Raw genomic sequence first — 108,124 nt, forward strand, 5'->3', positions numbered from 1 at the left:
CCCCCCCCCCCCCCCCCCCCCCCGCCAACCCCCGCCCCCCCCCCCATTTTTTAAACCCCCACCCCCCCCCGCGGGGGCCGCCGGGGGGGGCGGGCCCCGGCGCCGGGCCGCCCGGCGCTGAGACCGGTTGGGGCCGGGCTGCCGCGCCTGCGCTTGGCCACGGCCGGCCGGCGCGGCCGCACGGCCGGCTTTGAGCGCCTGGTTGGTCAGCACGCTTTCGCGCTCCACCTGCGCCGCCGGCTGCAGCCGAAAGAACCGCTGCAGGCTCTCGCGCCGCAGGGTGTCCTGCAACTGGCCGAACATCGCGAACGCGTGGCGCCGGAACTCCACCAGCGGGTTCTGCTGCCCGATCGAGACCAGGCCGATTCCCTGGCGCAGCTCTTCTATGCCGGTCAGGTGCTCCACCCAGAGCAGGTCCAGGGTCTGGACCATGATCCAGCGCAGCGCCGGCGGCAGCAATTCGGGGTTGATTTCGGCGAATTTGGCCCGGTGGGCCGCGTCGGCCGCCGACTCGAAAGCGGAAGTGATCGCGGACCGATCCTGGTCGATCAGATTGTTCCAATCGAAGGGTTCGGGAAGATTCAGCAGCATCGTCAGGTTGCGGGCCGCGGCGGCGATGTCGTCCGGATCGGACTCGGCGTCGAGCTCGTGGCTTTCCACCAATTCGGCGATCTCATCGGCGAGCATCGCGCCTATCTGGGCCTCGGGGTCAAGGTCCCGGTCAAGGTAACCGCCGCGCTGGCGATAAACGACCTGGCGCTGACGATTGATCACGTCATCGAACTCGACCACGTGGCGCCGGATGTCAAAGTTTTGCGATTCCACCCGGCTTTGCGCCGATTCAATCGACCGGGTGATGATCTTGTTCTCGATCGGCACGTCCTCGGATATGCCAAGGCGCTCCATCACGCCGGCGACCCGGTCGGAGCGGAACCTGAGCATGAGGTCGTCCTCGAGCGAGACGAAGAAGCGAGATTCGCCGGGGTCGCCCTGGCGTCCGGAGCGGCCGCGCAACTGGTTGTCGATCCGCCTTGACTCGTGGCGCTCGGTACCCAGCACGAACAGTCCGCCCAGTTCGGCGACGTCCGGCCCGAGTTTGATGTCCGTGCCGCGGCCGGCCATGTTGGTGGCGATCGTTACCGCCCCCGGCTGGCCGGCTTCGGCCACGATTTCCGCTTCCTGGGCGTGGAAGCGGGCGTTGAGCAGCTGATGCGGAATTTTTTCGACGCGCAGCATCCGCCCCAGGTGCTCCGAGGACTCGATCGACGTCGTCCCGACCAGGACCGGTCGGTTTTGCCGGTTCAGCCGGGCGATCTCGGCGACCACGGCCCGGTTCTTGGCCGCCTTGGTCTTGTAGACCAGATCGGTGTGGTCGCGCCGGACCATCGGGGCGTTGGTGGGGATTTCGCGAACCCGCAGCCCGTAGATCTTGTGCAGTTCCTCTTCCTCGGTCTTGGCGGTTCCGGTCATGCCGGCCAGCTTCGCGTAGGCGCGGAACAGGTTCTGGAAGGTGATCGTGGCCATGGTGCGGGTCTCGGCCTGAATCTGCACGTGCTCCTTGGCCTCAATCGCCTGGTGCAGGCCCTCTCCGAACCGGCGGCCGTGCATCATCCGCCCGGTGAATTCGTCGACTATGACGATCTCGGCCCGAACGTCGCGGGCATCGACCACCGCGCCGTCGCGGTAAAGAACGTAGTCGCGACCGCGGTGATACAGTGCCTTGGCCCGCAGCGCCTGCTGCAGGTAGTGCAGCAGCTGGTAGTTGCCCTCGGCGTAGATGTTCTTGATGCGCAGACGCCGTTCGACCTTGTCGATGGCCTCATCGGTCGGATAGACGGCCCGCTGCTTGTGATCTATCTCGTAGTCGCGGTCTTCCCGGAACGGGCTCACGATCGCGGCGAAGTTCTGATACAGCGCGGTCGACTCGGCGATCTGCCCGGAAATGATCAACGGGGTCCGCGCCTCGTCGATCAGGATGTTGTCGACTTCATCAACAATGGCGAAATTGAGTCCCCGCTGGACGCGGTCCTCGAGCCGCTGGACCATGTTGTCGCGCAGGTAGTCGAATCCGATCTCGTTGTTGGTCCCGTAGGTGACGTCGCTGGCGTAGGCCTGGCGGCGGAGACTAACTTCCATGTCGGCGGCGATCACCCCCACCGTCATTCCCAGGCGCTCCAGGACCGGCCCCATCCAATCGCGGTCGCGGCGGGCCAGGTAGTCGTTGACGGTAACCACGTGCACGCCCTCGCCGGGCAGCGCGTTCAGATAGGCCGCCAGCGGGGCGACGTACGTCTTGCCCTCGCCCGTCTTCATCTCCGCCACCGCGCCCTCGTGGAGGACCGCGGCACCGACTATCTGCACGTCGAACTGGCGGTCGCCGATCGTGCGCTCGGTCGACTCGCGCACCGCGGCGAACGCCTCGGCGCGCAGATCGTCCAGCGACCGCCCCCGTTGCAGCTGCTCGCGCAGCCGCCCGGTCACGCCGGCCAGCCCGGCGTCGTCGAGCCGGCGGAACTCGCCAGCCAGCGCGTTGGCGCGCTCGACCAGGCGGGAGTGGCGGCGCATGGTCCGGGCCGGACTATCACGTAGCAGGCCGGTTAATTTATTCAGCATGTTCGGTGCGGCGGGCAGATTGGTCCCGGTGCAGGATCCCGGCGGCCGAAGCCGTCGCCACGATTCTCCAACGCGACCGGCCGGATACGCCCCGGGCGCCAAGTCGCCGCCCTAGTACTGCGGGGCCGGTTCGCGAGCCAGGAAGTGGCCGAATTCGCGCACGAAGATCGCATCCACGATCCCAGTCTGGCCGTGGCGGTGCTTGGCGACCTCGATGGTCAGCTCAACCGGGCCGCTGTGCGGAAGGTCGCCGCCTTCCGGATAAAGGAATATGACGACGTCCGAGTCCTGTTCGATCGATCCGCTTTCGCGCAGGTCGGACAGCCGCGGGCGCTGCTGGGTTCGCATCTCGATCGCGCGTGAAAGCTGCGCCCCGGCGATGACCGGCACGTCCAGCTCGCGCGCCAGCTGCTTCAAAGCCCGGGTAATCTGCGAGATCTGCTGGACCCGGTTTTCCTGTTCGCGGTGCGGGCGCATCAACTGCAGGTAGTCGATGATCACCAGACCAATGTGATGGTCCAGCTTCAGGCGGCGGGCCTTTGAACGCAGTTGCAATTCGGTCAGCGCCGGAGTGTCGTCGAGGTAAATCGGAACCTCGCTCAAGTTGCCGGCTTCGATGCCCACGATTCCGAATTCTTCGTCGGTGAGGTCGGCGTCGCGCAGCTTGGTCGAGTCGATTCGGGTCTGCATGCTTAGCAGCCGTTGCGTCAACTGCTTGGGCGAGACCTCCAGCGTAAAGATTGCCACCGGAACGTCGTGCAGGCTGGCCGCGCGCCAGGCGATGTTGAGCAAAAACGAAGTCTTGCCTATCCCGGTCCGGGCCGCGACCGTAATCAAGTCTGACGCCTGGAATCCCCCCAGGATTTCGTCCAGGCGGGTGAACCCGGTGTGAACCCCGGCCAGCAGTTGGCCCTCCTCGCGCCGCTTCAACAGATCGTCGACGAAGGGGCCCAGCAGGTCGCGGACGTGCTGGTAGTTGCCCGAATCGGTATTGGCGGCCAGTTGAAAGAGCAGTTCCTGGGCGCGGGAGACCACCGCATCGGCGTCCGCCCCCCGGGCGTAGGCGAGGTCGGACAGTGCTTGGGCGCCGTCGATTACCTGGCGCAGGGTCGCGTTGCGCTTGACGATTTCGGCGTAATAGCGGACGTTGACCGATGTGGGGACCTCGTGGCCCAGCATGCCCAGATATCCCGCGCCGCCGACCGCGTCGAGGTTTTCGGACCGCTCCAGCTCGTCGATGACGAGCATCAGGTCGGCAGGCTGGTTGCGCGCCGCCAGGCTCTCGATCGCCCGGTAAATGAGTCGGTGCGGTTGCCGGTAGAAGTCCGACTCGGAAAGGAAATCGGCGATCTTGGTGATGCCCTGCGGGTCGAGCAGGAGCGAGCCCAGTACGGAGCGCTCGGCATCCTCGCTGTGCGGAGGAACGCGCAGGTCGTTGGTGCTCATCGGGGCGCTTCCGGACTGCGCCGGTTACACGCCAGGGCCGGCGCCGGCTGGGGCGCGGCCGCGGTCACTCGCTCGCCGCCGCCTGTTGCTGCTTGAGCTGCTCGCGGGCCAGGGCCTCGGCCTCGGCGGCCAGCTCGTCAAGGTCCATCACCTCGACGGTTATCGACGCCTCCAGCCCCGCGACAACCCGGACCGGAAGCGTGTAAATCCCCAGCGATCGGATCGGGTCGTGGATCGTGATCCGGTGGCGGTCGATTTCAATACCGATCTGTTCGTTGAGCGCCTCAGCCACCTGCTGATTGGTAATCCGGCCGTGGATGCGGCCTTCAGAGCCGACCCGGGCCGGAATGATCACCGACGCGCCCTGCAGCTTGGAGGCCATTTCCTGGGCCTTCACCATCTCCTGCTGGGCGCGGTGGCTGGCGATCGCATGCTGGGTGCGCTGGTCTCGCAACACCCCCGGGGTCGCCGGGCGGGCCAGTTGCTTGGGGATCAGGTGGTTGCGGGCGAACCCGGGCGCAACCTCCGTGATTTCGCCGACCCGGCCAAGGTTCGGCACGTCGGTTAGGAGTATCACTTTCATAGCGATTGCTTCTGGATTGTGCTCATGAAGTCGGCGTTGTCCCGGGTCTTCTTGAGCTGGTCGAGCATGAGTTCGATTGCGTCCTCGTCGCCAACCGCGATCAGCATTCGACGCAGCAACCAGCTCATCCGGGTCTTTTCATCGTCGAGCAGCAGCTCGATGCGGCGGGTACCAGATTTAATCACATCCACTGATGGGAATGTGCCGCGTTCGGCCAGGCGCCGATTCAGGATCAACTCCCAGTTGCCGGTGCCCTTGAACTCCTCGTAGATGACCTCGTCCATCCGCGAGCCGGTGTCAATGAGGCACGAGGCCAGGACGGTTAGCGAACCACCGTTTTCGATGTTGCGGCCGGACCCGAAGAATGTCTTCGGCGGTACCAGCGCGGCCGGGTCCACGCCTCCAGACAGGGTCTTGCCGGATGACGGGACCTGCAGGTTGTAGGCGCGCGCCAGGCGCGTGATCGAGTCCAGGAACAGGACCACGTTTGCGCCGTTTTCAACCAGCCGGCGGGCGCGTTGCATGGTCAGTTCGGCCACCCGGCAGTGGCTGTCGGGATGCTCGTCGAATGTCGAGCTGATAACTTCGGCCTTGACGTTGCGCTGCCAGTCGGTGACTTCCTCGGGGCGCTCCCCGATCAGGGCTACCAACAGCTGCAGATCGTCGTAGTTGGCGCTGACCGACTTGGCGATGCGCTTCATCACTTCCGTCTTGCCGGCCTTCGGCGGCGAGACGATCAGGCCGCGCTGTCCGCGGCCGATGGGCGCGACCAGGTCGATGACGCGCGTGGTCAGGTCGGCACGCTCGTGTTCCAGCAGTATCTGGTCGGTCGGGAAAATCGGGACCAGGTTCCGGAACCGCGGTCGCCGCGGCGCCTGCTTGGGATCGGCGTTGTTGATCGCCACTACGCGAACCAGGCCGCGGTACTTCTCGTTGTCCTTGGGGCGGCGGACCTGGCCGGTCACGAAATCGCCGGTCCGCATTCCGGTGCGCCGAATCTGGGCCTGCGATACGTATATGTCGGCCGGATCGGGCAGCCAGCGCTGGTTTCCGCGCAGGACTCCGAATCCCTCGGGTGTTATCTCAAGGACTCCGTGCACCAGCGAATTGGCCAAGCTCTCGTCGCTCTTGGCAATGATCAGGTCGACCAACGACCGCTTGTCGATCGGTTCCGGATCCCCGTTTTCTTCAACTCCGAGACGCTCGGCCAGCGAACGCAGCTCGTCGAAATCGCGGGCCATGAAATCGCGGGTCGAAAAAACGCCCAACAGCTCGGGGGCGCCGTTGATGGTTTCAATGTCGATGCTGCGCACGTTAGCGCCCCAATTGCCGCCCCGGCCGCGGTCACGGTAGGGTCTTCGGCGTCCGCTCACTTGGAAAACTCCAGCCTGTTTGGCAAACGCGCTATCTCATCCGGCGGTGGTCGCGTGCCAAAAGTCTTGGCCGCCGCAACGGATGCGCTGGCGAAATGCCTGGTAAGGGTAAAGAACTACGGCGCAGGTCAATCGTCGCGAAAGGACTGGCTGTGGCACCGCCCAGGAGGCCGCCCGGGCGTGAAATGAAAATCGTCCCGTCGGCTCGCAAAATAATACACCCTTCTGATAACACTTGGCTGCCGCGGCTCAAAAATCCGGGAGGCATATTGGCCGAACCGACGCGACTCGGAGTCATCGGCGGCTCATTTGATCCCATCCACAACGGCCATCTCGCGCTGGCCCGGGTTTGCCTGGACACCGGCGCGGTGGGGCGGATCCTGCTCGTGCCGGCGGCCCAGGCCCCCCTGCGCGCGGCGCCGGCGGCGTCGCCGCAGCGGCGCCTGGAAATGTGCCGATTGGCAGCCGACGATGACGACCGGCTGGAGGTCTGCGACCTCGAAGTCCACCAGCGACGCGCCTATACGGTGGACACTCTGGCCCGGTTGGCGCAAATATTTCCCGACCGGCGGCTGGCGTTGGTTATCGGCACCGATCTTCTGGCCGAACTGTCGCAGTGGCGCGACGTTCCCGGAATCCTGGCGCGGGCCGAGATCCTGGCGGTCACCCGCGGCGGCGGCCGGCAGGTCAAGATACCGGAGTGGATAAACCGACACCGCGGAGAAATGCGACACATCCTGGCCGACACCCCGCCAATCTCCTCGACCTTGGTTCGCTCGACCCTGGCCGCCGGCGATCCGATCGATGAATTCGTACCCGCCGCGGTCGCCGACTACATCCGGCGCAATCGGCTCTATTCGGGCCCCCAATGACGCTTGCCAGGAAACGCGGCCGGGTGTGGTGAACGGACCCGAAGGCGACGCGATCCGGCGCCTGGCTCACGAACTGGCCCGGGAACTGGCGGCCAAGTCCGCCGACGACGTGCGCCTCATGGAAATCGCACCGATTTCGCCGATCGCCGATTATTTCGTTCTGGCGACCGCCAACACGCGGCTTCACATGCGGGGACTGGTGGACACGTGCCGCGACCTGGCGCCGAAGGGTGTTCACCCGCGGGTGGAAGGTCGTGCCGACGACGGGTGGGTCCTGGTCGACTGCGGAGACTTGATCGTGCACCTGTTCCTGGCCGACCCGCGCCGCTACTACGGCATCGACGAACTCTGGGGCGACGCACGCACGCTGTTGCATCTGGTGTGATCCTGCGCCCCACGGTGGCACTACCGCTTGGGGCAGATTTAAAATCTGGAGAGTGGAGTCCCGCGCGAAGAACCGTGGAGGGATTGAATTGGCACGTCAGAAACCGGCCGTGAGCGTCCTCGAACTGGCCTTCGTGCTCGGAATGGGGATCGGGATCGGCGTGCTGCTTGGTTCGCACCGCTCGCTGCGCAAATTCGTGGGCGGTCTGGGACCGCTGGCGCGGCGACGCCAGGTCGACTACCAGGTCCTGAGGCAGTAGCGACCGGACCGAATCCGGGGACCGGCCGCTTTCAGCGCCGGTCCTTTAGCGCAAATCGACGACGGTGACCCCGTCTCCGCCCTCCGACGGCGGTCCCATCGCATAGTCCTTGACCAGCGGGTGATTGCGCAGGTGCCCGCGCACCGCGTCGCGCAGGGCGCCCGAGCCCAGTCCGTGGACCAGGACCACGCTGCGGCGGTTCATGGCGATCGCGCGGTCCAGGTGGCGATCGACCTCGACGCCGGCGTTGTCGGGGAAGACGCCGTGCAGATCGACCCGGTAAGGCACCGGATTGGTCGGCGTCCGCGGGGGCCTTCGCGACGTCGGGGCGTCCGGTCCACGACCGGTGACGCGCAGGATCGCATCCGCCGGCACGCGCTGCCGCAGGCCACCCACGACGACCAGGAATTCAGCGCCGCCGCGGTGCACCGAGAGGATGCGTCCGGACTGCTGATGTCCGACTAGCTCCACCCGATCCCCGGGTTTGGCGCTCGCGCGGGGGGCCCGCCGCAGGCGCGGCGTGGAATCGGCGGGCTGCGCGGGCGCGGAGACTTCATCGTGTTCGGCTTGGCGCCGGCGCGCCTCGCGGGCGATGCCACGGACCGATTCCAGGTTGCCGCCGGCGGCCGCGCGGGCCTGGCGCCGGGCCAGCGCCTCCATTTCCCGCAGCAACCTTCGCGAGGCGGCCCGCTGACGGCTCAGTTCGTCTTCGAACCGGCGCTGGCGCTCGGCGATCTCGCGCTCGGTCCCGGCCAGTTGCGATTGCGCCTCGCGGCGGGCCGCGTCCGCCTCGGAACGGGCCATTGCCGATTCCTCACGCTGCCGGCGCATATCGGACAGGAGTGCGTCCAGATCTCGCTGCTCCGACGCAATTCCGGAGCTGGCGCGATCACAGACGCTCGCGGGAATTCCGCTCCGGCGGGCGATTTCCAGCGCGTGCGATGAACCGGCCACCCCGATGTGCAGCCGGTATTTGGGAAGCAGGGTCTCAGGATCAAATTCCACGCTCGCCGTCTGCGACCGGGCGTGGGATATGGCGTAGTGCTTTAAATCGCCGAAGTGGGTCGTGGCCACGACCGCGGTGCCCCGCCCGGTGAGTTCGTCGATGATCGCGGCGGCCAGCGCCGCCCCCTCGGCCGGGTCGGTGCCGGCGCCGATTTCATCGGCCAAGACCAGTGAACGCGGACCGGCCCGGCGCAGGGCGTCGGCCAAGCTACGCATGTGCGAGCTGAAGGTGCTCAGGTTCTGGGTGATGCTCTGCTGATCTCCGATATCGGCGAAGACGCGGTCGAAAACCGTCACCACGGACCCGGGCGCGGCCGGCAGCTGCAAACCGCAGGCAGCCATCAGGTGGAGCAGGCCGACGGTCTTGAGCGCGACCGTTTTGCCGCCCGCGTTGGAGCCGGTGATAACCAGCGCGCGGAAGCCCTCACGCTCCCCCAGGCGCACGTCGATCGGCACCGCTTCGTCCCCCAGCAGGGGGTGGCGGGCGGCTTTCAGGTCGAACCGGTTGGAATCGACGATGCCCGGCCTGACCGCCTGTTGCAGCAGCGCGAGCTTGCCGCGGGCGAGGATCAGGTCCAGCGCGCTGGCCAGCCGCCAGTTCGCGGCCACGGCATCAGCGCTCTCGCGCACCCTTTCCGAGAGCCTGGCCAGCACCCGGCGCTCTTCGCTGCGGGCGCCAGATTGCAGGGAGCGTAGCTGATTGTTGGTCTCGACCATATCCAACGGCTCCACGTAGGCGGTTGCTCCGCTGGCGGAAAGGTCATGCACAACTCCCGGGACCTGGCGCTGCGATTCGCGCCGCAGCGGTATCACGTAACGACCGCCGCGCACCGTGAAAATCGTCTCCGACAGCACTCCCTGCGGGCCCAGGCGGGCGACCAGCTTGCCGAATCCGGTCTCGAGGTCCGCCCGCCGGACGCGGATCTGGGCACGCAGACTGGCAAGTTCGTCGGACGCCTGGTCGCGCACCCGGCCGTGCTGATCGATTACCCGGTCGATGGCGCCGGCCAGCGATTGCAGCGGGTCAATGCGGCCGGCGCGCCGCGCCAAATCCGGCGCCTGGCCGCACTCCGCCAGCGCCCGCCCGAACCGGTGAAACGCCGAGATCGAACCGCGCAGCTGCAGCAATTCGGCCTGGTCCAGGACCGCGCCGATCCTGGCGCGCTCCAGGACGGGCTCGATTTCTTCCGGGCCGCTGCAGGCCAGACCGGGAACCTTGGCCAGCACCGCCACCGCCTCGGCGGTCTCCTGCTGGAGGCGTTCGACGTCTACGGCGGACCCGGCCGGTTCTAGGGCCAGGGCCAGGGCGACCGAGCCACCGAAACCGCAGCATTCGGCCAGCGCCGAGAGCACGGCCGGCAATTCGAGCGCCACGGCGCTCGGGACGGGGCCGGCCGGCTCTGTCACCGCTATCCCACCGTGGCGGGCGGCTGCGGATCCGCGGGTTCGTCTTCCAGTTCCGCGTCCCGGTCCGCGAGCGGAACCCCGAATTTGAGCGAATCGGGGTCCAGGAAGGAATTCGGGTCGACGGGAATCCCGAAGACGTGGACTTCCCAGTGCAGGTGCGGTCCGGTGGAACGTCCGGTTGATCCCACGGTCCCGATCTCGTCGCCGGCCGCCACCCGGTCACCGGGCTCGACCGAGAAATCTTCCAAGTGCGCCAGCACCGAGAACACGCCCAGTCCGTGATCGATGACCACGGTGCGGCCGTAAATCACAAGGTCCAAAGTACCGGCCACCGTCCCCGGCGCCGGGGCCAGGATCGGGTCATCCAAATCGCCCGCGTAATCGATGCCGAGGTGCAGGAGCATTTCTTCGCGGAGGGCGACGGTGCGCCGATCGCCGAACCCCGCGGTCACCCGGCCGGGCACCGGGGCTTGGAAAGGCTCTGCAAAAAGCGGCCGGAGGGTTACCGGAGCCACCGTCTCTTGCAGCGCGGCCTTGTCGGCGGCCTCCACTTCAGGGTCGAATAGCAGTTCGAGATCTCCGGTCACCCCAACCAGTTCGTAAGTTTCATATTCCAATTCCTCGATCTCCACCCGCACCGACTCGGCGAGGACCGGTCCGGCCCCGATGGTTTCCAGGTCCAGCGTTGTCGCCCCCGGCTCCTGGTCTACCGGGATCGGGACCAGCAAGTGCTGGGAGTCCCCGATGCAGAAGGAGACCGTTGGGTTCCCGGCCGCCCGAACCTGGGCGGCCGTGCCGCTGACTTCCACCAGCGTCGGCGATCCTGCCCTGGCCGGCAGGGCGGCGGCGTGCAGAGCGTCGCCGGGGCGTACCGGCGGCGAAATTGGATCCGTCGCCGATTCCGGCAACAGTCCGAACTCCTTGGCAATGTCGCCGGTGTTGGCCAGGACCGCCTGGCCCACCGGACCGCCGATTCCGGGTACGTTCCACACCTGGATGATTTGCCGCTGGCTGCGCAGCACCCGGACCGGGCCGAAGTCCTCGTAGCTGACCGGCAGTCCGTATAGTTCGAGCCATCGTGGTTCCTTGAGGAAGAACTCCCTGATCACCTCGTCGACGGCCAGAAGTTGCAGGTGGTTCTGGACGATGTGGGCGAAATCTTCGGGATCGGCCGGGTCCAGTCCGCGGTCGGCGGCGAGCGGGAAATAGAAGGGAACCTGGCGCTGCGCGTACAGGTCGGTGTCGGCCCCGATCCGGCCCAGCCAGTCGACCGTATTGGCATAGTTGGCTCGGTCGCCGCCGATCGGCCACTGCAGGATTGCTTTCTGAAATGCCTGGTAGATGAACCCGTCCTGCAGGAATCGCCGCGAAACCGGATAACCGAGCGCGTGCTCGCCGCCACCGGCGCGGAAGGCGCTCAGGAACCGCGCGTCGGCATCGTCACGAACAAAAAACCCCAGCCCGGTGTCCGACCCGGTTTGGGCGAAGAAGTGTTCGTCGGCGGCGGCGTATTCGAGCGACGGCAGGCAACCGGTGGAGAGCGCCGCGGCCGGCTGCGGGATCAGCAGCAGCGCGGCGGCCAGCAGCGCCACGGGCGCCAGCAGGTGAATGCGCCGGCGCCGGCAGCGGCCCCGGCCGCAAAGGCCAAAGTGCAAGTTCAACCCTCGGCGCGGTATCCGACGACCAGCAGGACGCTCGCGCCCAGTTGAACCCGTCGTCCGGCCGGCACCGATTGGGCGCGGACCACCAGTTCGCGATCGGGAATGGGTTCCGGGCTGACGATGCGTTCGATTGCAATGCCGGCCGCCCGACCGATTTCGCGCGCCCGCTCAAGCGGCAGGTCAACGAGGTCCGGGACCTCCACCATGGGCCTCTGGTTGGCCCGGAGGAGCAGTTCTTCGCCAACCGGCAGGATCGTCCCCGGGGCCGGCGATTGCTCAAGCACGATGCCCAACGGCAGGCCGGCAACGTAGCTTTCACCGTCGGCGACTGCCTCGAATCCGTAGGCGGCCGCGCGCCGCAACGCCAGTTCCACGTCGAGCCCGGCAAGGTCGGGCACGGCCTGCAGGCGCAGACCGGCGTTGTAGGTAAGCGTCACCCGGGCGCCCGGTTCGATTTCGGCCCCCGGCTCCGGGAATTGTTCGGATACGACCCCGACCGGGAGGTCGGGATGGTGGATAGGAACGGTTTCGGCCACGTAACCGGCCTCGGTGAGCTGGCTTTGGGCCGCCTCGACGTTCTGGCCGATCACCGATCCGAGAGCGATGCTCTCGGCCCCGGCGGCGACCCGCACCAGGACGCTCTCGCCGGGGGCCAGCAGGACTCCGGCGGCCGGATCCTGGCCAAGCACCCGGTTCGGTTCGGCGCCCTCGTCGGTCACCGGCTCAACCACCAGCTCCAGGCCCAGCGCATCGATCGCGCCGCGGGCTTCGATCAGCGACCTCCCGGTCAGCAGCGGCGCGGAGACTTCCGCTCCGGGACCGCTGTCGACCAGCGGCTCGAACGCATAACCGAGCTCGTCGGCCAATCGCGTCAACGGGCCGGCCGGATTGAGATCGAGCGAGTAGATGAATCCAAAGGTCAGAATCGCGCAGGCCAGCGAAACCGCGACCATCCAGCCGTTTATGCGGTAGTTGCGGGATTCGTGGCGCGGGCGCTGCGGCAGGCCGATCCGGCGGGCGCGCAGCTGATCGAGGACACGCCGACTGGCCCGATCCGACCTGGCCGACCCCATCCGCCTGAGGCGGAATCTCCGGTCCCTTTCCCGCCGGGGGGAATCTAGGGGGTGCGATCTGGCCAACTGCGGCAAGCCCCAAGGCATCGAATCGGCACCGCCAAGCCGGTGCCCGTATTCCGGTGGCCGCGCCCTGGCACGGCCCCGCTAGCGCGCCGAGCGGCTGCGGCGAAGTTCCTTCTCCAGGACCCGGATCGCACGACCGGCCGCCGTTTGCTCGGCGCCGCGCACGGTCTTTCCGGAGGCCGAGGAGAGGTCGCGCCCATCGAGGACGACCGCCACTGAAAACGTTGGCGCGTGCGCCGGTCCGCGGGTGTTGATCAGTTCGTAACGCGGTTGCTGGCGGAACTCCGACTGGGTCAATTGCTGGAGGCGCGACTTGTTGTCGGTCGGCAGTTGCCGCCCGCGCTCGACGGACGTCCCGGACTGGCCGTTTCGTCCCGGAATCTGCAGCGGTGGTCCGCCGGCAACATGGTGGTTGACCCGCAGCAGTTCCTCGAAAAACGGCTGCAGCACCCGCTTGACCTGGCCCAGTCCGTAATCCGAATCCAGGTAAATCGCCCCGATGATTGCTTCGAAACTGCGGCCGGCGACGCCTTTCTGGTTTCGTTTCTTGGACAAGTCAAGGCCCGATCCGACCACCACGTAGCGGTAGAGCCCGATTTTTTCGGCCATCGCGGCCAGGGCGGTGAGGCTGACCAGGTCCTTGCGGACGTTGGTCATTTCGCCTTCGTCCATTTGCGGAAAGCGGGCGTACAGGTCATCGGTCGCGGCCAGATTCAGGGCCGAATCGCCGAGGAATTCCATCCGTTCGTAGGAATCGAGGCTGCTCAGATGACGGTCTTCGTTGATCGCCGAGCGATGGGTGACGGCGCGCCGCAGCAGGCTAATGTCCTGGAACCGATATCCCAGCTTGCGTTCCAGGGTCCCGAGTTCGCCGCCGTTCTCCGATTCGCCCTCCACCCGCGACGGGCGGCGCGGGCGTCCCGGGGAGCGATCGCGATCGCGGGCGGAGCGTACCTGCGACGTTCCGTTTCGGCCCGCCTGGCCCCGCGAACCGCGCCGCGAACTGGCGCGGGTGCTGCCACGCGAACTGCCGCGCGAGCCGCCGTTGCTGCGCGAGCTTGTACGGGGACGCCTGCCGCGCCGGCTCGGGGGTCGCGACCGGCTGGGTTTTAGGGGAGCCGCCGGCTCCGGTGCCGGGTCCGCTTTGGCGGGACCGGCCAGACCGATTGAGCGGAGCAGGTTTTTCAGAGTCTCGTCGCCACCCGATCAGGTGTGGCGGGCGTCAGCCAGTGCCGGTAAGCCTGGTTGCGCCCCTTAACCACGTCGAAGTAGATGTTCTGCATCTGGCGCGTTATGGGTCCGACATCGCCGTTGCCGATCGATCGGCCGTCGAGGTGGGAAACGGCCGAGATCTGGGCGCCGGTTCCGCACAGGAACAGCTCGTCACAGCTGTAGAGTTCGGTCCTGTCAATCGGCCGTTCGACCGTGTCCAAGCCGAGTTCCCGGGCGGCCAGCTCGATGACGGTTGCGCGGGTTATTCCCTCGAGGATGTTTTCGGATACAGCCGGCGTGACCAGGTGGCCGTCGCGAACGATGAACAGGTTTTCGCCGGTTCCCTCGCTGACGTGGCCGGCGGCGGTGAGCATGATCGCCTCGTCGTACCCGTTTTGCTCGGCCTCGGTCTTGGCCAATGCCGAATTTATGTAAAGACCGGTGGCCTTCGAACGTGCCGGGATCATGTTGTCGTCGATCCGGACCCAGGCCGAAATGCAGCATCTGATGGGCGCATTGACGTCCAGGTAGTCGCCGAAGGGGGCGGCGAACAGGCAAAAATCGTCTTCGAGATTGGATACCTGCCCGTTGGCGTCGCGCCGCACCATGCTCAGACCGATGGTGGTGGAGGCCTTGTACACGATCGGCCGGACGTACACGTCGGTGGTGAACCCGCAGCGCTGAATGATCTGCTGGGTGATTTCACAGAGTTCGTCGACCGTGTATTCGAGCGTGAGCAGAAGCATCCGCGCCGAGCGGTGCAAACGTTCGAAATGCTCGGGCAGCCGGAACAGATAGACCTGTTTTTCTTCCTCGCTCCAGTAGCCGCGTATCCCCTCGAAGCAACCGGTGCCGTAGTTGAAGGCGTGGGTCCCGATGCTCACGCGGGCATCTTCCAACGGTACAAACTCGCCCTTGAAAAAGGCCCAACTGTCAGCCAAAGTGAACTCGCCCGGTTAGCGGTGAAGGGTCGGCGGCGGCGATCTCATGAAAAAGACGGCGCGGTTTCTAGCTGAAAAATTCTATATGGGTTTTGTCAATCAGGCGCCGGGCCTCTTCGGGGCCGAAGACCGCCCTGCTCATCAGGATCAGATCGCCGCGCAGGTCGACCAGGTGGGCAAACTGGGCAAACCCCCACTTTCCGTACAGCGTCCGAGCGTAGCGGTTGGGTTGATCTACGGCGATGACAAGTTCGCTGCGGCCTTGCTCGCGGGCCAACCGGGATGCCCCCAGGACCAGGGCGAGTCCCATTCCCCGGCGCCGGTTGTCGGGGTGCACGAAGAGGGTGTGTAGGTAGCACTGGATGCGGTCGTCGGAGAACTTGGGATCGCTGCCCCGGAACCGGATCCAGATCTGGCCCTTGATCCGTCCGTCGACTTCACCGACCAGCGTTTTTTGGACTCCGCCGGCCACGTCGTCGAAGTAGCGCCGCAGCAGGAATTGACCGTCCGGCTGGGTTGTCGACTCCCACAGTTTGGCCAGCTCCGGCAAATCGGCACGGGAACCGGGCCGGATCACCGCGCAGGCGGTCTCCGATTCGGCTTCCGGCATTAGTCCCCCGGTCGCCAGGCCGAAAGACCCTTGCCGCCGCTGACGATGGCCAGGACCCTGGTGAGCGCGGCGCGCTCCTCCGGCGTGATCGCCTCCTGGCTAAAGCGATAGTCGGCCTTGCGGACGATTTCATCGAGCAGATCGTAGAGTTCGCGCCAGCGCTCGACTTCGCCGCCGGCGACCAGCTTGGCCGCCGCGTCGTCGGCGGCCGAGGCGATCACCAGTTGCAAGTGGGGCAGGCACAATCCGTCGCAGTCGCGGTAGCGCTCGATAAGCATCTCATCGCCCGCGTAGTCGGCAAACGTGGCCGCGTAGCGTCGTTCGGCCCTGAATTGCTCCACGCAGACCGGGCACGGCTGCGGAGTCCTGAAAGCCCCGCCGCGCCGCAGCCGACCGCGCCAGTCGCGCAGCAGCCGGAAAAGCCAGCCCGGCAGGCGTCGGTTTGGCGAATCGGGATCGTACGCGTCCAGCTGCCGACCCAGGTTCTTGATGATGTCGGCGTAGGTGATCGCCAGTCCGAGGGCATCGCGCTGATCGGGCAGCCGCCAGGCGTGGGTGTTGCAGAAGCCGTTGGCTTCGCGTACGGTCGCGCGGATGTCGACGTCGGTCACGTTGTCGGAGCAGTAGACGGTCAGGTAATGGTCAGCGATCCGCAGCCCCAGCCGGCAGATGGGGCAACCGTCTTCCAGCATTGCCTCGTAGAGTTCGGCGAAGCTGGGTTCTCGGCTGCTGAAGCGCGGATCGGACCAGTCGATCTCGGGACGCTCCGGTCGGCGACGCCCGGAGTAGTCGGTGAAGTAGGAGCGCGCTGCGATTGCGGTTGCTCCGATCGTTGAATGCTGGCGACGGGCGGCCGCCGGCCGGGCTCGAATGGCCAATTTCATAGACTGCGATTGATTTTCCCAAGTCGCCAAGACAGCGCGCCGACAGGCCCCGGGCTAACCGACCGCAGGATCAATTGATGGACAACGCCGCGCTGATGGACCAGATTGCCGCCGCCGATCTCTCCGAGGAGGCGCGCGCCGTAGCTGTCGAGGTCGCCCGTGTGCTGGAGCAACCGGAGGCGGCCGCGGCCGAATCTTTCCAGGCGCACGAATACCTGGAAAACCTGCTCGCCCTGCCCTGGGCGGAGCCCGGCCCGCCGCCAAGCGCCGATCCCGAGGCGATCGCCGCCGAAGTAGACATCGGCCAGTACGCGCCGCCATTCAACCGCAGGCTGCTGGTCGACTGGATGCTTTCGGCGCATCGGGCCGAATCCCCCGGCGCGGCCCTTTTGTGCGGCCCTCCCGGCGGCGGGCGCCGCAGTCTGGCCCGGCGGGTCGCTGCTGCGCTGGACCTGCCGGCGGCGACCATTGACCTGGTGGGTACCGCGGGCGAATCCGACGTACTTGGCGCGGGGTCATCGCAGACCCGCGGTGCGATCGGTTCGCTGGCCCGAGCACTGGCCGAAATCGGGAACCGGCGCGGGGTGATTGTGTTGGCCAACGTGCAGTGGGCGGTGGCAAACTGGCCCGATCGCGGAGCCCGGCTGCTGGCCCTGCTGGACGACGTCGAAGCCCGACGGAATTGGCGCGACCAGTACTTGGATGTCGGATTTGACCTGACCTCCACCCTGTTCGTACTCACTGCCGACGGCAGCGGCGCCCTGCCGCCCGAAATCATCGACCGCATGCTCCTGGTCGACTGTCCCGGCTACACCCGGAGCGAACGGTCCCGGATCGTACAGACGCACCTGTGGGAAGAGATCAAGGCCCGTTACGACATCACCAGCCCGGTCGCCCTGGGCGAGGACGCCGCCGAGGCATTGGTGACCGAGTACACCCCGGAAGCGGGCCTGGCCGCCACCAGCATCGCTCTCTCGGAAATGGCGCGCCGCGTGGCCGCCGCCCCCGATGGATCGGCGCCGCCGTTGATCGATGCCGCCGGGCTAAGCCTGATGCTGGGCAAACCGCGCCGCTACTACCGCGACGAGGCCGGCTACGCCCGGCCCGGAGCCTGCCGCACCCTCCTGCTCGGACCGCACGGATCCAGCGTGCAGCTGGTCGAGGCCGTGCCCGTGCCGGGCGGTCGCTACTATTTGACGCCCGAAGGGACCTCGGCGCCGGTCAACAAGGCCTGCGACACCGCCTACTACTACGTGCGCTCGCGGATGACCGAACTTGACATCTCGGCGCGCCAGCTATTCGAATACGGCTACAAGATCAATCACAACCTGGGCGCCTCCGACCACGATGCCGAGACCCTTTCGCTGGCAGTGCTGGTGTCGCTGATCTCGGCGCTGAGGGATCGGCCGATCGATCCGGAGACCGCGGTCGTGGGCGAGATGAACCAGAACGGAGTGCTGATGGGCGGACCGGGTCTGGCGCACCGCCTGCTGGCCGCCCAGCGCGCCGGAATCCGCCGGATACTGCTGCCCCGCGCCAACGCTCCCGACATTGAGGAGTTGCCGCCCGGTCTGGAGAGCGATCTGACCCTGGTCATGGTCTCCGACGCCGATCAGGCAATCCGGGTGGCCCTGAGTTGATCCCCTGCGCCGGACCCGGCTGAGGCGGCAATGTTCGGCGTCGGAATAACCGAATTCCTGTTCATCCTGGCGATCGCGATGATCGTGCTCGGTCCGGACCGTCTGCCGGAGGCGATGGGGCAGCTCGGGAGGCTGGTGCGCAAGGTCCGCGCCTGGGCCTACGAGTTCAGGGCCGAATTCGACGAGGAAATCCAGCTGCTGCGCGGCGAGGTGGAAGCGCTGCAGCGCGAGGCCGAACTGACCCGCCAGGAACTGCAGGAGATCCACGCCGAAGTCGCCGCGACCGTCGGCGAGGCGCAGGACGACCTGGACAGCGCCGCCCAGGACATTGCCAGCGAATTGGGTTCGGCCAGCCAGGTGGCTGACGCTCAGTTGGGCGACGCCGCCAAGACCCTTACGAATCCGGTAGCGGCGGCTTCCGCGGCCCCCGCACCCAGGCCGGCTGCGGCCCCGGCGCAACCCGCACCGACCCCGGCGGCGGCGCCTGCGGCAAGTCTTCCGTTCGCCGACCGGTCCCCGGGCGATGCGATGGCGAGCGCGATTTCGCAGGCGTTCTCGGCTGCCAACGGCGGCGCGCAGGATCAAACGGCGCAGGTGCCGCCCGCAGCACGCTGGCAGAGCCCGGTTGAAGGCCAGCCGGCCATACCGCAAGAGGGAGCGACCATGGCCCGGTTCTCACCCGAGGGCGGCCAGTACGCGGCGCTGCTGCGAGCCGTCGCCGGGGCCGGCCCCGATTCTCTTGAGGCCGGACGCGAAGCCCTGAGTCGCCAGGGACGTCTCGACGCGGGCGAGTTGGAGGACTACGCCGGCAAGGGGCCGATGGCCGCGGCTCTGCTCTGGACCGCAAGCATGCAGGCGCACGTGGACGGCGACTCCATCGAGGTGGACCGCCGCGACGCGGATGGCCAGATCCGGGTCACCGTTTCCCTCACCCGGGATCCGTTCGGCCTGGATCGCCCCATCGACGCCCCGGCGGCCCGCCTGGCCCGGCATTACGACCGCGCGTTTTTCGAGGGCCTGGGCGTGGCCATGGAAGATGGAACTCTGTTGGCCGAGGGCGCCGAGCAAACCCGATTCGATTTGACCGAACTGCCGGCGAGCGAAATCGAAGGCGATTCCGCGTAGTTGGCGGGTCCGCTGATTCAGGCGGACCGGCGGGTTGCCGCATCCCGGTCGAGATCCCCGGCCGCGGGGCCGTCAATCGCCGCTGAATCCGGCCGAGAATGCCGGAGTCTCCCCCAGCGAGAGGGCCTATCCTTGCCGGAGCCGATTTGGCGGCGGCTGACGGATGCCGCCGGAGCGCGTCCATGACCCAATTGCAAGATCGCTGCCTGGCGGCCGAAGAATTGATCCTCCGCCACGACGTTCGCGGGATTTCGGCCCTGGCCGACCTGCTCGATCCCGGCTATCTGGCCAGGGTGGCGGGCACGCTCACCCGCCCCGAGACCCGGCTGCTGCTTGGCACCGGCTTCCTGGTCATCGGGTCCGGTCGGGCGGAAACCGACGGGCCGCTCGGCGCCCGGGCGATCTGCGACGCGGTTCGACTTTCCGGCGGCCGGGTGTGCGTCGTCTGCGACGAACCGACGGTGGAGGTGGTCGGCGCCGCAATCGGCGATGCGGCCGAGATCGCGGTGATGCCGATCGGGGACGATGATCAGGCGCGGATCTGGTCGAATGTGCAGCGAACCCGTTTTCGCGCCAACGCGGTCGGTTTCATCGAGCGTTGCGGACGCGACGCCGACGGCGTATTTCATTCCATGCACGGGGCCGATATCAGCGCGGTGACGGCCCGAACCGATTACCTGATATCTCCGTCGGTTGCCAGCTTTTCGATCGGCGACGGCGGAAACGAGGTGGGATTCGGGCGGTTTGAGCAGGCTCTGCGCGAGCGTGGAATCACCCGTTGGCCCTCGGGCTCGGCGGTGGGGGAATTGATCATCGCCTCGGTTTCGAACTGGGGTGGTTACGCGTTGGCGGCGGCGATTGCCTGGACCGCAGGGCTGCCCCTTGACCGCGTCCTCCCGGATTCGGACCAGTTCACCCGTCGGGTCGAGCGGCTTTTGGATGCCGGCGCGGTGGACGGGATGTCGGGACTCAGCGAGAGAAAAGTCGACGGCCGCGAGCTGGACGCAGAGTTCGCCGTGCTCGAAGAGCTGCGCCGGATCGGCTCCGGCTGACGGCAGCGGCGGAGTAGACGGCAGATGCGCAAGGTACGTCTCGGTCGAACCGAGGCGCTCGTGTCCAGACTCGGCTCCGGCACTATGTGGTTCCGGCGCATGAGCCAGGGCGAAGCTGACGCCGCCGTCACGCATGCGCTGGACCGGGGAATCAACTATTTCGACTGCGCCCGCATGTACGGCGACGCCGAGATAAAGCTGGGACGGGCCCTGGGGCAACGGCGCGACGAGGCGTTCATCGCCACCAAGACGCGCGCCCTCGACGCCGCCGGGGCGCTGGCCGGGATCGAGGAGAGCCGGACCCGCCTGGGCGTCGACCGCATCGACCTGATGCAGTTGCACTATGTCAATTTCCAGCACGAATTCGATCAGGCGACCGCCTCCGGCGGGGCCCTCGAGGGAGCGCTGCAGGCACAGGCCCAGGGCCGCATCGATCACATCGGCATTACCGGACACCGGCCCGAGAAGCTGGCCGAATGGCTCGGCGGGGGACAGTTCGCGACCGTCCTGTTCCACCTCTCGCCGGTCCAGCCGCACGCCGCCACCGACCTGCTGCCGGCGGCCCGGGCACTGGATGTTGGCACCATGGCGATGCGTCCGACCGGGTCGGGGTTGACCAACCAGTACCGCCAATTCCTGCGCTACGTGCAAAGTCACAACCCGGACGTGATCGTATCGGGACTTACCACCCCGGCGATCATCGACGCCAACATTGACGCGATCTCGCGGGAGCCGGATCCTCCGGAAACCCGCCGACTGCAGCGCCTGGCCGACACCTACGGCGCCAACTTCTGCCGGCGTTGCAGCTACTGCGAGTGCCCGATCGGGATCGATATTCCCGAGGCGATGCTGGCCGAACACGTCTGGCGCGCCGGGAAGCTTTCGGTCGACGGCACCCGGACTTGGGACGAGGCGGTCGCCAGCATCGGCGGCTGCCAGGATCACGCACCCTGCACATCGGCTCCCATTTGCGAGCCGATGTGTCCCTACGAGCTGCCGATCCGGCGGACCATGATGGGGATCTCCGACGCCCTGGACCCGGAGTAGTCGTGCAGAACCTGGCCCAGAGCTTCCCGGTTCTCCTGCTGCGGATGGCGTTCATGTCGCCGGGGGCTTGGCGGCTCCTGCTGGCCGACCCGAAGTTTCTGCGCATCGGACTGACCCTGGCGGCCGGGGCCGGTCTCTGCGGGACTCTGGGCCTGAGCATCGGGCGCCCGCTGGATTGGAGCGAACTGGCGATCAACGCCGTCGTCGCGGTCTTGGGAACAACTGCCGGCTGCGCGTTCACCGGCGCGTGCGCGCACCTGTTGGTGAACCGGATTGGATCGGGTCGGGCCACCCTGGCGGCGACCGTCGGGGCGGTGGGCTGCGCGCACGTTATCGGTTTCCTGCAATTGCTGATGATCCTGCCGGCCTGGACGTTCGGCGTCTGGGCCATCGCCATGGTGTGGACGGTGCTGGCGGCCGGTGCCGGGGTGGCGATGGCGTCACGCGCATCCCTGGCCGTCTGCCTGCCGGCGTTAGTGGTGCCGTGGGCGGTCTGGGCGGTCCTGCAGCTGTCGATCTGGATCGTCCTGGGCGGGACCGCGTTCGCCCAGATCGGCGGCTAGCGGCGGGTTACCCGATCGGTGGAAAGGATCTGGGCCGCCCGTCCGCGGCGCGGCGCGAATCCGCGATAGGCCATTTCCAATACCGGCAGCAACCCCGACAGATCCACCGCCAGGGCCAAGTGGGCCAGACAGGGGATCCGGCGGGCGATCTCGACCAGCGCCGTGGCCCCGCCCAGCAGATCCCCGTCGACCGACAGCCGGATCGAGCCCGGTTCGGTTCCGATGGCGGAACTGAATCCCATTTCGGCGGCCGGCCGGAATCCAAGGGTTTGGTCGTTGTCGAGGCGCGCCATCAGCGCGGCCGCAAAGCGGCAGAACCCGCACGTGGCGTCGTAGACGACGATCGGACGTTCGTGGGATTCGTTGCCTTGCATCTGGCCGATCGCTTGGGGAGTGGCGCCGGGGCGCGGCGGCAATGGCGGTCAAGGGCCGCCGCGGGGAAGATTCTGGCACGCGGCGACCGCCGCGCCCGATCCGGGCACGGGCCGCCGGGGCCATAAAATCCCCCTTGGAGCGGGCTACCCGTAAACCGGGGAGAGGTGCCCGAGTGGTCATAAGGGGTCCGTCTCGAAAACGGATAGGCGTGGATGAAGCGCCACGTGGGTTCGAATCCCACCCTCTCCGCCACCGGCCGCTGCAGACTGCGATCCCGCAGGTCGGACCGGCCCGCTCCGAACCAGGGAGAGGTCGCATAGTGGACTAGTGCGCACGCCTGGAAAGTGTGTAGGGTAATACCCTCGTGGGTTCGAATCCCACCCTCTCCGCCGCGGCGCCGGCGCCGCCCCGGACCCGGCCCGTCGTCTCAGTCAGCCCCGAAAGACGATCGCGATGGAACTGGTCGACAGCCACCATCATCTCTGGTTCATTGACGACTCCAACCTGAACTGGCTCAGCGACGATATGCGCGCGGCCGGCGGGGCCCCAATCGCCGATTTCGGACTGCCGCAGCTGGAGGAAACCTTCGCCGCAGTCGGGGTGAACCGGTCGGTCCTGATCGAGGCCTGGCACGCCGAGGAGGACCAGATCCAATGGCTCGAGGCAACCGCCGAGCACCTGGTCGTGGGAGCGGTGATAGCCTGGGCGCCGCTCGAATCGCCTGACCTGGGGTCCCGGCTCGACCGCTTCGCCGCGTATCCGAAATTTCGCGGCTTGCGGATCAACGCCCAGGATGAACCAGACCCCGATTACCTGCAGCGGCCCGACATCCGCGCCGGCATCGCCCAGCTGGCCGAACGCGAGGGCATGACCCTGGACCTGCTGATAAAGCTGGGCGACCTGAAGGACGTGCCGGACCTGTGCGCCAACTTTCCCGATTTGCCGATGGTGCTGGACCACCTGGCCAAACCGCAGACCTACCAGGACGGCTATTTCGAGCCCTGGCGCGATCTGATGCGGCCCCTGGTCGACATCCCCAATCTGCAGTTCAAGCTTTCCGGGATGCTCACCGAAGCCGGACCCGCGCCGACCGCGCCGCAGCTGGCCCGCCCGGTCCGGTTCATGCTGGAAGAGTTCGGTCCGTCGAGGTTGATGTGGGGCAGCGATTGGCCGGTCTGTCTTTACGCCGCCGGCTACCGCGAGAATTTCGCCCTCATGCAGGCTGCGATCGGTCCGCTGCCGGCCCACGACCGGGCGGCGGTTTTCGGGAAAAACGCCGCCGCCCACTACCGCCTGGCCGACTAGTCCCGGCCCCAGTTGCAACCGATAATCGCTGCGACGCATTCGCTCCACGCTGGACGCAGACCGCAGCGGAGCCCGGCGGCACAGGGGGTGGCACGGAATGGCGGTAACTAGCCCGGGCAGGGACCAAGCAAGTCGGCGCAAACTGGTCTCCCAGATAGTCGACACCGACATTCACCACGGGTTCGAGGAAGCGCAGGAAATCCTCGACTACGTGCCGTCCGAATACCGCGAGCGCACGTCCTGGTACGGGTTGCCGGTGGATTTCAATCCGGTCCAGAACAACGGCGGCATGCGCGGCGGTCGCAGCGACCTGGCGTTCGACTATCCCGAAATCCCGGTGTCCACCCGCGAGTCGTCGCTGCTGCGCTGCCGCGAGACCCTGCTGGACCGCTACGACATCGATTTGGGAATACTTACCGGCGGCCAGATGTACGGTCAGACCGGGGCCATGGACTCGCAGTACGCATCGATCATGGCGCGGGCGTTCAACGACTGGACGCTCAAACGTTGGCTCGACGAAGACGACCGCCTGCGGTACGCGATGGCGGTCATCCCCCTGGATCCGCAGGGGGCGGTGGCCGAGATCGAGCGGTTGGCCGGCGATCCGCGCGTGGTCGCGGTGCACCTGAACACCGGCGCCATGCGGCCATTCGGCAACCCCATGTATCACCCGATCTGGGAGGCCGCCGCCAAGCATGACCTGACCCTGCAGCTGCATCTGGGCGGGGAGGGAACCGGAGTTCACCCGCCGATGACCTCGGCCGGTTTCCCCACCCATTACGTAGAACGGCGCATGGCCGAACCGGGCCTGTACCTCCCGCACGTGGCGAGCTTCATCTTCGAAGGGGTCTTCGGCAAGTACCCGAACCTGAAGCTGGTGCTGGCCGAATCGGGGTTCACCTGCCTTCCGCACTATCTCTGGCGCATGGACGCGTGCTGGAAGGGGCTTCGCCACCAGGTCCCCTGGATCAAGGAACTTCCCAGCGAGATCTTCTACCGGCACGTCTGGGTCGGCACCCAGCCGATGTACGAATACAACGAGGACCACGCCAACCTGATGAAGATGGTCGAGTGGCTGCGCGGCGACGAGCGCTTCGTCTACGCCAGCGACTACCCGCACTGGGACTGGGACGACCCCAACGACGCGGCCCGCACTTTCCCGTCCGAGATGCGCGAGCGCGTCTTCAACCGGAACGCCCGTAAAGCCTATCCGCGACTGCAGTGAACACTCGCGGGCGCCGCGCGCACGTAGTCTGCCGGGCCGACGAGCTGGGTCCCGGCCAACGGTTAATCGCCGCCTGCGGAGCGGTCGAGGTGGGGGTGTTCAACCTTGGGGGCGAGTACTTTGCTTTGCTCAACCGCTGCCCCCATAAATCGGCTCCGCTGTGCAAGGGGGTCCAGCGCGGCTACCTGACCGCCGACGAACCGCGCCAGATCAGTATCTCGGCGTCCAAGGAAGTGATCGGCTGTCCCTGGCACGGCTGGGAATTCGAAATCCGCACCGGGCGGTCATACTTCAACCCACACCGCGTCCGCGCCCGTTCCTACGACGCCGCCCGCGTCAGCGGGCAGGAGATCGCCGAGGAGGATCCGTCGGTGCCGACTTTCCGGGTGCAGCGCGAAGACGATTACATCGTCGTCTATGTCTGAGCAAATCTTCCGGAGTCATGCCGCCCTAGACCGGGGCCGATAGGAGGCACCGGTGCGCGATTTCCGAGTGGGCGTGGCCCAGATGAATCCGGCCCTGGGAGACCTGGACCGCAACCTGGGGCTGCACCTGGAATGGGTCGAACGGGCCCGCCGGGACAGGTGCGACCTGGTGGTCTTTCCCGAGCTCTCGCTGACCGGCTACGTCCTGGAGGATCTGGCCTACGGCGTCGGCATGCGGCTCGATGATCCGCGCCTGGCGGTCCTGATCGAGCAGTCCAAGTCGATTTCAATCATCGTCGGGTTCGTCGAACACACGCCCGACCACCAGTACCGGATCGCCAGCGCCTACCTTGAGGACGGCGAAATCCGTTACGTGCACCACAAGGTCTACCTGGTCACCTACGGGCTGTTCGACGAGGGGCGCTATCTGGCCGCTGGCGAGCGCGTGCGGGCGTTCGACACCAAGTTCGGTCGCCAGGCGATCCTGATCTGCGAAGACCTTTGGCACCCCTCGGCGCTGGTGATCGCGGCCGCCGACGGGGCCGACGTCATCCATGCGCCGGCCGCCAGTCCGGGACGCGGCATATCCGGTGCGGCCGAAGTGCTTGGTTCGGCCCGCACCTGGCATGACCTTACCCGCGTCTATTCACAGATGCTGGTCAACTTCACGGTGTTTGCCAACCGCACCGGCTACGAGGACGGGATCAACTTCTACGGCGCTTCGCGCATCCTGGGGCCGGACGGACAGGTGCTGGCCGACGCCGGCGGGGACCCAGCGCTGATTAGCGCCGACCTGAGCGACGGCGCGCTGCGGCGCGCGCGCATCGCATCGCCGCTGCGGCGCGACGAGAAACTGAACGTCACGCTGAACGAACTGGCGCGGATCCGCCAGGTGCGCATCCGGTGAACCCGTTCGCGCGGGCGCGGCCCGAGCTGATCGAGGAGCTGGACCGCTGGCTTACCCTCGACCACGAACTGGCCGCCCAGATGTTGATCGGGTTCGTGCGCAACCAGGTCGGCAAGGTCGGGTTCGAAAGGGCCGTGATCGCGCTTTCCGGCGGAATTGATTCGGCCCTGTCGGCGGTGCTGACGGCACGCGCGCTGGGGCCGGAAAACGTAACCGCCGTGATGATGCCGTACCGCGAAAGCAACCCCGACAGCCTGAGCCACGCCAGACTCCTGGCCGAGGGGCTGGGAATCGATTCCCGGGTCATTGAGATAACCGATCTGGTGGAGCCCTACTTCTCGCGCAACCCGGCCATGAGCAACCTGCGGCGCGGCAACGTGATGGCGCGAACCCGGATGACGCTGGTCTACGACATGTCGGCGCGCAACGATGCGCTGGTGATCGGTACCTCCAACAAGACCGAGCTGCTGCTCGGGTACGGGACCCTGCACGGCGACATGGCCTCGGCGGTGAACCCGCTTGGCGACATCTACAAGACCCAGGTGTTCATGCTGGCCGCGGCGGTCGGTGTCCCCGATCCGATCCTGCAAAAGCCGCCCAGCGCCGACCTCTGGGAGGGCCAGACCGACGAGGAGGAGCTGGGCCTGACTTACCGCGACGTCGACCGGCTGCTGGTGCTGCTGGTCGATCGCCGATTCAACCTGCAGGAAGCGGCGGCGGCAGGCGTGGACCGCAACTACATCGCCCAGATCCTGGGCAAGGTGCGCACGAACCAATTCAAACGCCGCCCCCCGGTCATCGCCAAGCTCTCAGACCGCACGATCGAACGCGAATTCCGCTATCCGCGCGACTGGGGAGTGTGACCGACTAAGGGCGCGGCCGGAACGCTAGCTTGGTCGGGGCGGCCGGATTTGAACCGGCGACCTCCTGAACCCCATTCAGGTGCGCTTCCAGACTACGCCACGCCCCGCGACACGGCGATTATCCCTACCTGCAACGGCGGCGGCGCGCCGCCGGGGCCTATCCCCCGAACGCCTGGTTCCGGCGTTCCAGGTAATCGCTGCGCGGCGGCACGAAAATGTCCAGGGCCACCGCGGGGCCGTCGATGGCGATCGCCGAATGGATTTCGTTGGGCGGGATCATGAAGAAGTCGCCCGCTTCGACGACGTGCTCTTCGCCGGCGATCGTAAAGCGGATGCGGCCGCTGATTACGATCCCGCACTGTTCATTGGGATGGCGGTGCTCGGGGACTTGGCAGCCTTCGTCGAATTCAACGTGCGAGAGCATGATGTTCTCGGAACTGGCGATCCGGGCGCTAACCCCGGCGATCAATTCCAGCGGTTCCAAGTCGCTCAATCGGACAGATGGCACGAACGTAGCTCCTTGCTAGTTGGCTGTGGCGATGAATTCGCCGTTGCGAAGAACTTCAATATCGTTGCCCCAGCGTTCTCCGGTCTCCGGGTTGATCGCGTCGGTCGGGCTGTACTGAACCACGTAGGCGCGGCGCGGGCTGTCGGTCGTGTTGGGACCCGAACGGTGCAGGCAGAGCGAAGACATAACCGCGATCGCCCCTTTTGGCATTTCGCAGGGAATTCCCTCCTCTTCGCCGCGGTAGCCGACCTTGTCGCCGCTGTCCTGATCGACTAGGTGCTCCTGGAGTCCCCAGCGGTGCGATCCCGGAATAAGGAATATGGTGCCGTTGGCCACGCTGGCGTCTTCGAGCGGGATCCACAGGGTCAGGTACTCAAGCGGCTCGATCGGAACGTAGCCGCTGTCCTGGTGCCAGGAGAAAGAGCCGCCGGTCCGCGGGGCCTTGGTGACCGCCTGATTCCAGTAGAGGCGCACATCGGGGCCCAGCAGGGATCCGGCCAACTCGGCCAGTTCGCGCGATAACGCCAGTTGGCCACCGGCTTCGGAACGGGCATGGATGCCGGCGATGAAATTCCGGCCCTCGTGGCTGATTCCGACCCGATCGCCGGCCGAGCGCAGCTCGGAATCCTGCTCAGCGCGCAAACGCTCGAAATCGGCCGCGATGCGGTCCAGCAGGTCGTGGTCGAGCACCGGAGCGGTGATGAAGTAACCCTGCTGGTTGAACTGATCTAATTGTTCGGCGGAAGGTATCAACGCGGAATCTCCCCAGGCGGACTCGGGCGCGCGGCGATGATGCCGGCGGGCGGGCCGGATGGGCCCAAGCATCCAATTCTGCCTAGGCCGGTCCCGAACGCCCGGTTCTGGCTAGACTGCGCCGAATCTCCTTTCCAAAGTCCCCCGCTCCGGAGCCGGCCGATGCCTACCGCTCTCATGGGCCGGCCGATGGCCGAGTCCTGGCTCAAGCAGATCCAACTCGATCGCCTGCGGGCGGCCGGGTGGCGGGTCGTGGTGTCGGAGGCCGAACCCCCGCTTACCGAAGGAGACTTGCTCTCCGAGATCGGCGGCGTCGAATACCTGTTCGCCAACGGCCGCGATGACGTCAGCGCGAAGGTCATCGCCGCGGCGCCGAAGCTGAAGGGGATATTCAGGACCGGCGTGGGGGTCGACATGGTCGACCTGAAAGCTGCCGCCGCCCGCGGGATTCCGGTCTGCAACACCCCGGGCAGCAACAGCGAAACCGTCGCCGACATGGCGCTGGCGATGATGCTGATGCTCCTTCGGCGGGTTCCTGAACTGGACGCCGACATGCGATCCGGCAGTTGGCTGCCAAAGTTCGCCAACAACCTGCACGGCAAGACGATCGGCATCTTCGGGCTGGGCCGAATCGGGCGGGCGGTGGCCCGCCGCGCACGGGCATTCCAGATGCCGATTCTGGGGTTTGATCCTTACGTGACCCAGGAAAGCGTGGCCGACGAAGGGATCAGGGTGGTAGGGACCGCGGACGAGCTGTTCGCCAACGCCGACGTCGTCACCCTGCACGCACCGGCCACCGGAGGAACCCGGGAAATCGTCAACACGCACACCCTCTCCCTGATGCGCTCCAGCGCCATCGTGATAAACGCGGCCCGCGGCGACCTGGTCGACGAGGCCGCCCTGCTGGCGGCGTTGCGCGAGGGCAGGATCGCCGGAGCCGGGCTCGACGTTTTCAAGAACGAACCCGCTTTCGACAATGCGTTCGGCGAGCTGCCCAACGTCGTGCTGACCCCGCACGTGGCCGGCAACACGGTCGAGACCACCGCTTCAACCGCCCACGCCTGCGTCGACAACGCGCTGGCGGTCGAATCAGGCCGCTGGCCGCGCGAAGTGGTGGCAAACGGCGTGTATTCCGACTAACGGGAAAAGCAGGCCATGGGGACCCTTTTCGTGGTCGCCACCCCGATCGGCAATCTGGAAGACATTTCGCCGCGTTCGCAGGCGGTTCTCGAATCGGCCGCCGTCATATACGCCGAGGACACCCGCCGCACCCGCAAGCTTCTTACGCACCTGGGCATCCGCAACCGGCCGCTCAGCCTGCACGGCGATTCGGCCGACTCGGCCTGGCGGGACGCCGCCGCGGCACTCGCCGACGGTGACGTGGCCTACGTGACCGACGGGGGAACCCCGGCGGTCGCCGATCCCGGCGCCCGTCTGGTACGACTGGCCCACGAGCGCGGCCATCCGGTCAGGACCGTGCCCGGACCCTCGGCAGTCACCGCCGCGCTGGCGGTGGCCGGTCTGGAGAGCGGGGGACACGTTTTTCTGGGCTTTCTACCGCCGCGCCGGTCGCGGCGAATGCAGCTGCTTGAATCGGCGATCGCGACCAATCTGCCGATGGTTGTATTCGCCGGACCCCACGACCTTTCCGAACTGCTTGCCGAACTGGCCGATCTGCTGGGCCCCCAAGCCGGTGTGGTCGTCTGCCACGAGCTGACCAAGCTGCACGAAAGCGTGGTGCGCACCACGCTGGGCCAGGCTCCGGGCCTGGACGTGGTATCCCAGGGCCGGGGCGAAAAAACCCTGGTGCTGGATCCGCCGCAAAAGCCGGCCGCGCCCCCGCCCGAATCCCAGTTGCGGCTAGAGCTGGCCCAGCTGCAGGACTCGGGCTTCTCACCCAGCCGGGCGGCGCGCGAACTCGCCGCGCGTCACCGATTGCCCAAGGACGTGATCTACCGGCTGGTCGTGGATTCGGACCGCAATTGACCGCCCTCCGGCCGGACAGCACCGCCGCCCTGGCGGAGATGATCGGCGGCGGCAGCCAGGGGATTGGGATCCTGGCCGGCTGGTCTTCGCACTGGACTCGAAAGCCCCCGCGAGTCGAATTCACCGGGCTGGACCTGAGCGCTCTCGACCGGCTGCTCGACCTTTCCGCGGGGGACCTGACCTGCCGGGTGGAGGCCGGGATTAGCCTTGGGTCTTTAACCGCGCACCTGGACCCGGTCGGGTTGGAATGGCCGGTGCAGCCGCTGCCGGGGCAGACCCGGTTGGCGCAGACCTTCCTTTCGGGGGCCGCGTACGCGACGAGCGCGCTGTTCCCCAACCCGCGCGATTGGATCCTGGGCGGAACGCTAGTCAGCGGGCGCGGCGAGATAGTGACCACCGGCGGGGCCACGGTAAAGAACTCGGCCGGTTACGACCTGGTACGAAGCTGTTTTGGCAGCATGGGCGTCCTGGCCGTCCCGGCCCAGCTCCAACTCCGCCTGCGGCCGCGACCGCAGGCGCGCCTGCGGTTGACGGCGCCGGGGTTGGGGCCGGAACCGTACCTGACGCTCCTGGCCGCGGCCCGCCGGCAAATGGACGTGATCGAGACTTTCCAGATCGCCGGGGGCACGGCCCGTCTGGGGATCGCCGGGCCCGACGATCGGGTCGAGGAGGCCGCCGCCGCTTTGACGGAAGCCCTGCCCGGGCTTTTGAGGGCCGAGTCCGAACCCGCCAGCGGATCGGCCGACTGGAACGGCGATCGCTATCAAATGGCCCTGCCGGCCAACAGGATGGCCGGCTTCCTGGCCGATCGGGAACCGGCCCGGTACTGGGCGTTTCCGTTCCAGCGCCTGGCCTTCAGCCAGGGTTCGCCCGGGCGATCGTTCCCGGAAGTCCGGTCGACGCGGCTTCTGCCGCTGCCCGATGCCCGGTCGCTGCGCGCGGGGCTGGCGCTGCTGTGCCGGGGGCTTGATCCTGACCGGAGGTTCGTCTGAAGCCGCCCAACGGCAATTCGCGGTGCCGGCCCAATCAGAATAGACCCGGCCCCGGACCGGTCCGAAACGCTTGCACCAAACCCGGGCACGCGCCCTGAAAGGCTTACAGCTTGGCAGCGACTACAACGAACGAGAACGTAAGGTACGAACCCGGCGAGATCCCGCCGGCCCCGATCGCAATTGGCGCCGGCATCCAGTCGGCGATGGTGATCGTGGCTCCGGTCGTGCTGACCGTGGTAATCGTGTCCCGGATCGCCGACCAACCGGACGGATATCTTTCCTGGGCCGTGTTTGCGGCGCTGCTGGTCTGCGGGTTCACCACCGTGGTGCAGGCCGTGCGCGTGGGCCCCATTGGCGCCGGACACATCCTGATCATGGGCACGTCGGGCGCCTTCATAGCCGTGTGCGTGGCCGCGCTGGTCGAAGGCGGACCGGCGCTGATGGCGTCCCTGATCGTTGTGTCCTCGCTGATACAGTTTCTGCTGGCCTCGCGCCTGGCGCTGCTGCGCCGAATCTTCACGCCGGTCATCGCCGGCACCGTGATCATGCTGATCGCTGTCACCGTGATGCCGCTGGTATTCGACGCGGTCGGCGACGTCCCCGACGGATCGCCCGCCCAGGCTGCTCCAGTCACGGCGCTGGCTACGCTGGGAGTGATCGTGCTGATGATCCTGCGAGCGCCTCCGGCGCTGCGCCTCTGGTCGCCGATCATCGGAATCGCGGTCGGCTGTGCGGTCGCGGCTTCATTCGGTATTTATGACGCCGACCAGATCCTGGACGCTGACTGGGTTGGCGTGCCGCTGGGATCCTGGCCGGGATTCGACTTCTCGTTCGGCCAGGAGTTCTGGGTCCTGCTGCCGGCGTTCGTGGTCGTGACGCTGGTCGGGGCCATTGAGACGCTCGGGGACGGCGTCGCCATCCAGCGCGTGTCGCGGCGCCGCACGCGCGCCACCGATTTCCGGGTCGTTCAGGGGGCCCTGAATGCCGACGGGCTCGGCAACCTGCTCTCCGGCCTGGCCGGGACGCTGCCCAATACGACCTATTCGACCAGCATCTCCCTGGCCGAGGTCACCGGAATAGGAGCCCGCCGGGTCGGCGTCGTGATCGGGGTTACCCTGGCGCTGGGTGCCTTCCTGCCCAAGGTCGCGGCGGTCCTGATAGCCATACCGAACCCGGTCGCGGCCGCCTACCTGATCGTCTTGATCGGGCTGCTGTTCGTGCAGGGGATGCGCATCATAGTCCAGGACGGGGTCGATCACCGCAAGGCGATCGTAGTCGGGGTCTCGTTCTGGCTGGCGGCCGGTTTTCAAAGCGGGGTGATATTCCCCGATTACCTGGGCGAGGGATTCCTGGCAGCGCTGTTCGGCAACGGGATGACATCGGGCGCGATCGTGGCGATCCTGATGGTTCTCTTTATCGAACTGACCGGATCGCGCCGCCGCCGCCTGCGCACCAACCTGGACGAATCCTGTCTACCCGAACTCGAAAAATTCCTGCGCGGGTTCGCCGACCGCGGCGGCTGGGACCAGGGCGCGGCCGAACGCCTGCTATCGGCCGGGGAGGAGACGCTGGCAATCCTGCTGCAGGCAGCCGAGCAGGCCGGCGAAGAACCGCGTCGCCTGACAGTTGCGGCGCGGATGGATGGCAAGCGTGCCGAAGTCGAGTTCGTGACCGCCAGCGAGACCGAAAACGTCGAGGACCGGATCGCCTACCTGAGCGAATTGCCGCCGGTCCCCGACGAACACGAGATCTCGTTCCGCCTGCTCTGGCACTACGCGGACTCGGTTCGCCACCAGAAGTACCACGGGCTGGACGTGATTTCGATCGAGGTTTCTCGGTCCGGCTGACCGCCGATCCCAAATCGGAGCCCGATTGCCGAGCGGAGCGGGCCGCTCAGCCGGTAGCCTGGGCTGCCGATGCTCCCGGCTTGTGCAGATTCCAGTACGAGACCACGGCGGCGGCCAGCATCAGCAAGCCCGCGATGTAAAAGCCGACCGCAAATCCCTGGGCCTGCAATTCGGTCGGCGCATCTATCGCGCGCCCGCCGGCAAATTGCAGTAGGACCAAAAACGCGAATAATCCGCCCCAGGCCGATTGGCCGGCCCCGAATCCAAAGGTCCGCGTCGCCGAGATGAATGCGCTGGCGGCACCCAGTTGCCGGCGCGGAACCGATCCCATGATGATCGAATTGTTGGTGGTCTGGGTAAGGCCGGTTCCCATGCCGATCAGTACCAGCGAAACGGCCGCAACGATGGTCGGTGTTTCGGGGCCCAGCTGGGCGAAAACCGTATATCCCAGCGCGCCGATGGCAAATCCCAGGGTGCGCGGGATGCCGGCGCCGACGCGGTCAGCCCAGACCCCCACGGTCGGCGAAAGGAGGGCGCCGACGCCCGGGTAGATCGCCATGTAGAGGCCGATTTCAAAGACCGGTACCCCCATTACCCGCTCCAAGACAAACGGCCCGTTGAGCATCATCGCGGCCATGCATGCAAATCCGGTCAGTCCGATCGATACCCCGACCGAAAAATCGCGCCGCCTGAAGAGGTTCAGGTCCAGCAGCGGATTCGGCGCGGTCGCCGTTCGGTAGGCGAAACCGGCCGCCATCACCACGAATACCAATAGCGCCAAGAGCAGCTCCGGGGTTACGCCGAGGGCGAATCCGCGGTTGATCGAATAGACCAACGGCACGATCCAGCCCATGAGCAGGATCGACGAGATGTAGTCGAAATTACCCTCGCCGGTGCCCGGCATCGGCGGGACCGAAACGAGCGCCAGGAAGAACGATAGCAGCGCCACCGGCGTCAGGGCGATGAACATCCAGCGCCAGTCCAGGTACTCGATCATGGTTCCGGCCAGCGGCGGGCCCAGCGCCAGTCCGCCGGCCGCCAGCGTGAACCACAGTCCGAGCGCGCGCGAGCGCTGCGAGGCGGGAAACACCGCCACCAGGATTGCGGTCCCGTTCGATTGCAACAGCGCGGCCCCGATCGCAACCACGACCCGCGCCGCGATCAGCCAGCCGAGCCCCGGCGCCAGTCCGCAGGCCAGGGAGGCCAGCGCAAAGAGCAGGCAACCGAACGCGAACGCACCGCGGCGGCCGTATATGTCGCCGTAGCGGCCGGTGGTCAGGTGCAGGCTGGAGACGATCACGAAGAAGATCAGCGCTACCCACTGGACGGTGGTTATGTCGGCGCGGAACTCCTCGGCCAGGGTCGGCAGGGCGACGTTCACCATCGAAGCGGTGATTGTGGTGATCATGCTGGAAACACCGACCGCCACCAGGACCGCGTAACGTCGCGTGGCGGAGTATTCGACCTGCGGGGTGTTCAAGCGGCGCCGATCACGCGGGGAAGCAATGGAACGTGTTGCCGCGGAGTTCCGGATCTGGTCGGGGCGGCCGGATTTGAACCGGCGACCTCATCGTCCCGAACGATGCGCGCTACCAAACTGCGCTACGCCCCGTACCCGCCGGATCGGGCCCAGATATTCCCTGTCGGGAGCGGCCCGAACCGCGCGCAATCATTATCCGCCATTTGCCGGCTCGGGTCGGACGGTCAGTCCATTTCCAGTGGACGCCGCGGATTCAACGGAACGTGAATCAGGGCCGGACCGCCCTCGGCGATGGCGCGGCCGACGGTGGCCGCGAGTTCCTCGGGACGGCAGCGCTGCGCGCGCACGCCGAACGAACGGGCGTAGGCCACATAGTCCGGATTGGCCAGATCCACCTCGAACGATTCGCCGTAGAGATTCTGCATCCCCTGCTTGATAACGCCGTAGGCCGAATCGTCAAACACGACCGCAACCACCGCCAGGTCGTGGCGTACCGCGGTCGCCAGCTCCTGACCGGTGAACAGGAATCCGCCGTCTCCGGCCAGCGCCACCACCGGTACGTCCGGCATCACCGCCTTGGCGCCCAGCGCCACCGGATACGAGTAGCCCAGGGCACAGCCGGTCATTCCATAAATCCACTTGCGCGGTTTCGAAAATGGCATGAACGGACGGCACCAGTAACCCACGATGTGCGGGTCGCCGACTACGATCGCGTCCTCGGGAATGCCGGCCCGCAGTTCGCGCACCAGGTCCATTTCGAATGCGGCGTGATCGTTCATGTAGGCATAAACCTGGGCGCGTTCGTTCCTGGCCCGCGCGACCCAGGCGTCGTTTTGCCCGTCGCCGGGTCCCAGCGCGTCCAGGATCGACTCCAATGCCGGTCCCGCGTCGGCGCAGACGCCCAATTCGACCGGGTAGTTCTTGCCGGGCTGCCTGGGATCGATGTCGATCTGGATCAGCTTCTGGCCGACCGGCATCGACCACTTGCGGGTCGGGGAAGCCCCGAACGCGCTGCCCACCGCCAGCATCACGTCGCTGTCGGCCATCAGGCGCTGGATCGGGCCGAAGTTGAACAGCGATCCGATGTGCAGGCGGTGGTCGTGCGGCATGACCCCTTTGGCGGTGGTGGAGGTCAACACCGGGGCATCCAGCCGTTCGGCAAGGCGCTGGAAAGGCTCCCAGGCCGCCCCGGTCATCACCCCGCCTCCGGCCCAGAGCAGGGGTCGTTCGGCTTCAGCCAGCATCCGCGCCGCCCGTTCCAGGTCCTGCTGGTCGCCGCCGGGGGGTCGGGGCACGGAGGGACCGGCAGCTTCGACGTGCCCGTCGGCCAGGTGCACGTCGTGCGGGACTTCGATCGCCACCGGGCGGGGACGCCGCTCGCGCATCAGCCTGAATCCCTCGCGGATCGCCGGGGGGATCGCGGCCGGCGACTGCACCTGGGTATTCCACTGGGTCAACCCGGAAAACAGCTGCTGCTGGTGCTTGATTTCATGCAGGAAGCCGACATCGCGGTAGAGCAGCGGCCGTTCTTCCTCGGCCATGATCAACATGATGGGCGTTGAGTCGGCGTGGGCCTGGGCCAGCGGCGTCGCGGCGTTCAATGCCCCGGGGCCCGGCGTCGTCAGCAGCACGCCCGGTTGCCCGCTGGCCCGGGCCGCGCCGATGGCGGCGAATCCGGCGCCCTGCTCGTGACGGACCAGGATGTGCCGCAGGCTGCCGTCGCGCGGCAGTGAGGCGTAAAGATGCTGGGTGTGGACGCCGGGAATGCCGAAAACGGTCCTGACGCCCTGAGACCGCAGCCCGGCCACGACCGCTTCCGAGCCGTTCATGCGCTCTGCGCCAACGGCGGTTAAGGTGTCCAACGCTTCGGCTCCAAAAAATCAGGGACGGATGCTTCGCCGCCTAATTCTTGCCAAAGTCGTCCAAGAGTTGCTCAGCATGCCCGGGTAGGCCATGCGCCGCATGGCGTGCGGCGTTCAATTGCGGACGGGTGCATCGGATAACTGTTAAATTTTTTAAATGCATTTTCCGCCCGCATCGGAGACGGCTATGGCGATTGCGCCAGAAGTCAGACCGGCTGGAACCCGCGAACAACCGGCTGCCATCAACCTCGTCGACACCGACGTCCACAACTACATCGGCAGTTCACGCAACCTGCTCGAGTACCTGCCCGAGCGCTGGGTGCATTACCTGGAGCACACCGGTTTCGAACAGCCGCCGCGCGATTTCTACCCGCGCTTCTACCGCCACGCCGCCCGCCGCGACGCCTATCCCCCGTCGGGGATTCCCGGCAGCGACCCGCAGTTCGCGGCCGAACAGCTGCTGGACGGCTACGGGATCGACATCGGCATCCTCAATTGCCTCTATCCGGCCTTCAAGATGTTCAACATCGATCTGGCCAACGCGCTGACCCGGGCCGCCAATGACTGGCAGATCGACAAGTGGCTGGACGCCGACCCGCGCTGGCGCGCCTCGATCCTGGTCAACGTCCGCGATCCCCAGTTCTCTGCCGAGGAGATCCGCCGCTGCGCCCGCCACCCCGGCTACGTCCAGGTATTGCTGCTGGCGCGCAATCACGCCCCGCTCGGCAAGCGCGAATTCTGGCCGATCTACGAGGCGGCCCAGGACTGCGGGCTTCCCATCGGGGTCCACTTCGGCGGAGGGCACGACGTGCCGATCACCAGTTCCGGCTGGCCTTCCTACTACATCGAAGACCACACCGGCATGGCCCAGTCGTTCCAATCACAGGTCCTGAGCCTGGTCTGCGAGGGAGTTTTCGTCGAGTACCCGAAAACCAAGGTGGTGCTGATTGAGGGCGGGTTCGCCTGGATGCCGCCGCTGATGTGGCGCCTGGACAAGAACTGGAAAGGGCTGCGCGGCGAGGTTCCGTGGCTGACCAAGCCGCCGAGCGATTACATCCGCGAACACATTCGTTGCTCTACCCAGCCGATGGAGGAGCCCGAAGACCCGCGGCACCTGGCGCAGATCATCGAAATGCTCGGGTCGGACGAGTTCCTGCTCTTTGCCACCGACTATCCGCACTGGGACTTCGACTCCCCCGAACGCGCCCTTCCTGCGGTGATCGGCAAGGAACTCCGCGAGAAGATCTTCTCCAAGAACGCCCTCAAGATCTACGACTTTGCCCGCGGTTGACGTAGGGCCGGTCGAAGACTTCCCCCTCGGGGAGATTCGGCCGGCGAAATTGAATGGACGTGGAATCGCGGTAGTCCGCAACGGCAACAGCGTCTACGCGGTGCGCGACATCTGCCCCCACCAGGGGGCCAAGCTCACCGCGGGGACCCTGACTGGCGAACCCGTCTACTGCGGGCCCGGCAACATCGAGTTCCGCCGCTTCGGGCATGTCCTCAAATGCCCCTGGCACGGCTGGGACTATTCGCTGGCCGACGGACAAGCGGTCGGCGGCAACCGCAAGGCCCGCATCCGGTCCTACCGCGCCCGGGTTGAAAACGGTCGCGTCCTGGTCGAATCCGACTAGGGGCCGGCGAGCAAGTCGGGTCTGAAATAATTGCTTGACGACCGATCGGTCGGCGCCCCCTAAGCCCTCGGGCGCTGGGGAGTACGGTTAGGAACGGCCCGGACTTGGCGATAGAGAAACCCGCGGAACCAAAAATCCGCGATCCGCTGCTGGTGCGCCTGGGCGAGAAGAACGGCGCCCTGGACATACTCACCACCACCACCGACAAGCTCTTTTCCTGGTGCATGGCCAATTCGCTCTGGCCGATGACGTTCGGTCTGGCCTGCTGCGCAATGGAATTTATGGCCTCGGCGGCGCCGATGTACGACACCGACCGATTCGGCGTGATCCTGCGTTCTTCGCCGCGCCAGTCGGACGTGATGGTGGTGGCCGGGACCGTGACCAACAAGATGGCTCCGGTGGTCCGGACGCTCTACGAGCAGATGCCGGACCCCAAGTACGTCATAGCCATGGGGATCTGCACGATCGCCGGCGGTCCGTTCCGCACCTACAACACCCTGCAGGGCGTGGACCGGATCGTGCCGGTCGACATCCACGTGCCTGGCTGCCCGCCGCGGCCCGAAGCGTTCATCGACTCGATCCTGTTGCTGCAGGAAAAGATCAAGCGGGAAGGCGTCCTGCGCTGGAAGCCGCCGCCACTGCCTCCGGCTCCGTCCGGAATAGGGCATTCCCTGGAACCCCCGCGGCCGGGCGAGAGCGTATCGCCGGTGCCGGAAGGAATGCTGCCGCCGCACCGCAGCTGATCGCGGCGCAACCGTAGTCGGCGATTAGCCGACGGGGCCCTTCCGGAGCGAATACTCGTAGCCGTCGATTAGCGCCACCCACGAGGCCTCGACGATGTTGGCCGAGCTGCCGACCGTGCTCCACTCCCGTTCGCCGTCGGACATTGTGATCAGCACTCGCGTAAAGGCGCCGGTGCCCGAATCCGGATCCAGGATCCGGACCTTGTAGTCGATCAGTTGGACCGTGGCCAGCTCCGGATAGGCGGGCAAGATCGCCTTGCGGAATGCCCCGTCCAGGGCCGAGACCGGACCGTTGCCGTCGGCGGCGGTGTGCGACTGGTCGCCGTTGACTTGGAGCTTTACTACCGCTTCAGAGACGACCGGCTGCGAGCCGCGAGTCTCGGTCAGGGCCAGGAAGTCGATCAGTTCAAACGGGGCCCGGTAACCGGGCTGGCGGCGCAAGAGCAGCAATTCGAATGAGGCCTCGGCGCCTTCGAAGTGATATCCCTCTGCCTCCAGGAGCTTTACTGCCTCCAGCGTCTCGGCGGCGGTTTCGGCGGTCTGCGAAATCCCCAGCCGCTGGGCAGTGCTGGCGATGTTCTTGGATCCAGACAATTCGGAAATCAGAATCCGCTGACGGTTGCCGACCAGGGCCGGGTCGATGTGTTGGTAGGCGTGTTCGAATTTCGAAGACGCCGATGCGTGGTAGCCGGCCTTGTGCGCGAATGCCGAGTTGCCGACGAAGGGCTGGTGCTGATTGGGCGTGAGATTGGCTAGTTCCGACGCCAGGTGCGATAGCTCGGTGAGCCGGGCGAGGTTCCCATCGACCCCGCTTGAGTAGTCCATCTTCAGCGCCAGGGTGGGGATTACCGAGCAGAGGTTGGCGTTGCCGGTGCGCTCGCCGATGCCGTTGATCGTCCCGTGCACCTGGGCCGCGCCGGCTGCGACGGCGGCCACCGAGACCGCAACCCCCATTTCGAGGTCGTTGTGGGCGTGGATCGCCACCGGGGTTTCCAGCTCGGCGACCACTCGCGCAGTTATCTCGGCAGCTTCCTGAGGAAGCGATCCGCCGTTGGTATCGCAGAGCGCCAGCCAGCTGGCTCCGGCGTCCTGGGCCGCCCGCAGGGCCGCGAGTGTGAATTCGCTGTCCTGCTTGAACCCGTCGAAGAAGTGCTCGGCGTCCAGGATCACTTCTTTGCCGGCCGCGACCAGGTAGGCGACGGTGTCGCTGATCATCGCCAGGCCCTCGCGGGGGGTGGTTTCGAGGATCTCCTCGACCTGGAACAGCGAGCTTTTGGCCACGATCGCACAGGCCGGTGCCTTCGAACGGGCAACCGCCTGCACGGCGGGGTCGCGCTCGCAGGTCGAGCCCTTGTAGCGCGTTGCTCCGAAAGCGGTGAGCTTGGCGTGCTGCCAGGTGATGTTCTCGGCCTGGCGAAAGAACTCCTCGTCCTTGGGGTTGGCGCCAGGGAAGCCGCCTTCGATGTAATCGATGCCGAAGCGGTCCAGGGCGCGGGCGATATTGAGTTTGTCGGAGACCGAGAACGAAACGCCCTCGGTCTGCGCGCCGTCGCGCAGGGTCGTGTCCAGATATGAGATGCGGGCCATGTTGGTTTCAATCGCTGTAGGAGGAAGTTGGAAAGGCGGAAATCGGGATCCGCCACACCCGGTGCCCGGGCCGCGACCGTTAGCTTAGGCGGCCGCCGGCACCCCGATGCGGGCAATGATGGCTTCGCCCATGTCGGATGTACCGACATGCGACGAACCTGCCTCCTTGATATCTGCCGTCCGGTAGCCGGCATCGAGCGCCGCCGAGACTGCATCCTCGATCGCCTGGGCCTCGGTTTCGAGGTCAAACGACAACCGCAGCATCATGGCCGCCGATAGGATTGCGCCGATCGGATTGGCCAGCCCCTGGCCGGCGATGTCCGGCGCCGCGCCGTGGATCGGCTCATACAACCCCCGCGACGAATCGCCGAGGCTGGCCGAGGGCATCATTCCAAGCGATGCCGACAGGACCGCCATTTCGTCAGTGATGATGTCGCCGAACATGTTGGTGGTAACCACCACGTCGAAGTCGCGCGGGCTCAGGATCAGCCGCATCGCGAACGCGTCCACCAGAATCTGGTCCATTTCAACGTCCGGATACTGCGCGGCAACCTCGGTCATCACTTCGTGCCAGTAGGCCGAGGATTCGAGCACGTTCTGCTTGTCGACCGAAGTGACCTTGCCGCGGCGGCGGCGCGCCATCTGGAACGCGCGGTGGCCGATACGTTCCACTTCGGAACGCCGATAAAGCATGGTGTCGCGGGCGGCCGGTTCGCCGTCCACGGTCAGGCGCCCGCGCGGTTCGGCGTAGTAGACGCCGCCGGTCAATTCGCGCAGCACGACCATGTCCACGCCGCGCAGGATCTCGGGTTTGATGGGCGAGGAGTCGATGATCGGCTCAAATATCTGCACCGGGCGAATGTTGGTCCAAAGCGCCAGTTCGGTGCGGAGCCGCAGAACTGCCCGCTCGGGGTGGCGGCCATTGATCGCCGCGCCCCCGGCCACGCCGCAGGCGCCGAGCAGCACCGCGTCGCAGGAGCGGGCGCGATCGACCACCTCGTCGGTGATTTCGATCCCCTCGGCCGCGATCGCGGCCGCGCCGACCAATGCGGATTCGAATGCGAACTCGTGCCCAAAGCGCTCGCCGACGGCCTCCAGGACCCGGCGGGTCTGGCCGACTACCTCGGGACCGATTCCGTCGCCGGGCGCAAGCAGGATGTTATGTGTTGCCATGACGAAGCCGATTATCCAGCAAATCCGGAGACGTAAGGCAGTCTGCCGTGCACCTGCCGAACCGAATCCATGTTTTGCCGCAACTCGCCCAACGCGTCCCAGCGCCCCGACAACAGCGCCTCGCGGGTCGGAGCCGGCAGCGAAACCGGGTACTCGTGCTCGCCGGCGGTCAGTCGCAACCCGCTGACGTCTAGATCGAATTCGAGGCCCGGATCCGTCTCAACCAGAGCCTGCAGCTCGGCCGCCTCTTTGGCGGGAAGCGTCACCAGCGGCAGGCCCAGGGTGGTCGAGTTGCCGAAGAAGATCTCGGCGAAGCTCTCGCCTACGATCGCTTCGATCCCCCAGCGCGCCAGCGCCTGGGGAGCGTGCTCGCGCGATGAACCGGATCCGAAGTTGTCGTTTACGAACAGGATTCTGGAACCGGCAAAGCGCTCGTCGTCGAACGGGTGCGCGCCACCGGCGGCCTTGCGTTCGTCTTCGAAAACGTGCCGGCCAAGACCGTCGAAGGTGACCATGCGCAGGTAGCGGGCAGGGATGATCTGGTCGGTGTCCACGTTGTTCCCGCGCAACACGATCCCGCGGCCGCGGACCGTGGTGACGGGCGTACCGGGCACGTTCATCGGGCCACTCCGCGAACGTCGGCAACCGAACCCGCCAGCGCGGCGGCGGCGACCATCGCCGGACTCATCAGCAGGGTGCGGCCGGTAGGTGATCCCTGGCGGCCGATGAAATTGCGGTTCGACGAAGAAGCCGAAACCTGGCGGCCTTCCAGCTTGTCCGGATTCATGCCTAGGCACATCGAACAGCCGGCGTCGCGCCATTCGAAACCGGCGTCCAGGAACACCTCGTGCAAGCCTTCGGACTCGGCCTGGACGCGGACCTGCTGCGATCCGGGCACCACTATGGCCTTCACCGATCCCTCCACGCGGTTGCCCTTCACCACCGCGGCGGCTTCGCGCAGATCCGAGATCCGGCTGTTGGTGCAGGACCCGATGAACGCCACGTCGATCGGGAAACCGGCGATCGGCTGGCCGGGCTCAAGTCCCATGAAATCAAGCGCGGAGGCAACCGCATCGGATTCGGCCGGGTGCACCGAACGCGGGTCCGGCACGGCCTGGTCCACTCCCACGACCTGACCCGGGTTGGTGCCCCAGGTGACCATCGGCTCGATCGCCGACCCGTCGAATTCGACCACGTCGTCATAGTCGGCGCCGGATTCGCTGGCCTGGCTCGACCACCATTCGACGGCGCGCTCGAAATCTGAATCGGTCGGCGCGAAGCGACGCCCACGAAGGTATTCGAATGTAGTCCGGTCAGGATTCACGTAACCGACCCGGGCACCGCCCTCAATCGACATGTTGCAGACCGTCATGCGGCCCTCCATCGACATGGCGTCGAAAACGGGGCCGCCGTACTCGTAGGCGAATCCGGTCCCGCCCTGGACTCCAAGCCGGCCGATGATGTTTAGGATCACGTCCTTGGGATAGACGCCGCGGCCGAGCGAACCGTTAACTTCGATGCGGCGCAGCTTCGGCTTGGAGACCGCCATGGTCTGGGTGGCCAGGATGTCGCGGACCTGCGAGGTCCCGATCCCGAACGCCACCGCCCCCAGAGCCCCATGGGTGGAGGTATGCGAATCGCCGCAGGCAATCGTCATCCCGGGTTGCGAGATGCCGAGTTCGGGGCCGATCACGTGCACGATGCCTTGGGCCCCGGATGCCTCGTCGAAGAACGTGATTCCGGTCTTTGCGACGTTGCGCTCGATCGCCTGAAACATCTCTTCGGCCATCGAGTCGGCGTAGGGGCGGGCGGCGCCGTCGGTCGGAATTATGTGATCGACAGTGGCGAACGTGCGGTCGCGGAATGCAACTTCAAGACCCAGTTCGGAGAGCATGTCGAACGCCTGCGGGCTGGTTACCTCGTGGATCAGATGCAGTCCGATGAATAGCTGCGACTGACCCGAGGCCAGCTTGGCCACCTCATGGTTTTCCCAGACTTTGTCAAGCAGTGTTTCAGCCACCGGACATCACACCGAGTGCTGGAGGGGGATGCGGCCGACCGAAACGTCGGCGGTGAGTCGGTTGAGGCCGCTGACGAATGCGTGCGCACTGGCAACCAGGATATCGGTGTCGACTCCGTGACCGGTGGCGGCGCGACCGCCCTGTTCGACCCTGATGACGACTTCGCCGAGCGCGTCCGGAGATTCAGACACCGCCGAAATTGAAAAGTCGGTCAACTCCACGTCCATTCCGGTAGCGGACATGATCGCCTTATAGACGGCGTCGACCGGGCCGTCGCCCATTGCCGCTACCTGGACCGGTTCGTCATCTACCTGGATCCGCACGGTGGCGGTGGGAACGCCGAACGTCCCGCAGGAAACCTGTACTAGTTCCAGCTTGAACCGTTGCTGGCGTTGCAGGCGCATGCGCGCCCCGACGATCGCCTCCAGCTCCTGGTCAGTAATCTCTTTCTTGCGGTCGGCGACCCGCTTGAATTCGTCGAACACGTCCTGGAAATCCTCGTCCGGGATGTCGACGCCCATCATGCGCAGGTGATTGCGAAAGGCGTGCCGGCCGGAGAACTTGCCCAAAACGATCCGCGAGGAGTGGTGCCCGACATCCTCGGGCCGCATGATCTCGTAGTTGACCGAGTTCTTCAGCATCCCGTCCTGGTGCAGTCCCGAGGAGTGGGCAAACGCGTTGGCGCCCACGATCGCCTTGTTGGGCGGCACCGGCATTCCCATCAGGTTGGAGACCAGCCGGGAGGTTCGATAGAACTCGCGCGCGTCGATTGCGGTATCGGCCGCGTAGAAGTCGCTGCGGGTGCGCAGGGCCATGACGATCTCTTCCAACGAAGCGTTGCCGGCCCGTTCGCCGACCCCGTTGATCGTGCATTCGACCTGGGCGACTCCCTGCATCACGCCGGCCAGCGAATTGGCGACCGCATGGCCCAGGTCGTCATGGCAGTGCACCGAAACGATGACCTCGTCGATGCCAGGAACGTTTTCCATGCAATAGGCCACCAGCGACCCGAATTCGCCCGGCATAGAGTAGCCGACCGTGTCGGGGATATTCACCACCGTCGCCCCGGCCGCGATCGCGGTGGCCAGCACCTGCACCAGATAGTCCGGATCGGTGCGGGTGGCGTCCATGGTGGAGAACTCGACGTGCGGGCAGCGCCGGCGTGCCAGTTCGACCGTATTTCGGGTCAGCTCCACGACCTCTTCACGGGTCATGTTCAGCTGGTTCTGGAGATGAACGTCGGAGGTTGAGATCACCGTGTGCAGCAGTGGCCGCTCGGCGTCTTGCAGCGCTTCCCAGGTGCGTTCGATCTGATAGTCGCGGAACCCGGAGAGCGCCGCGATCTCGACGTCGCGCAACTCGCGCGACATCCTGGTTACGGCTTCGAAATCGCCGGGCGAGGTAGACGGGAATCCGGCTTCGATGACCGTGACCCCGAGCCGCTCCAGTTGGCGGCCGACCTCCATTTTTTCTTCCAGCGTCAGCGCGCCGCCGGCTGCCTGCTCGCCGTCGCGCAATGTCGTGTCGAAGATGCGAATTGTGCGCATCTGCAGCTTCCTATCTCGTTCTCAGTCGGGTGTTTGGAGTTCCGCCGCTTTGGCTCCGGCTGTCCGGACCGCGTGCGGCGGCGACGCTTGCGGGTTCAGACCCCTCTGCCGGACCGGTCCGGCGAGGGGCCGCTAAGCGCGAGCAGTAGAGATAGGTGCGCTGGTGCAAGCGGCGTTCGGAAAAGCTGCATGTGGAATTGTAAGACCGCTGCGTATTGCTAGTCGCGACGGCCTTGCAGGTGCGGCATCATCCCGCGCAGCCGGGCGCCGACTTCTTCGAGCTGGCTTTCCTTGTCCTTCTGCCGCAGGGCCGAGTAGGCCGGCCGGCCGGCAACGTTTTCCAGGATCCAGCGGTTGGCAAACGTCCCATCCTGGATGTCGGCCAGGATTTCGCGCATCGCCTTGCGCGACTCCTCGGAAATCACCCGCGGACCGGAGACCAGGTCGCCGTATTCAGCCGTATCGGACACCGAGTAACGCATGTAGTCGATGCCGCCCTGGTACATCAGGTCCACGATCAGTTTCAGCTCGTGCAGGCACTCGAAGTAGGCCAGTTCGGGAGCATAGCCGGCTTCCACCAGCGTCTCGAACCCGGCCTTGACCAGGGCGGTGGTTCCGCCGCACAAGACTGCCTGTTCGCCGAAAAGGTCGGTTTCGGTCTCATCGCGGAACGTCGTCTCGATCAGGCCCGCTTTGGTGGCCCCGACGCCCTTGGCGTAGGCCATCGCCAGCTCGCGGGCGCGGCCGGTCGCGTCCTGGTGAATTGCAAAAAGCGCCGGCACGCCCACGCCGTCCTCGAACATGTCGCGGACGATGTGGCCGGGACCCTTGGGGGCGACCATTGCAACGTCCACGTTCTCGGGCGGGCGGACCTGGCCGTAGTGGATGTTGAACCCGTGCGCGAACATGAGCATGTCGCCGTCGGCCAGGTTGGGCTCGATCTCTTCGGCATATGCTTCGGGCGCGTTCTGGTCCGGCACCAGCACCATCGAGATGTCCGATGCGGCCACCGCCTCGGCGGTCGGCAGCACCAGCAGGTCGGCGCTTTCGGCCCGACCCCAGGACGAAGAGCCTTCGCGCAGGCCGATGACCACGTCCAGCCCCGAGTCCTTCAGGTTCAGCGAGTGGGCATGACCCTGGCTTCCATAGCCGATGACGGCAATCTTCTTGCCGGTCAATTCGCCCAGATCGGCATCGTCGTCGTAGTAAACATCAACCATAGTCAGTAACTCGTCCCTTGTCCGTTGTGGGATTTTTGGGCTTCCTCAACCGGCGCCGAGATGATCTTCTCGCCGCGCGACATCGCCACCGCTCCGGTCCGGGCCAGTTCCATTACGCCGAAATCATTTGCGACCCGCAGGAACCGGTCGATCGAATACGGTGACGCGGTCAATTCGATCATCACGTAATTGCGGCCGACGTCGTCTACCCGGCCGCCGAATACCTGGGCCAAGCCGATCACCTCGGCGCGATTCGAGCTGTTGGTGGCGATGCGGATGAGCGCCACCTCTTTGAGCACCGCGCTGCCCGCGGCCAGATCGAAGACCTTCAAGACCTCGATCACCTTGTAGAGCTGCTTTTCTACCTGCTTGACTTCGCGGGCGTCGCCCTCGACGACGATGGTCATCCGCGAGACTCCGGGCCGCTCCGAGTGTCCAACGACCAGCGAGGCGATGTTGAAGTTGCGGCGCCGCAACACCATCGAGACCTTGGCCAGGACGCCGGGGCGGTCCTGGACATATGCCACGACGGTGGTCAGCCGTTTCGACTTCTCTTCCATCGGGATCAGGCCTCCACGGTCTCGCCGAGCGACGCGCCGGGAACGACCATCGGCATGCAGTCCTCGAATTCATCCACCAGGAAATCGATCACGACCGGGCCGTCGATCGAGCGCGCTTCGGCGATGGCGTCGTCGGCTTCGGCCTGGGTGGCGGCCCGCAGGCCGGTAATGCCGTAGGCCTCGGCGACTTTCTCGAAGGGCGGGTTGGCAAGCCGCGCGCCCAGCAGGCGGCCGTCGTAAAAGCGGTTCTGCCATTGCCTGATCATGCCCAGGTGGCCGTTGTTCATCACCCCGACCTTGACCGGGATCTGGTACTCGGCCAGGGTCGCAAATTCCTGGATGTTTATCTGCAGCCCGCCGTCGCCGGTGACGCACCAGACTTCGTCTTCGGGGCACGCCACCGCCACTCCCAGGGCCGCCGGCAGGGCGTACCCCATCGGTCCGGTTCCGCCCGCCGAGAAGAAGTGCAGCGGGTGGTCGTAGAAGAAGTTCTGCGAGGCCCACATCTGGTTCTGCCCGACGTCGGCTATCACCTTGGCCTTCCCGCCGGAATGCTCGTAGATCTTGCGGACCATGTGCTGGGGCAGCAGGTTTTCCGACTGCGGCGGGTCGTGGGACGGATGGTCGGCTTTCAGTTGGGCCAGGTGCTTGAGCCAGAGTCCGTGCTCGGGCGGGCGGGCGTTCTGGTTCAGCAGCGCCAAGGTGGCCTTGGCGTCGCCCACGATCGGGACCTCGGTCGGGACGATCTTGCCGATCTCGGCCGGATCGACGTCGATGTGGATGATCTTGGCCTGGGGTGCGAAATCCGCGACCCGTCCAGTGACGCGGTCGTCGAAGCGACAGCCGATGCCGATGATCAGGTCGCAGTCGTGGACGGCCATGTTGGCGTAGTACATCCCGTGCATGCCCATCATTCCCAGCGACAGCTCGTGCCGCTCGGGGAAGCAGCCGACCCCGTGCAGGGTGGTGATGACCGGAAGCCGGTTCTTGGTCGCCAGTTCGAACAACTCGTCCCAGGCGCCGGAGATGGCCACGCCGTGCCCGGCCATGATCACCGGTCGCTTGGACGCGGCGATCAGGTCCGCCGCGCGCCGGACCATCATCTTGTGTCCGGCCCCGGCGGGACGATACCCGGCGACCTTGACCGATTCGGGGGTCGGCGCCTTGGTCTCGGCCAGGAACACGTCCTTGGGAATATCGATATGCACCGGGCCCGGGCGTCCCGAGCGCGCCAGGTAGAACGCCTCTTTCATGATGTACGGCAGTTCGTCCGGATCGGTGACCAGGTAGTTCTGCTTGGTGACCGGAATCGAGCAGCCGGTGGCGTCGGTCTCCTGGAACGCATCGGTTCCGATGAACTCGCGCGCGACCTGGCCGGTAATGAAGACGACCGGCACCGAGTCCATCTGCGCGGAGGCCATCGAGGTGACGAAATTGGTCGCGCCGGGACCGGAGGTCGAGGTCGCAACCCCCACCTGGTTGCGGGCCCGCGCATATCCGTCGGCGGCAAAGCCGGCGCCTTGTTCGTGGCGCATCAGGTAATGGCGGATCTGGGGGTAGTGGTAAAGGGCGTCGTAGAAAGGCAGGCTGGCGCCGCCCGGCATGCCGAAGATGGCATCGACGCCTTCCTCGACCATCACGTCGCACACGACCTGGCCGCCGGTGCGAGATTGCGTCGATTTCATCGCTGGAAAGTCCTTATCGGGTCTGAATAGAGATTGGGGGAGGGGTTGCGCGGAAGCGCGGGTTTTCTGGTTTTCGAGAGCTGCCGGCTAGATTGCCAGGGCGCTCTCGCCCCGTACCGCTACCACTACCGACCACCCCGCAATGAGCGTGCGGGTGCGGATTTGGGCGAGTTCACCGATCGGGAACCGCGTATGGCAGGTTGCGCGCACGGCGCTGCTTCCGGTCAATTTGATCCTGATAAGGGGATGATCCGCGAACTATCGCGGCGCCCAAATTTTAATTGCCAGGAAGAAATCGGGGCGGGCCGCCCCAAAATTCAGGACGGCAGCTCGATTTCCTGGCCGGGCTCGAGTTCCAGGACCTTGGGTTTGGATGCTCCACCCAGGCCTTCGACCAAGGCATCGGCGTCCTGGGCCAGCAGCGGAAAGGTGCGGTAGTGGCAGGGGACAACGTAGCCGCAGCCGAGCATGCGCGCCGCTCGCGCGGCGTGACGGCCGTCCATCGTGAAGTGCCCGCCTATCGGCAACACCGCCAGCTGCGGACGGTAGAGTTCGCCGATCAGCGTCATGTCGCCGAACAACGCGGTATCGCCGGCAAAGTAGACCGATCGCCCGTCCTCCAGGACGATCACGTATCCCACCGGGATGCCGGCGTTTTCAATACGGTCGCCCACACGCAGCGAGGTCGTGTGCTTGGCCTCCACCATGCTGACCGACACTCCGCCCACCGCGACCGTACCGCCGAGATTCATTCCGACCGCACGCTCTTCCGGCAGTCCCAACTCGGCTAGCGCCCAGACGGCTTCGAGCACCGCCACAACCCTGGCCCCGGGGTTGGCGGCGGCGGTGGAGAGCAGATCGGCGACGTGATCGTCGTGTCCATGCGTGATGAGGATCGCGTCGATTCCTTCCTGGACGTGCTCGTCGGCCGGGCAGGTGGGATTGCCGGCCAGCCAGGGGTCGATCAGGATCGACCGGCCCTCGGGCGAAGTGAGACGAAACGTTCCGTGGCCAAGCCACTTCAAACGTGCAGAGTCCATGTTGCTAGTCCGGCGCCAATCGGGGAACGCGCACCAATACCATTAGAAAGTAGCCGTTTCCAGCAGAACCAAGCTCGATTCTTCCCGGCCGCCGGGGAACGCCATGCACACCTGGCTTGAATCAGAACACCGCATGCACTTGACCGGCGGTGACTCCAACCGCCGCGTGCAGGTGCTGGTGGCGTTGGCGATGGCCCTGCTGGTGGCGCTGCAGGCCCAGGAACTGAACATCTTCACGGTGACCCTTGTTGGCGGTTTCGTTGTCTGGATCCTCACCCTGGTGATCCGGCGCAACGTCGAAGTGGTTTTCGACCGCCAGTTCAAGATCGTCGTCATCCGCCAACACGACCTTTTCGGTTGGTTTTCGTTTCGCGACGAGGTCTTTGAGTTCTCGCAGCTGGAGGCGATTCCGGTGGTCTCGCGGCGGCGCTACGTGGCATTCGGGGCCGAGACCCTGTGGTTGCTGGGAATCAAATTCTTCGCTGAGGATTTCATCGCGGTCGGCACCGTGCACGGCGAGGCGCGGCAGATCGAAGACGTGCTGGCCGAAATCGGTCAGTTCCTCAACCAGCCGCTGGCCCAGGATTCTTTCGAAGCCGGATCGCGGCTGAATTCAGGACCGCAGAGCCTGGTTGCCGAGATTCTTGATTCGGAAGCTACCGTTCGGCTCGGTCAGGCCGCCTGCCTGGCGATGATCCTGCTCTCGCTCTACGCCGCCCCAGGAATGGCCATTTACTACCTGATCGCACTGGTGCTGGGGACCTGGTTCGACTGGTTGGCGCGGCGCTCCGATCGAGCCTGAGCAAGGCAAATTAGAAACGATTCGTTGACCGGCCCGATCGCCGTTCAGGGCCCGCATTGCGATGCGGGTGCTGGCGACAACCGCTTTCGCCCGCACTCAAAGTTCTACCGCAGCGGCTCACTCGGAGCGGACAGTGAGAGGGGTTTGAATCGCCGCTGGATCGACCCAATCGCTGGATCTCGCCGAATCGGCAGAATTCCCAGCCAAATGGTTCTCGACAAGTGAGTCCAAAGCTCGGACGCTGGACGGGGGTCGGCGTAGTCGTAGCACTTATCCTGGTTACCACCGCTCTCACCACGCTGGTCAATCAGGCCTTCTTCGCGCCAACCGATGCCGGTGCGGCCGCACCCCCACAGGTCGATTCGCTTCCCGATTCCGGGCATGCCGAAGACGATCCCCGAGCGGTTGAAGCAGCGGCGGACCCGGTTGCGACTGAACCAAGCGCCCCGACAGCTGCTTCGGGCTTGACCGCCGCGGCGGATGCGACGGCAGACTCCGGTGAATCCGGAATCGCCATGGGGGCAGCCGGTGATGAGGAGTCCGACGCAATGGAACCGGAGCCGGGCGCCGGTGAGATTGCACCCAGCATCGGGACGGCCGATGCCGGTCGCTCCCACCCCTCCCATACCGAATCGCCGGAACCTGCGCCGACGCTGTGCGTGGTCGCCGACGGGGATCCAGAAAAGCTGTATTGGAAATTCGTCGAGTTTCACGCCGAACGGGCAGCCGATATCGTCGGCGTGCATCTGGATTACGCGACCCACCCTGAAGCCGCCGCAAGGGTTCAGGCGATTGAGGAGTGCGTCCGGAGCGGCGCGCCGATGATCCTGGCCACCCTGGCCGACCCCCAAGAAATCGTTCCGGCGATGCGCGCGGCGGCCGAACTGGGCGTGCGGATCGCCAGTTTCGGCGCGGGGGCCGAGCACGCGGACGATGCCGGTTCGCTAATCCACGTCTCGATTGACGACGCGGCGGCCGCTCGCCGCGCGGCCGATCAATTCACCTCCGCCGGAGTGTCCGGTGCAGTGCTCTGCTTGATCCCCAACGGCGTCGAAGAGTCTCGCCGTCACATCTGCGATGAACTCCGATTGACTTTCACGGGCGGAGCAGTCGATGCGCATCAGCTCGCCGCAACCGATCCGGGCAGGCAGATTGAGGATTTGTTGGCGGCCGCGCCGCAAACTGCCGGACTGCTGGTGCTTGAGGCCGATCTTCTGCCGCACGCAATTGAGGCGATGGCCAACGCCCAAATCGCGCCCGTGCTGGGTTCGATCGGCGAATTCCCGTTAAACAAGCTCCCGTTTGACCAGCGCGATCAGATAGCTTTCACGGTGATGGACCTAGCCCGATTCGAGATTTTGTTGGCCGCCGCCGCACTGCGGCTGATGCACACCTACCACCCGAACGCTAGGTTTTTCGAAGGGGCCATGATTTTCGAAGGCCAACCGAACGTCCACACCGGCGGGCCGCGCGGTGGCCACGAAAGACCAGCCAGCGGCGTGGAACCCGCACCAGGAAGCGACGGCCACGACCACAGCCACGACCACGTTGACGGGGAGGGTGGCGAAGACCACCACTGAACCGCAACCCCGGCTCTTGAGAAACGGTGGCGGCGGTCGCTTGAGTTCCGGCCTGAGCCGGGGATGGGCTGGCTAGCCGGGCCGGCGCAGCGCGGAAACAACCCTGGGTGGCGATATCGGCAAATCGCGGAGCCGCTTTCCGGTCGCGCGCGCGACCGCATCGGCCGCGGCTGCCGGCGCGGCCACGATCGGCGCCTCGCCGACACCGCGCACCCCGAACGGGTGCGCTGGGTTTGGGACCTCGACGATGATGGCCTCGATAAGGGGAAGGTCCAGCGCGGTCGGCGTGCGGTAGTCGAGCAATGAATCGTTGGCCATCACGCCTGAATCGTCGTACCAGTACTCCTCCAGCAGGGCCCAACCGGCACCCTGGGCGACTGCGCCCTGCATCTGCCCTTCCACGTATGGCGGGTAAATCGCCCGACCGGCGTCCTGGGCCACCGTCCAACGCAGCACGTCGCACTTGCCGGTCTCCAGATCCACCTCGACGTCACAGGCATGGATCGCGTACGAGGGCGCTTTCACCGTGGGGGCCACCGTGGCGGTGGCGGTCGGCAACTGGCCGGCGGCGGCCAGTTGGGCGGCCGCGTCGGAAAATTCAATTCGCCGGTCGGACTCTGAAAACACCCCGTCGGAAAATTCGACATTCTCCGGGTCGGCGCCCCAGAGTTCGGCCAGTCTTTCTCTCATTTCGGCGACCAGGTTCCGTCCGGCCAGGATGGCCGCTTGCCCGGTCACGTTGGTGGTCCGCGAACCACCGGTCGAGTGGTTGAATCCCACCGAGTCGGTGTCGACGACCACCGGCTGGATGGTACTGACGTCGACCCCCAGTACTTCGGCCAGCTGCAAAGCGATCGAAGTCCGCGAACCGCCGATATCCACCGAACCCTCGGTCAACGTGACTGAGCCGTCGGCGTGCAGGCGCAGGTCAAGCGAGGACTCGAAGGTGTTGTTGCGCCACATGCCGCTGGCAAACCCGCGCCCGCGGGCCTTGCCCGGACCGCTCGGCTCGCCAAGGGGGCTCTGCCAGTGGTCGCTCTGCTCGATCGCATCAAGGCATTCGACATTGCCCGAAATCGGCAGCGCGGTGCCGTCGGCGCGCCAGGCGCCGGCCACGGCGGCGTTGCGGCGCCGCAATTCGAGCGGGTCGATGCCGAGCGCGTCCCCGATCTCGTTCATCAGCGTTTCGACCGCAAAGCTCGTCAGCGGGGCGCCGGGGGCGCGGTAGGCGTGGACGTGCGGCTTGTTCACCAGCACCTCCCAGCCCTCGATTTCCACGTTCTCCAGCCAGTAGGGCCCGAAGGCCATCAGCATCGCCTGGAAGAGCGGCGATCCGGGGTGCATCCCGGACTCGAGCACCACTTCGGCGCGGGCCGCGGTTATCACTCCCTGGTCGTCGACCCCGACCTTCACCTTCGTGCGGCTGGCCGAGGTCGGACCGGTGGCCCGCAGGACGTCCGAACGGCTCATCGTCATCTTCACCGGACGGGCGCACTTGCGCGCCAGCAAAGCCGCCGGCAGCTCGAGGTAGGAGGTAAGTTTTCCGCCGAAACCGCCGCCGATCTCCATGGGGTGGACCCGGATGCGGGCCGGCGAAAGATCCAGCAGCTCGGCTAGCTCGGCGCGGATCGCGAACGCCCCCTGCGACGAGCACCAGACTTCCAGTTGACCGTCTTCAAGCCAACGCGCGGTGGCGTTGTGCGGTTCGATGTAACCCTGATGGACGGTGGCGGTCGAGTACTCGCGCTCCAAGACCAGGCTGGCGGCATCGAAACCGGCTTCCGGGTCGCCCTGGCCAACCAACGAATGGACCGCCAAGTTGGAGGGTTGTTCGTCCTGGCGGCCGTCGTGGTCGGTGTAGACGTCTGGCTGAATCAACGGCGCCCCCGGAGCCATTGCCTCTGCCGCCGACATCAGCGGCGGCAGCAATTCGAATTCGACGTTTATCAGGCGTGTCGCAAACTCGGCGGTGTGCGGATCAGTGGCCGCCACGGCCGCGATTGCGTGCCCGTCGTAGAGAACCTTTTCGCGCGCCAGCATGTTCTGCGACTTGTAGGAAATGCGGGCGTCGATCCCTTCCCCCAGTTCGGCCAGGTGGTCGTCGATCTGAGGGAGGTCGGAGGCCGAGGCGACCGCCAGCACGCCGGGCAGGGACAACGCCTCGGAGAAATCTATCGACACGATCCGGGCGTGGGCGTGCGGGGAGCGCAACATTGCCCCGTAGGCCAGGTTGCCGGGAAATACGTCCGCGCCGTAGCAGGCGCGACCGGTCACCTTGTCGACGCCGTCGTGGCGTACCGGACTGGTCCCGATCGACTTGAATCCGGTCGTCGCTCCTTCTTTCGGTCGTCCCGTGACCACTGCCATTGACAATTTCCCCTGAATTCGATCGCGGCCCGGCCGCGCGGGTCTATGCTGACCAATTTTGCTGTCCGACGGTACCGGTTCGCCCGGCCCTATCGCATTCGCCGGATCAGTCTCCGGTAACGACTACTGGCTCGCGGACTCCGTCAACCTGCGCACAACTTCATCGTGGAGCCGACCATTGGTGGCAATCTGGGGGCCCGCCGCACGGTCGCCGGTCCCATCCGCATCGGTGAATCGGCCACCCGATTCCTCGACTATCGGGATCAGCGCGGCCACGTCCCACGGGCTCAGGTCGGCGCCATCGATCATCACGTCCGCCGAACCCTCCGCCACGAGGCAGAACCCCCAGAAATCGCCGAACGCCCGCACCCGCCAGGCAACGTCGAGCAGGCCCCGCGCACCGGGCCAGCAATCGAGCGTCGCGACAATGTCGCCGCAGGAGACCTGTGCCTCGGCGAGGTTGTCAACCGAAGACACTTGGATTTGCTCAATTTCGTCATGGATCTGCCCGCCGGCAGAACCGCGGAAGGCGCCCAATCCGCGGCCCGCCCACCACCGCGTTCCCAGCGCCGGCGCAGAGACTACGCCGACCTCTTTGGTTCCGCCCCGTTCAAAAGCGATCAGGGTAGCCCAGACCGGGATTCCGCGCATGTAGCTGTGGGTGCCGTCGATCGGATCCAGAATCCACCGCGCCGACGAATCCCGGGCCGCGGAATCGTCACCTTCTTCTTCCCCTAGGACGGCGTGCTCCGGGAAACGCTCGGCAATGCGGGCGCGCATCACCGCTTCGGCCTCCACGTCGGCGGGCGTCACGAAGCTGCCGTCCGACTTGCGCGCAATTTCCTGATCGCCGCGGTAGGTCCGCATTGCGATCGCGTCGGCGCAATCGGCAAGTTCGAGCGCGAATGCAAGGATTTCGGCGGTCGAAGTCATTTATCGGGGAAGAGCTCCTGGCGGTCGGCGCCGCAGTAAGCCGCGGCTCCCGAATTCCGGAAAGTCGAGCGCGCCGTCAATCGCCGACGCCGGTCACGTAGAAAGGACTGGTCCAGGCGCAGTTGCAGTCGGACTGGACGATCCGCAGATGGTAGCCGCCGTCGCAAAGATCGGCCGGATCGATCTCCCAGTCGAATTCGACCAGCTCGGGGCCGCCGGACGTGACCCTTTCGATCTGCACCCGACGCTCTATCTCCCCGACCGCGTGGGTATGAACGCAATCTCCCATCCGGTCCAGGTCCAATTCGAATTGGACGCCGCCGGCATCGAATTCGAGCAGGCCGCCGGTATCGGCAAGTTCGAGTTCGACCCCGTCCATGTCGCCCTCGGTGACCGAGGTCCACCTGACCTGGTTTCCGTCGCTGCAATCGATGCCCTCAGCCGGGTGGTCGAAACCCACCCCTTCCACCGAAAGGATCCGGTTCGCCGCCACGCGGGCGCGGCCCGACCAAAGCACCGAGCGGCGGCGGCCGCGGCTGGCGGCGCCGCACCAGGTGACGCGCAGCCGTTTCGAATCGGCGCTGCGGCGCGGCCGCAGCGACTCGAGCGGCTCCCAGTCGCGCAAGAGATCAATGCGCTGGATCGGCGCGGTGCCGTCCACGAACCCGGCAATCGACAAAGGAACGCCCGGAGCCAGCGGCACGTCGGCACCGATCGGGTGGCTATTGGCGTCGGCCGAAACCAGGATTCTGACCCCGGTCGTGCCGTAGCAGCGGCGCTCGCGCAGGGCCTCAAAAATCGCCTCGCGCGATAGCTCGTCGGTCACCACCGCGGCCAGTCCGCCGGTGACGCCGAGCCCGTCCTCGCCGGCTTTCACCGCCGGTCGCGCCGCCCCGGGACGACCGACGTGCACGTCGCTGCCGCACAGATAACCGACTTTGAGCCCGCGCGCGCGGGCGTCGCGGCCCAGCCATTCAAACGTGCCGTGCGCCGAGTGCAGCTCGACGACCGGCTCCAGCGACGGGTCGTGAAAGTCCAGATTGGCGTAGCGCCCGCCGACGTGGGGGACCAGCAGCACGTCCCTTCGCCCGGCGAGCAGTTCGTGCAGTTCGCTGACCGGGCAGGCATCGCCGGCGGCGTCGTCGACTTCGCGCAGCAGGGCGTGCGAGGACCGGTGCAGGGGGCCGGAATCGGCCAGGAAATGGACGTTGCGGTCGCCGCCGGTGGTGGTGTTGCCCGACCACTCCCAGCCGAAGAACGGCACGAAGCGTCCGGGCTGGTGCAGCGCCGCGGTCAGCTGGCCCAGCCGGGCCAGGAACTCGTTGGTTATCTGGAAGTCGTTGGCCTGGTGGCCGACGAATTCGACAAAGGCGTCATCGCGCGCAAACCGGAAGTAATCGGCCGCATCCAGGGTGCCCACCGATTCGCGGCTCTGCCCGTGCATGTCGCCCCAGCGGACCCGCCGACCCCGCGGAAGGCTCTCCAGGACGTGCACCGGGTTCGAGCGCGCCGGGGGCAGCCCGGGCGAACTGGCGCGGAACCTGAGCGTCCCGGCGGCAGGCACCGAGATGCCGCTGACCACCTTCGCGCCCGCGTCGGCGGGGGTGAATTCGATCTCGGCGGGAAGTCCCCGGACCGGCGAATCGGCGGCAATTTCGACCCTGGCGCTGGCCTGCTCGTCGCTGTTGCCCCACTTGTCCACCAGCCGCACGTGCAAAGCGATTGCTTCGCCGCACAGGAACTGCGATCCGCAGCGCAATTCGATCGCGCTGGCGAGATCGCCGAAGACGCCCAGGTAGGGGTGATCGGCGACCGGGAAATAGCGCTGGGCGCCGAAGGGGTCGGCCAGAACCTGGAACTCGGATTGGGGTTCGCGGAAAGTCTGTGCGCGCCGGCCCGGTCCTCCGCCCGAGCGGTCGCCGTAGGTGACCACCACCCGTTCGCCGGGCCGCAGCGAGCCGTTGGCGATCGTCACCTGCAGGGTGCGGCGGAACGGGCGCTCATTCAAGGTCTCAAACCAGGCCAGTTCGACCTCCGCGTCCCCGTCGGTCTCGGCGGTGGTGTACCCCGAGTCGGCGGGACGATCGAATTGCGGCCGCTCCCAGTCGCACACCTGGCGCTCGCAGATCCGGATGTGGGCGCCGTCGTCCATTCCCGCCCTGCCGCAGACGAACGTGACGCGCCAGGTGCCGAACGTGCCGGCGGCCACCGGTTCGCGGGGATCTATCCAGGCGCGGCCCAGCAATTCGCTGTCGAACGGGGCGATGATTCCGGAGAACGGGCGCGAGGCCGCGTCTGCCGGTCGAAGCTGGGGTGGGGGACGCCTAGAATCTGAATTCATAGGGGAATCACTCGATTAGCAGACGGCCATGATCCAAGAAGTTGACCTGCAGCGCGCCAAGGAGCTCATCGGCGAGGGGATTCCGATCGTCGACGTGCGCGAACAGCGTGACTACGATTCGGCACACGTCCCGGGCGCCGTGCACATCCCATTAAACGACATCCTGATGGACACCTCGATCCTGCCCGAGGGCGACATTCTGTTCGTCTGCAACGTCGGCGTGACCAGCCGGGTAGCCTCGGAAATGGCGCTGGCCGCGGGCCGGGCGAACGTTTACAACATGTCAGACGGCACCAAGGGCTGGGTGGCCGAAGGCAACCCCGTCGACTCCGCCTGAGAGGCGCTGATTCGCCCCAAGGCCGGTTCCTCCAACTCCAAATTCGCTCAACCGCCGCGAAAGAAGGCCACTAAAGTGTTCACCCCCGATCAGGTACGCCGCTACAGCCGCCACATGCTCCTGCCCGAAGTGGGGCCGCTGGGCCAGAAAAAGCTGCTGGAAGCTTCGGTGGTCCTCATCGGCGCCGGCGGTCTCGGGTCACCGGCTGCCTATTACCTGGCCGCCGCCGGGGTCGGCAAGCTCGGACTGGTCGATCACGACGTGGTCGAGGATTCCAACCTGCAGCGACAGATCGTGCACGATACCGCCCGCGTCGGCGTGCCCAAGGTCGATTCGGCCCGCCAGACGCTGACCGGACTCAACCCGGACATCGAGGTGATCACCCACGACGAGGTGATCAACTCGGAGAACGCGATGCGGATCATCGCCGACTACGACTACGTCGTAAACGGCTGCGACAACTTCCCTACCCGCTACCTAGTCAACGACGCCTGCGTGCTCCTGGGCAAGACCATGATCGACGGTTCGGTCCTCAAATTCGAGGGCATGGTGTCGGTGTTCGCACCCGGTTGCGGCTGCTACCGCTGCATGTATCCGACTCCGCCACCCCCGGAACTGGCCCCCTCCTGCGCCGAAGCCGGGGTTCTGGGCGTAGTGCCCGGCGTTATCGGCTGCCTGCAGGCGGCCGAGACCATCAAGCTGATCCTGGGCTTGGGCGAATCACTTGAAGGTCGTCTGCTGACCTGGGACGCGCTCGAGATGGAATTTATCGCCTTCAAGACCAAACGCCGGACCGACTGCCCGGTGTGTGGCGACGATCCCGAAATCAAGGAGCTCATCGACTACGAGGAGTTCTGCGGCCTGCCGGCGCCACGCCAGGAGCGGGAGATAGCCGCGGTCGGAGCCGTCTAGCCAGCCGTGATCGAACTGCGCGGGGCCGCCGCGCTGGTTACCGGCGGCGGCACCGGATCGGGCAAAGCCTGCGCCGAGGCATTGGCGGCGGCGGGCGTTTCGGTATGCGTGAACTACTCGCGCTCGGCCGATGACGCCGAAGCCACCGCTGCCGGGATTCGCGACCGCGGCGGAAACGCCTTCGCCCACCGCGCCTCGGTCGCCGACGAGGACCAGGTGCGGGGAATGGTCGAGCGCACGGTGGCCGAATTCGGGCGCCTGGACATCGTCGTCAATTGCGCCGGAATCACCTACTTCGCGCCCCACGATCAGCTGGAGGCGCTTTCCGACGCGCAGTGGGACGAAGTCCTGAAGGTGAACCTGAGCGGCTCGCTTTACGCGATCCGCTGCGCGATCGAACACCTCAAGGCTTCGCCCTGCGGCTGCGTGGTCTCGCTCTCCTCGATCGCCGCGATATCCGGTAGCGGGAGTTCGATCCCCTACGCCGTCTCCAAGGCCGGCCAGATCACGATCACCAAGTCGCTGGCGCGGGCATTCGCGCCGGTCCGCTTCAACGCCATCGCGCCCGGGGTGATCCTGACCCGCTGGGTCGACGGCAAAGACGATTTCGTCGCCAATTACGTCGATCGCACCCTGCTGGGCCGGGCCTGCACCGCCGAGGACATCGGCCACGCCTGCCTGTTCCTGTGCCAGGCGCCCTCGATTACCGGGCAGACGCTCGTTATAGATTCCGGGTTCCTGCTGGGCCAGTAACCAAACTGCTTGACAATCGGCGAATATTTACTCAAGGACCGCCCCCGCGAGATTCGGAACAGCGAATTGGCCATCGCCACCAACGAAACTTCTGAGTGCGACGACCTGGCGTTCGCCGATTCGCGGCGCGCCGAACCGGCCGGTCGGGTCAGGTCCTCCGTGCAACGGCGCGGAATCCGGTGGCCATCCGACATCCAGGTTGTTTTCGACAAGGACCCGGCGGCCCGCAACATATTTGAGGTGCTGCTCTACCAGGGCCTGCACGCGCTGCTTCTGCACCGCCTGGCGCACGCCCTCTACCGACGCGGGATCCCGATCCTGCCGCGGTTGATTTCTCAGATCGCGCGGGTGATCACCGGCGGAATTGAAATCCACCCCGGCGCCAGGATCGGACGGCGGTTCTTCATCGACCACGGGTCCGGCGTGGTGATCGGGGCGACGGCCGAGATCGGGGACGACGTGATGCTCTACCACCAGGTCACCCTCGGGGCCACCGGCTGGTGGAAGGACGTGGGCAACGCGCACGGGCGCCGCCACCCCAAGATCGGTAACTGCGTCACGATTGGATCCGGCGCTTCGGTCCTTGGCCCGGTAACCATCGGCCACAACACCAAGATCGGGGCGATGGCGCTGGTAGTCGAGGACGTGCCGCCGCGCTCGGTGGTGGTGGCCCCGTCGGCCACCTACCTGGTCAAAGAGGGCCTGCGCACCTACGGACTGCGGATGCGTTCGTCCGACGTGCCGCCCGAATACCAGATCTGAGACCTTTCGGCCCCCCGCCGACGATCCTGGCCAAGCGGCACTGAAATGTTGATGTCCAAGCTGTTTGGGCGGACCCTGCGCGAGGATCCCGCCGGGGCGACCTCGGCCTCGCACCGCCTGCTGGTCCGTTCGGCCATGATCCAGCAGCTGGGGACCGGCATCTACTCCTATCTGCCGATCGGCTGGCGCGCGCTGGCCCGCATTGAAGCGATCATCGCCGAGGAGATGGACCGGATCGGCGGACAGCGGATTGAGATGCCGGTGGTCCATCCGGCCGACCTCTGGAAGCAGAGTCGGCGCTGGCACGACGTGGGCCCGGAGATGGTCCGGTTCCGCGACCGCATGGACCATGACATGGTGCTGGCGATGACCCACGAGGAGATAGTCGCCGACCTGGCCGCCGCACACGTTTCCTCCTACCGCGATCTACCCCAGCTCGTATACCAGATCCATACGAAGTTCCGCGACGAACCTCGGTCGCGGGCGGGGTTGATCAGGGTGCGCGAATTTGCGATGAAGGACGCATACAGCCTGCACTGCGACGAGGACGAGATGCGCGCCCTCTACCAGCGGGTAGTTGACGCATACGTGCGGGTGTTCAGGCGCTGCGGAATGGAAACGGTGGTGACCGAATCATCGACCGGCATGATGGGCGGATCAACGGCCCACGAATTCATGCTGCTCGACCCCAGCGGCGAGGACACGATCCTGATCTGCCCCGAATGCCGCTACACCGCCAACCAGGAAGTTGCAATATCGCGTCGGCAGTCCCCCGGCGACGCGGATCCGGAACCGCTGGAGGAAGTCTCGACCCCTGGGACCACCACCATCGAGCAGGTCGCAGACCTATTGGGCGTTGGCGCCGAATCTACCGCCAAGGCGGTCTTCTACGAAGCCGGCGACGAGCTTGTCTTCGCTGTGATCCGGGGTGACCGCGACGTCAACGAGGCCAAACTGGCGGGTCTGCTCAAGTCCCCGGTGGAGCCGGCCAGTCCCGAGACCCTGGAGAAAGCGGGCATCGTTGCCGGCTACGCGTCGCCGGTCGGTGTGACCGGGGTGCGGGTCGTGGTGGACCATTCCGTCGCCGACAGCCGCAACCTGGTTGGCGGGGCCAACAAGGCCGGTTTCCATCTCCGGAACACCAACTATCCGCGCGACTACCAGGGACTGGAAGCCGACGTCGGGACGGCCCGGGAGGGCGACGGGTGTCCGCACTGCGAGGGCGCGTTGCGCGAGGCCCGCGGCATCGAACTGGGCAACACCTTCCAGCTCGGCTACGACTATTCGAAAAAGCGCGGCGCTCTGTACCTTGACCCCGACGGCGAACCGCAACCGTTCTTCATGTGCTCGTACGGCATCGGGGTCGGCCGCATCCTGGGCGCGGCGGTGGAACGCTGGCACGATAAGAACGGAATGATCCTTCCCCCGGGGATCGCCCCCTGGGACGTACACATCGTGCAGTTGGGCGCCAATGAGGAGATCGAGGCGGCGGCGGCCGAACTCGTCGCCGGGTTGACCGACCGCGGACTCCAGGTCCTGCACGACGAACGCAACGTCAGCGCCGGGGTCAAGTTCAACGACGCGGACCTGCTGGGTCTCCCGCTGCGGGTCACGGTTTCGGCACGCAACCTGCGGGCGGAGCAGATTGAAATCAAACCGCGCGCTGCCGAAGCCGCCCAGATGGTCGGGCTGGACGACGCGGTGGCGTCCATTGCCGACCTGTGCGGTGAACTCCGGGGCCAGCACCGACCGGATCGGCCGATCTGGGACCCGGTCAGCGAGCTGGACGGGAACTGAAGCTGGAGTTCCGGTGCCTGCAGTGCGGGCCCGCGGCCCCCGACCAACTGGCGCTCTGCCCCGCCTGCCGCGGCCTGCTGGAGCCCGCCCCGCGGCCGATCGCGTCGGTCGGCGAAGTGGTTCCGCGATCCGATCCCGGAATCTGGGCCTGGGGTCACCTTCTGGGGCTGGATCCCGATGAGTGTCAGTTGACCCTCGGCGAGGCCGGCGTCCCGCTGCTCGATCTGCATCGCTGGGGCGCCCGGTTCGGATTCGGAAGCTGCCAGACGATGCTCGAATACCGCTCGCCTAGCGGGAGCTTCAAGGACCGCGGCGCCCTTCTCACGGCGTGGCGATTGCGCCGATCCGGATTCGCAGGTTTGGTCGAGGATTCGTCCGGCAACGCCGGCGCCGCGCTGGCCGCCTACTGCGCCGCGGCGGGCTTGGAATGCCACATATTTGCGCCCGGACGGGCCGATCCCCCCAAGCTGGCCCAGATTCAGGCCTACGGCGCCCGGGTCACGGTGGTGCCCGGCCCGCGCGAGGCCGCCCGCGACCGAGCCATCGCGGCGGCCGGCGCGCCGGGGTCGGTGTACGCCTCGCACGTGCGCGACCCGGGGTTCCTGCTGGGGATGAAAACCTTCGCCTATGATCTCGTCTGGCGCCGCGGCGGGGAGTTTCCCGATCACATCGTGTTCCCGACCGGCAACGGCGGACTGCTGCTGGGTACGTTCCTGGCGCTGGTCGACATGTCGGGCCTACCGGGGGCCGAATCGGTCCGGTTGCACGCCGCGCAGGCCGAAGTCTGCGCCCCGCTGGCCGGCCACGACGCGGCGGGAACGGCCGGCACCATCGCGAGCGGGATTGCTGTGGCGGCGCCGGAGCGGATTGGTCAGATCAAAGCGGCGCTGGCCGCCCGGGGCGGCGACGTGGTTACCGTTTCTGATAATGAAATCAAGCAAGCGCGCGCCGACCTGGCCGTTCACGAAGGCGTCTACGTGGAACCCACTGCCGCCGCCGGATTTGCCGCCGCGGTCCAGATGGTGCGGGCGGGCTTGATCGGGCCGGGTGAGTCGGTTGTGATACCGGCAACGGGAACTGGATTGAAGGCATGATGACCAAATTTGCGCGCCTGACGCTGCTGGTGCTGTTGGCAATGACCCTGTCGTTGGCCGCCTGCGGGGACCCCGAACCGGAACCCGAACCCCGGGAACCGGCAACCGCGGCGGCGCCGGCAGCAGCGGCGCCGGCTCCCGCCCCGGCCGCCGCGACGCCCGAACCGACTCCGGAACCGACGCCCGAACCGACTCCCGAACCCACGCCCGAACCCTTCTCCGCCGCCAGCTACATCGCCAGGGTCGAGGCGAACCCGCCCAGTTCGGTCCGCATGTTCTCGGTTGTGGAGGAGTTCGAGGGTCTTCCCGAGGGGATCTCGTTTACGGTCGAAACGATCTCGGTACCCGAACACGGCGGCCGCCAGACCCTGGGTCTGGACGTCCTGCTGGACGGTGAGCCAAAAGCCCGCATCGATCTTCTGCTGGACGGCGGCTTCATCTACATCAACCCGCCCGGCACCAACAAATGGCTGCGCACCAAGCGCGACGATGATGAAACCGCGGCCGAGGTGCTGCCGATCACCGATCAAACGACCGGATTCTTCGGTGCCCTGCCCGATCCGGACACGCTCGAATACCTGGGCGAAAGTGATTGCGACGGGGTACCCTGCCACGTCCTGGAAGGTGAGAAGATCACCCTCGAGGTGGCGGTCGAAGACGAAAAACCGATCCGCTTCCTGACCAGCTTCGAGGACGGAACGCCGGTGGAGATTGAAATCACCGGCTGGGACGAGGGCCACGAGATCGACCTGCCCGACGATGCCCGCGACGTGCCGGCCAGTTCCTTCTGGCAGCTGGTGATCACCATCATCTCGTCAGCGCTGGTATGAGCCGGTGACCCTTACGCGCGTGGCCAGGTCCCTCCTGGCCGCTGCGGTTCTGGCGTCGATGGCCCTGCTGGCCGGGTGCGGCGCCGAGGAGAGAGGGCTGCCCAACGGGCCAACCGTGGAGTCGCCTTTCAGCGTGGTCAATTTGGCCGAGCACTGGTCCGCCAACCCACCGCGGTCGGTGCGCATGCGGTTCGAGTTGGCCGACAACCAGGTGCTGCCCGGCGACCTCGGGCTGCAGATCGAAATGTTGGCCGCGCGCGGGGACACCGATGCGGTGGCGGCCAGCCTGCTGATCCTCCGCGACGGCCGGGTCGACCAGGAGTTGGAATTTTTGGTCACCCGCGACGCCTTCTACGCCCTGCCCAACGCCGACCTGGGCAACTGGATCGTGATCGAGGGCGGCTCCGATGCGACCGACACCCTGCTCGACATCGACGAGATCCAGCCGGCGCTTGATTTGTTCGCCGAGTTCGGCGACCTTATCCACTACAGCACCGGCGCCTGTGGGGCCGAAGAGTGCTACTTCCTTTCCGGTGACGGAATCGAATTGGCAATCCACTCCGGCCACTGGATCCCGCGCTATCTGCACCTGATGGCGCCCGAACCGGAGGTGATTGAACCAGAACCGGAGGTGACGGGCCCGGCCGAGTCTGCCGCCGAGGAAGACTTCTACGAGGACGAGATGGCCGACGAGGGCTTCCCGCAGGATCTGAGGGTCGACGTCATCGGCTGGGACGAGGAAGTGGAATTGCGACCGCCGGCCAACGCCCGCCCGGTGACCGAGGATGAATTCATGAGCGTGCTGTTCACGCTCGGCGCGCAGCAGCTACTCTGATGGGCGCAGATCACCACCGGCTATCCGGCAGCGATCTGAGGCTGCTGATCCGCGACGGACGATTCCGCGGACTGACCGCCGGGGCGGCGGTCAAGTACGTTCAGGCCAACCTGGTGGTGGTCGAGAACCCGGTCGCCGACGAATTCGAGGCGTTCTGCCGGTCCAATCCCAAGCCCTGCCCGCTGCTGGAAAGGCTTCCGCCCGGAGATCCGCGCCCGCGGCTGCTGGCCCGCGATTCGGACATCCGCACCGATCTGCCGCTCTACCGGGTGTACCGCGGCGGCCAGATGGTGGCCGAGGTCGCAGACATTTCCGGCTACTGGCACGATGGCCTGACTGGATTCCTGATCGGGTGCAGCTTCACATTCGAGAAACGTCTTTCCGCCGCCGGAATCGGGCTTCGGCACATCGAGCGCGGCTGCAACGTAGCCATGTACCAGACCAGCATCGAATGCGAACCGGCCGGGCCGTTTAAGGGACCTATGGTGGTTTCGATGCGACCGGTTGCAATGGACCGCGTGGCCGACGCGGTCGCGATCACCGCCGCCGTCCCGCAGGTTCACGGGGCGCCGGTCCACACCGGTGCGCCGGAGGCGATCGGCATCTCCGACCTCGAACGCCCCGATTGGGGCGACCCGGTGCCGGTCGAAGCCGGCGAAGTACCGGTTTTCTGGGCCTGCGGAGTTACCCCGCAGGCGGTGGCGTTAGCCACCGGGCTGCCGGTAATCACCCATTCCCCGGGCCACATGTTCGTCTCCGATCTGCTGGAGGCGTACGTGGACAAGGCGATTCCGACGCCGGCGGGGTGATGGGCAGATGATGGGCATGATCTCCGGCCAGGTGCTACGGGCCGTGACCGAGCGCGTCCTGGCCAAGGTCGCCGAACAGCTGCCGCGCCTATTGGCCGAATATGGCGCCCGCGCCGGGCAGGTCGAGGGTTCGGGGATCGAGCTGGCGACGGCCCGCGCCGAACGCGAGCAGCTCCGCGCCCGGTTGCAGAAGCTCGACGCGCAATGCCGCGAACTGACCGATCAGGCCTCGGCGCTTGAGAAACGCCTGCAGAAGCGCGACGTATGGATCTGGGCGCTGGCGGCCGTCAGCGCGGTTTTGACCGTGGCCGTGATTCTGCTGGCGTTGCTGGTTCTGCTGGGTTAGGCGACAGCCGCCGCACCACTTGCGGCAAACTGACCACGCCGTGCCCGTCCCGGTGCGGGCGCCGCGGCCCCCGACCTCTCCAGCAGGCCGTTCGACGGGCAGGTCGAGCAACTGCCGCCGCCGCAGGCGCCGCGCTGCGAATCACGGCGGGCCCCCAGGTTCTTGAGTTGCAAGTTCACACCGGGAAATCTCTTCGCCAGCTCGGCACGCAGGCTGGTTTCGGCGTGCGAACGGTCACAGCGGAACCTGAATCGCAATCGGGAGCCATCGAAGCTGTAGTCGGCGTGAACCGATGACACTTCCAGGCCGGAAAGGAGCGCGCAGCGAAAAAACTCCATCCGGGCCGAGACTTCGCCGAGCACGTGTCCGTAGAGATCTTCCAGGTCCACTTCGGTCGCCTGGCGCAATACATGCCGCCCCTGGGACTGAACATCGTCCGTTGCCGGACCGGTCGACAGTGTGACCTTGGCGATCTCGGGGCCGGTGGAAGTCGCCACGATGGCCATATCCCCGACCGTCAGATTCACGCCGCCGGCGTCGCAGAGAAGCATCCGGCGGCTGCGCCGCAGCCGTACGCCGGTCACCTGGCGCGGAGCCGTGAGAGAAGCTGCTGACGGGAAGGATTTAAGCACCGGCGATTGTACCGGGGTTCATCGTGTGGTCAGCGGGCGATCCGGTCGCGAGTCAGTTGAGCGCCGAAGACCGCAGTTCGGGCCGATCGCCGCGAATCTGCGCGAACGGCCACACCGCGTCCGGCCCGCATGAGCATTTGGCGCACCAGGCAGTCGAACCCGACTTGACCAATGTTTTGTGCCGGCACAAACTGCCACGCGCGCACGGCGGGCGGAAGAGAAAACGGCAAACCGTGCCGGTTCCAGGAAGGAACACCATTGCCCGGGCGGAGCTTGTGGGCAGACGGCAGCCCAGCTGTTCGGCAAGGCGCCGGGGCGAACCCGTACTCCCCCGGTAGGGGTCAGTTCAATTCGGTTATGGATGCGGTCCCGGTCGGTTGCGCATCAGGTCCGGCTAATCGCCGGACGCGGGTCCTACCAGCAGCAGCAGAGCCCGGCTGAGATGGCTTCGAGCTGTTCTTCCGTGATGTTCGGGTCCGGAGGCAACGCAAGATGCACGGTCTGCATGTCGCTCTCGTGAACCACTACGTTCATCGAATCCGGAATCGTAATTCCCAGCTCGCCACTTATCGTGGTTTTCGGGTTTGCAAGCAGCTGTTGCCTAAAGTCCGCGTCCAGGGCGGACTTCTCAACAATTTGCTGCAGCATTTCATCGCCGGTTCGCATGGCATTCCTCCTGCGTACTACGGGATGGACAACAAACGTCCGCGAACGCACATTACATGATCGTACCGCATTTGTGTAAGGCGCGCCCGCAGACCGCCGGCGCCGACCCGTGACGAGCACTGGTCCGACCGGTTCCGCGACCGCTTATCTCGCGTCGGCCCGCACCCGGCCAGACCGACGCAAGGCGCCCACCCGAAACGGCCAGCGCCCCGCAGCGCCCTACCGCCCCAGCGGCGAGCCCAGACCGTGGGCCACCTGGGCGAAGCTGCTCACTGGAATGAACGCGCAGCGCCGCTCCCAGTCCGCCGGATCGGGGTTCAGCGCAGCCACCGCCTCGATCATTTCATCGAACTTGCGCAAGGCGGAGCAATTCACGGCCGTGGGGTCGGCGACCTCCCGGTAGTTCGGCCAGGCGCGTTCGCGGGCGTTGTGCCAAAACTCGCTGTCGTACTTCGAACCGCAACAATAGTGCCAGCCCACGAACAGGCCGGCCGCGAGCGCGTCGCCGACCAGAAAGCGGTTGATGGCGGGCGCGTCCCGCTGCGCATGTTCCGCCGGCCGGTGGAACCGCATGCGCAGGACCAGCGCAATCTGCAGTTGCGCCAATCGGATGGCGGTCGCTTCGAGCGGCTCCATGAAGGCGGCGGCATTGCCGACGCGGACCACCGCGCCGTCGTATATCTGGCGGTGGATGAAATTCGGGAACGGAATCACGGCCCGCTTTTCGAACTCCGACACGCCTTCCTCGGCGAGAAACTCGTCAAAGTCCGCCTCGACGGCATCGAGATCGGTCAGGTCCTTGTTGAAGACGTAGCCGTAGGACGTGTGAACTGTCAGCGGTATGACGAAAACCCACCCGTGCGGCCGCGCGACCGCCCGGGTATAGGTGGGTTCCCGGACCGGCCCCTTGGGCGGAGTCTTGATTACCGGTGGGCAGCGGCGGATGGCGGCACAGTTGGTGGGGATGAAGGAAATGTCGATGTGCTCCCGCGGGTCCAGTTGCCGCGGATAGCCGCGCGCGTCGAACACCAGGTCGTAGCGTTCGGATTCGCGGTCCTCGAACTCCACCCGCGCGCCGCCGTCCACCTTGGTGATCGCGGTCACCTTCGCGTCGATGTGGTGGGCCCGCGTGCTCGCACCCAGCAGGTCCGCCATCACATCGGCCGACAGGTGGTAGGCGTAGGCCACCTGCTGCGGCGTGAAGTAGTGGGTAAAGTCCTCTCGCAGTCGGCCCCATCCCTCGAACCGGTTGCCGAACTTGCGGGTGCCGTTCAGGCGCTGTTGAACCGTCTCGTGGGGCAACTGCGTAAGCTGCTGCAGCTCGCGGACCAGGCTGGGCCAGCTCCCTTCGCCCACGCCCACGACCGGAATGCGTGAATCATAGATGTGGTGCAGCTCATATTCGCGCTCCGGGTGCAGCCGCGAAACGCTGGCGGCGGCCAGCGCGCCCGCGGTGCCGCGACCGACGACCGCGATTTTTCTGCACGAACTGGCGCCGAAAACCTTCATTCCCGCGGCCTCACCGGAAGGGGTCTACGTCTCGGCCCGCCCCGAGCGTTCCGCAGGTCTGCGCGCGCGGCCGCCATCAGGTCGCGACGGCGCCCGAGAGAACCATGTAGACGTAGGCCTTGATCTGTTCGACGCGGTCCCCGGCGATGACTAGTTTGATGTGGTGAATTCCACGCAAGAGCACAAATAGACCGGTTTTGCCGAACAGCATGGTCGGCTGCGAGACCCAGCCGGCCAGCGCGGCCACTTTCTCCTTTGCCACTCCCTCCTCGCGGCGCAGGGCCTCCAGCACCGGCTGCCAGTCCGTCAGGCCGTCGATCCAGACCCGGTCGTCGTCCGCATACCGCTGCCTGACGATGGGCGTCAGCCCCAGCGTCGGACCGATGCCGTCGGTCCGCACGTCCACGTTCAGCCCGGTTCTGACGATTTGCGTGCGTTCGCTGAAGCGCGCGAGCACCGTCTCCACGGCCGCGATGCTCCCGGGCCAGGCGATTTCCTCGAGAAAGGAGCGGATTTCCCGCTGCCCGGGGAAGCCCATCACCGCCAGGCGGATTGCGCGCGCCCGCGAGGGGAAAAAGCCGAACGAGTCGAGCCGAGTGCCCTCCGGCTGGGCCAGGTACACCCGCTGGGCGTTGCTTCGCTCCGCCGCGCTCGGCTTCAGATCGTGACAGGCCACGAGTCCGTCAACCACGACGCCGACGTCGTTCTGCTGTCCGGCGCCGCCGACTATCGTGCGTTCGTTGGGCCGCAGGAACATCCCCGGCCGCGAACTCCCGTCGCTGCCCGACCCGACGTCGTATTCCAGCATCAACTTGCGGCCCACAATCGCGCTCAGCGGCGAGTCCGCTACTGCCATTTCGCGGAACAGGCGCGAGACCGCCGCCGCAGTGCCATCCGACGGATCGCGCCGCGCCTGCGCTTCAAAAAAATCGCCCGACCGGTTGCCGTACGCCAGCGAGACGCCCAAATCCGCCCGCGGCCGTCCGTCATGCAGCGGGAGTTCGAAACCGAACGGCTGGGCACCCATCGTTATCGGCAGGGTCCCGGCCCGCGCCAGCAGGCATTCCCACTCCCGCTCCCCGATCAGAACGGGGGAGATTCGGTCCCGCAGGCGCCCGAACAGGTCCTCCATGGTGGCGCCTTCTTCAGCCAGGCGCTCCTGGCTGACCGCGATCGCCTGTTCAATGTCCATCGCCGGCGCCTCAGGCGATGACCGGCGCGGTGTTGAGTTCGGCTTCGTCGGCCGGATGCCGCCGCCGGCCAAGGCGGACGGGCACGTCGTAGAGGCGTCCGGGTGCGAAGCGCGCCCAGAAGTGGCGCATTCCTGGAATCACTACCCGCGCGACCGGCATACCGATGTCCGGCCGCGTTTGGTCCAGCACCAGCAGTTCCATGCCCTCGGCTTCGACGATCGCCCGGCAACGCTCCACGTCATCGCGCGAGTCGGTGGATTCGATATGCGGATACTGCGCGGCCGTGCGGAGCGGAGCGTCCGGATCGGGGGAAAGCCACGGACAGGCGGCCAGCCGCGCCGTTTTCCACCACCGGAGCGCCAGCGGATCGTCGATCATCGGCCGCCCGGCGCCCCCGCCGGGGCGCGGCAGAAAAGTCAGGCACTGGTTCAACTCGCAAATTGCACGCAGCGCCGCGGTCCGCGGGTCGGCGTGGGCGCCCGCCCCGTAAATGATGTCCTCAGTCGGACCGGCCGTCCTGCGCGAAAGCGCCACGAACGTCGGGATTGCGATATCCGCGGTTACGTCGAGCAACCAAAGCTCCCTTTCGCAGCGCTGGTAGTAGTCCCCGGCGGACGCCAGGAACGCATCGCCGAAGCTGGCCAGGTCCACGGCCGGCACCCGCAGTTCGTTGTACCACCAGATTGCGAAAGCGTCGCGTTCGACCAGCTCGTAGAAACCCTGAAGGATGGCTTCTTCCAGGGTGTTGCCGGCGGCGCAGCCGTTGGAGTCCGCGACCAGGTCGGCGGCGCCGCGGTGTTCGGCGGACATGCCGTAGAGCATCGAGGTGGGCAGGTAGCGCTGCCGCTCCTGCGTGAGGGACCACAGCGGGGTCCAGTCAATTTCGGCGTCGGGGTCCAGCCGCGGCGGGACGAAGTTGTAAGGGTGGCCATCCGCGTTGATGCGCTGCGCATTGTCCAGCTGGTAATCGCTGAAAAGCTGCACGTCGTTGGGGTGGATCGCCTCATCGCCGTCGGCGAAATCGGCGAACCGGCGGCGGACGCGAATCTCGTCGCCTTGGCGCACGCCGGAATGGCGTTCGACGGCCTCGCACAGGGCGCTGACTTCAGCCTGATGCCGCGTGCTGCCCTTGCCGGCGCTCTTGCTGCGCAGACTCCGCCGAAGCGAACTCAGGCTGCGGCTCCGGATACCCGGGTTGCTGCCGGCCCAACTGACGTGCAGCCAGGGATCGGATTCATCGGTCGTGCGCCGGAGCCAGGTCACGACGCCGCTGATCGGGCTGACCAGGTGACGATATCGCGCCAGGGTGGCCTCGGGCGCAATCGAGCGCGCGCCTCCGCTTCCGTAGTGGGTCTTCGGACTTGGTTGCAGCAAAACGGGCTCCGCCGGCCGGTCCGGCCGGTGCAGCGCGGCTTCGCCGCAGGCCCGACACTGCGGCCGGCGCGACACCGGATGGTGCGCGGTCTCCAGCGCGGCCCCGTTCAAGGTGACGGCCCGGGTATGGACCGGGGCCGCATCCTCGAGCACGAGCCATTTGGCAATCTCCACCGCCACGAGTCCGCACACCGCTTCAAGCACCGCCGGTTCCGTGGCGAATGCTTTAAATGCCTCCTCCTCGCCGACCTGGCTGCGCAAAAAACCGTGCACCTCCCGGTGCCCGCGCAGGCGGGTCGCCAGGCAGGCCCAGCATGGTCCATCCCGGTCCGCCCTAAATACCGGACCAAAGAGCGGTTCGAGGCCGCGCGGCTGGACCGGCATCCACGGCCCCCTCGTATCCAGCTGGCGCCGGTTCACGTCGGCAAGGAGTTCGCCGAGGTAGTCGTCGCACACGATTACGGCCAGGTCGGGACCGGCGTCGTCGACCCGGACCCCTGCCCCCTCCAGGTGCCGTCGCAGTCGACCGTCGTCACCGGAGACTGCGACCCGCGTCTCCCTGAGCCGTCTTTCGACCCAGCGCGGCGACGCGCCGAGCGCCGACCACCAGGCCGCCCGTCTGCCGTCCAGGCCGTGTTCGGCGGAGACAATGTAGCCCTTGGCGGACAGCGCGGTCAGCGCTGCACGGACCTCGACCGCGTCGTGGTCGCCGGCCAGCGCCGCTACGATCGAGCCCTGCGGGTTCCCGCCGTCGAGTAACGGCAGCAGATCGCAATACAGCCTGCCGTGCAGAAGCGTGTTGAAAGCCTCCGAGACCAGCAGCGCCTGATCCTCGGCGATTGCGTGGAACCGCAGATGGGGTGTAAGCGCGGGCATCCCGACGGCGCCCTGGTCCGCGCGGGTGGTTCGGCCCAGTATCCCGCGCCGGGGGGCCGGTTCCGCCGCCATCTAGGAATTCCGCGCCATGCCGCCCGGCGCCGTCAGGCGCGCCAGACTTCCGACAGGCGTTCCAAGGCCTCGATGCAATGGGCGGTAGTGAGGGCCTCGGAGCCGTGCCCGATCTGTCCGACGACGCCCCACTTCAAGGTTTGGTCGCCGAACGCGAGCAGTTCGGGCCAACTGCCGTCGCCGTGCTGCCAACCCAGCAGCTCCTCCGCCAGGCGTTCTGCGTCGAGGATCTCAAGGCTGCCGATGTTGTAGAGCGCCGAAACCGCCTGGGCGGTCTGCAGGGCGTTGCCAAACCCTCCCCGCGCGTCGCGCAGGCCGAGGATTCGATCCGCCAGTACCGGGCGCAGCGAATCGAGGGCGGGTTCGGCGCGGACCACGGCCCGAGTGATCGCATAGTAGATCGCGACCGAGTCGGGATACCACTTCGACGAGCCCTCGAGGCGGTCCTCGGTCACCAGGGTCTCCAGCCATCGCCGGGCATCCCTGGTTTCCGGAACGTCGCCCAGGTAAGCAACCACGTTCGCGTTGACGACCGGATCGGCCTCGACGCGGAAGGTCGCAACTACGTCGGGTTCGTCATCGGCCAGCACCCAGGTCGCGAAGCGTCCGTCGTCATCGCGGTTCGCCAGCATCCCCGGAACGTTCCTCCCCAGCCATATCCAGGGGTGCATTCCGACGACCTGCGAACAGAGCGCCGAACTGTCAAGGTCCAGCGGCAGGTGTCGGTAGTAGCGCCACAAGCCGGGGTATTCGATCGTGTCGATCAGATAGGCCTGGGTCGCGGTGCAGATTGCCTTGGCCCGCGCCTCGCGCGAGCTCTGCAGGGCAAGGGCGCAGAGCGCCGATACAAACGGAGGCTTCTCGAAATGCCTCGGAATCCCCGGGTCGGCCACATTGAACCGGATACAGTGCCAGGCCCCGTTCTCGTCAATGGCCGATTCCAGGAAAGCCAGCCCGCGGCGTATCGCTTCCCTTGCCGCCTCCGCCAGCGCCGCGGAGTCGGCTCCGCTGCTTCGGATGCGCTCCGGTGGCGGGGTCGGTTGGCGAAGGGGCGGGGCAGGGTCGTGGAGTGTCCTGCGAAGAAACTCAAGCGACTCCGCGCCGGTCCTCGCCTCCTCCCGTTCGGCCTCGCTGAGCTTGTTGGGCGGCGGGATAACCAGATGAGTCGCCGCATACGATTCCTCGTGCACGTGAACCTCGTGGCCTTCGGCCAGCGTCACGCCGAGTTCCTTCGCGATGGTTTCCTTGGGTTTGCGGAGGAGGCGTTCGCGGAATCCGCTGTCCCTGGCTGCCCTTGATGCGAGGTCGCCGGCCACGTCCCTGGGTCCGTTCATCGAAGTCTTTCCGATGCGTTGTCTCCGAGAGCCTCGGGATGCTTTCCGCAATCGGCTTCCCGTACTTGTTGCAGCCGGCCGGGTCCTTGTTCCGCCGCCGAAGATGCGGTCGCGCCCGACCTGGTCAGCATGCCAATTCCGGGAAGATTCGGCGCGCGTTCAACGCCCGTCCCTCCAATTCTTCTCCGCGCGTCGATCTCTCCGTCGCCGGCGCGGTCGGTGTCCACGTCCGATTTAAACGATTTCGTAAGCGCATCCGGTACTCCCGGAGGTAGGCCCGCCCGAATCAGGCGACCTGCCTTCTGACCAGCTCTCTGAACGGTCCCTTGACCTCCATGAGTTCGTTGAAGGAGCCGGTCTGTACGACTCTTCCGGCCTGCAGCACGTAGATGCGATCGGCCTGTTCCAGCGTCGAGAGCCGGTGGGCGATGACTATGCGGGTGGAGGTCAGGGCGGTGAGGTTCCGCATGACCTTGGCCTGGCTCTCGTTGTCCAGCCAGTTGGTCGCCTCGTCGAAAAACATGATTCGCGGACTGCCGACCACCGAGCGCGCAATTGTGACGCGTTGGCTCTCGCCGCCCGACAGGACGGTCCCGCTGGTGCCGACCATGGTCATCATGCCCATCGGCATGGCCTTGATTTCTTCTTCGACATCGGCAATCCGGGCCGCCTGCCAAACCTCGTCGCCCGCCACTTCATAGTGGTGTCCGGCCAGGTTGTCCCAGATATCTAAGGGGTGGAGCCCGACCGACTGCGGCACCGCGCCAATTCTGCGGCGCAACTGCTTCAGGTTCAGATGCCGCAGATCGCGGCCGTCATAGTAGACCGCGCCGGCGTTGGGCTGGTCGAATCCAAGCGCCAGGCGGAAGAGAGTGCTCTTACCGGCGCCGGACTCGCCCGCTATCGCGACGAATTCGCCGGGGCGGGCGTGAATCGTGACGTCGTCAAGGGTCAACGGGCCGTCGGGATCGTAGCGGTAGGAAACGCGGTCGAAAAGGACTTCGCCGCCCAGGTATTCGACCGGGGCGCCTTCAACCTCGCGCTCGGGCACCGCAGCCAGCAGCGGGCGCATCTGGCCGAATGCCGGAAGCATCGCGGCGACCGCACCAATGGACTCACCGAGCCGCGCTACGGCGGACTGGAAAGCAATGAAGATCAGAAACACGACGAGAAATTCGGCGACCGGGACGCTCCCGTCGCCCGCGGCCGAGGCCGTCAACAAAAGGGCCCCGCCGGCAAGAAATGGGAGCGCGGCACCAAATGCCCGCGCGTGTCCCTCGAGCGCGCCCAGTTCAAGTTCGGCGCGTTTCTGTTCCCGGTAGTCTCGCGCCCAGATGGCAAATGCCGATCCTTCCGCATTTTCCACCCGCAGCTTGACGATTCCGCCCACGATTTGGAAGAGCCGGCCGGCGACGCGGCGCGCGGCGCCGATCATCCGCCCGTACGGCGGAATCTGGCCCAGACCGATGAAGACCGTGATCAGCAGCGAAACCAGGCTGAAGCCGAGCGCAACGGTCCCAAGCGTTGCATCCAAGAGGAAGATGACGCCAAAGACCGGAAGTAGGAACACGACCGAGAGCAGGCCGTCGGCGACTACCCCTTGCACGCCGTCGCGCAGGTTCTGAAATGTCATCCCTGACACGGCCAGGTCACCCGCCGGGTGGCGGTGCAGGATGCTCTGCGGCAGGCGCATGAGGCGATCCCAGAAGGCGGCTTCGACCTTTGACGCCGAGCGTCCCTCAAGCCGCATCATCGCCGTGCCCTGAAGCAGGTGCAAAAGCGCGCCCAGCATTCCGAACCCGGCCAGGGCCGCGGCCACGGCGTAAAGCGCACCGGCGGTCCCGCCTGCCGCCGCCTGATTGGCGACGAACCCGAGTGCGAGGGCGGGCGCTAGTTTGATCAGGCCCCCGGGAAGCCCGGTCACCAACAGCCGTGCCAGATCGGCGCCCGATCCGTGCAGCGCAATTTGCAGCAGGTCCGCCGGCTTCACGTTCTCCACTGGCAGCGGCCGGTAGAACATCCAAGCCTCTTCCGCCAGGGCAGCCGCGCGAACCGCGGTCACCCGGACGCTGCGCTTGCTGACCGGATCGAATTCCCGGTAGCGCCCGGACCATGCCGGCAGGAGCGCCACGGGCCGTCCGTCCTCGGCGCGGAATGCGAGCAGCGCGTTGCTGTCGCCGCGCCACCAGGCGCTTCCGGACGCCAGCCGCACGCGCCGGGCGCGTACGCCGGACGCATCGAGAACGTCGATGAGGTTGATCGGAGCCTCGGAGGATGCCGATCTCTCCGGGATCTTGAACTCGATTCCCTCGCGGCGCCCGATCGCCCGCAGGGCGTCCGCCAGCGATGTGTCCTCGACACTGGATTCCCGGTCAATCGGCTGATCGTAGATGTTGAACAGCCGCTGCCGCGCAGTTCTTTCGGCCGTGCGGCGGCTCGTGGTCCGCGCCCGTTCGAGGTTTGCCTCGTCGACCACGGCCAGTCGGCGGTTCAGCCTCTCAAGGGCGAAGGCGACCGCGTGAAAGGACGCGAGCGCCCCGAGCAGGGCGCCCTGGCGGGCCAGGGTTTCGGTCGACCTGCCCGAGAGCGTCACCGTTTCGAGGAGCGTGAGCCAGCTTGTCCGAGTCAGCGGAATTACCGCTTCGTGCGCTCCCTTCGCCGCGGCAATCTTGGCCTGGTCGACCAGATCCATAAAGAGACTGGCGCCGGGCGGTGGTTCAGAAACCCATACGACGCCGTGCCGCACGGAGAGCGTGGAAGGCGCCATAACCCGCGTCCGGCCGGGCTCGGCCAGCGCGGTAGGACGTGGAAGACGGCTCGCGTAACGCGAAAGAGTGTCCGTTATCTCGGTCAACCAGGTCTCGACCTGCTCAGCCAGCTCCGCCGGGTCGACCTCGGAGAGCGAGGAGGCCGGCAGGCGTTGCAGGACGGTGCCCGGCGAACCCTTGGCGATCAGGCTGAGTACGGTTTTTTCGTCATCGCCGCCCTCGTCCGGCGTCACGCCCGGCAGCAGCCGGCCGGATTCGCGCCGCAGCAGATGCTGCGGCGCCGCCCGTTGCACCCCGTCCTGGAATTCGACTACGAACAGGTTCACGGCGCCCCGGTCGATGTACCAGACAGAGTCCGGGTCGTCGAGCTGCACCGGCAGGTTGCCGGCGCAGGGCACGGAATCGCCGGAGCGAGCGGCGAGTTCGGCGATGGATGTGAAATGCACGTCGGGTTCGCCCATCAGCCGGACCTGACCAGCTTGTAGTACGTGCCTTCCCGATCCGCGATCAGCTCGTCGTGCGTTCCGCGCTGCACCTCCACGCCCTTGTCGAGCACGATGATCTGGTCGCAGTCGCGCACCGTGCTCAGCCGGTGCGCCACGATCAGGCAGGTGACGCCGCGGCGCCGCAAGGCGTCATCGACGTATTCCTCGGTGGCGGCATCGAGGGCGCTGGTCGCCTCATCCAGGATCAGCAACGTCGGATTGCCCACCAGCCCGCGGGCAATCTCCAGCCGCTGCCGCTGACCGCCGCTGAAATTCACGCCGCCTTCTTCGACCCGGGCCAAATACCCGTCCGGCCGGACCAGGATTTCGTCGTGGATCTGGGCATCCCGCGCCGCGGCGAATATGGTCTCGTCCGGGACGGCGGGGTTCCACAGGGTAATGTTGTCGCGCACGGAACCGGAGAAGAGCACAACCTCCTGGTCCACCATGGAAATCGACCGCCGCAGCACTTCCCGGGGAATCTCGTCGCGCGCTGAATGGCCGTCGAATAGGATTTCGCCCGTCCAGGGCTGGTACACGCCGGAGATCAGGCGCGCCAACGTCGACTTGCCCGAACCGCTGGGTCCGACTATGGCAACCCGCTGCCCGGGCCTTATCAGGAGGTTGAAGTCCTTGATCAGCGCCGGCCGGCTCTTGTTGAAACCGAAGGTGACGTCTCGCAATTCGAGCTGGCCGGCGAGCTGCAAACGGCCCTTGAATGTCGGGATCGACTCCGACTGGTGGTTTCGACGGCTCAGCGCCGGGTCTTCTGCGGTCCTGGAGATGTCCTCGAGTCGCTGCAGGTCCGTTTCGATGGCCTGCCGCTTCTCGGCGAACTCCAGGAAGCGCCCGATTGGCGCCAGGAACAACTCGGCCAGGACATAGAACGCGGCGAGCGCTCCCAGCGTCATTTCCCCGGCCAGGACCAGGCTTCCTCCGATACCCACGATCGCCGCGCCCCTGAGTGCGGCGATCAGGCCCGGCAGCGCGGCGTTCAGGGAACCCAGCTCGGCGTAGCGCTGGCGCGCCTGCAGCTCGCGCGCCTGATGACCGCCCCATCGCGAAAAGAAGCGGTCGTCCGAGCCCGTGATGCGCAGGTTGTCGGCGTGATTGAGCATCTGCATGCCGACGCCGATGAGCAGTCCCTGTTCGCGTCTCATCGCCTGGCTGCGGACAGCCCTGGGCCCATTCAGAAAATGCACCAGCACACCGTGCAGAACGGCCAACACGAGCACGACCAGGGTGAGCCGGACTTCATAGGCCAGCATGGCAATCACCAGCACCGTGCTCATTCCCATGTCGATAACGAGCACCAGGAACTGTTCGGTCAGGTTCCTTGAGATCCTGTCGATCGACGAGACGCGGTCGGTCAGATCGCCCACGAGCCGGTGTTCGAAGAACTCGACGGGCAGGCGCAGCAGCCGCGACAAGCCTCGCGAGTAGCCCATCACCGAAATCCGGACGGCGAGTCGTTTCAGGAGGCGATGCTTGAAGAGGGACAGGCCGTAGGCGAGGACGGCGCCGCCAAACAACGCCGCCACGAGACCGCTCCAGGGCCCGCGGCCTTCCCGCACTTCGTCCACGAATATGCCAAGCGACGCAGGTACGACCAGGGCTAGCAGCGTCAGCATGAGACCGCAGGCAATCACCCAGGCAAGCGCCCCCCAGGATCCGGCCAGCAAGGTGCTGAGCTGCCCGAACAATCCGGGCCGTTTGCCGCCGGGCTCAAAATCCGGGCCCGGGTTGAATCGGAGCGCGATTCCGCTGTAACCCCTGCCGAACTCTTGAGTCGACAACCTGCGCCGGCCCGTGGACGGGTCGTTCAGGTAGAAGTTGCGGTTATCGAATCCCTCAAGGACCACGAAGTGGCTGAACTGCCAAAACACGATCAGCGGCAATCGCAACTTCTTCAGCTGCGCGGCGCTCAAGCTGAGTCCGCTGCATTCGAGACCGTAGTGTCTGGCGGCGCGCACGATGCTCGCCGCGCTGCTGCCGTCTCGACTCACCTCGCATTTTTCGCGCAATTCGGTCAGCGGGACCCAGCGACCGAAATAGGCAAGGATGCTGCCGAGGCAGGCTGCGCCGCATTCTGAGGCATGCATCTGCAACAGGATCGGCGTGGTCAGCTTTTGCTTTTGGAGGCCCGATGCAGCCTTCGCGCCGGCCCCCTTGATGGGGATCAGGGGCAACTTATGTTCACCTCAGTCGCAGGAATGCGACCGGGGATTGCGTCCCGGTTTCGATGACCACCCGGCAATCCCGACCGACTATGGAATCCGGGTCGCGGCTTTCGCCTAGCGCGATAACGACGCGGTGCACGGACACTGGCGCCGCGGGTTCTAACACCACCGGCAGTTCGGACAAGCTATCAGCGGAAATTGCCGAAACGACTCCGCTAATCGGGTCTGCCGTTCCCAATTCGATCACCGCTGGCATCCCTGGTTCGATTGCGGGCAGACTGTCGTTCTCAATCCAGACAAGCGCCTGCACGGATTGGCCGGCCGCGGACGGGTGTTGGCCAACTTCCACGAGGACGCCATCGACAGCCAGGGCGCGGTCCACGCTGCCGAAGAAAAGCCATGCGACGAAGGCGGCCAGCAGCAGAGCGGTGACGGTGACAAGCAGACGCTCTCGCGGTGTTGAAACGGTCAGCAGCCGGTCGAGTTGTTCGCGTTCTTCCTTTGCTTCGGCAACAGTGTTGTGAAAGGAATCAAATGGGTTATTGAACACGACCCCGCATAGCTTCCTCGCTTAGCCCAAGCAACGATAGTGCAAATCTTATGTCAGATTGAGCCCGCTTAAGGGGGAATCTCGCACCGACCGGTGCGCGGTTCGGCGGTTCGGACATGCGCTATTCAGGTAGGGCGGAGTCGCCGGCTAGTGCATCCGGGCGAGACCCCCGCGGAAACGGGGGCGTCCGCGGGCCACATACGGCCGGGACGGCCGCCCGCCGACCCGGTCCGGGGCCAGATTCGCAGGTGGCAGTCAATTCTGCACGGCGGTACGCCGGGCGAAACCGACGTCGGGTCAATAAACATACATAATGAACCCAAAAGCGTTGAGCAGCTACGGAATTAACGCCTTGTGATGTCAAGGGTCGGGCGGCGCAGCCCCGAAGCGGCGCTGTCGGCGAGCGGGCAGACTATCGAGCCATCGGTCTGGAACGCGCTCCCGCACTTTATTCCGCTGCTGGCGTTTCCACTGGTCCTGTTGGCCGCCACATATGCCGGCTGGTGGTTCGTGGGCCCGATCGCGTTCATCATGCTCGCCGACCAGTTCGACAAGGTCTTCGGGCTGGAAGAGCGGAACATGGATCCGACCACAACCAGCGAGAGCCAGTTGTATCTCTACAACCTCTCGCTTTGGATCTGGGCGGTGTTGTGGCCCCCGGTGTTCATTTATTCGTTGTGGCAGACGCTGGTGGCCGGCCACATGGCCGCCTGGGAGGTATTCCTGATGGCCGGCGTGCTGTTCTCAACGGCGCAGACGGTGTTTATCGTCGGCCACGAACTGGTCCACCGGCGCGCTGTCTGGGAACGCCGCCTAGGCGAGTTCCTGCTGGGTTCGGCCTCCTACCCGCACTATGCGACCGAGCACGTTTACATCCACCACCCCCACGTTTGCACTCCGCTGGATCCGGGTTCGGCGCCCAAGGGAGTCAGCTTCTGGCAATACCTGATTCCGGAAGTGTCCAACAACTTGATCGGGGCCTGGGAATTCGAACGTAGGCGGCTGGCGCGCCGGCGGCTGCCGACGATTCACTACACAAACGCGTTCTGGCGCTACGGACTGGGCCTGGCCTTCTGGTACGGGCTCATCATTTGGATGGGCGGGATCCTGGCGGCGCTGGTATTCGCCATCCTCTGCGCCGGCGTCGTCATATCGATGAAGATGAGCAACTACGTCCAGCATTACGGCCTGCGGCGGATCCGGATTCCCCCCGGCCGGTTCGAACCGGTCCAGCCGCGGCACGCCTGGAGTGCCGCCTACAAATTCGCCAACTGGCTGTACTACAACATGCAACGCCACGCCGATCACCACACATCCAACCGGCGCTATCCGCTGTTGCAGCACCGCGGCGCCAGCGAGTCACCGCAGCTTCCCGGCAGCTACGTCGAGATGAATGGCCTGGCTCTTTTCCCGAACCGCTGGTTCAGAAAGGTCGACCCACTGCTCGACCAACAACGCACCCAGTTCTATCCCGAGATTGACGACTGGAGCGCCTACGACAGCCGGGCGTTTGCGAAGCGTCCCGACGCATTCGACGCGATCGCCGAAATCCATGCCGCCTCCCCGCGTCTGGCCGGTTGGGTCAACCGCTCCCCGGAGCTGCTCGACAAGCTACGCGACCACGAGTTCACCGACCTCGAACTGCCTGAAGGGTTCGGACCGGATCCGGAGTACGAGGCGATCGCCCGCCGCGGCTTGGCGCGGCTCTACTGGACCCGCGAACTGGGCCTTGCCGAAATGAAGGACCAGCTCGAAGACATCCCGGTCCAGGACGCCACTGAAGCGGTTGAGACCGCGCGGGAGTGGTCGAATGGCAAAGTGTTCCAGATCGCCGTGCACGTAATGCGCGGCAACCTGTCGGTGACCGAAGCGGGCACGGCGCTCGCACGCGTGGCCGAGGCATCGGTCGCCGCCGTGCTAGCGGCGGTCGAAGAGGATTTTGCCGACCGCGGTGCTCCGCGCACCACCGGCGGCGTCGCGGTCGCAATGGAAGGCCCGCTCACCGGCGTCGGGGCCATGCCGGGGTCAAAACTGAAAGTCCGCCTGGTGTACGACGGAGGTCCCTTCAAGCACTATCGCGCGATTTGCCGCCGCTTCGCAAAGGCGCTTAGCGGGCTATCGCAGGAAAACCTGCTGCTGGCGCCGGTCCAGCGCGGCGAAATTGGTGATCTGTGTTCCTTAGCAGAGTTCGAGGAACAGCAGCGGAAAGGCGCAGCGGGTCGGGAACTTTGGACGCTGGACAAAGCCCGTTGCGTATTCGTATACGGCGACGTCCGCATCCACGAGCGGTTCGACCATTCGGTGCGAAATCGCCTAGCAAGCGGCCCCGCCCGCGACGGATTGCTGGCCCATTTGCGTGACGTCGCCGCCGGGGGCAACGGAACGGACCGCCGCCCGCTGGACGCGGGCGCGGACGGTCTCCGGGACATAGTCCGCGCCGCCTTGCTCCTGAAAATGGTCACCGGCTCTGAAGGGTTCGATGCGGTCGGAAGTGACCCGGCTCCCATATTTGGCGCCGCGGCCGACCGCGGATTGATTGCCAGGGAAACCGCGGAGCGGTTAAGCAAAGCGGCGGCGTTTTGGCAGAATCTGCACGGTTCGCTGCGGATCATCGCCGACGACGATTTCTCAATCGAAACGGCGAAACCCAAGGTCAAATCTGCGATTGCCGATTCCTGCCGCCAGCCTGACTTTGAGGCGCTCTTGTCGGGGATTTCCGAATCCAACGCTGATACCGCTGCCGGTCTTGCCGCGCTGGTGAATGAACTGCACCGCTCCGATGCGACCTGATCCGACCCGAAGCTTGACTTGTTGAAACCCCGGGTCCGCAGGGCCGCCCAGCCCGGATTCGTTTCAGGGCAGTCGCGAACCGCGGTCGTGCGACCGCGCGCGCTCGTTGCCAGACGGTAAGGTCGAGCCGGTCGCAACCAGGGTTTCCCGATGAAGCGGCGGCCGCGAATTGATCGATAACGCGCCCGTCGGGGCTTCGCCCGAGCCGGCCGGGGCCCGGCGCATCGGCCGGTACGAGGCGTACGTCGTCGTATTCGCCGCCAGCGCCATTACCCTGATCATCGAAATCGTCGCCGCCAGAATCCTGGCGCCCCACATCGGCGTTTCGGTCTACACCTGGACGAGCGTGATCGGGGTGATCCTGGCCGGCATCAGCCTGGGTAACTGGCTCGGCGGCATGCTGGCCGACCGGGCCGCCTCGCGCGCCCTCCTGGGACTGATCCTGCTGGCCGGCGCGGCCGCCACCCTGCTAATCCTGCCGCTGGCCCAGCTCGCGCCGGATTGGGTTAGCCAGGCGCCCCTGCTGCTCAGGATCGTCCTGCTCACCGGATTGCTGTTCCTGGCCCCGGCCTTGGTCCTGGGTATGGTCTCGCCAATGGTCGTCAAGCTGACGCTCTCCGACATCTCGGTTACCGGCAACGTAGTCGGCCGGATTTACGCTGTCTCCACGGCCGGGGCGATCGTCGGGGTTTTCCTGACCGGGTTCGTGCTCATCCAGGCCCTTGGGTCGCGGGAAACCCTGCTGGCGCTGGCAGTGTTCACCGCGATGATGGCGATCGGGACGGGTCGTCTGTGGCAGATTCCCGGCAAGCTGATCGCGGGGATCCTGCTGCTGGGCGCGCTGGGAGTATTCACCTGGTCGCAGCAGTCGTTTGCGAGCGGGTGCATCGCCGAAAGCAACTACTACTGCATCAAGGTCTGGGACCGGGAACTGGAAGACGACGATCCGGTCAGGGTGCTGGCCCTGGATCGCCTGGTCCACAGCTACTCCCGGCCGGACGACCCCACGTACCTGCATTACAGCTACCAGCGCGTGTTCGCCGCGGTAGCAGAAATCGTCGCCGAGGAAAATCCCGAGTTTTCGTCGCTATTCGTCGGCGGCGGGGGCTACGAGTTGCCGCGCTTTTTCGATGCCGTCCATCCCCAGAGTTCGGTCGAAGTGATCGAGATCGATCCGCAGGTTACCGCCACCGCCCGTACCTATCTGGGCCTGGACCGTGCCCCGGACGTCGTCACGATCAACGAGGATGCCCGAATGGCACTTCCGCGGCGTCGGGCGGACTCCGTCGACCTGGTGATCGGCGACGCCTTCAACGACCTTTCGGTGCCCTACCACCTCACGACGCTGGAGTTCAACCAGGAAATCCAGCGAGTTCTTGCGCCCGACGGCATCTACGCGGTAAATATCGTGGACGCCCCCGGCCCGGGAATGTTCCTGCGATCCTTCGTCCACACGCTGCAGCAGACATTCAACGACGTGGCGGTCATGCCGGTGACGTTCGGGCTCGATTTCCAGGACCGAATGTCAATCCTGGTGCTGGCCTCCGACGAAACCATCGACCGTGCTGGTCTTAATTCGTTCTTCCGAAGCGTGAGACTGCGGTCGGAGGGCAGGGTGGTTTCGGAACGGGATCTCGCCGACTGGATGGCCCAGCGCGAGCCGGTCCTGCTTTCGGACAACCATGCGCCGGTGGACAATTTCCTGGCACCGCTGTTCCTGAAGCGCGCCTAGCCGACTCCCTTGCGCGGGGATTCGGAGCGCCGATCAGCCCGGTATACGGCATAGATAATTCTTGGCGGACCGGGCCCATAGCTCAGTGGTTAGAGCGGCCGGCTCATAACCGGTTGGTCGTTGGTTCGAATCCAACTGGGCCCACCGGAACCCGGGCTCCGGGTTCTTGCAGACCAGTCCAATTACGCAGTGCGCCAACAGGGCAATGAACGTGACTTCGGACAGTTCGCCGGGAAAATCGGCCGAGAAAAGCGATCCTTCCGAGAATGTTTCCGGTGGCGCGAAACCGGTCCTGCTGTCCGGTGGCAATCCGCAAATCGCCAAGGGCGACGGCGACGGACCGGTGCAGGCCTACATCGCCGCCATGCCGGGCTGGAAACGCGCCGTCGGGCGACGGCTCGATCAGTTGATTAATGAAACCGTGCCGGGAGTGCGCAAGGCGGTGAGGTGGAATACGCCCTTTTATGGCGTGGACGGCAACGGGTGGTTCCTCGGCTACCACTGCTTCACCCGGTACGTAAAGGTCACTTTTCTGCGCGGCGGATCGCTTCAGCCAATCCCGCCGGTCGCATCAAAGGACCCCAACGTGCGCTACTTCCACGTCCACGAAGACGAGGAAATCGACGAAGAGCTCGTAACCGACTGGATCCGCCAGGCGGCGGCGCAACCCGGCGAATTTTTGTTCTAGCTCCCGGAACGGCGCTTACCCGCTCGGACTCGCGTTCGCGAGCCGAATTCCTTCCCGGACTGGCCAACTCGCCGGCCTGACTGGCAACCAAACCCGGCCCCGGCGGTCCCGATGCGTGGCGGCGCGTCATACGCGATAGTCCCCAATGGCGGCCGGTGCCCTTTTTCGGCCCCGTGCGAATCCACTGGGTCAGACGACGGATCCTGCTCGGCGGCGCCGGGCCGAATCGAGCCGGTCGGGCTTGCAAATTGCTAGGGGCTGAACCTGAACGGCGGGTAGCGGTCGGTCGTAAGCAGGAACGCGTAGGCGGTCACCCTGGTCCCCCAGCGAAGCAGGCCCTCGATGAAGGTAAAGGCCAGGCGCGGGTAATTGCCGGTGATAAGGATCGCGAACCAGACGACAACCACCACCAGGAACGCGAACGAAGACAGCACCGCCAGGATGATCAGGTGCGGCAGCGCCAGGATCCACTTGACCAGTGGCAGGAATCGATTCAATTCGCTCTCGGCATCCGGATAGGGGATCTCGATGTGTACGGCTTGCTCTTCGTCGGTCGACGGATATTCGTCTCGCATCAGAAGGAGGTAGGCGCTCACCCGGGTGCTGAACCGCAACAACTCGAGGTTCCAATCGAACCACCAGCGCGGGTACTTCTGGCGGAACAGGATCATCAGAAGCGGTCCGGCAATAAGGGCCCCGCCGGCCATAACCGCACCCGCATATTGGTCAAATTGCGGTTCACCGGACGTGGTGTAGCCACCAACTACAGCCAGAACGACGGCTATGGGGATTGCCAGGATGATCCTGAACAGCGTCTTCAGCCGATCGGTGGTATCCGGGTAATCGACGGAAAGTTGGACCGGGTAATCGTCAGGCACTCACATCATCCTTCCGCTTAACTTTTGCGTCCGCGCAGGGCCACGGCCGCGGCAAGGGTACTGGGTACCCCTGCAGCTGATTCTCGCGGCAACATGCTGAGGCGATCGCATTGCGCGGCGGCCGTTTGGCGGCCGGGTCGGCGAGTGGGCAACCGGCGGGTTCTAACCCCTTGATACTTTTCGCCCAAAAAGCTCTAACATCTAGGGCGATATGCGGCGGGGTAGCTCAGAGGTAGAGCAGGAGACTCATAAGCTCTTGGCCGTCGGTTCGATTCCGACCCCCGCTACCGGTGACGCGGTCTGCGGCGCGCAACCGCCGGCAGCATCCGGTGAACCAACTTGCCGAAGTGGCGGAACTGGCAGACGCGCGGCGTTCAGGGCGCCGTGCTCGTACGAGCGTGTGGGTTCGAATCCCACCTTCGGCACCAATACCGGAAACAAACTCAGGGAGATAGCGGACGATGCGGATCCAGCTTCTCTGGTATCCGGACTGTCCTTCGCATCCGCAAGCGCGAGAAATGCTGGCGCGGACGCTCAAGGAACTGGGAATGGATGCGACCGTCGAAGAGATCTGCGTTCAAGATTGGGAACAGGCCCGCGAACACCGGTTTCCGGGATCCCCGACGTTTCGCATCGACGGGGTTGACATAGACGAGGACGGCGCCGCGGCGATGGGCGTGGCCCTCACCTGCCGGACTTATGACCGGCCCGGCTCGGGATTCGGTCCACTGCCCGCCAAAGGCCAGCTGGCGGAAGCGATCCGGCGGGCCGCTAACCTTTAAGACCGGAAATTAGTACCGCGCCGCGACCGCCGGCGCGGCCCGCCGCAGACTCACGGAAAGGCGAACAATGCCCCTAGCTCTCGGATCTTCAGCCCCCGATTTCTCCCTGCCCGCAACCACCGGCGAGACGGTTGCGTTGGCCGATCTGGGCGACGGACCGCGGCTGATCGTATTCACCTGCAACCACTGCCCATACGCCAAAGCCTGGGAAGGCCGCCTGATCGAAATCGGCAACGATTACCGCGGTCGCATCGGGATGGCCGCGATCTGCTCGAACGACGTTGCCAACTATCCGGCCGACAGCTTCGAGAAGATGCGTGAACTGGCCGCGGCCCACTCCTACTCGTTCCCTTACCTGCACGACGAATCACAGGCGGTGGCGAGCGCCTATCAGGCCCAGCACACCCCGGAAGTATTTCTATTCGACGCCGGAGGGTCGCTGGTGTACACCGGCGCGGTCGACGACAGCGTCGAAGCCGCCGAGGCCAGCGCCAGCTATCTCCGCGATGCCATCGACACGGTTCTGGCAGGCGGTTCGCCCCAGGTAGCATCCACCAAAGCGGTGGGCTGCACCATCAAATGGGCGGCCTGACCGCCTAACGATCGCCGCCGACCGACCGGCGGCGCCGCCCGGTCAAGTCGGCAGGCGGGCCTTGGAGATCTCCAGGCGATCGCGGCTGCCCAGTTCGGGGAACCGCTCGCCCGGAAGGGTCTGGTACCAGTAGGCCACCGATGAGATGTCGTCCTGCAGGGGCAGGTAGCGACGCTCGGGGCGGTTACGCCAGCCCAGCGCCTGGATGGTCACCCGCAGGCGCCGGCGAAACCGCACCGGGTCCATGACGTGGAAGCGGTACATTGCGAACCGGCGGTTCTGGTTGTACGTCGCGGTCGAATCCTCCACTACCCGCACGCCCAGGAACGGTGTCGAGTAATCGACGTAACGTCCTCCGACATCCCAGTTGTAGGCCCCGCCGAAATAGTCCTCCGTACCGGTCCCGCAGATGGTGGGGAATTCCCCGTCATCGTCGATGAAGAACTTGATCTCGCCCTCGCCCCACCAGCCGTCGTCGTTGGGCTGCCAGCCCATCGAACAGCCGACCAACTGGCCCTGGCCGCTGACCCCGTCCAATATCGTGTGGTCGGTTTTGTAGGGGAGCGGATTTGAGCGGCGGAACTGGGCGTGGAAGTAGGCTGCGTCCTCGTCGACCTGGGTCAGGACGTAATTGATCTGGTAGTAGCAGGGTACCTGCTCGGACGCCCGGTTTTCGATGGTTATCCGGGCGCGCCTGCGGAAGGGCATCTCCCAGAAGCAATTGACCCCGTTGTTGGGGTTGACCGAAACCGGCAGGGCATTCACTTGCGAGAACTTCTCCCACGGCTGGGCAAAGAAATCGCAAACCGGCACTTCGACCGAGGGGTGCTCCTGATCGTCCCAGTAGAAGCGCAGGATGCACTCGCGGCGCACGATACGTCCGGCGAACCACATGCTCTGGATCGCTCCCGGACCTGCGATGTCGGCCAGCTCGAAAACTTCGCCGGATTGGATCCAGACCGCCGGGGCGACCTTCCAGCCTTTTCCCAGGTCGGCTGCCGCCTCGGCCCCGTAACCCTCCGTGGCCATTCCGCCGCGGCCGGGCGATCCGTCGGGGTTCTCGGCGCTGATCGACCGCGTCTGCGCGTCGGAAAGCCGCGCCAGATTGCCCAGGTGCAGACCCAGTCCGTTGAAACCGCCCATAGCAGAATCCCTCTAAAAATCTTGTGCGTAGTAATGCGCCGGCGGGAGCATCCGCATGGATTATCGAGCCAGCTTCACCGCCGTACCGTAGGCGACTATCTCGGCCGCACCCTGGGCCAGGGTGGACGTGATGAAACGGGTCGCCAGGATCGCGTCGGCGTCCAGCGCCACGGCCTGTTCCACCATGCGGTCGATCGCCTGCTCGCGGGAATCGGCCAACAGCTTGGTGTACTCGTCAACTTCGCCGCCGACGATGTTGCGCAGCCCGGCCATGATGTCGCGCCCGATGTGCCGGGCCCGGACCGTGTTGCCACGCACCAGTCCGAGCGATTCGCTCACCTCGCGCCCGGGCAGGCTCTCGGTAGTCACTACTATCAATGCTTTACCTCTCCAAAGTCTTCGCGCCGGTTGCGCCTGACCTGCTGGATCAACACCGCCGCGAGCAACAGCAGTCCGCCCGCCCCCAGCGCCGGCAGTCCTATTCGCACCGCCAGCGGGACATCGGGGTCGCCAATCACTTCTGAAATCAGCAGGAACGCCCAGTAGCCGCCGAGGAGTGCCGCGCCGGCGATCAACAGTACCAGCCCGGCGTGCAACAGGATCTTTGCGGCTTGTTCGACTTGTCCTCGCCTCGGGGCTGGCGACGTTTGAATCATGCTCGTGACGGCAAGGCAATTCTCCCACCGCCGCCCTGCCGGGTGCCCGGGAAGCACCTAAAATGCCCCGGGCCCATAGCTCAGCTGGAAGAGCGCCTCAATGGCATTGAGGAGGTCGTCGGTTCAAGTCCGATTGGGTCCACCGATTCCCTGAATCGGCCGCCCTTGCTCGCCTGCCGGCGCAACCGCGCGAAAGTCCGCCACAAATTGCCGGCCGACTCGCACAAGCAGTCGTCCGCGGACCTTCAGAATCTGGGGTTCGCTCGGCCCGTCCTCGCGCTCAGGCGCAGGCCGGGTGTTTGCCCGACCAGCGGTTATAGGAGGGGTCGGCGTGTCCCGCCAAGCGGGCGCGGGCCTGACGCCAGAGACCGGCCCAGACGGCCGGGTCGTCCAGTTCCGATTCAGGATGCCGGCGGCTGCGGGCCACAAATCCAGGGAAAACCGGCCGGCCGGTGTGCTGCCCGGTCGGGTTGTAACGCAGATCCAGGCTCCAGCGAATACGGTCGCTGCGGTTGGGCAACGACCCGTGGCAGGTCAGGCGGTGCATGAATAGCGCCCCTCCGCGCCGCATCGGAACCGGAACCGCATCGCCGATGCGGAACAGTTCGTCCGGAATTCCGAGTGTTGAAGGCGAGGTCGCGGTCCCGCCGGGGCAGTGAACTTTCAATCCTTCGCGGTGACTGCGCGGGACCAGGTGCAGGCAGCCGGCGGCCTCATCGGCGTCCCAGACTGGTATCCAGACGGTGAGGATTTCCGATTCGTCGGCGTCGGCGGTTACCACCCCGCTGTCCTGGTGCCAGGGCGTGGCGCCCAGCTGCACGATTCCGGTATCGGGGTTCTTGGGAGTCAGGTGCTCCGGAGGCTTGATGCGCACGTGCTGGGTCGGGTTCGAATAAATCTCGGACCCGATGATCGACTCCACCGCGTCAAGCAGCGGCGGGGCGGTAAGAACGTCGAAAGCGGCCGGACCGTGCCACATCGGCGTTTCCATCGTCACCCCCTTCTGGGGCAACGAGAAGTCAAAGTACTGGGAGTGGACCTGCCCGCTGTCCTGATAAATACGGGTCAGCCGGGTCCCGAACTCCATCCCGGCGTAGGTGGACCGGATCTGGCCGTCGCTGAGCAACTGCCGCGCCAGATCGTCCAGGCGGCATTCGTACTCGGCAACCAGCGGATCGAGGTAGGTCTCCGGGTCGAGCAGGTCCTCGACGACCAAGAAGCCTTGCTGCCGGAACTGGGAAAGTTGTGGTTGATCGAGTCTGGCCATGAATCCGACTTTGCTCCACCTCTTAAATGCCCGCGCCATTCATGCTGGATTCATTCTCGCCAATGAAATCCCGAGGATCGAAATTCCTCTTTCAACGGCGATCCCGGGATCAGTGAAATCCGGCCGGGCCAACGGTCCGGACGCGCGTCTTTTTGCACCATTTAGTAGCATCGCCTACCCAATAGTGGAGCCAATTACTCCCCCGCGCCGCCATTTGGCGGGCACCCGATCGCCGGGCAAAACTGCTGGAGGCAGCATGCGACCCAATCGCAAATTCCTGATCCTTTTGTCCGGCCTCGCGGCAGCGCTCCTGATTGCCTGCAACGGCGACGATCCAGCACCGGCGGCGCCTGCTGCGCCGGCTGCCCCGCCGGCCGCGGCGGCCACCGTCGCGCCCGTCGAAACCGTAGCCGCCACCACCCAACCCGCGGCACCGGCGGTGCCCGAGCCCAAAGACAGCGCCCCCGCGCCGGTCGCCACGCCGGCCACCCTGGAGCCCGAACCCGAGCCCGAACCGGTTGCCCCTGAACCGGAACCCGCGCCCCCGGCGGTGGTGACCGGGCCCCTGGACGGAATCGCCGTTCCGGCGCCGTACGATCCGCGAAATCGGGATTCGATCCTGGCCCGGTACGTGGACGACAAGGCCCGATTCGAAGCGGTCCTGGCAACCGATTCGCCGGTGCTCTGGGTCACCGACGCAATCTGGTGTCCCAAGTGCGGTGCGGTCCGACCCCACGTGCGCGAACTCATGGACGAATACGCCGGCCAAGTCCACTTCCTGATCATGGATTACGACGATCCCGACCTCTCTTCGTACCGCAGAGATTTCAATGCCGGAAATCATCCGTCCCTGTCCGGGGTCCGCGGCGGCGTATCGGTCAAATCGCACCAAGGCGTGGCCAGCAAGGAGCAGATCGTCGCCCTGATCGAGGCCGCGATCGCCGCCTGACCCCATCTGGCGCCGCGGGGCGGTTAGCCCAGGATCGCCACTCCCGGCAGGACCTTGCCCTCGAGCAATTCCAGCGACGCTCCGCCGCCGGTTGAAACGTGGTCGAACCGGTCCGCCAGGCCCAGCGACATGACCGCCGCGACCGAGTCGCCGCCGCCCACGATCGAATAGGCCCCCGATTCGGCGATCGCTCGCGCAACCGCGTTGGTACCAGCGGCAAAGGCCGGCACCTCGCACATTCCCATCGGACCGTTCCAGATGAGGCTGCCGGCGTCGGCAATGCGTTCGGTGAATCTGGCGATCGTCCGTGGCCCGATATCCAGCATCATCTGGTCTTTCGGGATTGCACCGACGTCGACGCTCGACGCTTCGCCGGAATTGCCCGGATCGGAGGCAACGACGGCATCCTCGGTGACCAGGATGTCCACCCCTTTGGCAGCTGCGGCGGCGGCGACCGCCGAGGTCTGCTCGAGCATCTGACGCTCCAGCAGCGATCTCCCGACGCCAATCCCCCGCGCGGCCAGGAAATTGCCGGCCATGGCACCGCCGATCAGCAGCGAATCGACCCGGTCGAGGAGGTTTTCGAGCACGCCCAGCTTGGTCGAAATCTTGGCCCCGCCGATGATCGCCACCAGTGGCCGGCGGGGGGATTGCAGGGCCCCTGACAGCGCCGCGACCTCGCTCTGGACCAGGAACCCCGGATAGGCGGGCAGGTATTCGGCAATGCCGACCACCGACGCGTGGTGGCGGTGACAGGCGCCGAACGCATCGTTTACGAAAACGTCGCCCGGGGCCGCCAGCGCCCGCGCGAATTCCGGGTCGTTCGCCGTTTCGCCGGCGTGAAATCGAACGTTTTCGGCCAGGACCAGTCCGCCCGGGCGGACTCGGTCGATCGCGGCCCGCATGGCGGGTCCAATGCAGTCGGCGGCGAATTCGACCTGGCAGCCGCACGCCGCGGCCAACGGCCCGACCAGCAGCCGGAGCGACATCTTCGGATCCGGCCGTCCGGACGGGCGTTTGAAATGCGAGTACACCACGACCTTGGCCGCCCGCTTGATGAGGAAGTCGAGCGTCGGGGCGACCGCGCGCAGTCGCGTGTCATCGAGGATGGAGCCGTCTTCGGCGGTGGGTACGTTCAGGTCCGCCCGAACCAGTACCACGCTGCCGGCGAGCGGCGCCGCGTGCAAATCCCGCATCTTGATTGGATCCGCTTCAAAACGCCCGGGCGGGCGTCAGTTTTGGGCGGTGTCGCACCCGATCAGGTTCACCACGTCGGCAAGGCGGGACGCATAGCCCCACTCGTTGTCGTACCAGGCGGCGATCTTGGCCAGGTTTCCGCCGACCACCATCGTGCTGGCCGAATCCACGATCGAGGAGTGCTCGTTGCCCTTCAGGTCGGCTGAGACCAGCGGCTCGTCGGAGACGTCCAGGATCCCGGACAGGTGGTTCTGGGAGGCGGCGCGGAGGGTGCGATTTATTTCATCGGCGTCGGTCTCGCGGTCAAGTTCGACCACGAACTCGACGATTGAAACGGTTGCCGTCGGAACCCGGTAGGCTGCCCCGTCCAGGCGTCCGTTCAGGTCGGGAATAACCTGTCCGATCGCCCGCGCCGCACCGGTCGCGGCGGGCACGATGTTGCCGCCGGCCGCGCGCGCGTCGCGAAGGTCGCTGGTAGCCGTATCGACCAGCGACTGCGACGAGGTGTAGGCGTGCACCGTAGTCATCTGCCCCTTGCGAATTCCGAAGTTGTCGTGGACGACCTTGACCGCGGGAGCGAGTCCATTCGTGGTGCAGGAGGCGTTCGAGACGATGCGGTGGCTTGCGGGGTCGAAGTTTTCATCGTTCACACCGAGCACGATCATCACGTCGGCGTCCGAAGAAGGCGCCGAGATCACGACCCGTCGGGCGCCCGCGGCCAGGTGGCGTTCGGCGAATTCGCGCTTGGTGCCCACGCCGGTGGCCTCGATCACGACATCTATCCCCAGGTCCCGCCAGGGCAGGTTGGTCCAATCTCGCTCGGCGTAAATGTCGATTCTTTCGCCGTCGACGATCAGGGATCTGCCGTCGGCCGAAACGGTCCCGTCATAGGGACCGTAGTTGGTGTCGTACTTGAGCAGGTGGGCATTGTGCGCGGGATCGGTCAGGTCGTTGATCGCCACGATCTCGATCCCCGGATAGCGTTTGCGAAGGGAGCGGAAACACAGGCGGCCGATTCGGCCGAAGCCGTTGATGGCTACGCGCATGCGGGCGAGTCCTAGCAAAAGGGGGTGGAGCGGATCCGAGCGCCGGCGGCGTTAAGGCGGCGGTGTTGGATGGGCGCTGCGGTGAGTTATCAGATTTCAGGTGCGGGAAATTTTATATGCAGTGGCGGCCGCGCCGGCCATTTCGAATCAGCGCGTGCGGGCGCTGCGGGTGCTGCCCTCCAGGTTGCCGTGCAGTTCGATCACGGGCGAGCGGGTCTGGCCCTCGGCGGCGAAGTAGATCTGGAATATAGTGCTGGCCAACAGCTCGGAGTCGTGATGAACCGGAAGCTCATGGCTGATGACCGAGTCGGTAAAGGTCTCGTATCCGCGGGCAACCAGCTGCGCCTGGTGGCTGGCCGAAGCCAGAACGAACGACCGGTTGCGGGCGGCCGCCGGCAGCTGCGGTGCGGTGTCGCTGTTGACCAGGATGAAGTCGAAAAGATTGGGACCGACGTGGTCCTCGATGGCCTGCACGTGGTCGAGCAGGTCAAAGCTCTCGGTCTCGCCGGGCTCGGTAGTCACGTTGACGACGAACAGCTTCATCGCCGGCGACTGGCGCACGGCGGCGGCGATCTCGGGGACCAGCAAATTGGGCAGGATCGACGTGTAGACGCTGCCGGGGCCGATCACAATCAGATCCGCCGCCAAGATCGCGCTGACCGCATCGTCGTTGACCACCACCCGGCTGGGATGCAGGTACACCCGCTGGATTCGCCGGCGACTGGAGCCGATGCGCGACTCGCCGATGACGGTGGTGCCGTCGACCATTTCGGCGGCAAGATGCACGTCCGAGGCCGTCGAGGGAGTAACGCTGCCGTGAATCCGCAGAACCTCGGACAAGCCTTCCACGCCCCGCTCCACGCCGCCGGCGATGTCGCGCATGGCGGCGATGAGGAGATTTCCCAGGCTGTGCCCCTGGAGCCCGTCGCCGCGCCGGAAGCGGTAGTCGAGCAGTTTCGTCATCAGGGCTTCCGAATCGGCCAGCGAGGCCAGGCAGTTGCGCAGATCGCCGGGCGGCATGAGCTGGAACTCCTTGCGGAGCCGGCCCGAACTGCCGCCGTCGTCGGCAACGGTTACCACCGCGGTGATGTTGGCGGTGCGCTCCTTCAGACCGCGCAACAGCACTCCCTGGCCGGTTCCGCCGCCGATGCTCACCACCTGCGGGCCGCGGCGCAGCAGCCGGCCCCGGTAAACCATCTCCGCAACGTCCTCACCGGGCGCGATCACCACTGAAATCACCGAGCGAAAAAGCAGAAACACGCTGCCCGCCATGATGCAGAAACCGATCGTGCCGACGATGATCTCGCGTCCGGGGTGGGCGATCCACTGCAGCGTGACCGCACCCACGGCGGCCGACGTGCTCTCCGGGAAATCGACGGTGCGATACACGGTCGCCAGCACCATCGCGATGGCAAGACCGACCAGCACCGTGCCGGCCATGATGCCGACCACGTAGCGCTTCACGCCCATGCCTATTCGCAACCAGCGCATGGACCGCATTTGCCGATATCCCCTTCGCCAACCGGGCGGGTTGAGCGGCTCTATCCGCGGCGCCCCGCGCCGGCGGCCCACCGTTCTGGACACGGTGGACATAATCAACTTCAATTTAGCAGGGTCCACCTACCCACCGGCCGCCACCTAGCGCGGGGGTGCGCGTGCCCCTGCCCTGCGGCGGCCCGGCGGACATCCGAAAGCGGCCCGCGAGCAGACATCGCAGGTTTAATCCCTAGAGCAATGCGCCAGGCATTGGAATCCGGCTTAGCTTTCGGGGGACCCAGTTGTGGGTTGGAACGCTTTCGCTTGAATTGCACCTTCCGCCGTGTCGCTCGCGCAAGGAAAAGCGCAGCCTGGTTCGTTCGATGGTCGAACGGGTCCGGACGCGATACAACGCCGCCTGTTCGGAAGTCGGATACCAGGAAGACCTGCGTCTCACCCGGATCGGGGTCGCGGTCGTGTCCAACCAGCGTTCGCACGCCGAGCAATCGCTGGAAGCAATTGAAGCGGCGATTTGGTCGCGTCAGCCCGAGGTGGAAATCCTCGCGCGGGAGGTTTCAATATACTCCCTCTAGAAAACCAGACGGCCTTGTACTGCCACTCCGCAGCCGGAATTCGCCCGGCGTATGCACCCCTGACTGCACGGCCGACCGCGCGACCCGAGTTGGGCACCCTCAATGAAACGCACCTACCAACCCAAAGTGCGGCGCCGCAAGCGACGCCACGGGTTCCGACGCCGCATGCACACCCGCGCCGGCCGCGCCATTATTCGGCGCCGGCGGCGCAAAGGCAGGCAGCGTCTGGCGGCCTAATCGGCGGCAGCATACCAACCTGATGAATACCAACCAATCGGCGCCGCTTCGGCGCCTGCGCAAAGGCGCCCAAATTGCCCGCACGCGGCGGGAGGGTGCCCGCTTCAGTTCGCGTTCCCTGCGCGCATTCGCCTGTCCCTCGCCGGAACCCGGGCTCCGCCTGGCGGTGACCGCCAGCCGCCGCGTCGGCAAGGCGGTGCAGCGCAATCGCGCGCGCCGGCGGTTGCGGGCCGCGTTCGCCCTTTCGCAGCAGGAGTTGGGCGCCAACATGGACGTGGTGGTAAACGCGCGCGCCGAAACGCTTACGGCGCCGTGGGAGCGCCTGCTCGGCGACGCGCGCCGCGTGCTGGGACTGCAACGCCAGTGAAAAAGGTCCTGCTGGCCGCAATCAGGGTCTATCAACTCGGGATCTCCCCGCTGCTGGGCTCGAACTGCCGCTTCCTGCCCTCTTGCTCGCAGTACGCCGCCGAGGCGATCGCAACCCATGGCGCCTGGCGCGGTACGGGTCTGGGGATCCGCAGGATCCTGCGCTGTCATCCGTTCGCCCGGGGCGGCTATGACCCGGTGCCGCAGCGCGGCCGCCGAAGGGAAGTCTGATGCCCGGCTGGCAGGAATTCGTGATCGACCCGCTGTCGGCGGCGCTCACCGGGCTGGCCGACTCGGTAGGCGGATTCGGAATCGCGATCGTGCTGATGACCCTCGCAATCCGTGTCCTGATCTTTCCGCTTTCAGTCCGCGGCATCCGGGCCCAGCGCAGGATTCAGCTCCTGCAGCCCAAGGTAAACGAGGTCAAGCGGCGCGCGCGCGGCGACCGCCAGAAGGAATCCCAGCTGACGATGGCGCTCTACCGCGAGCACGGGGTCTCCCCGATGTCGGGGTGTTTGCCGCTGCTCCTGCAGATGCCGGTGCTGCTGGCCATGTACGGGGCGCTGCTGACGGTGGGGACCTGCATCGGCGCCGACGGCATCCGCATCGACCAGGGAGTGATGGGACTCGGCGCCGACTCCTATTCCAACTGCGCGGCCGCCGGCGGCTCCGTGCCGTTGGACGAGGACTTCCTGTGGTTCAACCTGGCCCAGATCGACCGCACCATCGAATTCCTGTTCCTACCCGACTGGTGGCCCGCGCCTCTCACCTACATCTCGGTCCTGGCGATCCTGGGTGGATTGACTTTCTGGCTGCAGACATACATGGCTCAGCCGGTCCAGGAACCGACCGGACCGCAGGCGACTTTTCAGCGCGTGATGCAGATTTACCCGCTGTTCTTCGTGTTCATCGGATGGTTTTTCTTCTCCGGAATCCTGCTTTACTGGGTCCTGGCCGGATTCATCCAGATAGGCCAGCAGTTCTTCATTTCCGGACTCGGCAAATTCGAACCGTTGCTCTCCGCCAACCAGCTGGCGCTGGCCCAGCGGATGGGAGCAGGGTATTTCGCCCGGCCCGGGTCCCAACCCCCGCCCGAGAGCGGTCCGCCGCCACCGGTGGAGGATGAGCCAACCGAACCGCGCCCAATGGGCAGTTCCTCAAACAAAACCCGCAAGAGACGCAGACGAAGGAGACGTCGTCGTGGATGAAATCGAGGTAAAGGCGTCAACCGTCGAGGCCGCCATCAAACAAGCCCTCGACGCACTCGATGCCACCTTGGACGAAGTTGATACGCAGATCCTCGACTCGGGATCGCCCGGACGCATGCTCGGATTCGGAGCCCGCGACGCGGTCGTGCTGGTCACGCGCCGCCGCGAACCCCACGAATTCGACCAGGAAGCCGACGAGGATCCGGAAGACGAGCCCCGCCAGCGGCGCCGTCGCCGGCGTCGCCCGCGTCGCGGTCCCCGCCGTCGCCGGGAACCGGCCACCGACGAAGACTCCGCCCACGAGGGCGCCGCGACCGCGGTAGAAGTTCAGCCGCGCGAGCGCCCGCAGCCGGAGCCCATGAGCGACGAGGCGGTCGAGGAAGCGCGCCTGTTCGTGGCCGAGTTGCTCGAACGAATGGGGTATGCGGCCGAGGTCGAAAGCCTTGCCGGAGACCCTCCGGTCCTGAACATTTCGGCCAGCGACGGCCAGGACATGGCCGCGCTGATCGGTTCGCGCGGCGACACGCTGCGGCAGTTCGGATTCCTGGTCTCATCGATGCTGGGCAGGCGAATGGACCAGAGCGTCCGGATCGTCATCGACGTGGACAACTACCGGCGCCGGCGCGAGGAATCGATCCGGGACCTTGCCATGGAAGCCGCCGACGCGGTGCGCGAAACCGGCCGCACGGTCACGCTCAGGGTGATGCCCGGCCACGAACGCCGGATAGTTCACCTCGCCCTTGCCGAAGACGAAGAAGTGCACACCTACTCGATCGGCCAGAATCGCAGCCGCAGAGTCGTAATCGCGCTCCGCGACTAGCGTCCGCGCCTTTTCCGGCCCAGAGGAGCATCAATGTCGCGGTCAACCTACACGATCGTCGGCCACGTAGTCCTGGACCGCGTGCCGGAAGGTACCCGGGTCGGAGGGACCGTCTCCTTCGGCGGCGTCACGGCGGTGAAGCTGGGCGCCAAGGTTCGGGTAGTCACGGCCGTCTCGGAGGACCAACGCGAGCGGATCGCCAGCCGCTACGGCGATGCCGACTTCAACTGGGTCCCCACGCCGGTCACGACGATCTACGAAAACATCTACCTGCCCGGCGGACGCGTTCAGTACTGCCACGAATTGGCCTCGCCAATTGCGGTGCGCGACGTCCCTCCCGACTGGCTAGCGTCGGACGTATTTCATCTGGCGCCGCTCACCGGCGAGGTGCCGCCCGAAATGGCCGGCGCGATTCCGGACGACACCCTGGTGGGGGTCACCCCGCAGGGCTGGTTGCGGGCGCGCGCGGCCGACGGTCTAATCTCGCCCAAGCTGTGGGACCGCTGCGAGGAAATCCTAGAACGCGCCGACATCCTGGTGCTGTCCGAGCACGATCCCAATTCGCCCGAGGAGCTGCGGCGCTACCTGCGGCCTATCCGACACGGCATAGTCACCCGCGGGGTCGACGGGGCGGAAATCTTTGAGTACGGGCGTCACCGCCACCACATCACCGCCTACCCGGCCGACGAGGTTGACCCCACCGGCGCGGGCGATTGCTTCGCGGCCGCAGTGTTTCTCGAATTCATGCGTACGGGGGACATCGTCGAGGCCTGTCGTTTCGCCTCGGCGGCGGCGGCCTTCCAGGTGGAAAAACCCGGTCTCGATGGCATCGTCGGAGACGAACTTGCCCGACAGCGGATGCTGGGCCCGACCCGCCCGGTCGGCGATACCTATCAGCCCCCTTGGCAACGGGGGCAATAGTGGGTGGCGCGACCGCCGACTAAAAGGCGCTTGATGGCGGTCCGGCAGCGCGGACACGGCTCGCCGGTGCGACGAAACACGCGCAGCATGGCCTGGAAGGCGCCCTCGTCGCCATGGGCGTTGGCATAGATGCCAAACGTCGTTCCGCCCAGCGCCAGCGACGCGCGCAGGACGTGGCGCAGTGCCCGGTGCAGACGGCGCAGGGCGGGGCTGTCTAGACTGCCGGCCGGTCGCAACGGGCTGATCCGCGCTCGAAACAGCGCCTCGTCGGCGTAGATGTTGCCCACGCCGGCCAGTATGCGCTGGTCAAGCAAGGCCGACTTCAACGCCACCCGCCGGCCCACGAGGCGCTCGCCCAGCAGCCGTGAACTGAAACTCCGTCCGAGCGGCTCGGGCCCCAGACCGGCGTCGAATTCGCGGTACCGGGCGGGAGAGAGGACCGCCGCGCGGCCGAATCGGCGCGCGTCGCAAAAGCGCAATTGGCGGTCGTCGTCCAGGCCGATCAACACCCGCGCGAAGCGGTCGGCGGGATCTGAAGTCCTGCGCAGCAGCAATCGGCCGCTCATCATCAGATGCAGTTGCAGAACGCGCCGGTCGGAAAGATGGCAGTTGATGTATTTGCCGCGGCGCTCGACTCGTAGCAGGCGCTTGCCGGGCAGTGCGGACCCGGCCAGGTGGGCCAACTTGGGGTCCAGGACGCAGACTTCGGAGATCGACCGTCCCAGGACCTCCGCCCGCAATGCTCGCGCGACGGTTTCGACCTCGGGCAACTCGGGCATGTGATCCCTGGCAATCTGGAACGCCAGGCGGCGTTGTCGGCGGCGGCAAACCAAGTTTGCTTTGACGAAAGCCGGCGCCGGCCGACCCCGGGTGACGGCCGCGGATCGAGCGCCGCCCAATATCATTGGTCTGGATTTTCTCGACCGATCCGCCACCCTTTCCAGACCATGCTTTACGAATTGATTCGCGAACGCACCCGCCTGGGTGAGAGCGTCGCGATGGCGACGATCGTGGGCAGCCGCGGCTCGACCCCGCAGAAAGTCGGTGCCCGCATGCTCGTCTTCGAGTCGGGCGAGGGGGCCGGCACGGTAGGCGGCGGATGCGTCGAAGCGGGCATCTGGCAGGAGGCGGCGGCGGCGCTGGCAGACTCACAGCCGCGCCTGCTGCGCGTGGACCTGGTAGACGACCTGCGCGGCGAGGGCGACGTCTGCGGCGGCTCGGTAGACGTCTTTATCGACGTGTGGAATCCGGGAGCGAACTGACCCAAGATCTCCTCGGGCGTCTGATAACCGCTCGACAGGAACGTCGCCGCGGGGTGCTTGCCAGCATCGTCCGCTCGCGCTTGGATGTCTACCCGGCGGGACGCAAGTGGCTGGTCCTGGAAGGCGAATCGATTCCCGCCCCGGATGACGACCCGCTCGATCGGGCCGTGCACCGCGACCTGACCGAGGCCCTGGAAGCCGCCGAGCCGGTCTGCCATCCCTACACCCGCGAGGGAGAACGGCCGCGGCGGCGGCGCGAGGCGGTGGTCGAGGTCTTCTTCGAACCGCTGCGTCCCCCCGACCGCCTGGTGATCGTGGGCGCCGGTCACGTCGCGGTCCCCATCTGCCAGATCGGCCAGGCGTCCGGTTTTGAAATCACGGTGATCGACGATCGGTCCGATTACGCCAACCGCGAAAGGTTCCCGCAGGCCGAGCAGATCCTGGTCGGCGACATGGCCGAATGCCTGGCGGGGCTGTCGGTGGATGCCTCGACCTACATCGTCCTTGTCACCCGCGCACATGCCTTCGACGAGCGCGCCCTGCAGCAGCTGGTCGGCTGCGCAGCGCCGTACATCGGAATGATCGGTTCGCGGCGCCGGGTTCTGATCGTCTACCGGAACCTGGTGGAGAGCGGGATCCCGGTCGAGCGTCTCGGCAACATCTACGCCCCGATCGGACTAGACATCGGCTCGCGTACGCCGGAGGAGATCGGCCTGGCGGTCGTCGCCGAGATCGTGAACGTAAAACGCGGCGGACCGGCCCCATCGCTGCGGCTCGAGCACTGGCAGCGGTTCGTCAGGGGTTCGGCCGGGATCGATTCCGGAACCGGCTGAGGCGGACGGTCCCCGCCCGCAGCCGGTCCGCCGCAGCGTGAAACCGAATTTGGCGCGGTTGCGTATACATCTTTGGCCGGAGCCGGAGGGCGCAGTCATCCCGGCCGATTCCAAGGGAAGACCAGGATGACCGACATGTTCGCTCCGCTGGGGCAACTGATTTCCAGTCCCCGGCGGGCGATTGCGGTGGTGGCGTTCTGGGTCGCCGCCGCCGCGCTCGTTTACGCCCTCTCGCCGAGCCTGGGTGATGTGGTCGACGACGACACGTCGCAGTTTCTGCCTTCGGATTCACCGGCGCGCAGCGCGCTGCTGCTGGCCGAAGAAAAATTCCCGGCGGCCGGGATTCCCGGTATCGTCCTCCTGCACCGCCCGTCCGGCGTGACCGCCTCCGACCGCCAACTGGTGCAGGAATTCCAGGAAGACCTGCGGCAGGCGGACGTGCCCGACCTGATTCGGCAGATCCTGCCCCCCAGCGACGTGGTCGACTCCGATGGAGTGGTGCGCTCGATCTCCACGGTCCTGATTTTTGAACTGGTGGCCGGGATCGAGCCCATCGCCGAGGTTGCCGACTGGCTGCGCGACTACTTGGCGACCCAGCAAACCGACGACGAGCTGGTGCTCTCGTTCACCGGCGGGGCGGCGATATTCGCCGACATAGCCGAGACGTTTTCGCAGTTCGACTTCCGGGTAACCCTGTTCACGGTTCTCCTGGTGCTGGCGATCCTGCTGGCCGTATACCGGTCGCCGGTGATGCCGGTCCTGGCATTGATCGGCGTCGGCTGGAGCCTGTTCATGGCCCAGTTCCTGGCCGCCCTGGTCGCCGACAACTTCGGGCTGCTGCTTAACAGCCAGATCACCGCCCTGATGTCGGTGCTGGTGTTCGGCGCCGGAACCGACTACACCGTATTCGTTGTCGCACGCTATCGCGAGGAATTGCGGCGGCGCGAAACGCGCTGGGAAGCGATGCGGTTCGCGGTCACCCGCCTTGGTCCGGCAATCGCCTCCAGCGGCGGGACCACGGTCGTCGTGCTGGGAGTGTTGCTGCTGGCATCGTTCGGCACTTTCCGCGGCATGGGCCCGATCCTTGGCCTGGCGATCGCCCTGACAGTCCTGGCCGGTCTGACCCTGATTCCGGCGCTGGTGGTCCTGGCCGGCAATTCGATCTTCTGGCCGCTGTCGGCCGACCGGGCCACCCGGCGCTCGCGCCTCTGGCAGCGCGTGGCCCATCTGGTGACCGCGCGCCCGGCGTTCTCGCTGCTGGCGGTATTGGTGGTGCTGGTCGTATTCGCACTCGGCAACACCCGGCTCCAGCAGGACTTTGACAACATCGCCGGCCTGCCGGACGGGACCGATTCCAAGACCGGGCTGGAGATCCTGGCCCGTTCCGGCCAGGAAGGAACCAGCTACCCCACCGTCGTTTACTTCGAACTGCAAAGCGGGTCGATTTACGACCATCTGCCGGCGTTGGCCCAGATCTCAAGCGAACTGGAAGCCCGGCCGGAGATCGCGACGGTTGTCGGTCCCACCCGCCCGTTCGCCAGCGCGCCACAGCTTTCGGCGGCCGAATTGAACGCGCTATTTGAATCGCTGCCGCCAGGGTTCGCCGACCTCTTCAGCGTCGCCGTGGCCGAGTCGATGGTTCCGCCGGCCGGGGAGCTGGGCGAGGTGTTCTCCGGGTTCGGGATCGACCCTGCCACCGGCGCCACGCTCGGCGCGCTGGCGGCCGGGCAACGTTTCGTGTCTCCCGACCTGACCACGGCGCGGCTGGAACTGACCCTTGCGATGAATCCGAACTCGATCGCCGCGATCGACCTGGTTCCGGAGCTGCGCGCGGCGGTGGCCGAGATCACGGCGGATACATCGCTAAGCGGCGTGCAGCCGCTGGTCGGCGGCCAGACCGCCGTCAACTACGACTCGCGGGCCGCCGTCAACCGCGACACCCTGCTGGTGGTTCCGCTGGGGTACCTGCTCATATTCGTCATCCTGCTGCTGGTCCTGCGCAGTCTGGTCGCGGCCGTCTACCTGACGGTCAGCGTGTTCGTTTCCCTGCTTTCGGCCATCGGGCTGGCAATCCTGGTGTTTGAATTCGGGCTCGGCCACAACGGCCTCGGCTACCAGAACCTGCTCTGGGCGTTCATCTTCCTGACCGCGCTGGGCGCCGACTACAACATCCTGTTGATCGCCCGCGTACGCGAGGAGTGCGCCGACAAGGATTCGGCCAGCGCCTGTCGGACCGCCGTGGCCAGCACCGGCGGGGTTATCACCTCGGCCGGGATCATCCTGGCCGGCACCTTCGCGATCCTGGCCACGTTCCCGCTGGTAGCCATCGTGCAGATCGGCTTCATCGTATCGGTGGGCATACTAATTGACACGTTCCTGGTCCGGACGGTCCTGGTGCCGGGAATAATCACCCTGCTCGGCGATTGGAACTGGTGGCCAAAGATTCCGGTCCGCAAATCCGCCATCCGGCCGACGGCTGGGTCCGCTCCTGGTCCATGACCCCGGCGCGGCGCGGATGAAGCGTCCCGGCCGGAGGCGATAGATGGCAGCCCGCCGACTCCCCAAGCTCCTGCTGGTGGACGCGATGTCGCTGCTGTTCCGCGCCTACCACTCGATTCCGACCCGGTTCGCCGCGGTCGGCCCGCAGGGGGAACGCGAGCCGACCAACGCCGTCTACGGATTCCTGGCCCAGCTGCTGCGGGTAGTGGACGACTACGATCCGACTCACGTCGCGATCGCATTTGACTCACCCGGGCCGACGTTTCGGGAATCGATCGATACGCAGTACAAGGCCAACCGCGAGGAGCCGCCCGACGATCTGCGTCCGCAGTTCGGTCGCGCCCGCGAACTGGTCGGGGCGCTGGGGATGCCCGACTACGCGCTTTCCGGATTCGAGGCCGATGACATCCTGGGAACGATCGCCCAGGAAGCGGCCCGGAACGATTTCCACGTTCGCATCTTCTCCGGCGACCGCGATCTGTTCCAACTGATCACCTCGCGGATCAACGTCTTCTACCCGCAGCCACGGAATCGGCCGAACCAGCTTTACGACCGCGCGGCATTCATGCGGCGCTGGGGCGTCGAGCCGCGCTACCTGGTCGACATCAAGGCCCTGCAGGGCGATTCTTCCGACAACATCAGCGGAGTGCCCGGGATCGGCGAGAAGACGGCCATTTCGCTGATCAGGGAGTACCGGGATCTGGACGGAGTGCTCGCGGCGATCGACGAGCTTCCGACGCGGGCCCGAAACGCCCTCAGCAACCCGGACAACCAGGAGCTGGCCCACCTGGGCAAGCGCCTGGCCACGATTAGGACCGACGCGCCGGTTGAATTCGATCCCCAATCGGCGCGAATCTGGGTCAACGCCGACCCGGCCCGGGTTCGCGCCCTGCTGGACGAACTCGGGTTCCAGACCATCCGCCAGCGCCTGCCGTTCGATCTGGATCTGCACACCGACGGGCAGATGTCGCTATTCGGGTCGGGGCGGTCAGAGCCCGACTGGCGGACCGTGGACGAACCCGGTCTGGCGCGCTCCATGGTCGCCGACCTTTCTTCCGGGGAGACCCCGTCGCTCTTCGGATTGATTCGCGGCGGGCCGGCCGAGCTGGAGCTCTGCGGACTGGCGGTCAGCCGCCAGGGGGAATCCTGGTGGATCCCCGATCCGCTCGGACTCCTGGAGGAGCTGGGCCCATGGCTCTCAGATCCGGAGTTGCCCAAGAGTGCCTACGCCAGCAAGGAACTCGGGCGCGCGCTGGCCGCGGCCGGAGTCGAGCTGGGCGGGGTGGAATTTGACGCCGAAATTGCCGCCCACCTGGCCTCGGGCGGCGAAAACTTCGCCGGCTTGCGGCAGCTGGTCGCACGCAACCTAGATCAGATCAGCTCCCAGTCGGTGCCCGACAACGACGGAGTCGTCGATTCGGCCGATTCTTCCCCCGGCGAACCGGTACGCGCCGCCCAGGCCGTCGACCGGATCAGCGAGCGAATATGGCCGCAATTGCGGGCGCTGGAACTGGAGGACGCCTACCGGCGCATCGAACTGCCGCTGGTACCGGTACTGGCGCGCATGGAGGATCGCGGCGTGGCCATGGACCCCAAGGTGCTGGATGGCCTAGCAAAGCGGATTGGTAAAGAAAGCGACGAACTGGTGGCCGCGGTGCACGAGGCGGCCGGCGAGGAATTCAACCTGAACTCCACCCGGGCGCTCGCTCAGGTGTTATACGAAAAGCTTGGATTGCCGGTCCTGGAGAAAACGGGGAGTGGCGCCCCTTCCACGGCCCGGCGGGCGCTCGAACGCCTGAGCGAGTTGCCGCAGCCCCATCCCATCGTCGAATTGATCAAGCAGTACCGCGAACTCTCGACACTGCTGCGCAGTTACCTGCGCCCGCTGCCGAAACTGGTCAGTGCCGACGGCCGGATCCATCCCCGCTATTCGCAGATCGGCTCGGTCACCGGGCGCGTGGCGACCCGCAATCCCAATCTGCAGGCCACCCCGGTGCGCTCGCGGCGCGGACGCGAAATCCGCCACGCCTTCGGGGCCGCCCCGGGGCGCGTCCTGATCTCGGCCGACTACTCGCAGATCGACCTTCGGGTGCTGGCCCACATCTCGGGCGATAAGAATCTGATTGCCGCCTTCCGCGACGACCTCGACATACACACCGCCACCGCCGCACAGCTATTCGGGACCGGACTCGAGGAGGTGACCGAGCGGATGCGTGAACAGGCCAAAACGGTCAATTTCGGGATCGTCTACGGGATCACCGCCCATGGCCTTTCGTGGCGCAGCGACCTCGATCTTGAAGGCTCGGCGGCCTTGATCAATTCCTACTTCGCCCGCTATCCGGGGGTGAAAGCCTACATGGATAACACCAAGGAGCAGGCCCACCGCGACGGATTCACCCGCACGTTGGGCGGTCGCCTGCGGCGTCACCACGATCTGGCCATCCGCGGCAATCGCCGGCAGGCGGCCGAGCGCGAGGCCATCAACATGCCGATCCAGGGAACTTCGGCCGAGATCATGAAGCTGGCCATGATCGACCTGGATCGGCACATACGCGGGCAAAAGATTCCGGCCGAGATCACCCTGCAGATCCATGACGAGCTGCTCATCGAGGTCGATCCCCGGGCGCTCGATGAATTCATGCCGGCGCTGGTCGAGATCATGAACTCGGCAATGGAGTTGGACGTGCCGCTCAAGACCGACGTCGCGGTCGGCCCGAACTGGGCTGAAACCGAACCGATACCCACTGGTTAAACGCCAACCGCGACCGGCGACGCCGGGGTTCAGCTCTCCACGTTCTCCTCGCAACCGGTCTCTGCCGACCGCCAGGCCGCTTCGGTCAAGGCCAGGACCTGCATTGCCGCCTCGGCCCCGGCCCTAATCTGGTCGCGACCGCAAAGCGCGTCGACGAAATTGCGGTCGGGAAGGCTGCCATCCGCCAGCTCGACCGGGAGTTTTTCGTTGGCCACCGACTCAAAATCAATTTCCATGCCCTGCGATAGAGGTACCTGGGCGGTCGATCGCATCAGCAGGCGGGCTTTCGAGCCGTAGAAACATATTTCCTCCCACATTGCCGTGGGCGCGTTGCCGATGACGGCGATGTTTCCCAGCGCGCCGCCTTCGAACCGCACCGTCAGCGCGGAGTTGACATTCACCTGCAAATCCAGATTCGAGAGTGCGGCGCTTACGGTCGCCGGCCGCAGCCGCGTCGCGCGAAGGATGAAGTCCAGCAGGTGGCTGCCGGAATCCATCAGCTGACCGCCGGAGGACAGCTCCGGTTCGGCGCGCCAGGTGCCGCGGATGTTTTCGACCCAACCCTGGCTCTGCCAGGCGGTGACCATCTGCAAGTCGCCCAGCCGCCCGGCGGCGATCTGATCGACCGCGAACATGTATTCGGGCAGGAAATTGCGCTGATAGGGGATCATCAGCATCCGGCCGGCCAGGTCGCGGGCCGATATCACGCGACGCGCCGCCGCAAGATCGTGCACGAACGGCTTCTCGCACATCACATGCGCGCCGGCCGCGAAAGCGTCCAGGATGTGACGCTCGTGCAATGCGTGCGGAGTGGAAATCACCACCGCCTCCGGGGACAGCTCGGAGAGCAATTCGCGGTAGTCGGCAAATCCCTGCACCCGGGCAAGATTGGGAGCCACTTCCCGCGCCAGTTCGATCGCGGCCGCCTGGGGGTCGGCGAAGCCGACTATCTCGACCTCATCGAATCCGGCCATACGCTCGATGTGCGATTTCCGCGCCCATCCCCCGCAACCAATAAAGCCGATTCGCGGCATGGCGGCAAACCCTTCAAGTGGAGATGCGCGACGGTCCGTGGCCGCGCGCGTTCGACCGCCCCTAGGCTAATCCCCGCGCCCGGGTTCGGGTGCCCCTAAAGCGCGCCAACCTTCACTGAGATCGTCCGGGCCCGCAATCTGAGATCCGACAGCAGTTCGCCGCTGACTTCGATCAGCGCCCCGACGCCGAGTTCGGCGCCGGTCACGGCGGCGTCGGGATCAGAATCTCCGCCCAGGAAAATCACGCGGCCGTCGATCGTCAGGGTGTCTCCGTCGTACGCCTGGACGTAACCGTAGTATTCGAAGTCGGCCAGGACCACGACCGGCGGCGGGGTCGGTTCGACGGTGGGGGCCGGGGGCGGAGTCTGACCACCGTCTGGCGGCGGATCGGTCGGTGTGGACGGGGTCGAAGGGGTTTGCGTCGGCGTGGCGGTCGGCTGGTCCGGCGGCGTGGAGGTTTCGGCGGCGATCTCGACCGACTGCGCGATGACGGTCGACTCGTCCTGGCGGACGCCGGTGACCGTCGCCGTCGCGCCGACCGCCGGCTCGCCCGAAATCGTCGGGGCCGCGTGTCCCTCGGCCTCCAAGAGCACGGTGGTTTGTCCGATCCGGAGCGCGCCGCGCCCGATGTCGGTAATCTCCCCGGAAATCTCCACTACCTCGGGTGCGGGTTCCGGAGTGGGCTCGGGAGTCGGCGCCGGTGTCGGGGCC

94 protein-coding genes, 8 tRNA genes and 1 pseudogene are annotated in these 108,124 nt (G+C 66.1%); 54 read left to right on the plus strand and 49 right to left on the minus strand.

What is annotated here, in order from left to right; all coding sequences use genetic code 11:
• The 4 genes from secA to F4X41_04445 all read right to left on the minus strand — a co-directional run.
• Nucleotides 1-2,613, minus strand: a 2,613-nt coding sequence (gene secA, locus F4X41_04430; protein ID MYB16271.1) for a preprotein translocase subunit SecA, incomplete at its 3' end; no start/stop codon positions are given.
• 111 nt (nucleotides 2,614-2,724) lie between these two features.
• Nucleotides 2,725-4,059 carry a replicative DNA helicase gene (gene dnaB / locus F4X41_04435; GenBank protein ID MYB16272.1) on the minus strand — a complete coding sequence of 445 codons (1,335 nt, stop codon included), beginning with the start codon at nucleotides 4,057-4,059 and terminating at the stop codon, nucleotides 2,725-2,727.
• Nucleotides 4,060-4,123: 64 nt separating this feature from the next.
• Nucleotides 4,124-4,642 (minus strand): 50S ribosomal protein L9, encoded by a 519-nt coding sequence (gene rplI / locus F4X41_04440; protein ID MYB16273.1) that lies wholly within the window; start codon nucleotides 4,640-4,642, stop codon nucleotides 4,124-4,126.
• Nucleotides 4,639-5,883, minus strand: coding sequence for a transcription termination factor Rho (locus F4X41_04445; GenBank protein MYB16274.1), 1,245 nt, complete (start codon nucleotides 5,881-5,883; stop codon nucleotides 4,639-4,641). The genes rplI and F4X41_04445 overlap by 4 nt, the downstream gene beginning before the upstream one ends.
• 227 nt (nucleotides 5,884-6,110) lie before the next feature.
• Here F4X41_04445 and nadD point away from each other — a divergent pair, with 227 nt between their 5' ends.
• Both nadD and rsfS read left to right on the plus strand, forming a co-directional pair.
• On the plus strand, nucleotides 6,111-6,887 hold the full coding sequence (nadD, locus tag F4X41_04450) for a nicotinate (nicotinamide) nucleotide adenylyltransferase (GenBank protein ID MYB16275.1): 777 nt from the start codon (nucleotides 6,111-6,113) through the stop codon (nucleotides 6,885-6,887).
• Nucleotides 6,820-7,272, plus strand: a complete 453-nt coding sequence (gene rsfS, locus F4X41_04455) for a ribosome silencing factor (protein MYB16276.1) — start codon at nucleotides 6,820-6,822, stop codon at nucleotides 7,270-7,272. The genes nadD and rsfS overlap by 68 nt, the downstream gene beginning before the upstream one ends.
• A 304-nt stretch (nucleotides 7,273-7,576) precedes the next feature.
• Here the strand turns inward: rsfS and F4X41_04460 are convergent, their stop codons facing one another.
• The 7 genes from F4X41_04460 to F4X41_04490 form a co-directional block, all read right to left on the minus strand.
• Nucleotides 7,577-9,943, minus strand: coding sequence for a hypothetical protein (locus F4X41_04460; protein ID MYB16277.1), 2,367 nt, complete (start codon nucleotides 9,941-9,943; stop codon nucleotides 7,577-7,579).
• A 2-nt stretch (nucleotides 9,944-9,945) separates the two neighbouring features.
• Complete coding sequence (locus tag F4X41_04465) at nucleotides 9,946-11,598, minus strand: M23 family metallopeptidase (protein ID MYB16278.1); 1,653 nt, start codon at nucleotides 11,596-11,598, stop codon at nucleotides 9,946-9,948.
• A 2-nt stretch (nucleotides 11,599-11,600) separates the two neighbouring features.
• The gene (locus F4X41_04470) at nucleotides 11,601-12,764 is read right to left on the minus strand and encodes a PASTA domain-containing protein (GenBank protein MYB16279.1); all 1,164 of its coding nucleotides are present in this window, start codon (nucleotides 12,762-12,764) and stop codon (nucleotides 11,601-11,603) included.
• Nucleotides 12,765-12,824: 60 nt separating this feature from the next.
• Complete coding sequence (locus F4X41_04475; GenBank protein ID MYB16280.1) at nucleotides 12,825-13,640, minus strand: hypothetical protein; 816 nt, start codon at nucleotides 13,638-13,640, stop codon at nucleotides 12,825-12,827.
• 287 nt (nucleotides 13,641-13,927) lie between these two features.
• The gene (locus tag F4X41_04480) at nucleotides 13,928-14,896 is read right to left on the minus strand and encodes a branched-chain amino acid transaminase (protein MYB16281.1); all 969 of its coding nucleotides are present in this window, start codon (nucleotides 14,894-14,896) and stop codon (nucleotides 13,928-13,930) included.
• A 67-nt stretch (nucleotides 14,897-14,963) separates the two neighbouring features.
• Nucleotides 14,964-15,506: a GNAT family N-acetyltransferase gene (locus tag F4X41_04485; protein MYB16282.1), complete on the minus strand. Its 543-nt coding sequence runs from the start codon at nucleotides 15,504-15,506 to the stop codon at nucleotides 14,964-14,966.
• Nucleotides 15,506-16,390, minus strand: a complete 885-nt coding sequence (locus F4X41_04490; GenBank protein MYB16283.1) for a hypothetical protein — start codon at nucleotides 16,388-16,390, stop codon at nucleotides 15,506-15,508. Before F4X41_04490 ends, F4X41_04485 begins: the two co-directional genes overlap by 1 nt.
• 77 nt (nucleotides 16,391-16,467) lie before the next feature.
• On the opposite strand from F4X41_04490, the gene F4X41_04495 reads away from it, so the two are divergent.
• The 5 genes from F4X41_04495 (at nucleotide 16,468) to F4X41_04515 (ending at nucleotide 21,817) form a co-directional block, all read left to right on the plus strand.
• Complete coding sequence (locus tag F4X41_04495) at nucleotides 16,468-18,030, plus strand: hypothetical protein (protein MYB16284.1); 1,563 nt, start codon at nucleotides 16,468-16,470, stop codon at nucleotides 18,028-18,030.
• A gap of 30 nt (nucleotides 18,031-18,060) precedes the next feature.
• Nucleotides 18,061-19,155, plus strand: coding sequence for a hypothetical protein (locus F4X41_04500; GenBank protein ID MYB16285.1), 1,095 nt, complete (start codon nucleotides 18,061-18,063; stop codon nucleotides 19,153-19,155).
• 98 nt (nucleotides 19,156-19,253) lie between these two features.
• Entirely contained in the window at nucleotides 19,254-20,207 is a 954-nt protein-coding gene (locus F4X41_04505; GenBank protein ID MYB16286.1) for a DUF4392 domain-containing protein, read from the plus strand.
• Nucleotides 20,208-20,231: 24 nt separating this feature from the next.
• Nucleotides 20,232-21,254 (plus strand): aldo/keto reductase, encoded by a 1,023-nt coding sequence (locus tag F4X41_04510; GenBank protein MYB16287.1) that lies wholly within the window; start codon nucleotides 20,232-20,234, stop codon nucleotides 21,252-21,254.
• Nucleotides 21,255-21,256: 2 nt separating this feature from the next.
• Entirely contained in the window at nucleotides 21,257-21,817 is a 561-nt protein-coding gene (locus F4X41_04515) for a hypothetical protein (GenBank protein ID MYB16288.1), read from the plus strand.
• Here F4X41_04515 and F4X41_04520 read toward each other — a convergent pair.
• Nucleotides 21,814-22,191: a DUF393 domain-containing protein gene (locus tag F4X41_04520; GenBank protein ID MYB16289.1), complete on the minus strand. Its 378-nt coding sequence runs from the start codon at nucleotides 22,189-22,191 to the stop codon at nucleotides 21,814-21,816. The genes F4X41_04515 and F4X41_04520 overlap by 4 nt on opposite strands.
• 159 nt (nucleotides 22,192-22,350) lie before the next feature.
• Between F4X41_04520 and F4X41_04525 the strand changes: the two genes are divergently transcribed.
• From F4X41_04525 to F4X41_04555, 7 genes are all read left to right on the plus strand, one after another.
• Nucleotides 22,351-22,444: transfer RNA gene (locus F4X41_04525), tRNA-Ser, on the plus strand.
• 53 nt (nucleotides 22,445-22,497) lie between these two features.
• Nucleotides 22,498-22,581 (plus strand) — tRNA-Ser (locus F4X41_04530).
• A gap of 64 nt (nucleotides 22,582-22,645) precedes the next feature.
• The gene (locus tag F4X41_04535) at nucleotides 22,646-23,497 is read left to right on the plus strand and encodes an amidohydrolase family protein (GenBank protein MYB16290.1); all 852 of its coding nucleotides are present in this window, start codon (nucleotides 22,646-22,648) and stop codon (nucleotides 23,495-23,497) included.
• Nucleotides 23,498-23,594: 97 nt separating this feature from the next.
• On the plus strand, nucleotides 23,595-24,722 hold the full coding sequence (locus F4X41_04540) for an amidohydrolase family protein (GenBank protein ID MYB16291.1): 1,128 nt from the start codon (nucleotides 23,595-23,597) through the stop codon (nucleotides 24,720-24,722).
• The gene (locus F4X41_04545) at nucleotides 24,719-25,147 is read left to right on the plus strand and encodes a Rieske (2Fe-2S) protein (GenBank protein ID MYB16292.1); all 429 of its coding nucleotides are present in this window, start codon (nucleotides 24,719-24,721) and stop codon (nucleotides 25,145-25,147) included. Before F4X41_04540 ends, F4X41_04545 begins: the two co-directional genes overlap by 4 nt.
• A gap of 82 nt (nucleotides 25,148-25,229) precedes the next feature.
• Nucleotides 25,230-26,054 (plus strand): carbon-nitrogen hydrolase, encoded by an 825-nt coding sequence (locus F4X41_04550; GenBank protein ID MYB16293.1) that lies wholly within the window; start codon nucleotides 25,230-25,232, stop codon nucleotides 26,052-26,054.
• A 38-nt stretch (nucleotides 26,055-26,092) separates the two neighbouring features.
• On the plus strand, nucleotides 26,093-26,917 hold the full coding sequence (locus F4X41_04555; GenBank protein MYB16294.1) for an NAD+ synthase: 825 nt from the start codon (nucleotides 26,093-26,095) through the stop codon (nucleotides 26,915-26,917).
• A 30-nt stretch (nucleotides 26,918-26,947) separates the two neighbouring features.
• On the opposite strand, the gene F4X41_04560 is transcribed toward F4X41_04555, so the two are convergent.
• The 3 genes from F4X41_04560 to F4X41_04570 form a co-directional block, all read right to left on the minus strand.
• Nucleotides 26,948-27,024: transfer RNA gene (locus F4X41_04560), tRNA-Pro, on the minus strand.
• A gap of 50 nt (nucleotides 27,025-27,074) precedes the next feature.
• On the minus strand, nucleotides 27,075-27,410 hold the full coding sequence (locus F4X41_04565) for a cupin domain-containing protein (protein MYB16295.1): 336 nt from the start codon (nucleotides 27,408-27,410) through the stop codon (nucleotides 27,075-27,077).
• 30 nt (nucleotides 27,411-27,440) lie between these two features.
• Nucleotides 27,441-28,250 (minus strand): phytanoyl-CoA dioxygenase family protein, encoded by an 810-nt coding sequence (locus F4X41_04570; GenBank protein ID MYB16296.1) that lies wholly within the window; start codon nucleotides 28,248-28,250, stop codon nucleotides 27,441-27,443.
• Between F4X41_04570 and F4X41_04575 the strand changes: the two genes are divergently transcribed.
• The 4 genes from F4X41_04575 to F4X41_04590 all read left to right on the plus strand — a co-directional run bounded on the left by F4X41_04575 (nucleotide 28,215) and on the right by F4X41_04590 (nucleotide 33,003).
• Entirely contained in the window at nucleotides 28,215-29,318 is a 1,104-nt protein-coding gene (locus F4X41_04575; GenBank protein MYB16297.1) for a hypothetical protein, read from the plus strand. The two genes, F4X41_04570 and F4X41_04575, sit on opposite strands and share 36 nt — an antisense overlap.
• Before the next feature lie 15 nt (nucleotides 29,319-29,333).
• Complete coding sequence (gene rsmI / locus F4X41_04580; GenBank protein ID MYB16298.1) at nucleotides 29,334-30,164, plus strand: 16S rRNA (cytidine(1402)-2'-O)-methyltransferase; 831 nt, start codon at nucleotides 29,334-29,336, stop codon at nucleotides 30,162-30,164.
• Nucleotides 30,161-31,156, plus strand: a complete 996-nt coding sequence (locus F4X41_04585; protein ID MYB16299.1) for an FAD-binding oxidoreductase — start codon at nucleotides 30,161-30,163, stop codon at nucleotides 31,154-31,156. Before rsmI ends, F4X41_04585 begins: the two co-directional genes overlap by 4 nt.
• Nucleotides 31,157-31,266: 110 nt before the next feature.
• Entirely contained in the window at nucleotides 31,267-33,003 is a 1,737-nt protein-coding gene (locus tag F4X41_04590; GenBank protein ID MYB16300.1) for a hypothetical protein, read from the plus strand.
• A gap of 46 nt (nucleotides 33,004-33,049) precedes the next feature.
• On the opposite strand, the gene F4X41_04595 is transcribed toward F4X41_04590, so the two are convergent.
• The 3 genes from F4X41_04595 to F4X41_04605 all read right to left on the minus strand — a co-directional run bounded on the left by F4X41_04595 (nucleotide 33,050) and on the right by F4X41_04605 (nucleotide 36,345).
• On the minus strand, nucleotides 33,050-34,483 hold the full coding sequence (locus F4X41_04595) for an MFS transporter (GenBank protein MYB16301.1): 1,434 nt from the start codon (nucleotides 34,481-34,483) through the stop codon (nucleotides 33,050-33,052).
• Nucleotides 34,484-34,538: 55 nt separating this feature from the next.
• Nucleotides 34,539-34,615 (minus strand) — tRNA-Pro (locus tag F4X41_04600).
• A 92-nt stretch (nucleotides 34,616-34,707) separates the two neighbouring features.
• Entirely contained in the window at nucleotides 34,708-36,345 is a 1,638-nt protein-coding gene (locus F4X41_04605; protein ID MYB16302.1) for a thiamine pyrophosphate-binding protein, read from the minus strand.
• A 187-nt stretch (nucleotides 36,346-36,532) separates the two neighbouring features.
• On the opposite strand from F4X41_04605, the gene F4X41_04610 reads away from it, so the two are divergent.
• From F4X41_04610 to F4X41_04620, 3 genes are all read left to right on the plus strand, one after another.
• Nucleotides 36,533-37,636, plus strand: a complete 1,104-nt coding sequence (locus tag F4X41_04610; protein MYB16303.1) for an amidohydrolase — start codon at nucleotides 36,533-36,535, stop codon at nucleotides 37,634-37,636.
• Entirely contained in the window at nucleotides 37,623-37,979 is a 357-nt protein-coding gene (locus F4X41_04615) for a Rieske 2Fe-2S domain-containing protein (protein ID MYB16304.1), read from the plus strand. Before F4X41_04610 ends, F4X41_04615 begins: the two co-directional genes overlap by 14 nt.
• A gap of 158 nt (nucleotides 37,980-38,137) precedes the next feature.
• Entirely contained in the window at nucleotides 38,138-38,722 is a 585-nt protein-coding gene (locus tag F4X41_04620) for an NADH-quinone oxidoreductase subunit B (GenBank protein MYB16305.1), read from the plus strand.
• 24 nt (nucleotides 38,723-38,746) lie between these two features.
• On the opposite strand, the gene F4X41_04625 is transcribed toward F4X41_04620, so the two are convergent.
• The 9 genes from F4X41_04625 to F4X41_04665 form a co-directional block, all read right to left on the minus strand.
• Nucleotides 38,747-40,309 (minus strand): citramalate synthase, encoded by a 1,563-nt coding sequence (locus F4X41_04625; GenBank protein ID MYB16306.1) that lies wholly within the window; start codon nucleotides 40,307-40,309, stop codon nucleotides 38,747-38,749.
• Nucleotides 40,310-40,393: 84 nt separating this feature from the next.
• On the minus strand, nucleotides 40,394-41,482 hold the full coding sequence (leuB, locus tag F4X41_04630; GenBank protein MYB16307.1) for a 3-isopropylmalate dehydrogenase: 1,089 nt from the start codon (nucleotides 41,480-41,482) through the stop codon (nucleotides 40,394-40,396).
• 11 nt (nucleotides 41,483-41,493) lie between these two features.
• Entirely contained in the window at nucleotides 41,494-42,102 is a 609-nt protein-coding gene (locus F4X41_04635) for a 3-isopropylmalate dehydratase small subunit (GenBank protein ID MYB16308.1), read from the minus strand.
• A complete protein-coding gene (leuC, locus tag F4X41_04640) occupies nucleotides 42,099-43,502 on the minus strand; it encodes a 3-isopropylmalate dehydratase large subunit (GenBank protein MYB16309.1) in 1,404 nt (467 codons plus the stop codon). The genes F4X41_04635 and leuC overlap by 4 nt, the downstream gene beginning before the upstream one ends.
• Nucleotides 43,503-43,508: 6 nt before the next feature.
• On the minus strand, nucleotides 43,509-45,050 hold the full coding sequence (locus F4X41_04645) for a 2-isopropylmalate synthase (protein MYB16310.1): 1,542 nt from the start codon (nucleotides 45,048-45,050) through the stop codon (nucleotides 43,509-43,511).
• Between the two features lie 218 nt (nucleotides 45,051-45,268).
• Complete coding sequence (gene ilvC / locus F4X41_04650; GenBank protein ID MYB16311.1) at nucleotides 45,269-46,270, minus strand: ketol-acid reductoisomerase; 1,002 nt, start codon at nucleotides 46,268-46,270, stop codon at nucleotides 45,269-45,271.
• 2 nt (nucleotides 46,271-46,272) lie between these two features.
• On the minus strand, nucleotides 46,273-46,830 hold the full coding sequence (ilvN, locus tag F4X41_04655) for an acetolactate synthase small subunit (GenBank protein ID MYB16312.1): 558 nt from the start codon (nucleotides 46,828-46,830) through the stop codon (nucleotides 46,273-46,275).
• A gap of 5 nt (nucleotides 46,831-46,835) precedes the next feature.
• Nucleotides 46,836-48,515, minus strand: a complete 1,680-nt coding sequence (gene ilvB, locus F4X41_04660; GenBank protein MYB16313.1) for a biosynthetic-type acetolactate synthase large subunit — start codon at nucleotides 48,513-48,515, stop codon at nucleotides 46,836-46,838.
• A 317-nt stretch (nucleotides 48,516-48,832) separates the two neighbouring features.
• The gene (locus F4X41_04665; GenBank protein MYB16314.1) at nucleotides 48,833-49,555 is read right to left on the minus strand and encodes a metal-dependent hydrolase; all 723 of its coding nucleotides are present in this window, start codon (nucleotides 49,553-49,555) and stop codon (nucleotides 48,833-48,835) included.
• Between the two features lie 133 nt (nucleotides 49,556-49,688).
• Between F4X41_04665 and F4X41_04670 the strand changes: the two genes are divergently transcribed.
• Together F4X41_04670 and F4X41_04675 are read left to right on the plus strand one after the other, a co-directional pair.
• Entirely contained in the window at nucleotides 49,689-50,357 is a 669-nt protein-coding gene (locus tag F4X41_04670; protein MYB16315.1) for a hypothetical protein, read from the plus strand.
• A gap of 221 nt (nucleotides 50,358-50,578) precedes the next feature.
• Nucleotides 50,579-51,937 (plus strand): substrate-binding domain-containing protein, encoded by a 1,359-nt coding sequence (locus F4X41_04675; protein ID MYB16316.1) that lies wholly within the window; start codon nucleotides 50,579-50,581, stop codon nucleotides 51,935-51,937.
• A 72-nt stretch (nucleotides 51,938-52,009) separates the two neighbouring features.
• Here the strand turns inward: F4X41_04675 and F4X41_04680 are convergent, their stop codons facing one another.
• The 3 genes from F4X41_04680 to F4X41_04690 form a co-directional block, all read right to left on the minus strand.
• Nucleotides 52,010-54,304, minus strand: a complete 2,295-nt coding sequence (locus F4X41_04680) for a xanthine dehydrogenase family protein molybdopterin-binding subunit (GenBank protein ID MYB16317.1) — start codon at nucleotides 54,302-54,304, stop codon at nucleotides 52,010-52,012.
• 123 nt (nucleotides 54,305-54,427) lie between these two features.
• Entirely contained in the window at nucleotides 54,428-55,237 is an 810-nt protein-coding gene (locus F4X41_04685; GenBank protein ID MYB16318.1) for a histidinol-phosphatase, read from the minus strand.
• 76 nt (nucleotides 55,238-55,313) lie between these two features.
• Nucleotides 55,314-57,578, minus strand: coding sequence for a DUF3604 domain-containing protein (locus F4X41_04690; protein ID MYB16319.1), 2,265 nt, complete (start codon nucleotides 57,576-57,578; stop codon nucleotides 55,314-55,316).
• 28 nt (nucleotides 57,579-57,606) lie between these two features.
• On the opposite strand from F4X41_04690, the gene F4X41_04695 reads away from it, so the two are divergent.
• The 10 genes and pseudogenes from F4X41_04695 to F4X41_04740 all read left to right on the plus strand — a co-directional run bounded on the left by F4X41_04695 (nucleotide 57,607) and on the right by F4X41_04740 (nucleotide 66,053).
• Nucleotides 57,607-57,915, plus strand: a complete 309-nt coding sequence (locus tag F4X41_04695; GenBank protein ID MYB16320.1) for a rhodanese-like domain-containing protein — start codon at nucleotides 57,607-57,609, stop codon at nucleotides 57,913-57,915.
• Nucleotides 57,916-58,029: 114 nt separating this feature from the next.
• Nucleotides 58,030-58,827 (plus strand): adenylyltransferase, encoded by a 798-nt coding sequence (locus F4X41_04700; protein MYB16321.1) that lies wholly within the window; start codon nucleotides 58,030-58,032, stop codon nucleotides 58,825-58,827.
• A gap of 15 nt (nucleotides 58,828-58,842) precedes the next feature.
• Nucleotides 58,843-59,580, plus strand: coding sequence for an SDR family oxidoreductase (locus F4X41_04705; GenBank protein ID MYB16322.1), 738 nt, complete (start codon nucleotides 58,843-58,845; stop codon nucleotides 59,578-59,580).
• A 174-nt stretch (nucleotides 59,581-59,754) separates the two neighbouring features.
• A complete protein-coding gene (locus F4X41_04710) occupies nucleotides 59,755-60,342 on the plus strand; it encodes a serine acetyltransferase (GenBank protein MYB16323.1) in 588 nt (195 codons plus the stop codon).
• A gap of 45 nt (nucleotides 60,343-60,387) precedes the next feature.
• Nucleotides 60,388-62,139 carry a proline--tRNA ligase gene (locus F4X41_04715; protein MYB16324.1) on the plus strand — a complete coding sequence of 584 codons (1,752 nt, stop codon included), beginning with the start codon at nucleotides 60,388-60,390 and terminating at the stop codon, nucleotides 62,137-62,139.
• Nucleotides 62,106-63,233: a pyridoxal-phosphate dependent enzyme gene (locus F4X41_04720; GenBank protein ID MYB16325.1), complete on the plus strand. Its 1,128-nt coding sequence runs from the start codon at nucleotides 62,106-62,108 to the stop codon at nucleotides 63,231-63,233. The genes F4X41_04715 and F4X41_04720 overlap by 34 nt, the downstream gene beginning before the upstream one ends.
• Nucleotides 63,234-63,337: 104 nt before the next feature.
• Nucleotides 63,338-63,448, plus strand: a pseudogene (locus F4X41_04725) (energy transducer TonB).
• A gap of 619 nt (nucleotides 63,449-64,067) precedes the next feature.
• Nucleotides 64,068-64,898, plus strand: a complete 831-nt coding sequence (locus F4X41_04730; GenBank protein MYB16326.1) for a hypothetical protein — start codon at nucleotides 64,068-64,070, stop codon at nucleotides 64,896-64,898.
• Nucleotides 64,898-65,707: a putative hydro-lyase gene (locus F4X41_04735; GenBank protein MYB16327.1), complete on the plus strand. Its 810-nt coding sequence runs from the start codon at nucleotides 64,898-64,900 to the stop codon at nucleotides 65,705-65,707. The genes F4X41_04730 and F4X41_04735 overlap by 1 nt, the downstream gene beginning before the upstream one ends.
• 7 nt (nucleotides 65,708-65,714) lie before the next feature.
• Nucleotides 65,715-66,053, plus strand: a complete 339-nt coding sequence (locus tag F4X41_04740) for a hypothetical protein (GenBank protein MYB16328.1) — start codon at nucleotides 65,715-65,717, stop codon at nucleotides 66,051-66,053.
• On the opposite strand, the gene F4X41_04745 is transcribed toward F4X41_04740, so the two are convergent.
• From F4X41_04745 to F4X41_04785, 9 genes are all read right to left on the minus strand, one after another.
• Nucleotides 66,050-66,637 carry a hypothetical protein gene (locus tag F4X41_04745; protein MYB16329.1) on the minus strand — a complete coding sequence of 196 codons (588 nt, stop codon included), beginning with the start codon at nucleotides 66,635-66,637 and terminating at the stop codon, nucleotides 66,050-66,052. The genes F4X41_04740 and F4X41_04745 overlap by 4 nt on opposite strands.
• 462 nt (nucleotides 66,638-67,099) lie before the next feature.
• A complete protein-coding gene (locus tag F4X41_04750) occupies nucleotides 67,100-67,351 on the minus strand; it encodes an NHLP leader peptide family natural product precursor (protein MYB16330.1) in 252 nt (83 codons plus the stop codon).
• Nucleotides 67,352-67,570: 219 nt separating this feature from the next.
• On the minus strand, nucleotides 67,571-68,860 hold the full coding sequence (locus tag F4X41_04755) for a tryptophan 7-halogenase (protein ID MYB16331.1): 1,290 nt from the start codon (nucleotides 68,858-68,860) through the stop codon (nucleotides 67,571-67,573).
• A gap of 76 nt (nucleotides 68,861-68,936) precedes the next feature.
• The gene (locus F4X41_04760; GenBank protein MYB16332.1) at nucleotides 68,937-70,052 is read right to left on the minus strand and encodes a hypothetical protein; all 1,116 of its coding nucleotides are present in this window, start codon (nucleotides 70,050-70,052) and stop codon (nucleotides 68,937-68,939) included.
• A 10-nt stretch (nucleotides 70,053-70,062) separates the two neighbouring features.
• Entirely contained in the window at nucleotides 70,063-72,375 is a 2,313-nt protein-coding gene (locus tag F4X41_04765; protein MYB16333.1) for a TOMM precursor leader peptide-binding protein, read from the minus strand.
• 32 nt (nucleotides 72,376-72,407) lie between these two features.
• The gene (locus F4X41_04770; protein ID MYB16334.1) at nucleotides 72,408-73,709 is read right to left on the minus strand and encodes a hypothetical protein; all 1,302 of its coding nucleotides are present in this window, start codon (nucleotides 73,707-73,709) and stop codon (nucleotides 72,408-72,410) included.
• 286 nt (nucleotides 73,710-73,995) lie between these two features.
• On the minus strand, nucleotides 73,996-76,938 hold the full coding sequence (locus F4X41_04775; GenBank protein MYB16335.1) for an ATP-binding cassette domain-containing protein: 2,943 nt from the start codon (nucleotides 76,936-76,938) through the stop codon (nucleotides 73,996-73,998).
• Complete coding sequence (locus F4X41_04780) at nucleotides 76,938-79,151, minus strand: ATP-binding cassette domain-containing protein (GenBank protein ID MYB16336.1); 2,214 nt, start codon at nucleotides 79,149-79,151, stop codon at nucleotides 76,938-76,940. The genes F4X41_04775 and F4X41_04780 overlap by 1 nt, the downstream gene beginning before the upstream one ends.
• Before the next feature lie 7 nt (nucleotides 79,152-79,158).
• Nucleotides 79,159-79,692 carry a hypothetical protein gene (locus F4X41_04785; protein MYB16337.1) on the minus strand — a complete coding sequence of 178 codons (534 nt, stop codon included), beginning with the start codon at nucleotides 79,690-79,692 and terminating at the stop codon, nucleotides 79,159-79,161.
• Between the two features lie 357 nt (nucleotides 79,693-80,049).
• Between F4X41_04785 and F4X41_04790 the strand changes: the two genes are divergently transcribed.
• From F4X41_04790 to F4X41_04805, 4 genes are all read left to right on the plus strand, one after another.
• On the plus strand, nucleotides 80,050-82,482 hold the full coding sequence (locus F4X41_04790; GenBank protein ID MYB16338.1) for a hypothetical protein: 2,433 nt from the start codon (nucleotides 80,050-80,052) through the stop codon (nucleotides 82,480-82,482).
• A gap of 169 nt (nucleotides 82,483-82,651) precedes the next feature.
• Nucleotides 82,652-84,214 carry a hypothetical protein gene (locus tag F4X41_04795; GenBank protein ID MYB16339.1) on the plus strand — a complete coding sequence of 521 codons (1,563 nt, stop codon included), beginning with the start codon at nucleotides 82,652-82,654 and terminating at the stop codon, nucleotides 84,212-84,214.
• A 71-nt stretch (nucleotides 84,215-84,285) separates the two neighbouring features.
• Nucleotides 84,286-84,358 (plus strand) — tRNA-Ile (locus F4X41_04800).
• A gap of 61 nt (nucleotides 84,359-84,419) precedes the next feature.
• Entirely contained in the window at nucleotides 84,420-84,902 is a 483-nt protein-coding gene (locus F4X41_04805) for a DUF1801 domain-containing protein (protein ID MYB16340.1), read from the plus strand.
• Between the two features lie 251 nt (nucleotides 84,903-85,153).
• On the opposite strand, the gene F4X41_04810 is transcribed toward F4X41_04805, so the two are convergent.
• Nucleotides 85,154-85,780, minus strand: coding sequence for a DUF4389 domain-containing protein (locus F4X41_04810; GenBank protein ID MYB16341.1), 627 nt, complete (start codon nucleotides 85,778-85,780; stop codon nucleotides 85,154-85,156).
• 215 nt (nucleotides 85,781-85,995) lie between these two features.
• Here F4X41_04810 and F4X41_04815 point away from each other — a divergent pair.
• From F4X41_04815 to F4X41_04830, 4 genes are all read left to right on the plus strand, one after another.
• A tRNA-Met gene (locus tag F4X41_04815) sits at nucleotides 85,996-86,067 on the plus strand.
• A gap of 54 nt (nucleotides 86,068-86,121) precedes the next feature.
• Nucleotides 86,122-86,208, plus strand: a tRNA-Leu gene (locus F4X41_04820).
• Between the two features lie 33 nt (nucleotides 86,209-86,241).
• Nucleotides 86,242-86,562, plus strand: coding sequence for a hypothetical protein (locus F4X41_04825; GenBank protein ID MYB16342.1), 321 nt, complete (start codon nucleotides 86,242-86,244; stop codon nucleotides 86,560-86,562).
• A 67-nt stretch (nucleotides 86,563-86,629) separates the two neighbouring features.
• Entirely contained in the window at nucleotides 86,630-87,154 is a 525-nt protein-coding gene (locus F4X41_04830; protein MYB16343.1) for a thioredoxin family protein, read from the plus strand.
• 42 nt (nucleotides 87,155-87,196) lie between these two features.
• Here F4X41_04830 and F4X41_04835 read toward each other — a convergent pair whose 3' ends face one another.
• The 3 genes from F4X41_04835 to F4X41_04845 are packed head-to-tail and all read right to left on the minus strand — an operon-like array spanning nucleotide 87,197 to nucleotide 88,893.
• The gene (locus tag F4X41_04835) at nucleotides 87,197-88,297 is read right to left on the minus strand and encodes a DUF2961 domain-containing protein (GenBank protein MYB16344.1); all 1,101 of its coding nucleotides are present in this window, start codon (nucleotides 88,295-88,297) and stop codon (nucleotides 87,197-87,199) included.
• A gap of 60 nt (nucleotides 88,298-88,357) precedes the next feature.
• Nucleotides 88,358-88,675: a YbjQ family protein gene (locus F4X41_04840; GenBank protein MYB16345.1), complete on the minus strand. Its 318-nt coding sequence runs from the start codon at nucleotides 88,673-88,675 to the stop codon at nucleotides 88,358-88,360.
• Complete coding sequence (locus tag F4X41_04845; GenBank protein MYB16346.1) at nucleotides 88,672-88,893, minus strand: hypothetical protein; 222 nt, start codon at nucleotides 88,891-88,893, stop codon at nucleotides 88,672-88,674. Before F4X41_04845 ends, F4X41_04840 begins: the two co-directional genes overlap by 4 nt.
• Before the next feature lie 129 nt (nucleotides 88,894-89,022).
• Between F4X41_04845 and F4X41_04850 the strand changes: the two genes are divergently transcribed.
• Nucleotides 89,023-89,095 (plus strand) — tRNA-Ala (locus F4X41_04850).
• A gap of 138 nt (nucleotides 89,096-89,233) precedes the next feature.
• Here F4X41_04850 and F4X41_04855 read toward each other — a convergent pair.
• On the minus strand, nucleotides 89,234-90,259 hold the full coding sequence (locus F4X41_04855; GenBank protein ID MYB16347.1) for a phytanoyl-CoA dioxygenase family protein: 1,026 nt from the start codon (nucleotides 90,257-90,259) through the stop codon (nucleotides 89,234-89,236).
• 217 nt (nucleotides 90,260-90,476) lie between these two features.
• Here F4X41_04855 and F4X41_04860 point away from each other — a divergent pair, with 217 nt between their 5' ends.
• Nucleotides 90,477-91,169 (plus strand): thioredoxin family protein, encoded by a 693-nt coding sequence (locus F4X41_04860; protein MYB16348.1) that lies wholly within the window; start codon nucleotides 90,477-90,479, stop codon nucleotides 91,167-91,169.
• 23 nt (nucleotides 91,170-91,192) lie between these two features.
• On the opposite strand, the gene F4X41_04865 is transcribed toward F4X41_04860, so the two are convergent.
• From F4X41_04865 to F4X41_04875, 3 genes are all read right to left on the minus strand, one after another.
• Nucleotides 91,193-92,365: a phosphoglycerate kinase gene (locus tag F4X41_04865; protein ID MYB16349.1), complete on the minus strand. Its 1,173-nt coding sequence runs from the start codon at nucleotides 92,363-92,365 to the stop codon at nucleotides 91,193-91,195.
• A 36-nt stretch (nucleotides 92,366-92,401) separates the two neighbouring features.
• Nucleotides 92,402-93,412 (minus strand): type I glyceraldehyde-3-phosphate dehydrogenase, encoded by a 1,011-nt coding sequence (gene gap / locus F4X41_04870; protein MYB16350.1) that lies wholly within the window; start codon nucleotides 93,410-93,412, stop codon nucleotides 92,402-92,404.
• Between the two features lie 147 nt (nucleotides 93,413-93,559).
• The gene (locus tag F4X41_04875) at nucleotides 93,560-95,005 is read right to left on the minus strand and encodes a YvcK family protein (GenBank protein ID MYB16351.1); all 1,446 of its coding nucleotides are present in this window, start codon (nucleotides 95,003-95,005) and stop codon (nucleotides 93,560-93,562) included.
• 152 nt (nucleotides 95,006-95,157) lie between these two features.
• On the opposite strand from F4X41_04875, the gene F4X41_04880 reads away from it, so the two are divergent.
• From F4X41_04880 to F4X41_04910, 7 genes are all read left to right on the plus strand, one after another.
• Nucleotides 95,158-95,481 carry a DUF503 domain-containing protein gene (locus tag F4X41_04880; protein MYB16352.1) on the plus strand — a complete coding sequence of 108 codons (324 nt, stop codon included), beginning with the start codon at nucleotides 95,158-95,160 and terminating at the stop codon, nucleotides 95,479-95,481.
• A 102-nt stretch (nucleotides 95,482-95,583) separates the two neighbouring features.
• Nucleotides 95,584-95,718 (plus strand): 50S ribosomal protein L34, encoded by a 135-nt coding sequence (locus F4X41_04885; GenBank protein ID MYB16353.1) that lies wholly within the window; start codon nucleotides 95,584-95,586, stop codon nucleotides 95,716-95,718.
• A 22-nt stretch (nucleotides 95,719-95,740) separates the two neighbouring features.
• Nucleotides 95,741-96,085 (plus strand): ribonuclease P protein component, encoded by a 345-nt coding sequence (gene rnpA, locus F4X41_04890; GenBank protein MYB16354.1) that lies wholly within the window; start codon nucleotides 95,741-95,743, stop codon nucleotides 96,083-96,085.
• The gene (yidD, locus tag F4X41_04895; GenBank protein MYB16355.1) at nucleotides 96,031-96,315 is read left to right on the plus strand and encodes a membrane protein insertion efficiency factor YidD; all 285 of its coding nucleotides are present in this window, start codon (nucleotides 96,031-96,033) and stop codon (nucleotides 96,313-96,315) included. Before rnpA ends, yidD begins: the two co-directional genes overlap by 55 nt.
• Nucleotides 96,315-97,292, plus strand: a complete 978-nt coding sequence (locus tag F4X41_04900) for a membrane protein insertase YidC (GenBank protein ID MYB16356.1) — start codon at nucleotides 96,315-96,317, stop codon at nucleotides 97,290-97,292. The genes yidD and F4X41_04900 overlap by 1 nt, the downstream gene beginning before the upstream one ends.
• The gene (locus F4X41_04905) at nucleotides 97,207-98,112 is read left to right on the plus strand and encodes a hypothetical protein (protein ID MYB16357.1); all 906 of its coding nucleotides are present in this window, start codon (nucleotides 97,207-97,209) and stop codon (nucleotides 98,110-98,112) included. The genes F4X41_04900 and F4X41_04905 overlap by 86 nt, the downstream gene beginning before the upstream one ends.
• 33 nt (nucleotides 98,113-98,145) lie before the next feature.
• Entirely contained in the window at nucleotides 98,146-99,033 is an 888-nt protein-coding gene (locus F4X41_04910; protein ID MYB16358.1) for a ribokinase, read from the plus strand.
• Here F4X41_04910 and mutM read toward each other — a convergent pair.
• Nucleotides 99,006-99,812: a bifunctional DNA-formamidopyrimidine glycosylase/DNA-(apurinic or apyrimidinic site) lyase gene (mutM, locus tag F4X41_04915; GenBank protein ID MYB16359.1), complete on the minus strand. Its 807-nt coding sequence runs from the start codon at nucleotides 99,810-99,812 to the stop codon at nucleotides 99,006-99,008. The two genes, F4X41_04910 and mutM, sit on opposite strands and share 28 nt — an antisense overlap.
• 168 nt (nucleotides 99,813-99,980) lie before the next feature.
• On the opposite strand from mutM, the gene F4X41_04920 reads away from it, so the two are divergent.
• The 4 genes from F4X41_04920 (at nucleotide 99,981) to polA (ending at nucleotide 106,379) form a co-directional block, all read left to right on the plus strand.
• Nucleotides 99,981-100,295, plus strand: coding sequence for an XdhC family protein (locus tag F4X41_04920; protein MYB16360.1), 315 nt, complete (start codon nucleotides 99,981-99,983; stop codon nucleotides 100,293-100,295).
• Nucleotides 100,133-101,128, plus strand: a complete 996-nt coding sequence (locus tag F4X41_04925; GenBank protein ID MYB16361.1) for a hypothetical protein — start codon at nucleotides 100,133-100,135, stop codon at nucleotides 101,126-101,128. Before F4X41_04920 ends, F4X41_04925 begins: the two co-directional genes overlap by 163 nt.
• 126 nt (nucleotides 101,129-101,254) lie before the next feature.
• A complete protein-coding gene (locus F4X41_04930) occupies nucleotides 101,255-103,627 on the plus strand; it encodes an MMPL family transporter (protein ID MYB16362.1) in 2,373 nt (790 codons plus the stop codon).
• Between the two features lie 43 nt (nucleotides 103,628-103,670).
• On the plus strand, nucleotides 103,671-106,379 hold the full coding sequence (polA, locus tag F4X41_04935) for a DNA polymerase I (GenBank protein MYB16363.1): 2,709 nt from the start codon (nucleotides 103,671-103,673) through the stop codon (nucleotides 106,377-106,379).
• Between the two features lie 29 nt (nucleotides 106,380-106,408).
• Here the strand turns inward: polA and F4X41_04940 are convergent, their stop codons facing one another.
• Nucleotides 106,409-107,413, minus strand: a complete 1,005-nt coding sequence (locus tag F4X41_04940) for a Gfo/Idh/MocA family oxidoreductase (protein ID MYB16364.1) — start codon at nucleotides 107,411-107,413, stop codon at nucleotides 106,409-106,411.
• Nucleotides 107,414-108,124 lie beyond the last annotated feature (711 nt).

This window comes from Chloroflexota bacterium, assembly GCA_009840625.1.
GTDB lineage: Bacteria > Chloroflexota > UBA11872 > UBA11872 > VXNJ01 > VXNJ01.

What these genes read in the sequence shown, in the direction of transcription:
- F4X41_04775 (MYB16335.1), bottom strand. Translation starts at nt 76,938, where the DNA reads ATGGGCGAACCCGACGTGCATTTCACATCCATCGCCGAACTCGCCGCT.
- F4X41_04905 (MYB16357.1), top strand. Translation starts at nt 97,207, where the DNA reads ATGAGCCAACCGAACCGCGCCCAATGGGCAGTTCCTCAAACAAAACCC.
- mutM (MYB16359.1), bottom strand. Translation starts at nt 99,812, where the DNA reads ATGCCCGAGTTGCCCGAGGTCGAAACCGTCGCGCGAGCATTGCGGGCG.
- F4X41_04900 (MYB16356.1), top strand. Translation starts at nt 96,315, where the DNA reads ATGCCCGGCTGGCAGGAATTCGTGATCGACCCGCTGTCGGCGGCGCTC.
- F4X41_04700 (MYB16321.1), top strand. Translation starts at nt 58,030, where the DNA reads ATGCTCCTGCCCGAAGTGGGGCCGCTGGGCCAGAAAAAGCTGCTGGAA.
- F4X41_04860 (MYB16348.1), top strand. Translation starts at nt 90,477, where the DNA reads ATGCGACCCAATCGCAAATTCCTGATCCTTTTGTCCGGCCTCGCGGCA.
- F4X41_04930 (MYB16362.1), top strand. Translation starts at nt 101,255, where the DNA reads ATGACCGACATGTTCGCTCCGCTGGGGCAACTGATTTCCAGTCCCCGG.
- F4X41_04920 (MYB16360.1), top strand. Translation starts at nt 99,981, where the DNA reads ATGCTTTACGAATTGATTCGCGAACGCACCCGCCTGGGTGAGAGCGTC.
- F4X41_04805 (MYB16340.1), top strand. Translation starts at nt 84,420, where the DNA reads ATGAACGTGACTTCGGACAGTTCGCCGGGAAAATCGGCCGAGAAAAGC.
- F4X41_04490 (MYB16283.1), bottom strand. Translation starts at nt 16,390, where the DNA reads ATGAAATTGGCCATTCGAGCCCGGCCGGCGGCCGCCCGTCGCCAGCAT.
- F4X41_04505 (MYB16286.1), top strand. Translation starts at nt 19,254, where the DNA reads ATGCCGGAGTCTCCCCCAGCGAGAGGGCCTATCCTTGCCGGAGCCGAT.
- F4X41_04690 (MYB16319.1), bottom strand. Translation starts at nt 57,578, where the DNA reads ATGAATTCAGATTCTAGGCGTCCCCCACCCCAGCTTCGACCGGCAGAC.
- F4X41_04495 (MYB16284.1), top strand. Translation starts at nt 16,468, where the DNA reads ATGGACAACGCCGCGCTGATGGACCAGATTGCCGCCGCCGATCTCTCC.
- F4X41_04760 (MYB16332.1), bottom strand. Translation starts at nt 70,052, where the DNA reads ATGGACATTGAACAGGCGATCGCGGTCAGCCAGGAGCGCCTGGCTGAA.
- rsmI (MYB16298.1), top strand. Translation starts at nt 29,334, where the DNA reads ATGGGGACCCTTTTCGTGGTCGCCACCCCGATCGGCAATCTGGAAGAC.
- F4X41_04520 (MYB16289.1), bottom strand. Translation starts at nt 22,191, where the DNA reads ATGCAAGGCAACGAATCCCACGAACGTCCGATCGTCGTCTACGACGCC.
- ilvN (MYB16312.1), bottom strand. Translation starts at nt 46,830, where the DNA reads ATGGAAGAGAAGTCGAAACGGCTGACCACCGTCGTGGCATATGTCCAG.
- F4X41_04770 (MYB16334.1), bottom strand. Translation starts at nt 73,709, where the DNA reads ATGAACGGACCCAGGGACGTGGCCGGCGACCTCGCATCAAGGGCAGCC.
- leuB (MYB16307.1), bottom strand. Translation starts at nt 41,482, where the DNA reads ATGGCAACACATAACATCCTGCTTGCGCCCGGCGACGGAATCGGTCCC.
- F4X41_04445 (MYB16274.1), bottom strand. Translation starts at nt 5,883, where the DNA reads ATGGCCCGCGATTTCGACGAGCTGCGTTCGCTGGCCGAGCGTCTCGGA.
- F4X41_04790 (MYB16338.1), top strand. Translation starts at nt 80,050, where the DNA reads ATGTCAAGGGTCGGGCGGCGCAGCCCCGAAGCGGCGCTGTCGGCGAGC.
- F4X41_04570 (MYB16296.1), bottom strand. Translation starts at nt 28,250, where the DNA reads ATGCTTGGGCCCATCCGGCCCGCCCGCCGGCATCATCGCCGCGCGCCC.
- F4X41_04875 (MYB16351.1), bottom strand. Translation starts at nt 95,005, where the DNA reads ATGTCCACCGTGTCCAGAACGGTGGGCCGCCGGCGCGGGGCGCCGCGG.
- rplI (MYB16273.1), bottom strand. Translation starts at nt 4,642, where the DNA reads ATGAAAGTGATACTCCTAACCGACGTGCCGAACCTTGGCCGGGTCGGC.
- F4X41_04925 (MYB16361.1), top strand. Translation starts at nt 100,133, where the DNA reads ATGCGTCGAAGCGGGCATCTGGCAGGAGGCGGCGGCGGCGCTGGCAGA.
- F4X41_04695 (MYB16320.1), top strand. Translation starts at nt 57,607, where the DNA reads ATGATCCAAGAAGTTGACCTGCAGCGCGCCAAGGAGCTCATCGGCGAG.
- gap (MYB16350.1), bottom strand. Translation starts at nt 93,412, where the DNA reads ATGCGCGTAGCCATCAACGGCTTCGGCCGAATCGGCCGCCTGTGTTTC.
- nadD (MYB16275.1), top strand. Translation starts at nt 6,111, where the DNA reads ATGCCTGGTAAGGGTAAAGAACTACGGCGCAGGTCAATCGTCGCGAAA.
- F4X41_04750 (MYB16330.1), bottom strand. Translation starts at nt 67,351, where the DNA reads ATGCGAACCGGCGATGAAATGCTGCAGCAAATTGTTGAGAAGTCCGCC.
- F4X41_04740 (MYB16328.1), top strand. Translation starts at nt 65,715, where the DNA reads ATGATGGGCATGATCTCCGGCCAGGTGCTACGGGCCGTGACCGAGCGC.
- F4X41_04470 (MYB16279.1), bottom strand. Translation starts at nt 12,764, where the DNA reads ATGCCTTGGGGCTTGCCGCAGTTGGCCAGATCGCACCCCCTAGATTCC.
- F4X41_04680 (MYB16317.1), bottom strand. Translation starts at nt 54,304, where the DNA reads ATGGCAGTGGTCACGGGACGACCGAAAGAAGGAGCGACGACCGGATTC.
- F4X41_04635 (MYB16308.1), bottom strand. Translation starts at nt 42,102, where the DNA reads ATGAACGTGCCCGGTACGCCCGTCACCACGGTCCGCGGCCGCGGGATC.
- F4X41_04825 (MYB16342.1), top strand. Translation starts at nt 86,242, where the DNA reads ATGCGGATCCAGCTTCTCTGGTATCCGGACTGTCCTTCGCATCCGCAA.
- F4X41_04625 (MYB16306.1), bottom strand. Translation starts at nt 40,309, where the DNA reads ATGGCCCGCATCTCATATCTGGACACGACCCTGCGCGACGGCGCGCAG.
- F4X41_04715 (MYB16324.1), top strand. Translation starts at nt 60,388, where the DNA reads ATGTTGATGTCCAAGCTGTTTGGGCGGACCCTGCGCGAGGATCCCGCC.
- F4X41_04500 (MYB16285.1), top strand. Translation starts at nt 18,061, where the DNA reads ATGTTCGGCGTCGGAATAACCGAATTCCTGTTCATCCTGGCGATCGCG.
- F4X41_04835 (MYB16344.1), bottom strand. Translation starts at nt 88,297, where the DNA reads ATGGGCGGTTTCAACGGACTGGGTCTGCACCTGGGCAATCTGGCGCGG.
- ilvC (MYB16311.1), bottom strand. Translation starts at nt 46,270, where the DNA reads ATGGTTGATGTTTACTACGACGACGATGCCGATCTGGGCGAATTGACC.
- dnaB (MYB16272.1), bottom strand. Translation starts at nt 4,059, where the DNA reads ATGAGCACCAACGACCTGCGCGTTCCTCCGCACAGCGAGGATGCCGAG.
- rnpA (MYB16354.1), top strand. Translation starts at nt 95,741, where the DNA reads ATGAATACCAACCAATCGGCGCCGCTTCGGCGCCTGCGCAAAGGCGCC.
- rsfS (MYB16276.1), top strand. Translation starts at nt 6,820, where the DNA reads ATGAATTCGTACCCGCCGCGGTCGCCGACTACATCCGGCGCAATCGGC.
- F4X41_04485 (MYB16282.1), bottom strand. Translation starts at nt 15,506, where the DNA reads ATGCCGGAAGCCGAATCGGAGACCGCCTGCGCGGTGATCCGGCCCGGT.
- F4X41_04765 (MYB16333.1), bottom strand. Translation starts at nt 72,375, where the DNA reads ATGGCGGCGGAACCGGCCCCCCGGCGCGGGATACTGGGCCGAACCACC.
- F4X41_04645 (MYB16310.1), bottom strand. Translation starts at nt 45,050, where the DNA reads ATGCGCACAATTCGCATCTTCGACACGACATTGCGCGACGGCGAGCAG.
- polA (MYB16363.1), top strand. Translation starts at nt 103,671, where the DNA reads ATGGCAGCCCGCCGACTCCCCAAGCTCCTGCTGGTGGACGCGATGTCG.
- F4X41_04885 (MYB16353.1), top strand. Translation starts at nt 95,584, where the DNA reads ATGAAACGCACCTACCAACCCAAAGTGCGGCGCCGCAAGCGACGCCAC.
- F4X41_04685 (MYB16318.1), bottom strand. Translation starts at nt 55,237, where the DNA reads ATGACTTCGACCGCCGAAATCCTTGCATTCGCGCTCGAACTTGCCGAT.
- F4X41_04665 (MYB16314.1), bottom strand. Translation starts at nt 49,555, where the DNA reads ATGGACTCTGCACGTTTGAAGTGGCTTGGCCACGGAACGTTTCGTCTC.
- F4X41_04855 (MYB16347.1), bottom strand. Translation starts at nt 90,259, where the DNA reads ATGGCGCGGGCATTTAAGAGGTGGAGCAAAGTCGGATTCATGGCCAGA.
- F4X41_04535 (MYB16290.1), top strand. Translation starts at nt 22,646, where the DNA reads ATGGAACTGGTCGACAGCCACCATCATCTCTGGTTCATTGACGACTCC.
- F4X41_04865 (MYB16349.1), bottom strand. Translation starts at nt 92,365, where the DNA reads ATGCGGGATTTGCACGCGGCGCCGCTCGCCGGCAGCGTGGTACTGGTT.
- F4X41_04550 (MYB16293.1), top strand. Translation starts at nt 25,230, where the DNA reads ATGAATCCGGCCCTGGGAGACCTGGACCGCAACCTGGGGCTGCACCTG.
- F4X41_04610 (MYB16303.1), top strand. Translation starts at nt 36,533, where the DNA reads ATGGCGATTGCGCCAGAAGTCAGACCGGCTGGAACCCGCGAACAACCG.
- F4X41_04755 (MYB16331.1), bottom strand. Translation starts at nt 68,860, where the DNA reads ATGAAGGTTTTCGGCGCCAGTTCGTGCAGAAAAATCGCGGTCGTCGGT.
- F4X41_04510 (MYB16287.1), top strand. Translation starts at nt 20,232, where the DNA reads ATGCGCAAGGTACGTCTCGGTCGAACCGAGGCGCTCGTGTCCAGACTC.
- F4X41_04910 (MYB16358.1), top strand. Translation starts at nt 98,146, where the DNA reads ATGTCGCGGTCAACCTACACGATCGTCGGCCACGTAGTCCTGGACCGC.
- F4X41_04830 (MYB16343.1), top strand. Translation starts at nt 86,630, where the DNA reads ATGCCCCTAGCTCTCGGATCTTCAGCCCCCGATTTCTCCCTGCCCGCA.
- F4X41_04940 (MYB16364.1), bottom strand. Translation starts at nt 107,413, where the DNA reads ATGCCGCGAATCGGCTTTATTGGTTGCGGGGGATGGGCGCGGAAATCG.
- F4X41_04670 (MYB16315.1), top strand. Translation starts at nt 49,689, where the DNA reads ATGCACTTGACCGGCGGTGACTCCAACCGCCGCGTGCAGGTGCTGGTG.
- ilvB (MYB16313.1), bottom strand. Translation starts at nt 48,515, where the DNA reads ATGAAATCGACGCAATCTCGCACCGGCGGCCAGGTCGTGTGCGACGTG.
- F4X41_04735 (MYB16327.1), top strand. Translation starts at nt 64,898, where the DNA reads ATGGGCGCAGATCACCACCGGCTATCCGGCAGCGATCTGAGGCTGCTG.
- F4X41_04575 (MYB16297.1), top strand. Translation starts at nt 28,215, where the DNA reads ATGATGCCGGCGGGCGGGCCGGATGGGCCCAAGCATCCAATTCTGCCT.
- F4X41_04540 (MYB16291.1), top strand. Translation starts at nt 23,595, where the DNA reads ATGGCGGTAACTAGCCCGGGCAGGGACCAAGCAAGTCGGCGCAAACTG.